Origin of the sequence: Peptoniphilus sp. HMSC062D09 (assembly GCF_001811425.1) — a bacterium.
Classification (GTDB): Bacteria; Bacillota; Clostridia; order Tissierellales; family Peptoniphilaceae; genus Peptoniphilus_A.
Window position 1 is genome coordinate 1 of the sequence record NZ_KV804697.1, and the last position, 84,070, is coordinate 84,070.

The following is an 84,070-nucleotide window of genomic DNA, read 5'->3' on the forward strand; positions in this document are numbered from 1 at the left end:
TTTTTTTTTTAACTATTTGCTTCCAATAAAGTAAAAGTCTGAGCCTTCATTAATTTTTGAGTGAACGCCATATTCGTAGCCGTGAAGTTCCATTATGGTCTTCACAATATATAAGCCAAGACCTGTTCCAATCTCTGGTCTCGTGTGGTTGTTTCTCACCCTGTAAAACCTGTCCCAAATGCCCTTGATGTCCTCTTCCTCGATGCCTATTCCTCTGTCGATGCAGTGAAATTCAGTTTTTTCTTCATCGCCTCTAATTACTAACTTTATTTCCTTATTTACTGGCGAATAATTTATGGCATTGTTTATTAAATTATAAATGACTTGATTTATTTTTGACCTGTCGCCTAAAATTCTCGTGTCACCCTGTGAATCAATTACAAAGCTGTAATCAGAATAATTTTTATTGATTTTAAACCTATCTAAGACTTCATGGACAGAATCCTCTAAGTCAAATTCTTCCTTTTTAATCTCTTCAAGATTAGATTCAATTTTTGAAAGATCCAGCAAATCATTTACTAGGGCAGTTAAATTGTCAGCTTCACTGATAATTGTCTCAAGGTGTTTGTTCCTCAAAGTTTCATTTGGACCAGATATATCCCTAATCATTTCGCCATAGGACTTTATAACAGTAAGTGGTGTCTTTAAGTCGTGACTTACATTTGCCACTAAGTCCTTTCTCATTTCAATTGTCTTTGTAAGTTCATTTTTTGCATAGTTAAGGGTGTTGGAAAGGTCGTCGATTTCTGTGTATTCGCCCTTCCTAAACTGAACCTTATAATCTCCTCTGGCAAGTTCCTTAGCAGTGTTTGACATCCTTACAAGGGGTCTTGATAGTCTTCTTGAAACAAAATATGCAGTGATTGATGCAAAAATAAGAGCCAAGAAAGAAATAATTATTAAAATTCTTCTTATTACATCAACTGTTGCGTCCACCGGCTTTAAAACTGAATTTATGTAGAGATAATAATCTTCTCCATCAGTGTTCCCAAGGTAGCCTGCATAAATAATTGATGGGTCCTTTAAGTTTTCATACCTAACTGTATAAATTTTATAAGTCCTGTTATCCCTTTTTAGTGAACCAAAAAACTTGTCAAAATTTTCCCAAATCATTCTAGGTCTCTCAACAAATTCGTCAAACAACCTTAGAGGAAAGACCCAAGCACCATTTTCGTCTAAGACTTTAATTTCAAGACCCTTTGTGTTGGCGTAATTGGAAAGTTTCGTCTCAAAATCCTCGGAATTATATTCACTTCTCAGTTCGTTGCCCACCTTTGTAACTTCACGAATTTTCATTGTTTCGTAAAAGCTTGACAAGAAAACTGTTTGAAAAAGCCAAATAGAAATTAAAATTAGTCCAGCAAAAATTACAAAGGACTTCCACAACTTAAATAGGATGCTGTTTTTGTCAATTTTTACTCTCCTTATTTCTTTAATTTCTTGTATCAAATTTATATCCCACTCCTCTTACAGTAATAATAAATTTTCTGTATTCCTTAATTGAATTTCTAAGCATTTTTATGTGAGTGTCTACTGTTCTGTCTTCGCCATAAAAATCATAGCCCCAAACTTGGTTTAAAAGCTTGTCCCTTGAAAGGGCAATATTTTTATTCTTAACCATGTAGACTAAAAGGTCGTACTCCTTTGGAGTAAGCTCTACAATTTCGTCATCAACAAAGACAACTCTTCCGTCTAAATCAATTTTTAGACCTTCGAACTCCATAGTATTGTTTTCTTCAACCTTATTATTTCTATTTACAATTACATTTAACCTTGCCATGAGTTCCTTTGGAGAGAAGGGCTTAGTGACATAATCGTCAATTCCAATTTCAAAGCCAAATAATTTATCGTACTCCTCGCTTCTTGCTGAAAGCATTAAAACTGGAATGTCTTTAATCTTTTTAATTTCTTTGTAGGAAGAAAATCCATCAAGCTTTGGCATCATAATATCCATAACTATTACATCAAAATCTTCTTCGCGAACTTTATCTATTGCTTCAAGGCCGTCTCTTGCCTCGACAACTTCGTGACCTTCGAATTCAGCATAAGTTCTAATAACTTCTCTTATGCTCTTTTCATCATCAACAACTAATATCTTAAACATTTAATCACCTGCTTTATTATAATAAAAAATTGTGAATATTTAATGACAGCTTTGTTAAGGCTAATAACCAAAACTTAAATTTATATTTACATGACATAATTATATCAATACTTTTAAAAATTTGTAAAAATCTTTTTATAAGTCTTGAAATTTTTAGGTAAATAAAAAAGGTGCCAAGCTGACACCTTAATCTAAATTATATAAATTATCTTTCCTTTAATTTTTTAACAAGCATTTCGTTGGCAATTTTTGGATTTGCCTTTCCTCTTGATTTTTTCATTACTTGTCCAACTAAAAAGCCAAGAGCCCTGTCCTTTCCTTCTTTGAAGTCAATGATTGACTGCTCATTTTCGTCAAGGACTTCATCAACAATTTTTTCAATTGCAGAAGTGTCTGTCATTTGAACAAGTCCAAGCTTATCAATAATTTCCTTTGCGCCTTCTCCTGTTTCAAACATTTGTCGAAGAACTTTCTTGCCAGCATTATTGCTGATTTTTTCACTCTTAATTGAATTTAAAAGTTCAATAAATTCTTCATTGGCAAAAGGAAGTTTAAATTCTTCATCATCAGAAATTTCTACTCTTCTTAAAATTTCTGTTTGAATCCAATTTGAAAGAAGTGTGTAGTCCTTAAAGTCACTTGCCACTGTCTCAAAGAACTTTGCAAGTTCTCTTGATGATGCAAGGACTCCTGCATCTTCTCTTGTTATGCCATAATCTTTTACAAATCTTTCAATCATTTGTCCTGGAAGCTCTGGCATTTTATCTACAATTTCTTTTATCTCTTCGTCAGTAATGTGAACTATTGGTAGATCTCCTTCAGGTGCAAATCTGTAGTCGCTGGCTGTGTACTTCACCCTCATTAGGACAGTTTCATTTTTTGCATCGTCCCATCTTCTTGTAGTTCTAATTTCTTTTTCATGGTTTTCAAGAAGCTTAATGTGTCTTTCAACTTCAAAGTCTATTGCCTTCTCAACACCCCTAAAGGAGTTAAGGTTTTTAACTTCAGTTATGGCTGTCTTCTCACCAGTCTCCATGTCCTTAATGTTGACATTTACATCGCATCTTAAGGAGCCTTCTTCCATTTTGCAGTCAGAAATATTTAAAAATCTTAAAGTTGATTTTAATTTTTCAAGAAATACACGAGCTTCTTTGCCACTTGATATGTCTGGCTTAGTTACAATTTCAATTAGGGGCACGCCACATCTGTTGTAGTCCATAAGAGTTTCGTTATCTTCAGTGTGAAGGCTCTTAGCAGTATCTTCTTCCATTTGAATTTGGAAAAGTCCTATTTTTTTATTTCCCTCATCAGTTTCAATTTCAAGATAACCATCAGTGCAAATTGCATTGTCATTTTGTGTTATTTGAAATCCCTTAGTTAAGTCTGGATAGAAATAATTTTTTCTGTCAAATTTTGATTTGTTATTTATTTTGCAGTTAAAGGCAGTACCTGCCATTACTGTATAATTTACAACATTTCTATTTAAAACTGGCATACCACCAGGTAGTGCCAAGCAAACTGGGCACACATTTGTATTTGGTTCATCTCCAAAGGAGTTCTTGCATGAACAAAAAGCCTTTGTCTCTGTGGAAAGTTCGACGTGAATTTCCAAACCTACAATTGTTTTATATTTCATTTATTTAAACTCCTTTCGAAAGCAAGTGATGCTTGAAGTAAATCTTTATCCTTAAATCTCTTGGCTGTAAATTCAATTCCAACAGAAAGACCATCTTCTCCCGCTGGCATTGGAAGTGAAATTGATGGAGAGCCAACCATGTTTGCAGGAATAGTAAATAAGTCTGCTTGATACATTTCAACTGGAGTCATGTCGTCATCAATTTTAAAAGGAAGAACTGGGAAGGTTGGACAAATCATAAAGTCGTAATCCTTAAACATCCTGTCCATGTCTCTCTTTATAAGTCCCCTTACCTTTAGGGCCTTGTAATAAAATTCGTCGGCATTTTCCATGGAAAGAATGTGAGTTCCAATCATTATTCTTCTCTTAACTTCTTCGCCAAAGCCTTCTTGTCTTGATGCACGATACATTTCTTCAATTGTGTCAAATTTTTTGTCAGTTCTGTGACCATAGCGAATGGAATCAAAACGAGCCAAATTTGATGCAATTTCACCATTTACTAAAATATTATAAGTTTCTATAGTGTGATTAAGAGAATCTATGTCGTAGGCTTCTACTATTGCGCCATTTTCTCTTAAAACTTCAATGGCTTTATCAAGTTCTCCCCTTACTCTCTTATTTAATTCCATGTCCAAATAAGTTTTTGGTATGGCAAATTTTTTGCCTTCAAGATTTTTTATAGCGTCATCAGAAAAGTCAAAGTCGTATTTAAGTCCAGGATTTCCCACAGAAGTTGCGTCTCTTTCATCGCGACCTTCAATTACATTAAACATCATTGTAAGGTCTCTCACATCCTTGGCAATGACACCAGGTTGGTCAAAGGTGTTAGCCATTGATGCCATACCAAATCTTGAAATAGAACCATAAGTTGGCTTCATGCCCACAGTTTTACAAAAACTTGAAGGTTGTCTAACAGAGCCACCTGTGTCTGAACCAATAGAAATTGCTGCCATGTCTGCACTGACAGAGGCAGCTGAGCCACCTGATGATCCACCAGAAACCCTTGTAGTGTCAAGTGGATTTTTTGTAACTCCAAAATAAGAAGTTCTAGTTGAAGCTCCCATGGCAAATTCGTCCATGTTTACCTTGCCAAGAATTACTCCATCATTATTTTTTATTTTTTTAACTAGAGTTGCGTCATAAGGAGCTGTGTAATTTTCTAGCATCCTTGATGCACAAGTCATCTTTACATCTTTTACAGAAATATTGTCCTTAATAGAAATTGGCACCCCAGCAAGAGGAGATACTTCTTCTCTGTTGTGAAATTTTTCATCAACTTCCTTTGCTTTTTTCATAGCCATGTCTTCTGTAACTGTGATGTAGGCATTAATTTCGCCGTCTTTTTCCTTTATATTATCTAAAAATTCTCTTGTAACTTCCTGGCAAGAAAAATCTTTATTTCTATATCCTTGGGCGATTTCCCAGGCTCTTAAATTGCTAAAAGTCATGAGTCCCTCCTAATCTACAAACTTAATAAGTTTAAAATAACCGTATTTTTTAGTAGCGGCATTTTCAAGTGCCTCTTCTTGGGAAAGAGACTCTCCAGTTTTATCTTCACGAATATTATTTTCTGTTCCATTAACTTGAAAAACTTTTTCAACACCTTCAGTGTCAATTTCCTTAATTTTGTTTACAAGTTCAATATTTTCATCAAAGCTTGGCGCAAATTTGTCAAGTTCTTCTTCTGAAAAATCAATTTGAGCAATATCTGCAATATGCCTTATATCTTCTTTATTCATTTAAACCTCCTACTAATTTATCAAGTTCTTCTAAACTTAAAATTTTTATATCTAAGGACTGAGCCTTATCATACTTTGAGCCAGGATTTTCGCCAGCTATTACATAGTCTGTCTTTTTGCTGACAGACCCAGTAACCTTGGCTCCAAGAGAAATTAATTTCTCTTCAAGTTCCTTTCTAGGAAGACCAAGTGTCCCAGTAATTACTATTGTCTTATCAAGAAGTGGCTTAGCTTGGTCGCCATCATCTTCATAAACTGGCTTTACTCCAAGTTCAAAAAGTTCATCTACAGCGCCAACAATTCTATCATCATTAAAAAATTCTACAATTTCCCTTGCTGTAATATTTCCAATGTCTCCTATGGTAATTAATTCTTCTTCCTTAGAATTTTTTAATTTATCAAAATCTTTAAAGTGATTTGCCAAATCTCTCGCCGTCTTTATTCCGACATTGGGTATGCCCAGAGCATAAATAAAATTTGAGAGATGAGGACTCTTTGATGATTCAATTGCCCTTAATAGATTATTTGTCCTCTTTTCCTTAAAGCCGTCAATTTTTATGATGTCCTCATACTTTAATTTATAAATGTCAGGAATTTCTTTTAAGTCAACTGTCTCCATTAATTTTTCAATTGTCTTTTCGCTAAAGCCATCTATATTCATGGCATCTCTCGATGCAAAATGCGTAAGCCTTGACACAAGTTGTGGCACGCAAGAAAGTGTATTAGGACAGAAGATGTGGACCCCATCTTGATATAAATGTGACCCACAATAAGGACAAGTCTTTGGCTTTTCAATTTCACGAGTTTCATTAGTTGATGGTAAAGTTCCAAGTATCTCTGGAATTACATCATTGGACCTTCTAATTAAAACTCTGGAACCAATTTTAACTTTTTTCCTCAAAATGTCGTCGTAATTATTTAAGGTTGCCCTCTGAACAGTTACGCCACCAATTTCCACTGGCTCAAGTATCGCCGATGGAGTTACCTTGGCAGTCCTTCCAACATTCCAGGCAACATCAAGAAGAGTTGTGGAAATTTCTTCTGCCTCAAATTTATAGGCAACTGCCCAGCGAGGAAATTTATTTGTGTAGCCCAAGGCTTTTCTCGTCTCAATGTCATTTACCTTAATGGTAACTCCGTCAATTAAAATATCAAGCTTATCTCTATTATCTCCTATTTCGCGGATCTTATCTATGATTTCTTGGTATTTTTTTAGCTTAAAATTATATTTGGAAACTTTAAAATTATTTTCTCTCAAGAAATTTTTTATGTCGTCGTCCGTTTTAAATAAGTCCTCTTCAGTGTAGCCTACATTGTAGAAAAATGCCGTTAGATTTCTTTTCTTTGTCACTCTTGGGTCTAAATTTCTAAGAGCACCTGCTGCTGCGTTTCTCGCATTTTTTAATTTTTCTTCATTGTTTTCGTTGTACTTTTCAAGTTCTGATAAAGGCATCAAACCTTCTCCCTGCACTTCAATTTTACCAGGATAAGAAATTCTAAGTGGCACAGAATAAATTGTCTTAACTTGCTCTAAAATCTCTTCGCCAATTATTCCATTTCCCCTTGTAGATGCCATTAGGAGATTACCATTTTCGTAAGTTAAATTAATTGTGAGACCATCAAACTTTAATTCCACAACAAATTCTGGCTCTGGAAGTTTGTTTACATGATCTAAATTATAATCTTTTACAAACTTTTCTATTCTATTGTACCAAGCGAGAAGTGCCTCGTCTCCTTGAGCCTTATCCATGGAATAAAGCCTAGCAAGATGAGTGTGCTTTACAAATTTATCTAAAATTGCACCGCCAACTCTTGTGGTAGGAGAATAGGGCAAAACTGTCCCACTTTCAATTTCAAGATTTACAAGCCTGTCGTATAATTTGTCGTACTCTGCATCAGAAAGCAGTGGCTCATCTAAGGTGTAGTAATGGTAATTTAATTTGTCGATTTCAGCAATTAAATTATCCATTTCTTTTATTTTATCATCCATATTTCACCAACTAATCAACTAATTCTATAGGGGCAACAGAAAGCATTAGCCTTTTTAGACCCTTTTTATCAAAGGAAATAACAACTTCGTAGTCGCCATTTTTTTCCTTCTTTTGTACTACCATTCCCTTGCCAAAAATTTTGTGTTTAACCTTGTCGCCAACATTTATATTTTTTCCATGGCTTGATTTTTTACTTGTCTCGACTTTTTTGTCCATGCCAAAAAATTTTTTAGATCTAGTGACTGAAGTATTGCCTTCGTTGTAATCGCGAATTTCAAGTAATTCTCTACTTTTATCTTCAATAATTTCTATTTTGTCGCCCATTTCTCCAATAAACCTGCTCCTCTTTGCAGGAGTGAGCTTGCCATACATGGAACGAGTTCTTGAAGATGAAATAAATAAATTGTTGCGGGCACGAGTTATGCCTACATAGCAAAGTCTTCTTTCTTCCTCAACTTCTTCATCACTTTCAAGAGCCCTGCTTGTTGGGAAAAGTCCTTCCTCAAGTCCAACTAAAAACACTGTGCCAAACTCAAGTCCCTTGGCAGCGTGCATTGTCATGAGGTTAACTCCGCTGTCTTCTGAAGTTTTATCCACATCTGATAAAAGAGAAAGTGTATTTAAATATTCAGCTAGCTCCACTCCCTCTCTGTCGTATTCCATGATGTTTGAGTGGAGTTCTTCTATGTTTTCAAGTCGAGTCTTTGCTTCAATTGTATTTTGATTCTTTAAGTCAAGAGCGTAGCCACTTTCATATAAAACCTCTTCAAAGAGTTTTCCAATAGAAAGATTACCTGCCCTTTCCTTTAAAATTTTCAAAATACTGCCAAAATCTTTAATATTTTTTCTCGCCCTAAGATTTAAGTCTTCAAATTTGTCAATATTTGTCACTACATCATAAAGTGAAAGTCCCTTAGCATCTGCATAGTCTAATAAATCAGCTAGAGATGTATCTCCAATTCCCCTCTTAGGTTTATTTATAATCCTAGAAAGGCTGACATTGTCATCAGTGTTATTTAAGACGCGAAGGTAGGCAAGGACATCCTTTACTTCCATTCTGTCGTAGAATTTTAGTCCGCCCACGATTTTATAGGGGATTCTCTCTCTCACAAGGGCTTCTTCGAAACCCCTTGACTGAGCATTGGTCCTATAAAGGATTGCCATGTCCTTAAATTCTTCGCCCTTATAATTTAGGGCAATAATTTTATTTATAACTCCATATTCCTCTTCATTTGAGTGAGGAAACTCTCTGTAAACTACATTTTTTCCTTCATCTCTTGCTGTCCAAAGATTTTTGTCAATTCTCGTAGTGTTATATCCAATGACTTCATTTGCCACATCAAGAATTTTTTGCGTTGAACGATAATTTTGCTCAAGCTTTACAATTTTTGCACCAGGAAAATCCTTGTGAAAGTTTAAAATATTGTTGATGTCGGCACCACGCCACTTGTAAATAGATTGGTCATTGTCGCCAACTACAGTGAGGTTAGGATTTTTACCTGCAATTAATTTTATTAGCTCGTACTGAATTTTATTGGTGTCTTGATATTCGTCAACAAAAATATACTCAAACTTGTCCCTATAAAAATCTCTAACATCTTCTTCAGATCTTAAAATATCTACAGTTTTTATTAAAAGATCATCAAAGTCTAGGGCATTATTTTTTCTAAGTTTTTTCTCGTAAAGCTCATAAATTTTGCCAAGATTTTCCTTGAAAAAATTGTCCTTGTTAGCTTCTATGTATTCAATTGGACTAAGGCCTTCGCCCTTGATGTTTGAAATATCATTTACAATTGACCTTGGCTTATACATATCCTTATCAATAGCAAGTTCAGCTATAGTTTCCTTGACAACTGTTATCTGATCATCTCTATCGTAAATAGTAAAATTTCCATTATAGCCAATTCTTTCAATATTTCTTCTTAAAATTCTCACACAAATTGAGTGAAAAGTTCCTATCCACATTGAGGAGATGTCTCTGTCAATTAGCTTTTGAACCCTGTCCTTCATTTCCTTGGCAGCCTTATTAGTAAAAGTAATTGCCAAAATCTTCCATGAAGGCACCTTTAATTCTTCGATTAAGTATGCAATTTTTGAAGTTACAACCTTGGTCTTGCCAGAACCAGCCCCTGCCAAAATAAGTAGGGGACCTTCTGTCGCCAAAAGTGCTTCTCTTTGTTTATCATTTAAAGTATTTATATCCATGACTTCTCCTTACTGATAATTATTATATGTTTTTTTCGCTATCATTTCAACTTTTTAAGATATCAGAGACCACATAGGAAGCCAAAACCAAACCGCAAACAGGTGGCACAAAAGAAATTGAACCGGGAGTTCTGTCTCCTGTCTTTATTGGGATTTCTTTGGAGCAAACTACCTTTAATTTTTTTATATTCATCTCTTTTAATTTTTTTCTCATAATTCTCGCCACTGGGTCATTCTTTGTCTTTTCAATGTCTAGGACTTCAAATTTTGTTGGATCAAGGCGATTGCCTGCACCCATGGCAGAAATTATTTTTATATTTTTTTCATAAGACGCCTTTATTATTAAAAGCTTAGAAGTAATTGTATCAATGGCATCTATAACATAATCGTAGGATTCAAAGTCAATTTCCCCTATATTTTCTTCTGTTACAAATAAATCGTATTTTTTTATTTTTACTTCAGGATTTATCTCCAAAAGTCTTTCTTGGCAGGCATCTACTTTTCTCATGCCAAGAGTTTTTGTCGTTGCAAAAACTTGTCTATTTACATTTGTAATTTCATATTTATCGCCATCCACAATGCCAACTTTTCCTATGCCAGCACGGACAAGAGCTTCAACTGAGGAGCCGCCAACGCCACCTAGCCCAAAGACTAAAACTGATTTTGAATTAATTTTTTTTATATCATCAGCTGAGAGCATCCTCTCACTTCTACTTAAAAATTCCAATTTTCCTCCAATTTGAAAGGGCCGTCAAAAAACAGCCCTTCTTATTACTTTAATTTAATATTTGTCAAAGAATTTTCGCCAAAAATTCCAGAACCTTCCACAAGGTCATTTAGCTTGTGAGCCTTAAAAGTGTTGATAGTTATAATATTGCCTGGTCCAAACTTATCTGAGTCGCTTTCAGTAACCTTTACTCTAATAAATTTTACATTTCCGCCATCAATTACTTCAATGACTTCACCCTTGAAGTTGACCATAGTGCCCACTTCAGCAGGAGTCAAGTCTTCTGTATTATCTTTAGCTTCTTCACCATTTAAAATTGAATTATTGTTTAGGGCATTATTAGCCTCATTATTTTTCTTTTCTTCAGGAACTTTATTTTCACTATTATTTACCAGCAAATCATCACCAGCATGGGCATTACCACTATTTTTAACCTTATCAAGGTTAGCAGATACATAGGCAAGACCTCTTGAAGTAATAACAGCAATTTCGCTTCTTCTTATGGCAAAATTTCCATTGAAGTTGCCATCAGAACCTGTGCTTGTAAAAATATTTGCACTTACAAGACTTGGCAGATATTCCATAGTTAGTGGATTAACATTATTAATGTCCTTGTATTTTAAGTTTGACCTGTCTGTAGTTTTTTCAAGTTTAAAGGCTCTGGCATAATAAACTGCAATTGTATTTCTATTTGGATAAACTTTGTTTTCCAAAAATCCCTTTTCACGCGCACTTGTTATAGTCTTTTCAGTAATTGTGCCTTGGTAAAGATTGTAGCAAACAGCATCCTTTGCCCAGTCAACTATTCCATTGGCATTAACAAATTCAAGATAAGCAGCCCTAGCTGAATTTATTTCATCTTGGCTAGGATTTAAAACAGTTTTTAAAATTTGCATAATTTCCAAAAAGCTTACAGGATTATTTGGTTTAAAACTTCCGTCTTCATATCCCTTTAAAATATTTTTCTTAGATAATTCCTCTACATAATCATAAGCCCAAGCACTTTTGCCATTTTTACTTAAATCTTTAAAAGACCTTGCAAAAATACTTGCTGGGGCAAATAAAAGTAGGGCACTTAATCCTATAGCTATAAATTTCTTTTTCATTTAATCACTCCGCCATAAATTATATCATAATTTTAGGCAAAAAAATAGAAACCACTATGGGTTTCTATTTTGTAAATTAATAAAACTGTCCTGTGTTAGGATATCTATTATAATAACTTTCATTATAATATCTATTACTATCTAAAAAATAAGTGTAATCTTTAAAATCGCTCTTTCTAGTAGTTCTGTTTGCATAATTTAAATATTCTCGAGGATTTCCAAGGTATCTATTATTTGAATCTGAGATTATTTCCCCATCATAATTTAAATAGCCATCAAAGGATAGAACATCATATAGGTTGAGCTTTTGACTAGTTTGGAAATAAAGTGTCTTTCCTGGTTTTAATTTTTCATTATCTGATTGGATAACTCTAATTCCAATCTTGTAGACATTATAATTATATCCAACATCTAGATTGCTTACAACTTGGAACATTCCACTGAATTGTAAATTTGAATCAACTATAGTAATAGTTTCAACATCTCCATAATTATCAAGAGATAAAATAACATCTTTGCCTCTTAAATAAGATTCAGTAACTTGAGTTTGCTTATATCCATTGTAAGATTTTATTTCATATCTATCTGCAAGATAATATGTTTTAGTGTATCCATCCTTTGTCCTAATATCTATATAGCGATTATATCTTCTGTCAGTAAAAGATGATTCAACGCCACTATATGCAATAACTTCCCCTGTTACATTGCCATTATTATCATAATTAGATGCAAGTCCCTTTACAACTTTATAATTTACATAAAGATTTACATCATCATTTAAAGTAATTTTGTTTAAATCTTTAGTTTCACTTGTTATATAGAATTCATAGTCTTTGTTGTCCTTTAGTCTAATTTTTAAACCAGCTTTATCCTTATTTGAAGTGTCAAGAGAAGTAATTCTTCCTTTAATTTGAGCTTCCTTAGGATAAACTGTCATTTCAGTTATTTTGTTGTCTGCATTAGTCTTAAATTCAACTAAATCGTCAACTTTAATATCATCAAGTTTTAAATCCTTTCCATAAGCTTTAATCTTAGCATTTGAGTCAAGCGTAAATGTCTTTGTATCAGAAGTTGAAATTTTTGAAGTTGTTCTGAAGTTCAATGTATCTGAATAATCTCTGTATCTAAGAGTGATTTCATTTGTTCCCTTAGAGTTTACATATCCAACCATGTCAAGCATTGCATTTGTAACAGTGATTGTCTTTGCTGTGCCTTCTCTGTCAACAGAGTTGCTCTTAATATATTCTATTTCTACTTCTTGGCCAGCTCTAATGTCTTCAAGCTTGATGTCTTTGTCCTTTAATTTGTATTTTGTGTTATTGTCAAGGTCAAAGGAATATTTTTGTTTATCTGCTTCAATGATAATTACATTTACATTGTTTAGCTTTGAAGAAAGAATTACAGTTCCCTTTTTCTTTTCAACTTTAGAGCTTACTGTGTTTCTAGATGCGTAATCAAAGGAAGCCTTAGTGATTATTGCAGTTTCTGCACGAGTAATAGGTCTATCTCCTTCAAATTTTCCATCAGATCCAGTTGATGTGAAGATGCCTGCTTCTATAAGAGAAGCTAAGTATCCTCTCAAGCTGTCGCTCATAGTGTTTTGATCTTTATGTCTCAAAAGTGTAGTGTTTCCATTTGCATTTAAGTTAAGAGCTCTAGCAAAGAAAATTGCAATGTCGCTTCTGCTTGGGTATTCTCTGCCATCAATTTTAAAGAATCCTCTTTCATAAGCTTTCTTTAAGGCACTTTCATTTAAGTAACCTCTGTGAAGTGCTAAGCAAACTGCTTCTTCAGCCCAAGAATTTACGCCATTGTCCTTGGCAGTTTTTGAATATTTTTCTTTAGCAGTTTTTACTTCATCAGCACTTGGATTTAGAACTTGTTTAATGAGTTGTAGTAGTTCTTCAAGTGAAACTGAATCTCCTGGCTTAAATTCTCCATTTGGATGTCCACTAATAACACCCTTGTCGCTTAATACATCAATTGCATTGTAAGCCCAAGCATATTTATTGTCTCTCTTGACATCCTTAAATTCTTTTGCAAAAGTTGCGCTTGGTACTAGCATAATTGTTGCAAGACCAAGAACAGCTGCTCTCTTTAAATTATTAGATTTCATTATAAAACCTCCATATTCTATAGCCTGTTTAGTCTATTATAACACATAATATACCCATTATATTTTAGAAATATTAAAATTTTATTAAATTAGTAGTGAAAAGTTATAATAAATGTAATAATTTGCTTAAAATGTCCTAATATTTGGTATAATTAAGCTAAGTTACATATTATTGTAAAAAATTAGTTTTATAAAGGAGTGATATTATGCGTTACCTACCAGTGAGTCTTGACACCTTTGAAAAAAAGATCTTAATTTTAGGTGGAGGCTACCTTGCCCTATCTGCACTTAAATCGGTAATAGATACTGAAGCGGAAATATATATGGTTGCAGACAGCTTTACTAAGGACATAGTAAAAAAATCTGAAGAATCTGATGGCAAAATTAAATTAAAGGAACATGAACTTGAAAAGGATTTTAAGTTTATGGGCTTTGACTATGTGCTCATTGCCACAGAGGACTTCGAGCTCAATGAAGCCCTTGAAAAAAGAGCCCACGGAAGAAATATGATTTACCAAAGATTTGATATCTTTTCAAAGTCACTAATGTCCATAAATAAATCTGTTGAAAGGGGACCACTTACTTTTTCACTAAATTCTTCAAGGCTCAATCCAACTATTACAGATATAATTTTTGAAGATTTAAAAGAATTCTCTCAAAAATATAATTTGGAAAAATTAAATATTTTAAGCGAAATTAGGTCTGAACTTGTTCGCAAAAATTCACAAAACATTGACGAAATCATCAGCAAGCTCTATGAATCTGAAACTATAAATCTTTCAACTTTCTTAGAAGAGATGCCTGAATATAAAATTGAGGATTTAAAATCTTCTGAAGATTTACTTAATCACATTGAAAAGGGCAGCGAAATAAACCTAGAAAGAGAAAGCAGCTTAGAAGATGATCAAATCATCAAGAAGAATTTAGATGATGCAAAAAACTTTTCAAGAGACAAGGATCTTGACAGAAGTGATTTAAATTTGGAAAGTTTTCACGATTTAGATAAATTTAAGAAATGAGGTAATAAAATGATTGGTTATGTAGGAAGTATGCCTGGAAAAGTTTTTAGTGAAAAGGAATTTACTCTAGTGAAAAAAGTTTTAGCCTCTGGCGAAACTATTGACAAGCACAATCACCCTGGCTTTACTGTACTTGTAACTATTGTTAAGGGTAAAATTAAAGTTATATTAAATGAAGAAGAGGACAGAGAGTTTGAACCAGGTAAGGTCCTAAAATTCGATGGTGAAAATTATATTGCCATTGAAGCTATTAAGCCAAGCGAATTTTTTGTAACTCTCATAAAAAAGGATGAGTAATTTGAGAATTAAAATTACAGAAGAAGCTCTTAATTTTTTATCTGAAAAAAATGTAAGAGAAATTACTGTTGACTTAATTACATCAAAGCAGTGTTGTGGAAGTGGTCTTCCCACTTCTGACACCTATATTGGTAGCCCAAGAAGAAAAGAAAGAGATCACAATGTTTTTGAAGAAGAGGGTCTTAAAATAAATATTGACAAGTCCCTAAAGTTTCAAGACGACTTGTGCACTATAGACTTGGTAAATCTAATCTTTACAAAATCTCTTGTCTCAAATTTTTTGGACTACAACAAACTAATTTAAATTTTATCTGCTGATTATTTCAGCAGATTTTTTTATTTAGACTATGATTTAAGGCATATAAAAAAGATCCCATGTCGCCATGAGATCTTTCTTTATTTATATCTTACATTTGTCTAAGTTTCTTTAAAATAATTTTTTGTTCAACACTTGCAACAAGTCTTCTTGTGTATTCAACTGTGTCAGGGTTTACTGACATTGAAGTGATTCCACATTCAACTAAGAATTCTGCAAGTTCTGGATATTGGCTTGGTCCTTGTCCACAAATTGAGCAAGTAATTCCCTTTTTGTTGGCTGCATCAATAATTGTCTTTAGGGCAATTTTTACTGCATCATTTCTTTCGTCAAAGTAGCCCATATTGTTAAGAACGCCAGAGTCTCTGTCTGCACCCATTACAAGTTGTGTCAAGTCATTTGAGCCAATGGAGAATCCGTCAACTAATTCTGCAAATTCTTCTGCTTGAAGAACTACTGCTGGCACTTCTGCCATAATCCAAATCTTAAAGTTTTTAGATTGAACAAGACCTTCTTCAGCCATAATTCCCTTTACAACTCTAAGTTCTTCAGGAGTTCTTACGAAAGGAAGCATAACAATTACATTTGTAAGTCCATATTCTTCTCTAACTTTTTTAATAGCGCGGCATTCAAGTCTAAAGCCTTCTTCGTATTCAGGAGAAATATATCTTGAAACGCCTCTCCAACCAATCATTGGGTTAGCTTCAATTGGCTCAACTTCGTCTCCACCCTTTAGACCTCTAAATTCATTTGTCCTAAAGTCAGAAGTTCTAACAACTAAATTCTTTGGATAAATTGCTTGAGCAACTTTAGAAATTCCTTCAGCAAGTTTATCTATCATTAAGTCGCCTTGGCCAGTTTTTACTAAATACATTGGGTGAGCACCTATCATATTTGTGAAAATAAATTCAGTTCTCATAAGTCCAATGCCGTCCATTGGCAAGTTTTTATATTTTTCAATTAATTCTGGTTCGCCAAGGTTCATGTAAATCTTAGTTGCAGTTGTTGGTGCAAAAAGATTTCTAAGTTCATCTAGGTTTGCAATACTTGATACATTTGGAGAGTCAGGAGATTTCTTTTCTTCTTTTTCCTTTAGAACTTCGCCTTCGTAAACAATTCCTCTTACTGCATCAACTGTTACAGTGTCACCTGTTTTTAGTGTTTTTGTTGCAGTTTTTGCTCCAACTATACATGGAATTTGTAATTCTCTTGAAACTATAGCTGCGTGACAAGTTCTTCCGCCTTCGTCAGTAACAACTCCAGCACATTTTCTCATTGCAGGAACCATGTCTGGGTTAGTCATGGCAGTTACAAGTACATCTCCTTCTTCAACAAGGTTGATTTCTGAAATGTCCTTTATAAGTTTAACTTTACCTCTGCCAATTCCTGGAGAAGCAGGAAGTCCCTTAACAAGAGTGATTAATTTTTCTTCCTCTTCTTCCTTGTCGCCAAGAGTTGTAATAGGTCTTGATTGTAGGAAGTAAAATTCCTTAGTGTCTCTGTCAAAGCCCCATTCAGTATCTTGTACTGAGCCGTAAAGTTTTTCTACCTTAAGTCCTCTTTCAACAAGAGTGTCTAATTCCTTAGGAGAAAGTGCTTCAGCCTTTACTGCATCAGCTCCTAAGATGTCTTTTACATTAACTACTCTAGTTCCAACACCATCTTCATTTTTAATAACCATGTATTCTTTTTCAGAAATATTTTTTTCGATAACTTTTTTTGTCTTTTTGTCAATAATATATTCATCAGGTGTTACAATTCCTGATACAACAGCTTCGCCAAGTCCGTAGCTTGCGTTGATCATCATTTCATCCTTGCTGTTGTTAATAGGGTTTGCTGTAAACATTACACCAGATTTTTCAGAGTTAACCATTTTTTGAATAACTACTGAAAGAGCAACATCAAAGTGATCGTAATTTTGTTTTTCTCTGTAATAAATTGCCCTTGAAGTCCAAAGTGATGCAAAGCAATCTCTTATATGATTTAAAAGTTCTTCTTCGCCAGAAATGTGTAAGTAAGTATCTTGTTGTCCTGCGAAGGATGCGTCAGGCAAATCTTCTGCAGTAGCTGAAGATCTAACAGCAACTTCTGGATCTTTAACTCCAATGTTTTCAGAAAATTCTCTGTAAGCAGATAAAATTTCTTCTTTTAGTTCTGGGTCAAATTCTTTTTCTTTTATTTTCTTTTGGATTTCCTTTGAAGCATTAGTAAGTTCATCAACATTTTCAACATCTACAGCTTCCATCAAAAATTTTACAACTTCGTCAAGTTCTGCGTATTTAATAAATTTTGTATAGCCACTTGCAGTGACACAAAATCCTGGAGGCACAGGTAGTCCAAAATTAGTTAGTTCACCTAAGTTTGCACCCTTTCCTCCGACAATTCCTACATCTTCTTTACCAATTTCATCAAACCATTTAATATAATTATACTTAGACATAAGCTCCTCCTTATTTGCTAAAAATATTATAACACATTAATTATATATGTCACACTATTTTTTTAAAGATTTTCTAAGTTCGTCAATGGACATTGTAGAAACATGTTCCCTATCTATTTTAAGTTCATCAACGAGGCTATAAATTTCTTCCATGCTTGGCGCTTCAATCTCCACATAAGGCCTTGGATAAGTGTCTTCATCCCAAGTGTCAATGTCAATAACAAGGGAATTTAAACTGTATTTTCTTCTATTCTTGTAGCCCTTGTGAAATTTGTCGTAGCCAAGACATTTTAAAATATTTATTAAATCTTCCACACTATTTATTTCAGTAGTGTGTTCTATATTGTCCCTCACCTTTATGTCAGAGATATTTTCTTTAAAGGTAAAATATTTTTTTTCTTTACCGCCAGATTTTGCAACTCTAATTCTAAGATAGCCATGCTTCTTATAAATTTTATGCGCCGTTGAATTAACTGTAATGTTAATTTGGTCTTCTTCCTTTACAAATTCAGCGCCTAAGGCTTTTATTTTTTCTTCAAAATCTTTTATGTCAATATCAAGAAGTTTAACTTCAATTTCTCTTTCCATTAGTCCTCCAAAATTTTTTTTAACTTAAAATCTAAGTAGTCGCTTGCAACAAATTCATATTCCACTCCCAAGAGTTCTCCCTCATAGGAATACTTGTGGCCCTTGCCATGAAGGTGACCGTAGATACATTTTTCCACCTTGTAATCTGAGAGAGTCTCAGAAAATTCATTGGGTCCTAAATCTTGGTTAAAGGGTGGATAGTGAATCATGGCAATTATTTTTTTGTTTACACAGGAATCCAGGGAGTTTTTAAGTCTCTGGACCTCTCTCAAATATATTTTTTCATCATCTTCCGAAAATTCAAAAGAATCACGAGAAGCCCAACCTCTCGTGCCACAAATGGAATAATCTTTGTATTCAAAGGAGTTGTTGTGCAAAAAGTGAATAGTCTTCAAGTCTAAATTGTTCATCTTGTTTAGGGAAGACCACCAGTAATCGTGATTGCCCTTGGAAATTATTTTGGTTCCAGGTAGGTCATCAATTCTCTTTAAGTCAAGGGCTGCTGTATCTAGTTTTAGTGCCCAAGAAATATCTCCTGGCAGGAGAACTAGATCTTCGTCACTGACCACTTCTTTCCAGTTTTCAATTATTTTTTCTTCGTGATTTTCCCACTTATCTCCAAAAATATCCATAGGTTTTTCTTCTGTATAATCGAAGTGAAGATCTCCTATTGCGAATATCATATACACCTCAAAGTTTAATTAAATTATATGTCAAATTGTATTTATCTAAAATTTCTCTTTCCCTATTTGAACTTGAAAAAATTAAAACTTGCTCTTCATCTTTTAAGACTTCAAGAGTGTTTTTCAGCCTTTCATCATCGTAGGAGTCGAAATGACTGTCAAGTACAAGGGGAATTTTTTTGTCAGTAATTATTTTTGAAATAGAAAGCCTAAAGGCAAGATAAATTTGGTCCATGGTGCCAAGGCTTAGCCTATCTAAAGCTACATAATCGCCAACATTTTTATCATATACCTTTATGTCAAATCTGTCATCAATTAAAATTTCGCTGTACTTAGATGAGGTCATCTTGTCCAAATAATTTGAAATATTATTTTTTAAAATAGGAAGAGTGTCTCTTCTCCTTAGCTTTATAAAGGTCTCAAATTTATCTATAGAAAGCTCTAAAAGCTCTCTTTTGTATTCTAATTTTTTAAGTTTATCTTCTAATTCAAAGGATTTTTCTTCTAGGCTCCTCAATTTTTCCAAGGATTCTTCCTGAGTTTTTAAAATTCCCTCTAAGTTTGAAATTTCTCTTGTGACTTCTTTAATTTTATCTGAAATTGATTCTAGGGACTCTTCCCTATAAATTTCGCCACTTAAATTTTCTCTTTCAAGGGCTTCAATTCTATATTCGTACTCACTTGTCTTGTCCTTATTGTAGTCTTTAAGTTCATAAAATAAATTTTTTAAGTCTTTAATGTTTTTTACGCCATACTTTTCAAAAATTTTTAGGAGTTCTGCTTCAAGCTCTGAAATTTTTTCCTTAGTATCTCTTATTTCAAGATGATTTTTTTCCTTCCAGCTTTCATTGTACTCATTTTTAGAAATATTTTTTAAGTTTTCTTCCTTTTTTTCATCTAAAATTTCTGAAAGAGCTTTTAAATCTCTTGCCTGGTATTTTTCAAGAAGTTCAGCAAAATCCTTGTCAAATTCTTTCTTCTTTATGGTTTTGTCCATGGATTTTTTCTTAAAATCTACGAGTTTGTTTTTTAGGCGATGCAAAAGGTCCTTGTTTTCTCTGTATTTTACAATTCTAAAGTATGAATAAGTGAAAAATATTATAGAAAAAATTATGAGAAAATATTTTTTAAAGTAAATTGAAAGAAAGACTGTGGCTCCACCTGCAAGACAAGATAAAAATATTTTTAAAAAGTATTTAAAGGCAACTTTTTCAATATTATGGATATCTGCAGAAATTATTTCTATTTCTTTAGAAAAATTATTTTCATTTAAAAGTGCAATTTCTTCTTTAATTTCCTTAAATCTCTTGTAGTCAAGTTCAGCATCATCGTCAATTTCAAAAATATGACCTTCTTGGGAAAGTAAATCATCAAGCTTGCTTGAATAAAGTCCCGTAGACCTATTTATTTCAATGGCTCTTTCAAGGTCAGAAAAATCAAAATTTTCATCCTGGCTTTTCTTTTCTTCTTGGCTTTCCTTTAACTTCTTTTTTAATTCTTGGAGTTCAAAAAGCTTTCTGCCCCTCATCTTATCTTCAAGATCCTTTAATTCTTCCTCAGCATCCTTATGGGCTTGGGCAGTTTTTTCATAATTTTCCCTTAGGCTTGCAAAATTTATTTTTTCAGCCGTAATTTTTTCTAGCTCTCCATAGGTCCTCCCAATTTCAGAGGTCTTTCGCCTCTTAGTTCCCAATTCATCTAAATCTTTATTCATCTTGTCCAAGACCTTTGTCAAATCAAGATTTTCATCTTGAGAGACAGAAAAGTTGTCGATTTTATTTTTTATTTCTCCTGCAGCATCTTCTTCCACTTGAGAAAATCTCTGTGATATAAAAAAACTAGACCTGTAAAGCCTTCTGCTCATATCAAAAAATATGAGACCAGGCTGTGGAATTCTTGAATTTAAATAATTTCTCTCATCCTTGGAAAGATCTTCGCCATTTTCTATATTTAATATAGAAATTTCATCGGCATCAAAGTCTCGACTCACCCTATAGCCTTCGCTCTGGTCACTTAAAAGCACATAGCCCTTATATAAATTGGTAGACCAGGGCCTTGATTTTTCAAAAATATCGTCGCGAACTTTTCTGGCAAGAGAATCTCTGCTAAAGCCGTAAAAAATTCCGTCAATAAAGTTAACGATAGTGGACTTGCCGCCCTCATTTTCTCCTGAAATTAAATTGAGACCCCTGTCAAGCTCTATTATTTTATTTTCAAATTTTCCAAAATTTAAAATTCCCAGTTCCTTAAATATCATAATATTGCTCCAAAATGTACTCCCTGGAAAGGTCTCTGGCATCTCTTTCTATTTCATCATCAGAAAAAGTGTCAAGGAGATCTAAAATATACTTGTCTTTAATTTCAAGGTCACCTTCAAGGGCTTGTGTCAGTTCATTATTTATCTCAAAATAAAAGGCTGAAAGATTTTCTCTCAAAAAGCTTTCGATTTCTCTCTTGTGAGGGCCCTTTCCCTTAAGAGTAATCCTATAGAGGTTGTCCTCTTCTATTTTATCTTGAAGGTTTTTTAAAATTTCAGAAAAAGTCATGTCTTCACTTATTTTTACATCAAGATTTACAAACTCTCTCCTGGAAAAATCTTTGTATTCAAGGATTTTTTTCTCATCATCTAAAAAGATTATCCCCCTCTTGCCTTCATCCTTAAAGGAAAGTGGAATCAGTGAGCCAGAGTAGTAGGCATTGTCAAGGACCTTGCCCCTCTTGTGGATGTGACCAAGGGCAAGATAATTAAATTCTCTCATAAAACTTTCATCAAGGGGCAAATACCTCTCGTCTTTTAGGTCAGAGTGAAAGAGACCAATATTGATAAAATTTTTATCTAGTTTCACCTGGCTAAAATCTTTCTTGAAATTATAATTGTCATAGGATATTCCATAAATTCTAGTGTTTAAGTCACTTAATTCATAAAAATCCAAGTCGCTTTTAAATATATATAAATTTTCTGGCAAATCTACCTTTAAAAATAAATTGTCAGATGAAAGATAGTCGTGATTTCCAAAAACTACAAAGACCTTTGCCTTAATGGTCTCAATAATATCTATAAATCTCTTTAAATCCCTTAGGTTAAAAAATTCTCTCTCAAATAAGTCTCCAGCAAGTAAAAAAATATCTGCCTGGACCTCATTGGAAAAGTCAGCTAGGTCTTTAAAGGCGCGCCAAGTATCCTCTAAAAGTTTATTTGAAACTTCAAGAGGTAGTCTTCCCCTGTAAAATTTTTTTAAATGTAAATCACCTGCGTGAATTATTTTCATCTTATCACCAAAGTAATTATATCACAGTGAAAACAAAAAAGAGCTCCACCTGGAAGCTCCTCAATTAAATAATTAATTTTTGTAAAGTTTTAAATTCATCTGTGCCAGCAATGCCTGCTAAATCAAATAAAACTGTCTCTGTATTTGTTATAACAGCACCCATTTCGCCAAGTTGTGCCATGCCATTTTTCGTATTTTTTTCTGACCTTGAGCCTAGAGCATCTTCTACTACAAAAACTTCAAAGCCAGCTTCTAAAAGTGCCCTCACTGTTTGGAAGACGCAAATATGTGTTTCCATGCCGCAGATAATAATTTGTTTTTTGCCAAGTCTATCAATTTCATTTTTTATTCCCTCATCGCCATAGGAATTAAAAGTTAGCTTGGCAAATTCTTCCTTATCCTTTAGTGGAGCTTTAACTTCTTCATTAGTGTAGCCAAGGCCCTTTGGATACTGAACTGTGTAAATTGCTTCTGCCCCAATAATACTTGCTACCTTTGCCAAAATTGTAGAATTTTTTACAATTTCTTCCTTGTTGTACATGGCCTTTAAAAGTTTGTCTTGAATGTCAATAAAGGCAAAAAGCACATTATCTCTATTTAAGTGAAAATTTTTCATTTATCCTCCTCTTAAATTTCTTCAACTTCAACGCTATTCATAATCTTTTTAATAGCGCTCATTTCAATTACATCTTTTTCAACAAAATTTTCCCATACTCCACAGGCTATTGCAAGCTTTATTGAAGTGATAAAATCGTAATCTCTGTCAAGAGCCATGGCAAGACCTGCAAGAGAAAGTTCTGTGTCAAATTTTTCTGTCAATTCTTTTCTTCCCAATTTTTCCTTATTGACATAGGCCCTATAATTTTTATCCTCTGTGGAAATTATTGTGGCTCTCTTGCTATTGACAAGGACAATTTTAGCTCCAGCTTGAATAAATTTTTTGTTGTAGTTAATAACTTCGCCAGTGTAATTAATATTTTTTTCCTTTTCAATGTCATCCTTCTCAAAGACCAAAATATAGGGATTAGTCTTTTCCATTGCTTGAAGATTTTTTGGATTTACGGCAACTTTTATATTGTTTTTAAAACAAATTGTAATAAGTCGATGGTAAATCTCATCATCAAGTCCAAGTAAATCAATTTTTGGAATTACTGCAATTTTTTTGTTATAAAGGGCTCTTTCAAAGGAATTTAAAATGTCGTTCCTGTCCTCCATAGTGATTCTAGGATCTTGAGTCTTATAATCTTTTACAAAATCAGCGCCTCTTATTATAACTTCTTCAACATTTTCATCCTTGAGGGCAGTATAATTTACATCAATGCCAAGTCGGCTTAGGCTGAGAGCAATTTCTCTACCCCTAGTGCTTCCCTTTAGCATAAAAACTTCTGAATCCACGCCAAGTTTTTTTGCAAAAAGAGACATGTAAAGACCCTTGCCGCCGGGATAAATTTTTGAGCTTTCAATTATATTTTCTGTCTCATTATTTAATTTAAATTCTCTAACAATTTTTGGGTTAAAATCACAAAATAGTATCATTAAATCACCTGCTTGCTTGGATTTTTTCCATTATTTCTTCTTTCATTGCCCTTATCTTTCTTTTCGCTTCCTCTTTATCTTCAGAAACTGCATAGGCATAAATTTTTAATTTTGGCTCAGTGCCTGATGGTCTTAAGGCAAACCAAGTTTCTTCGCCAAAATAAAATTTTAATAAATCTTGTGGATTTTCCTCGTCCTCTATATAGTCAACTTTTTTCTTTAGGTCGCCAATTTTTTCAAAGCCTTCAATCTTTCTAAAATCATCCATGATTTTTTTCATGATTTCTTTACCATCTTTGCCTTCAAAATAAACTGAGTCTAAAAATTCTTCATAATAACCATATTTTTTATAAATTTCTTCCAGATAATCTTTTATTTTTAAATTTCTCTTCTTAAGGTAGCCTGCCAGCTCTGCCACAATCATTGATGTGCCAATGGCATCCTTGTCTCTTATGTGGTCGCCAATTACATAGCCAATGGACTCTTCGTAGCCAAAGATAAAATTCTTCTCGCCAGTTTCATCCCAAATATTTGGAAGCTTGCAAATATTTTTGAAGCCCGTTAAGGTTTCAAAGACTTCTACACCATAGTCTGCAGCAATTTTTTTAATCAAATCTGCAGTTACAAGAGTCTTAACTATGGCTCCATTTTCTATATTTTTATCCTTAATTCTTTCCAAAATAAAGTTTCCAAGGATAAAGCCCATTTGATTGCCAGTGATTCTAAAAATTTCTTCGCCCATTTCCATTACAGCCACCCTATCTGAATCAGGGTCTGTTGCAATAATTATGTCGGCATTTTCTTTTTTTGCAAGTTCTATTGCCCTGTCAAAGGCCCTTGGGTCTTCTGGGTTTGGATTTGTCACATTGGTGAAGTCTCCGTCAGGATTTTCTTGGTCAGGAACAACATAAACATTTTTAAAAGCTCGAAGGTCTAAAATTTTTCTCACATACTTATTGCCGCAGCCACTTAGTGGAGTGTAGACAATTCTTATTTCCTTGTCCACATCATCAGTAAGAGTGTGTTTTAATGTATTTCTGTAAAAAGATTTAGTGACCCTATCTCCAAGGAATTTTATATTCTCATATTCGCCTAATTTTTTTAAGCTGGCAAAATCAAAATCTAAGATGTCAATTTTTTGTGATTCTGCTTCCACCTCATCAGCAATGTCTGATAAAATTTGTGAGCCCTTTTCCCAATAAAGTTTAAAGCCATTGTAATTTTTTGGATTGTGAGAGGCTGTAATCATTATGCCAGAAATAGTTTTTAAATACCTAATTGCATAGGCAAGAAGTGGCGTTGGAACAATGCCTGGGAAGAGGTAAACCTTAATGCCCTTTTCTGCCAAAATTTTTGCAGTTAAAATTGAAAATTCGTAGGAGTAATGCCTTATGTCACGACCTATTACCACTCCTCTTTTCTTTGCATCTTCGCCAATGCTGTCGATTAAATTAGCAAGAGCAAGAGCTGTTCTTCCTACAGTTAAATAATTCATGCGATTTGTGCCTGCACCTAGAATGCCACGAAGCCCTGCTGTGCCAAATTCTAAATCCTTATAAAACCTGTCTTCAATTTCTTCATCATTATCTTTAATATCTAAAAGTTCTCGCTTCAAATTTTCATCTAAATTTTCACTTGCAAGCCATTTTTCATAAATATCTCTGTACATACTTACTCCTTTTTAATATCAGAAAATTCTCCATCAATTGCAGAAATTAATTCCTTGGGATTGACTTTAATTTGCATGCCAACCTTTCCTCCGCTAACATAAAAGTAATCTAAGTCCTCTGCTGATAAGTCTATAAAAGTTTTAAAAGATTTTTTCATGCCAACAGGAGAACAACCTCCGTGAACATAACCAGTCAGTGGAAGAAGTTTTTTTTGTGGAATCATTTCAATTTTTTTGGAATCCGATGCCTTCGCTGCCTTTTTTAAATCAAGTTCACTGGAAACGGGAACGACAAAGACATAATGCTCGCCATCCTTTGCTTCTGTGACAAGAGTTTTAAAGACCCTATTTTTGTCTTCTCCCAATTTTTCTGCAACATCTACTCCGCCAATTCCGTCCTTAGTTGAGTATTCGATTATTTCAAAATTTATATTTTCCCCTTCAAGGATTCTCATTGCATTTGTTTTTTTCATAAAATCACCTTTTCATCTACTTTAATTTTACAACAAAAAAGAATTTTCTTCATCTATTTAATCTTCTTCTTTAGCAAATTAAAAAAGACTGGTCTCGCCAGTCTCTTAAAATCCATAAATTTTTAATTTTTCTTGAATGTCCCTTGTCTTGTCTCTGCCAGTAAATTTTATTTCGTCAATTGCTTTGACATTTCTCACGCCCATCAAGGAATTTGAAATAAAACACTCATCAAAGCCTATTAAATCTTTGGCGCAAATTTTTTCTTCATTAATTTCAAAATTTTCAAGGAGGAAATCTCTCATAGTTCCCCTTAAAAGTCCTGAAGAAATTTCTGGAGTAAAGATTTTATGATCTCTCACGAAAAAAATATTTGCAAAAGAAGTCTCACAAACCTCATCCTTTTCATTTAAAAAAAGGGCTGAGTCATAGCCACTTTCAAGAGCCAACCTGTGCTCCAAAATATTTTCATAGTAACAGAGGCTCTTGTGATAAATTATTTTTGAAGTGCTATTTCTTCTAAGCTTAGAAATTTTTAAGCTAACCCTTTTATTTTCACCTCTGTAATTGTCCTTGCGACTTGTCAAAATAAAATTCTCATCAGAAACTATAAGCTTTAGGGCAAAATTTTTCTCTTTTGAATTTTTTATATAGTCATAAATTTTTTCCTCATCAATTTCTCTTTCAATTCCAAAAAATTTTAAAGACTTTTTTAATCGCTCTAAATGTTTTTCTAAAAAGAGAGGGTCGCCATCCACTACTTTTATAGTTTCAAAGGCGCCCTTGCCAAAGGAAAATCCATCATCAAATTCTATTTTCATTAAATTCTCCTAGGAACTTTGCAATTTTTTCATAAGTCTCGTAGTCAATAGTTTGCTGTCCATCACTTTTTGCCAGGTCAGGATTTTCATGAACTTCAATCATGACTCCATCAAGACCAAGGGCAAGTGTTGCCCTAACCATGGGCTCAATAAAGTCTCGCCTGCCAGTGCCATGACTTGGGTCTATTATAACTGGATAGCCAGTCTTTTCTTTTATATAATAGGCTCCTGCAAAATCAAGAGTGTTCCTAAGCTCAGTCTCAAAGGTCCTTATGCCTCTCTCACAAAAAATTATATTTTCATTTCCCTCAGCTTCAATATATTTTGCAGCCATTTCCCATTCTCTAAGAGTTGCAGAAAAACTTCTCTTTAAAATTATTGGCTTCATAGTTTTTCCAACTTTTTTTAAAAGAGCATAGTTATACATATTGCGAGAGCCAATTTGAAAGGCATCTACATAGTCCACCATGGCATCAACATGGTCTTCGCTTAAGACTTCTGTAACTATGGGTAGATTTGTCTTATCAGATGCTTCCTTTAAATATTTTACAGCTTCAAAGCCAATCCCTTGAAAATCAAAGGGACTTGTCCTTGGTTTAAAGGCTCCACCTCTTAGAATATCTATGCCCCTTGCCTTTAAGGCTTTTGCTTCTTCAATAATATGTTCTCGAGATTCAATGGAGCAGGGCCCAGCAATAATTATTGGCTTGCCTCCTCCCACATTTACATCTCTAATTTTTACAATTTTCCCTTTACTCATTTCACTCATTATCCTTTGCTTCCCTCAATGTCTATCTCATCAAAATTATTGTAATAAGCTCCTAGTGCATTGAGAGACCCCTTTGCCTTTAAGACAATTTCCTCAAATTCTTCTTCTGCATCTGATAGAAGAATTATGGCTCCACCTACTCCAAGAGTCGCCCTGTCTTCTTCTATAAGGGCAGTTCTTATGACAATATTAAAATCCATTGTAGAATTATTTGATATAAAACCGATTGTGCCTGAATAAATCCCGCGAGGATAATTTTCTAACTCGTCAATGATTTCCAGTGTGCGTTTTTTTGGCGCACCTGTCATAGACCCACCTGGAAAAGTGTTTTTCAGCACATCAATTATATCAACATCCTCTTTAATTTTTCCCGAAACTGTAGTCACAAGTTGGTGGAGAGTTTTATAGGTCTCAACATCCATTAACTTCGGCACTTCAACTGAACCAATCTCACAAAATTTACCCAAATCGTTTCTAAGTAAATCTACAATCATTAAATTTTCAGATTTAGTCTTCTCTTCATTTCTAAGTTTATCAATAAGTTTTTGATCTTCTTCTAAGCTATCTCCTCTTCTAATAGTACCCTTAATTGGCTTTGTCGTCACAATTTTATTTTTATCCACCTTTATAAATCTCTCCATGGAAGATGAGGCAATTTTTATCTCATCTAGGGGCAAGAAGGCAGAATATTGTCCTGGGCTTTTTCCTCGAAGATTCATGTAATACTTTTTGCCATCAAGTTTATCATAGATGTCTAAGCGATTTGTAAGACATACTTCGTAGGTCTCTCCCTGGCAAATTAAGTCTTTTATCTTTTTTATATCCTCTAGATAAGTTTTCTTGTCCTTTACAAATTTTAATTTTGGAAAATCTTTTTTGCTTGTATCTTTATTTTTTTCTTCAAAATTTTCTTCCAAAATATTTTTTATATCTTTAATCCAATCTTTGTCCTCTCGGCAAGATAGGATGTAGAGCTTTTCATCTCTGTGGTCGTAAACAAGAGCCCTGTCGCAATATTTAAAGTAAGCGTCTGGATAGTCGTAGGAATTTTTATTTTTGACCTTTTCTGTGTCTTTTTTTAATTCATAACCCAAGTAGCCAATATAGCCCAATTGAAAATCAAAGGGAAGTGATCCCTTGTAAGTCCATCTCTTTCGATTTTCTCTTAAATAAGTGAAGATGTCAGTATTAAAGCTTTCCTTTTCTCTTCCATCAAGAAAGGTTTTTTCTACAAGACTTTTGTCCACGTCATACTTTATTGTGTGAGCCTTTGGACCTTGCAAGCCAAAAATTGAAAACCTTGAAAGACCTTCTTCCACCTTGCTGGAGTCCAGCCAAAGAGTTTTATGGTCATATTTATAAAGTTTTTCATAAATATTTTTTGTATCAAAACTTTTATCAATTATTTCATAATAAAGCTGGTCTTCCTTATAAAAATCTCTGCAAATATTTATAAAATTTTCAATTAATTTTTCGCCGCATTCACTTGTTATGGATTCAGGATGAAATTGAAGGCCATAGATTGGCTTAGTCTTATGAGAAATTGCCATGACTACTCCATCAGGAGTCCTTGCATCAATATTTATATTTTCAAGTTCCTTATCCTGGCAAGTTAGTGAGTGATATCTTGTTACCACAAAATTATTTTTAATTCCCTTAAATAAATTCTTGCCATTGTGAATGACCGGGCTAAGTCTGCCGTGCATGGGTTCACTTGCCCTTAAAATTTTGCCGCCATTATAATAATAAATTCCCTGATGACCTAGGCAAATTCCCAAAATTGGCTTGTCAAGTTTTTCAATGATGTCTTTACACACACCAAAGTCCTTTTCCTTATCAGGGCTGCCTGGACCTGGAGAAATAATTACATTGTCAAAGTCTAAATCTAAAATTTCCTCATAAGTCATCTGGTCATTTTTTATTACAAGAGCTTCTGTGCCACTGACCTTTCCAATTAACTGATAGAGGTTGTAAGAGTAGGAATCGTAATTGTCAATTATAAGTGATTTCATTTTTGCTCCCCTAAATAATTTTTCAGATATATTATTGCCTTTTTGTAGCCTTCTATTCCATAGCCTTCAAAGGATTTTATAACATAGGGCCTTATAAAATTAACTTGCCTAAAATCTTCACGCTCTGAAACCTTTGAAATGTGAACTTCAACTGTGGGAATGCTGACAGCCTTTAGGGCATCTAAAATTGCCACGCTAGTGTGAGTGTAGCCAGCTGGATTTATAACAATGCCGTCAACTTTTTTGTAGCCAGCTTGAATTTTATCAACAAGATCCCCTTCATGGTTTGATTGAAACTCCTGGATTTCAATATTTTCTTCATGAGCAACTTGGTCTATTAATTTTAACAAATTTTCGTAAGTATCCCTGCCATAAATATTGACTTCGCGAATTCCAAGCATATTCATATTGGGACCATTAATTACTAAAATTTTCATAATTTTTAATTTCCTCCAGAATTTTCTCCAAAGTCTTTTCCTTATCTTCAATAACTTTTATTTTTATATGTGAAATATCTTGGTAAATTTTATTTCTCTCTCCGTACATTTTTTCTAGGGCCTCTAAATCTTTTGAGAGAGGTCTTCCCTCTGTCTCAAGATTTTTTAGGTCCCTGTCTAAATAAATTACAAGTGAGTTCTGCAAAAGAAGGTCTCTATTAATATCCCTTAGGGGTGTGCCGCCACCAGTGGCAATTATTATTCCAGTTTTTTTGGAGAGCTCTTCTAGTACTTTAGTCTCAAGATCCCTAAAATATTTTTCGCCTTTTTTTTCGAAAATCTCTGGGATTTTTCCTTCCCTTTCCTCGATTAATTTATCTGTATCAAAATAAACTCTATTTAATTTTTCTGACAAGAGCCTTGCCATTGTAGTCTTACCGCAGGAAGGCATGCCAACAAGGGCAATATTTTCCATGTCACTTTTAATTTTGAAGTAAATTTTTTCAATTAAAGATTCATCTAATTGTTCATCTAAAAATAGTTCGGCTGCAAAGAAGGCTTGAGCAACTAACATTAAAAGTCCATTCATAGTTTTTATACCAAGCTTCTTCCCATCTAAAATTAATTTTGTATTTAGGGGGTTGTAAATTAAATCAATTACAGCCTCTAGCTTTTTAAAGATTTTTAAGTCCACCTTGCATTCCATATTATTTGGATACATGCCTACTGGACTTGCATTAATAATTATATTAAAGTCAATAAATTTTTCTATGTTGTCGTAATTATTTTCGCCCCTTCTGCTAATGACAACAAGCCTTTTGGCTCCCCTATCAGCTGCAAGTTTTTGAACCATCTTACTTGCACCACCAGAACCTAGAATTAAAATCTTTTTATCTTTCAGGTCAAGGCCAAAATATTTTAAGGAATAATCAAAACCAAGATAATCTGTGTTATAACCAAATAATTCTCCGTCTTTATTTACTATTGTATTAACTGCGCCAATTTCTCTGGCAAGAGGGTCAACCTGGTCTAAATATTTTATAGAAAGTTCCTTGTAGGGAAGGGTAACATTTATTCCCCTAAAATTTTTCTTTTCAAAAAAACCTTCCACTTCATTTTGTTTTAAATTTTTTAAATTGTAGTCATATCTTCCAAATAATTGGTGAATTTCCTTGGATTTGCTGTGAGACAAACTTTCGCCAATAAGTCCAAACTTAAAATTTTCATTTTTAACTCTCGAAATTATTTTTTTGCTTTCCTTAAAAATTTCACCATAAATTGGCTTTATGGCATCTTTAAATTCTGGAGCAATTTTATTTTCCAAGTTTTTTATAACTTGGTCTTCCCGACCCGAGTCTTCTGTTTTTAAATTATTATTCAATTTAAGAATTCCAATCTCCTTGGAAATTTCCATTCGCTTTTCTAAAAGATGGACAATTTGTGAATCAATTTCGTCCAAATTTTTTCTTGACTCATCTAAATTTTTCATCTTTCACCTTCCATTACTAAGTCTAAAATTGCAATAGCAGTAATCATTTCAATGGCAACTAGGGCTCTAGGCACAATTGAAGGGTCATGTCTTCCCACAATTTCTAGGTCTACATTTTTTTTATCTCTTAGTGATATGGTACTTTGTCTCTTCCCAATGGAGCTCGTAGGCTTCACTGCTGTCCTAAAAATTATGGGCATGCCACTTGAAAGACCACCAATTATACCACCATGATTGTTGGTTCTTGTCTTTACTTCTCCATTTTCATAATAGTATTCATCATTGTGACTGCTCCCCCACATTTTTGCTGCCTCAAATCCAGAGCCAAATTCAATTCCTCTTATGCCGGGAACAGAAAAAACTGCGTGAGAAATTACTGACTCAAGAGAATCAAAAAAGGGCTCGCCAATGCCCACTGGCATATTTAAAATAAAAGTCTCAACAATTCCGCCAAGGGAATCTCCCTCTTCCTTTGCCCTTAAAATTTCTTCCTGCATTTTTTCCCTTGCTGAATCTTCAAAAACTGGGAAGTCTTCATTTTTTAAATCGTAAAGTTTTTCTTCGCCAATATCATTTAAATTTATGTCAATGTCACTTGCTTCGCCTAGGCTTTTTATCCTAGAGTAAATTTTTATGCCCCTCTTTAAAAGTAAATCTTCAGCAATAGAACCTGCAATGACTATGGGAGCAGTCATCCTGCCAGAAAATTGTCCGCCGCCTCTTATGTCGTTAAAGCCCTTGAATTTAACATAGGCTGGATAGTCTGCGTGAGATGGGCGCGGCCTGTCCTTTAAGTTTTCGTAGTCCCTGCTTCTTTGGTCCTTGTTCTCAATAATTGCACATATTGGTGCCCCACAAGTTATGCCATCAACTTCTCCACTTAGGATTTTAAAATCGTCATCTTCCTTTCTAGCAGTGGAAAAATTATTCTTGCCAGGTCTTCTTCTCTCAAGGTTTTTTCTTATTAAATCTTTATTTATTTTATATCCAGCACTAATTCCATCAATGACAATTCCAAGATCCTCAGAATGTGACTGACCAAATAATGTTACTTTAAAATTTTTGCCAAAGCTATATGACATTTGTCTTACCTCCTAAAGATTCAAAATCGTCAAAAAAGTTTTTGTAGGATTTTTCCACGCACTGGCTATCATTGACAGTGATTGGACCATCTGCAAAAGTTGCGGCAATAGAGACAGCCATGGCAATTCTGTGGTCATTGTAAGAATTTATTTTTGCTGCCTTAAATTTTTCCACTCCCCTAAAGGAAAAGGAGTCTTCAGATAATTTTACTTCTACTCCCAAATTTTCCAGCATATCTACAGTGCTCTTTACTCTGTCGCTTTCCTTTAACCTTAACCTTTTTATATTTATAACTTCCGTATCTGTATTTGAAAGTGCCGCCATTATTGAAAGAATTGGAACGGCATCGGGCATATTTTTTGCATCTAGAAGAACATTTTTCTTCCCATATCTTATTTTTTTTAGCTGAAATTCATTTTTAGAAATATTAACATAACCCAAGTCCCTTAAAAATTCTAAGGCTCCTCTATCTCCCTGCAGTGAATTTTTATTAAGCCCAAGGACCCTTACTCCAGCTGCCAAGAAAAATAGTGCGTTGCTCCAGTCTTTTTCCACCACATAATTTGTTGGAGAAAACTTTCCCCTGCAAGTGAAAGAATTTTTACCTTCAATTACTTCAACTCCAAAATTTTTCATGACATCTATTGTCATGTCAATGTAGGGCTTTGATTCAGTTTCACTTGTGAGCCTTATATTAAAGTCTTCCTGGCAAAATCCTGATGCAAGCATAAGACCAGAAATAAACTGGGAGCTAATATTTCCTGGAAGAGTGAAATTAAAATCTCTTAGCTTTCCTCTTAAATAAATTGTATCTCCAACTTCTTTAAGATCTACTCCATGCTTGGGAAATTCATGGAAGTAGACAGAGTTAGTTCTTCCAACAAGACTTCCCCTCCTAATGACTTTTGCCTCAAGACCAAGGGCGGCAAGGACTGGTAGCAAAAACCTAAGGGTAGTTCCGCTTTCATTGACATCAATAGTAACTGGTCCAGAGAATTTTTCTGGTGGATTAAAATAAAATTTATTTCCTATTTTTTTTACCCTAACCCCAAGGGCCTTTACGGCGTTAAGAGATGCCTCTATGTCCTTTGAAAGGTCATGAATCTCTATTACAGATTCTCCCCTTGCCAAGGATCCACAAAAAATTGCACGATGGGCATAGGATTTTGATGTAATTGCAGAAATTTCTCCAGATAATTTTTTGTTTTCAATAATTCTATTCATTTTCCTTACCTAAATCAATTATTTTTTTAAGCTCATCAAAAGTAATTTTTTTACTTATAACTTCGCCAATTTTTACTGGAAGAATTACATTTATGAGATTTTTGTTAATCTTCTTGTCGTGCTTTAGAATCTTCAAAATTTCTTCTGTCTCAAAGTCATAAGAAGTTGGAAGATTATATTTTTTAAAGGCTCTTACTAATTCTTTAGAAAAATCTTCTTCCGCAAGCCCCATCTTATAAGCTGCCCTGGCCATATAAATTGTTCCAATGCCAATGCTTTCACCGTGGTTTAGTTTATAATTTGAAAGAGATTCTATGCCATGACCGATAGTGTGACCCAGGTTTAGCTTTTGTCTCTTGCCCCTGTCCCTCTCGTCATCTCTCACAAAGTCAAGCTTAATGTTTAAAGATTTGTAAATAATTTTTTCATAGTCAAGTTTTTTAGCAGACTTTAAATAATCAAAAAACTCCCTATCCCTTAAGACGGAATATTTAAAAATTTCTGCAAGTCCGTTGTTAATATTTCTCTGGTCAAGACTTTCCAAAAAACTGTAATCAATGTGGACATATTTTGGAAAATAAAAGGCGCCAATTTGATTTTTTAAATTCATAAAATTTATGCCATTTTTTCCTCCAACGGAAGAGTCAATCATGGAAAGAAGTGTAGTTGGCACAGAGATAAAGTCAATTCCCCTAAGATAAGTTGCTGCCACAAAACCAGATATGTCGCCAACAACACCGCCACCAAAAGCAATGATTATGTCTCCTCTGTTAAAATTATTTTCCAGCAAAAATTTATTTATACTTATATAAGATTCCATGGACTTGGATTTTTCTCCAGCAGGAAATTTATAAATAAAATAATTTAAGCCATCCATAATATTTTTTAATCTCTCGCTATAAATTCCCAAGACATTTTCGTCAGTTATAACTAAAAATTTTGCGTCTTCATTTTTAAATAAATAGTCCCTTAACTTTTCATCACTTTTATAATCAATATCTATTGTATAATTATTTTCTTTAACTTGAATTTTCATAAAACACTCCTATGCCTTGCTCTCTCTATAATAAAACAAAGATGCCTATAAATAAAGAATCTTCTTAGCTTTAAGTTAAAATATTTTTTACTTTATCTAGATATCATTGAAAAGTTTCGCCCCTTAGATTAAAATTAATATGAGGTGATTATATGAGCGATTATGCTAATTATTTATTTAGAGAGTTTTTAATTATTTTATTACCTTTTTTTCCTATAATACTCGCAAAACTAGGCTTTTCTGATTTTAAAAAAACCTTTAAAAAAGAATATTATATTATTACATATCTCTGTACTGTTATAGCTTTCATTGTTTTTGTTTTTTGCATTTGTTTATATAATCTTGGAATATATATATAATTTAAATAAATCAAATAAAGAGTGGGGACACATGGCATCCTCACTCTTATTTTTTCTTTATTAAAAGTATAATCGTTAAAAATAAAACTCCAATTAATACAATTGCCCCGCCTGGTTTAAGTCCAATATAAAAAGATGCTACGAGACCTGTTATTGTAAAAATAAAACCAAAGACTGATGCCAGTATAGTTGTCTTTAGATAGCCTAGCTTAAACTGCATGGCTGATGCCACGGGCACTACCATTAGTGATGATATAATTAAAATCCCAACAGTTCTTGCAGAGACAGAAATTGTAACTGCAATTAGGATCATAAAGATTAAATTCACCCTATCAACATTTACTCCTGATAATCTCGCCGATGACTCGTCAAAGGAAATATACATGAGGTCAGTAAAAAGATAGAAAAATAAAATAAATACCACAAGAGAAACTATTAAGATCAAATAAAAATCAAATTCTGGTATGGCAATTATAGAGCCGAAAAGGTATTCTTCGAAGTTGGCACTTGTCTTTACAAAGCCAGAAAAAAGTGATGCAAGACCAATGCCCGTACTCATTAAAATTGCAGAGGAAATTTCTTGATAACCAGGAAATTTCGTCCTCACATATTCCAAAAATAAAGAGCCGAGAACACACAAGACTAGGGCTCCAAGAACTGGCGAAGTTGAAGTAATTAGTCCCAGCATTACACCAGCAAGGGACACATGGGATAGGGCATCTCCTATTACAGAAATCTTTTTATTGACAACTACAACGCCCATGCAGGGGATGATTATTGACAAGAAGGCTCCCACTATTAGTGCCTTTATCATGTATGAATATTGAAAGATTTCCATTATTTCACTTCCCTAATTTTCTCGTCTTTTATCTCAAAAACTTTATTTACATTTTCTTCCACTTCTTCAAGATTGTGTGTGATCATTAAAATTGTAATGTTGTGCTCTCTGTTAATGTGGCTCAAAAGATGAAATAGTGACTCCTTGGACTCTCTATCCACACCAGTCATGGGCTCATCTAAAATTAAAAACTCAGGTGTGGCTACAAGGGTCTTGGCAATTAAAACTCTCTGCCTTTGGCCACCAGATAATTCTGTATAAAGTCTATCCTTATATTTTTCCATGCCAACAAGCTTTAGAGCACTTGTAATTTTTTCTCTGTCATAAGCTTTTAATTTTCTAAAGCCCTTGTTCTTTGGATAAAGTGCAAGAGACAATAATTCTTCCACTGTTATTGGAAATTCCAAAGAAGATGGGACAGATAGTTGTGGCACATAGCCAATGTCCTTTAATCCATTTTTTGTATAAAAAGAAACAGTGCCGGTAAGTGGTTTAAGTTGATTTAAAATCAGCTTAACTAAAGTCGACTTTCCGGCACCGTTAGAACCTATAAGGGCGATATAGTCGCCCCTATAGACATCAAAATTTATATCATCTAAAACTAAGTCATCGCTGTATTTAAAGCTTAGATTTTTGATTTCTAACAATTTTTCCTTCACTATTTTAAAGCACCTACTAAATTTTCTAAATTTTCTTCCATGATGCTAAAATAATCTGCCTTATTTTTTATTTGTTCTTCGCTTAATCCTTCAATTGGTGAAAGGACTTTCACAACGCATCCCGTTTCATCGGCAATAATTTTTGAAACCTTTGGATCAATTAACTCTTCTGTGAAAATAGTTGTGATTTTATTTTCTTTAACATAGTTAATTATCTCAGCCATTTTCTTTGCATCTGGCTCAGTTTCTGCATTTACACCCTTTATACCAATTTGAGTCAAATTGTAGTCCTTGCATAAGTATCCATAAGCTTCGTGGCTAACTACAATAGTCTTATTTGGAAGAGCGCTTAATTGTTCAGAATATTTTGCATCAAGTTCATCTAACATTTTAGCATATTTTTGGTAATTTGACTCATAATAATCTGCATTTTCTTTGTCAAGTTCCACTAAAGCATTCTTTATATTTTCCATTTCAATTTTTGCATTCTTTGGTGAAATCCAAACATGGGGATCCATTGGTCCATGGTGGTGACCTTCATGTTCATGATCCTCTTCATGAGCTTCGTGATTGTGATTGTTTTCAGCTGCTTCATGATTGTGGTCGTGATTTTCTTCAGCTGCATCATGATTGTGATTGTGATTTTCTTCAGCCCCTTGGTGGTCATGATCTTCATCTTCGTGGTCATGACTTGACTTAATAAGGTCTACACCCTCTGAGGCTTCCACTACTTTTAAATCTTTATTTGATAGAGAATCAATGACCTTATCAGTCCAAGATTCAAGGCCTGCACCATTGTATATAAACAAATCTGCACTTTCTAAATTTTTAATGGCCTTAGTATCTGGTTCCCATCCATGAGGTTCAGTACCTTGTGGCATTACCATCTCAACATCAAGCTTGTCGCCAGCAATCTTTTTGGCAAAGTCATACATTGGATAAACTGAAGCATAAACCTTTAGTCCTTCCTTATTTTCTGTATCTTTTCCAGCATCCTTTGTTTCTGCTCCTTTAGAACAGCCTGAGAATAAAACTATTCCCGCTAATAAAAATAATATTTTCTTAATATTTTTCATTTTTCTTTTTTCCTCCTAAACAATAATGATTTCCATTAATTATTATAGCAAAAATTTTTCATTTTTAAAGTAATTTTTTAAATTAAATAAATTTTGATATAATACTTATAAGATTGAAAGCAGGTGAATTTTTGAAAAATTTTGAAGATATATTAAAGAAAAATAACTTAAAGGTAACTAAGGGAAGGCTTGCCCTTTTGGATCTTCTATATAATTCTCATGTACCCATGAATACAGAGGAAATTTTTGAAGCTGTGGACAAAAAATCTCTGCCTAGCTTCACTTCCCTTTATAGGATGCTAAATGAACTTACTGATAAAAATATTTTGAAGAAAAACTTGTATCACAATGGGCTTTATTATTTTGAATTTGCAAATATGGGCCACAGACACTACATAGTTTGTGACAAGTGCGGCAAAATTTCTGCCATAGAAAATTGTCCAATTTCAGATTTTGAAAAAATCGCTGAAGAAGAAACTGGCTACACTGTGACAAATCACATTGTAGAACTTCGTGGCATCTGTCCTGACTGCCAAAAAGATATATAAACCACATTGTGGAATGCTATTCACATGGCAAAATATTTCTTTACTTTTTCCATGACGGAGTTATAATATATTTAGTAAAATAAAAATTTATTTTACATCCTTTACTTATATTTTGATAAAAGAAGAGGCTTCTGTTCACCCCGCAGAAGCCTCTTTGTCTTTGTTATCCATATTAAATTAAAGTTGTTACAAAACCACCTATTAAAATCAAAGGTATTCCATAAAAAATAAATTGTGGAACACAAGTATCCTTTATGTGATCATGTTGACCATCTACTGAAAGTCCAGATGTTGGTCCAAGAGTTGTATCAGATGCTGGTGAACCTGCATCGCCACAAACTGCTGCAATTGTAACAAGTAAAATCGTTGCTGGAATTGAGTATCCAAGGCTAACTGCTATTGGTACATAAATTGCAGAAATAATTGGAACTGTTCCAAAAGATGTTCCTATTCCTAGGGTAATCATAAGTCCTAAAAGAATCATTACATAGGATGCTACAAGTTTTGATCCTCCAAGTAGAGATGTTGCAAATTGAACTAAATCATTAACTGCTCCAGTTCTTATGAGTACATTTGCATATCCTGCTGCAATTAACATAACAAAGGCGATAAAGCCCATCATATTTATTCCGCCATCTAGCATTTTTTGAATATCTTTCCATTTTATAACTCTAGTAACTACTATAAATATTAGGCCTACCAAAGCTCCTAATGGAAGTGATTCAGTGAATATTTGCACTACAACAGTAATAACTCCTGATAAAAGAACAAGAATATGCTTTTTCTCCAACTTGCTTGGAATATCTTTTACATCTTGATCCTTAACATCTTTTTGAGCATATTCTCTATCTCTTGAAAAAAATATCAAACCTGCTACAAGTCCTATAAGCATTATCACTGCAACCATCCAATTTGTTGCAATAACATCCTTTCTCACAATAGAAAGACCTGACCTATTGAATGAATCAACTATTAATCCTTGGAATATTGCACCATATCCAACAGGTATTGCTATATAAGGTGCCTTTAAGCCAAAGCCAAAGGATACAGAAAGCATCTTTCTATTCATTTTCATCTTATTCATATGGGATATTAGTGGCGGTATTAAAATCGGTATAAAAGCTATGTGAATTGGTACTATAGTTTCTGCCGCTATAGCAATAACAATTATAATTGCACATAGTAAAATTTTATTGTCCTTAACTAGCGAACCAATCTTCTTAGCCATTATATCTGCTGCACCAGTTTCTTGCATACAATAAGCCAGTGAACCTAATAGTATATAACTAAGAGCTGTTTCTGCATTATTTCCCATTCCTCCTATGAGAAGTTTCATCGTTTCTGTAATTCCTGTTCCAGAAAAAAGTCCTGCACATACTGCTGAAATCATCAGCGAGAAAAATACAGGGACTTTTGCTAAACATAAGGCTGCCAAAATAATTACTGACAGCACAACTGCATTTGTAAAAATCATTTTTCTCTCCTCTTCTTTCTAATTTCCTTTTACCCCTTTTATACATTTTAATCTAATTTTTTCATAAAAAAAAAGACTTTTCTGTAATTAGAAAAATCTTTTCTATAATAAATATTAATTTAACTATGGTGTAAAAGAAAAATCTTCTTGACCTAAAATTAGTTGTTTATGGGTTTCTTATATGTTTTTGCCTTTACATCTCTTGGCTTTCATCTATAGACTCACCATCATCTTGGACCTCAGCTTGACTTTCTTTTTCATCGTATTCCTTTAAGATGTCCATAAATTCTTCGCCAGTAATTGTCTCTTGACGAAGAAGATATTCTGCAATGGCATGAAGGGCCCTGATGTTTTCCTTTAAAATTTTTCTAGCCTCATCGTGAGCCTGGTCAATAATTTTTTGCACTGCCTCGTCTATTTCATATTGAGTTTGTGGTGAACATTGAAGTGATGTATCTCCACCAAGGTAGGCATTAGTCATTGATTCCAGTGCAACAAAGCCAAATTCATCTGTCATGCCAAATCTTGTAACCATAGCCTTGGCAATTTTTGTCGCCTTTTCAATGTCATTTGATGCTCCACTTGTCCTGATGTTAAAAATTAATTCTTCAGCTGACCTTCCGCCAGTTAGGGTTACAATGCTATTTATGGCATCTTCCTTAGTCATAAGGAATTTTTCTTCCTCATCAACTTGCATAGTGTAGCCAAGAGCCCCTGATGTTCTAGGAATAATTGTAATTTTGTGAACTGGAGCTGAATCCTTTTGCTTTGCAGCAACAAGGGCGTGACCAACTTCGTGGTAGGCAATTATTCTCTTTTCCTTTGGAGAAATAACTGCATTTTTCTTTTCATAACCTGCAAGGACAACTTCTACAGATTCTTCCAAGTCTCTTTCACTCATTTTGTCTCTACCTTCACGAACTGCACGAAGGGCTGCCTCATTTATCATGTTGGCAAGGTCGGCACCAGATGCACCTGCAGTGGCACGAGCAATTTTGTCGTAATCTATATTTTCTTCCTTTTTTATGTCCTTGGCATGAACTCTTAGTATGGCTATCCTTCCACTTAAGTCAGGTAGCTCAACTGGTATTCTCCTGTCAAATCTGCCTGGTCTTAAAAGAGCTGGGTCAAGAGAATCTGGTCTATTTGTGGCAGCGAGAATTACAACTCCAGCCTTGGCGTCAAAGCCGTCCATCTCTGAAAGAAGTTGGTTAAGAGTTTGCTCTCTTTCATCGTTGCCAGAAATTCCAGACCCATCTCTTCTCTTGCCAATTGTGTCGATTTCGTCAATAAAAATTATGCAAGGAGCCTTTTCCACTGCTTGCTTAAATAAGTCTCTAACCTTAGCAGCACCAAGACCTACAAACATTTCAACAAAGGCTGAACCTGAAATTGAAAAGAAGGGTACTTCGGCTTCACTTGCCACAGCCTTGGCAAGAAGAGTCTTACCAGTGCCTGGAGGACCAACTAATAGGGCCCCCTTAGGTAGTTTTGCACCAATTTCTGTGTACTTCTTTGGATTGTGTAAAAAGTCCACAAGTTCTGACAAGGCCTCCTTTGCCTCATCTTGTCCAGCTACATTTTCGAATTTAATTCCATCAGTAGATTCAACATATATCTTTGCCCCACTTTTGCCAAGACTCATGGGACCAACATCGCCCATTCTCTTGAAAATAAATTTTGAGAGAAAGATCCAAAAGGCAATAAGAATTGCAAAGGTAGCAACTGTTGAAATTATAAAGGAAAGCACTGGATTCATTTCAGGCTTATAAACTTGAGCAGACTTTACATTTTTATTTACTAACCTATCAACTAAATTTGGATCATACATCCTATTAGTTTCATACTTAACTTTCTTCCCATCTTTTTCTATTTCAAAGGCAATGGTCCTATCTCGAACCTCTGCCTTTTTAACTTCGCCCCTGTTGACAAGATTTACAAAGGAAACATAGTCAATTTCTTTTATGTCCTTTTCCTTGTTAAGTCTTGGCACAAAAACTATGGCGACTAGGTAAAAAATCACTATCGCCAAAATTACATAGAGAATTGTGGGAATATATTTATTAAAATTATTTTTGTTGTTAGACAAAATTTTCCCCTTTCTAAAGTTTTTTAAAGAAAAAATTTGGGACCAAGTCCCAAAATTAATCTAGCCTTCTTCTATTTTCCATGGCAGTCTGAATGGTGATCTCGTCGTAAAACTCAAGATCTCCTCCAACTGGCAAGCCGTATCCTATTCTCGAAACTGTAATATCAAAGTCCTTTAAAATATTTTTTATATAAGTTGCAGTTGCATCGCCATCAACAGTGGGATTAGTTGCAACTATTACTTCTTTAATATTTTCCTTTTTTACTCTCTCAATTAGTTCCTTTACCCTTACATCTTCTGGCGATTTCCCCTTTAGTGGCGAAATTACACCGTGAAGTACATGGTATTTTCCACGAAAGCTGTTAGACCTCTCCATGGCGTCTACATCCTTGGGGCTTTCTACTACGCAAATAATAGAGTCGTCCCTTGTTTTACTTGAACAAATATGGCAGGGGTCGCTGTCAGCATAATTCATGCAAATGGAACACTGAACTGTATTTCTCTTAGCAGCAATGATGGCATCACTTAAACTTACAACTTCAGCATCATCAAGACCTATAATGTGATAGGCAAGCCTTTGAGCAGTTTTAGAACCAATCCCAGGAAGTCTGTTTAATTTTTTTATTAAATCTTCAATAGGACCAATTTCTTTGTTCATCTTATAGCCCCGGAATATTTAATCCACCAGTTAATTTGCCCATTTGAGAATTCATTTTGTTTTCAGCATTTCTCATAGCTTCATTTACTGCAGCAACGATTAAATCTTCAAGCATTTCAACATCGTCAGGATCAACTGCATCTTTGTCAAGCTTAATAGAAATAAGTTCCTTGTTTCCATTTACAGTTGCACAAACTGCTCCGCCACCAGAAGTTGCAGAAATTTCTTCATTTGCCAAATTTTCTTGCATTTCTTCCATTTGTTTTTGAAGCTTTTCAATTTGCTTCATCATATTATTTCTTCCGCCTCCCCCAGGGAAGCCGTTAAATCCACCTCTAGCCATATTTCCTCCTAAATTTCTTCTATATTATTTTTTCCAAAAATTTCTTCTAAATTGTCTGCTCCAGCTTTTTGAAGTTTAAACCTAACATCAATATCCTTGCCGTAAATGGACTTTAATAGGTCTGGCAAAATATTTTTTCTCTCAGGCTCTGAACAGTAATTATAGTAAAATTCATACCCTTCTTGAAAAACTATTTCTAAAATATTTTCGTGAAACTTTTCTAGTTTAGCAAAGGTCAAAAATCCTCCAAAGCCAGTATAGCTTTTAGATTTAAGTTCTGCTAGAATTTTTTGCCAATCGCTGTTTATTTTTTCAAGAGAAAGTAAAGTTTCTCCTTTTTGTTGAACTTCACCATTATCCTCTATTATAGCAGATTGATTTGATTTTTCAATTGACCCATCCTCTGGTCCATCCCTTAAAATATCATGGTCAGAATTTTTTGGGACTTCTTTTTTGTCAGTAGCCTTATCAAGATTTTTTTCTATATTTAATTTATTATTAACAGGTAAAACTTCTTCATGCTTAAAATTATTTGGAAGCCCCTTATTTTCAAGACCACTTAACTTATCTTCCAAGGCCTTAAGTCTTAGAGACATGTCGTCTTTTACAAGTCTCTTGCAAATTTTTATTGCATTCATTTCGAAGACCACACGCTTATTGTCTGCATATTTTATTTCCACTGCAAGATTTTTTAAAATGTCGATAATAATAAGTAAGTCTTCTAGGTCAGTTTCTCCAGCCATTTCTTGAAACTCACTTAAGTGAGATGTGTAGATTATTTTTTTCGGGTCCTTTAAAGTTTTTACCAATAAAAGATCTCTAAAGTGATTTAAAATTTGTGAAGAAAGTGTGTTAAAGTCCACTCCCTCTTTATAAATTTCATCAATGGCATAAAGTGCCCCAGCTACATCTTTTTCCACAAGAGCTCTTGAAAGTGAAAATAAAAGTTCTGATGAGGAAATTCCAAGAACTTCCATGGCATCTTCTAACTTTATGTGGTCCCTATTCTTTGTAATAAGTTGGTCCAAAACTGAAAGGGCATCTCTCATTGCACCATCAGAAGACTTGGCAATAAGGGTAAAGACTTCCTCGTCACAGGATTTTCCTTCAAGGTCTGTAATTTTTTTCAAATTTTCTGTAATTTCTTCTATAGAAATTCTCTTAAAGTTATATTTTTGAGACCTAGATAAAATTGTGGCAGGAATTTTTTGTATTTCAGTAGTTGCAAGTATAAATATTAAATGTCTTGGCGGCTCTTCCAAAATTTTTAAGAGGGCATTAAAGGCTCCCTTGGAGAGCATGTGAACCTCGTCAATTATGTAGACCTTGTACTTTAAAGATTGAGGCGGATAAATTACTTTTTCCTTTAGCTCTCTTATATCGTCAACACCGTTGTTACTTGCGGCATCCATTTCCACTACATCTAAAACCGATTCGCTTAAGATAGCCTTGCAATTTTCACACTCATTGCAGGGATTGCCATCAATGGGATGAAGACAATTTACTGCACGGGACAAAATTTTTGCAGCAGATGTCTTTCCCGTTCCCCTAGTTCCTTGAAATATATAGGCGTGACTTATTTCGCCATTTTTTACTTGATTCTTTAATGAAGTTGTAACTGCTTCTTGACCACAAATCTCGTCAAAGGTTTTTGGCCTGTATTTTCTATATAATGCTTTGTACATTTTCTCACCTAAAATAATTATACATGAAAAAAATTTTTATTAAATTAAAATTAAGGATTTAGAGACAATTTTTCTTTTTCCAAAATATTTAACATCCTCTTCACATAATTTTCACATGGCAAGTATATTATGTAGACAAATCAAAGAAACAATGTGTTTCAAATAGGAGGATTTATTAAAATGAAAAATTTAAAGAAATTAGCAAGCGTTGGAATGATCTCTGTATTAATGTTAGGTATGGTAGCATGCCAAGGCGCTAACAAAAAAGCTGAAGAAGCTGCTAACGCTAAAGAAAATGCAGTAGAAGAACAAGCTGAAGCTAACGAAGCTAAAGTTGAAGCTAACGCTAAAGAAGCTGAAGCTGAAGTAGCTGCTGAAGAAGAACAAGCTAAAGAAGAAGTTGCTGAAGAAGCTGCTACTGAAGAAACTACTGAAGAACAAGCAAAATAATTTAGCTTAACTTTTTAAAGGAAGCCTTTCGAGGCTTCTTTTTTTACATAATTTTACTTTTAAATATATTTTTATAGAGGAAAGACTTTTATAATTCTTTTATTTACTATATAAAAGATTGTCCACTATTAAAAATATGTTATAATATTTTAATAGAAATAATGAAAGAAGGTGCTACATTGTTTTGTCCAAAATGTGGGAATCCTGTCTCTAAAGACGACAACTTTTGTGCTTCCTGTGGTCACAACTTAAAGGATGTCAAGGTAAGAATTACATCCAAAAAAGATGACAAAAAAGAAGACACTACTAAGGTAAAAAAAGTTTCTGAACACACTAGAGTCTTTAATCCAAAGTCTCTTGATGCCATTGACACCACTGATGAACTCAAAAACATTATTGCTGAAGTAGACAGAAAAATTTCCAAAAATATTGAAGACTACCAAAAGGGCAATGTCCAATCAAAATCACCTGCAAAGGAAAAGATAATTAAAAAATCTCCTGCAAAGGATATTGATATAGAAAAAAAGTCTAAAGTTTCTGAAAAGAAATTTGATACTATTGACACAAAAAAAGCTGATAAAGAATTTTTAGCAGCCAATAGTGATGTTAAATCTGAATCTGGCATGAGCCAAAAGGAACTCATTAGAAGAGTCCAAGAAGAACTTAAAAAATCAAATTATAAGGAAAAGAAAAAAACTTCTCCTGCAAAAGAAGAAAAATCTTCACAAGCAAGCATCTCTAATGATGATTCTTTTGAAAGTTCCTATGATTTAGAAAATATAAAAATTGAAAATCCTAAGAAATTTTCTTTAAAGGAAAAGTGGAAAAATTTTATTAACGAAGAAGACGATGAATTTTCTATTTTCTCAAGCATAAAAGATGACAGCAAGAAAAAAGAAGACACGAGAAATTTGGAGATTAGCAAATCTCTTGAAGATTCAGAAAAAACTTTTGAGAATACTCTTTCCACTCCAAAGATTGATATTGAAAATGCCATAAAAAAATCTGAAGAGGAAAAAAAGAAAAAAGCAAAAGCTGAAGAAGAAAAAAAATCAAAAGAAATTATAACTTCTAGTGAAGAAAAAATTTCTGGCGAAGAAAAAACTTCCGTGGATTCAAAACTTTCAGAAAAAGTAGAGCCTATGGATAAAAAGTCAGAGACTCCTCTTAAAGAGAAAAAATCTAAAAATCTCAAGGACTTATTTTCCTTTAAAGACAAGGGCGAAAAACCTGTCAAAGAAATAAATTCTGTGGATTCAAAAGTTGACAAGGTCATTGAAGAAGACTTATCCAAAAAGGTAAGTCATGTAGAAACAAAAATTTCACAAAAATCCATGAAGAGTCTCGACAAGGTCCTAGACTTTTTAAGTAAAATCACCAACAAGATTTCAAATTACATTGGCGACTTTGGCTCAAAGGAAAGTAAAATTGTAATTGGAATAGGCGCTTTATTAAATGCCATTGCACTTTTAATTGGCAGCGGGTCTTTTAGATTTATTTTAGTTTTATTTTTAATTCTTAAAATGGTCTTTGACTATTTTGAATTTTATGTACCCCTTAATATTGCAACTGACAGAGACGACATTGACACATCTTATCCTGAAGTGAAAAAATTCGCCCTTATAAACTGGATAATTTGTAAGGCCTTTTTGTTCCTTGGCTTTTTAATTTCACCCTTCGGTGGCTTCTTAAAATACAACATGTTGCAAGCCTTGACAGCAATGCCTCTTGCCACATTTTTATTAGTTGTGCTTTCTGTCTTAATTGCAATCACTCTTTACAGCAGAGAGTTTATTGGAAGATCAAAAATTAATTTCATTGGCTGGTACGCCATTGCCTTTACACTTTTTGAACTTCTATTTAAGATGATTTGGTTCATAATTAACTTTATTTTCGTAACACTTTTTTAAGACAATAAAATAAGGAGAGTAGTAGAAAAACTGCTCTCCTTTTTTCATGCAAATTTTTAAAATTAATAATAACTTTTGTGATCTGTGTCTAAATATTTTTTTAAATCACTTGGCTTATAAAGACCCTTGTCTGTCACAAAGCCTGTGATGAGTTCTGGTGGCGTTATGTCAAAGGAAGGATAAATTGCCTTTACTCCCCTTGCTGTATGGTCACCGAGTACAAGTGAAGGGTCACGAAGTTCAATTACTATATCGTCTTTAGCTTTCTTTTCTCCATCTGGCATGCCCGTTACATAAAAGGGCACCTTAAACGGGCGAGCCACAAGAGCAATTTGATGAGTGCCAACTTTATTTGCCACATGACCATCAAGGGTAATTGTGTCCGATGCCGATGTAAATAAGTCTATGCCTATATTTTCCATGGTGTAGGCGACCATATTGTCTGTTATGACTGTGGTGTCAAAGCCCATTTGGCTTATGCAAGTTGCAGTGAGCCTTGCCCCTTGATAGTAGGGTCTAGTTTCGGTGCAGTAGAATTTAACATCCTTTCCTTGCTCTTTTAGAGTCCTTGTCATTGTGCCAATAATTGTCTCTGCAAAACATTGGGTCAAAACTTTTCCCCCATCAGGTATTAAATCGCAGAGATACTTTGCAACTTCATTCATGGCGCTGTATCTTCTGTTTAAAGAATTTATAGATTCTTGGAAAAGAGCCTCCACTACATCATCTCCACTTTCCATTGCCTTTTTGGCAGCTTCTATAGACCCTCTAGTAACTTTTCTTAACCTTGTAGATGTAGTTGGTCTTGCAGTAGAAATTGTCTCTGCTGCATCTTCTAAGAAGTTTAATAAATCTTCTCCCCTTAAATCTCTCGCCTCATAGGCTGCAAGTGCCATGCCCATACCTGCTGCTGTGTAGGGTCCTGCTGACTGTGTCACCATATCCTTTATGGCTCTTGCAACTTCCTTGTGAGTCCTACATATTTCAAAGCGTATTTCCTTGGGGTAGACTCTCCTGTCTAATATCCTAACTTCTCCATCTTCATACCAAGCCACATTTTCATATCTTAGCATAAAGGGCATATCATAATCTTGTCTCTTCATTTATTCCAACTCCCCAATTATTTTCACAATCAAATTTTTTAATTTTGGCGAAACTTCCCTTGCCACATCTTCAACTTCACTTCCGTCCATATTTTCTATGCGGTCAGAGGAATAATTTGTGGCAACTGAAAAGGCAAGGACCCTTATGCCGCAGTGACCTGCCGTCAAAGTTTCTGTAATAGTTGACATGCCAACTAAGTCGCCGCCAAGACTTCTTATGGCCCTAATTTCTGATGGTGATTCAAAAAATGGTCCCACAGTGAAGAAGTAAACTCCTTCCTTTAATTCAATCCCCTCTTCAAGGGCAGATTTTTTTGCAAGGCTACGAAGTTCCTTGTCATATAAATTGTCAATGGGATAAAATCTTTCGCCAAATTCTGACAAATTGTTGCCCCTTGTCGGACTCACACCAGCAAAATTTATGTGGTCTCTAATTAGGCAAATATCTCCTGGATAAAAATTATAATTTACAGCACCTGCTGCATTTGTGAGAATTAAATTTTTTACTCCAAGGAGCTTTAAAACATAAACTGGCATGGCAAGTTCGTCAAAGTCGTAGCCTTCATAGTAGTGAAATCTTTTGGTCATGCATATGACATGCTTTCCAGATAATTTCCCAAAAATAAATTTCCCCTGGCTATTACTTGTGGAAATCAAAAAATTTGGCACATCTCTGTAGTCAATTTCTAGCTTATCTTCCATTTCATCTAAAAGATTTTCAAGACCTGTGCCGAGAATTATGGCAAGCTCTGGCCTTGTTTTTATCTTTTCTAAAATATAGTCTGCACTTTTTTTATAATTTTCAAAAATTTTTTCTTTTAACATAGTCCCTCTCCATTTATCTTTAGTCTAACACAGGATAAGCAATTGTCAATTGCAGGTAAGATGTGATAAATTATATTTGAGGTGCGACATGAATTACAGAAAAATTTTAGTAGAATATGGAAAAAAACTTTTAGATAAAAAATTAGTGGCAGGCACTAGCGGCAATTTAAGCCTTAGGGGTCAAGGTGATGAAATTTACATTAGCCCAAGTGGCATGGACTACTTAGAAATCAAAGAAGATGACATTGTAAAAATAAATTTTAATGGCGAAATTTTAGATGGAGACAAAAAACCTTCCTCAGAGTGGATGATGCATAGAGAAATTTACAAAAATTATCCATCCTACAATGCCATAGTCCACACTCATTCAAGTTTTGCCACAGCCTTTGCAGTTTCACGAAAAAAGATTCCCCTAATTTTAATTGAGATGGAACCCTTTTTAGGTGGCGAAATTGAAGTAGCTCCCTTTGAACCTTCAGGATCCCTTGAACTTGCAAGGTCTATCCTTCCCTATTTGAAAAAATCAAACTCCTGCCTACTAGCAAATCACGGAGTTGTCTCTTGCGGCAAGGACATGGAGTCTGCCTTTTTATCAGCAGAATATGTGGAAGACGCGGCAAAAATTTACTATTACTCCTTAAATATTGGCGAGCCAAAAATAATTTCAGAATAAATTTAAAAATAACGCAAAAAAGACAGTCCCCCTGTCTTTTTTCTCTGTACCTATAAATTTTTACCACTAAAAATTTTCCTTGAGCACTAATAAAAAATTTAAATAGCCTTTATGTGGCAAGATTCCATTACGCTAATGGCTGCTGCTTTCTTTTCCTCTGTAAGTCCCTCTGTCAAATCTTTGTAGATATAAATATTTTTTTCTGGCAAAAATCCCTTTACCAATAAGGCATTGGAAACTACGCAAATATCTGTCACAAGTCCCAAGAAATAAATGCTATCTATGCCATCTTTTTCATCTAAACTTTTTAAATACTCTCCCAGTTCGATTGAGGCAAAAGTATTTTTTTCAAATTTTTTCGCCCTATCAAAACTTTTTGTTTCCTTTAATGCGTCTGCAATTTCATGACCCCATGTTCCCTTTATACAGTGTTCTATGGGAAGATTTTCTCCTTCCTTTGTCTTTAAATAGTCTTCATAATGGGTGTCTAAGGTGTAAATTATTTCTCCCTTAAATTCCTCTACCTTTTCCACAACCTTATCTAAAAGTTTTTCTGTGTCCCTTCCCTTTAGAGAGCCACTTATAAAATCATTTTGCATATCAATTACAACTAATGCCTCCATGTCCTCACTCCTTTACCCTATGATACAACAAGTTTTACATATTTTAAAGTTCACTGTATAATATTTTGGGGTGAATTATGAAATACAAGAGTGTTTTAAAAGCAGAATTTTTATATAGAAAAAATAGATTTATCGCTCTTTGCAAAAAGGGTTTCTTGACTCTTACTGTCTATGTGCCAAACACTGGCAGGTGCAAGGAAATTTTAAGAGAAGGTGCCACAGTTTTTCTTACCTACAATGACAGTCCCAACAGAAAGACTTCCTACACCCTCATTGCCGTCATGAAGGACGATAAAATAATAAATATCGATTCACAAGCTCCCAACGAGATAGCTTACCAGGCATTTTTGCAAAATAAAATTGACCTTGGCTTTAAGTACAATAAAATAAAAAGAGAATACTCTCATGGCGATTCCCGCTTTGATTTTTATTTAGAAGGCGAAGGCAGAAGGGCTCTCTTAGAAGTCAAGGGCGTGACTCTTGAAAATAAGGGCATCGTCGCCTTCCCCGATGCGCCAACTACGAGGGGACTTAAGCATATAAATGGTCTCATTGAAGCTAGTGGCGAATACTTAACTTACATCCTCTTTGTAATTCAAATGAAGGATGTAAAGTTTTTCACGCCAAATTACCTGACAGATAAAAATTTTTCGCAGGGACTTATAAGGGCAAGAGAGGCTGGAGTTAATATTCTCGCCTACGACTGCTTAGTAACGAGAAATTCACTGGAAATATCAGATAAAGTGCCTGTAGTTTTGGAGGAAACATGGAATTTAGACTTGCAAGAGAATTAGATAGAGAAAAAATCGAAAAAATTTATGAAGATGGCTCTCTTAAATTAAAATCGCTGGGCATAAACCAGTGGCAGGGAGCTGACAAGCCAAATTTAAATAATTTTAAAGATCTTATAGAAAACAAAAATATTTTTGTCTTAGAAGACCAGGGAAAAGTAGTGTCCACTGTAATAATTTACGCCCATGATGAGGACTATGAAAATAATTTAGCTGGAGAATGGAAAAGTCCAAGGCCCTATGTGGCTCTTCACAGGATTGGAAGCCTTGCAAGTGAGAGAAAAAAGGGCTATGGCAGAAAAATTATTGAATTTGCAGAAGCCTATGCGAGGGAAAATAATTTTAAATCAGTTCGCATTGACACCCACAGAGAAAATAAGTCCATGCAAAATCTTTTAAATGCACTTGGCTATACTTATGTGGGCATAGTTTATCTTGGCGGCAAAAGTGAAAGATTTGCCTATGAAAAAGTATTGTGAGGTTAATATGTTTAAAGATAGAGAAGACAAGAGGTTTATAAAAATTTTTAAGGAGGGCTCTCTTACTGAGTCCATACAAATTCTATTAGACACTGAAACAGGAGTAAATTATCTCTACATCGGTGCAGGTTACGGTATGGGCATCACTCCCCTCCTAAACTCTGAGGGAAAAGTTGTAATTTCAAGTCAAAGAGAAATACAAAATTATATTGAAAGAAATTAAAAAAAGCCACAGCTTACTAAAAATCTTAAAGTAAACTGTGGTTTTTATTTAAATTAAAAGTGGCAAGAAAACTGTGGCAAGTCCTAAGAAGATAAAAAACCCAAAGACATCTGTAAATGTTGTGAGAAAAATTGATGAGGCTATGGCTGGGTCAATTTTCATCTTATCCAAGATAAGTGGAATGAGAAATCCCATGGAGCAGGCAATTATCATGTTGGCAATCATGGCTAAGAATAAAATAAATCCTAAATAGATATTGTGATGCCAAAATACAAAAACTCCAGCTGCCAAAATTCCTATAATGGCTCCTTCAAAAAGTCCCAAAAATATTTCTTTAAATATAAGTTTATAATCCTCTTTGAGGGACAACTCACCACGAGCAAGTGATGTAAGTATAATTGAAAGAGTTTGTGAGCCTGCGTTGCCGCCCATTCCCGTTACAATTGGCATGGCTGCAGATAGGACGACTACCTGTGAAATTGTGGACTCAAAACCCTTTACAACAGAGGATGCCAAAAAGGCTGTCAGTAAATTTACAATTAACCAAGGAATCCTGCTCTTAAAGGAGTCAAACCAAGTTGAGTCGTAAACTTCGTCTGCATTAACACCGTGCATCTGCAAAATATCTTCGTTGTGCTCTTGGTCGATGATGGCAATAATGTCTTCTGATGTAATAACGCCAAGGATTGCCATGTTGCTGTTTACTACTGGCAAAATGTCTAGCTCGTACTTGCTAAAGAGGTTTGCCGCAACTTCTTGGTCGTCAGTGCCATATACATAAAAGTCCACTTCTTTTAAAATATCTTGAAGAAAAGTCTTGGCATTGGCAACTAAGAGATCCCTTATTGTCACAATTCCTTGCAGTCTGTGATAATCGTCTGTGACAAAAATTTCATCAATAATTTCTGTCTCAGGTGAAATTGTCCTGAGTTTTTTTATGGCTTCTTCTGCCGTCAAGTTTGCCCTAAGGGCAATAAAATTTGTGGTCATGATACCGCCTGCAGACTCTTCGTCAAAGGAAAGTATCATCTTCAAGGTGTTTTTCTCAGCACTTTTCATTGAGGACAAAATTGCCTTTCTCCTCACCGTTGAAAGAACACCCAAAAGGTCGGCAACTATTGAAGTTTCCATGTGAGCAAAAATTTCTATTAGATCATCATCAGTAAAAAATGCCATCATCCTTGCGCTGAGGTCATCTTCTGCCGATTCAAAGAGAAGTGCCATGTTATCGTGGCTTACTAGACTAACAAAAGTTTCCAGGTCCTCATCTTCTAAGTCCTCTGCTTCAAGGGCAATATCCACAGGGTGATACTCATCAAAGAGACTGTTTAAGAGCATGTAATCTTCTATTTTTATAATTTTTTTAATCTCTTCATTCAAATCCATTTTAATCACCTGCCAAAGTTTCTAAATCTGTTACAAAAGATGAAATTTCATTTTTCATTCCATTTGTGTATCGGGAGTACATTAAATATAATTCATTTTTTGCCCTAGTCATGGCAACATAAAAGAGTCTTCGCTCTTCACAAAAAAGTTCCTCATCTTCTCTTATGGCATCAAGACTTGCAGTAGATGGCAAAGTCCCCTCATATAAGTCTACAACAAAAACTCGGGAAAACTCAAGCCCCTTGGCAGAATGAATAGTAGAAAAAGTTAAATTTGCCCTATTACTTCTTGGCTTCAAGAGGTCGTACTCCAACTCCTTTAACCTTCCAATAAATAAATCCAGAGACTCAGTGCTTTTTGCAATTAACTTTAAATAGTAGAGGTATTCGTTTAAAGTCGCCTCTGTTTCCATGAATCTCTTGGCATTTTCTCTTAAATATTTGCCATAACCCATTTCCTTGTCAATATAATTAATGGCATCGTAGACATTAGATCTTGCAATTTTTTTAAAGCCAACTAATAACTTGTTAATATTTTTGTGGTAGTAAGATGGAAGCCCTGGATAGTCCTTTAAAATATTAAAAATATTTTTGCCCCTATTTCTCTTCATATAGTCGATGTGTTTTTTGGAAATGTAGCCATCTAATTTAAAGTAAAATTTTTCATAGAGGTCAATATCAGAAAGGTCATGAGAAAAATTTAAAATATCTAAAATATCACGAGTTATAAAGTGAGAAAAGAACTTAGTCTTTTTGTCCTTTATATTAAAATCATAATTTTTTCTCTCAAAATACTCCACAAGACCAATGCTGGATAGATTGTTTCTGTATAAAACTGCAATGTCCCCTGCCTCCTTTTGAAGTTCCCTTTCGATAAAGGCATACTGGTCCTTGGGCTCCTTGACCTTAATAATATTTACAGGCTTAGCAAAGGGATTGTCTGTGACAACAGTTTTTTCGAAGCGATTTTCATTTTGGGCAATAAAAATATTTGCAATGTTTACAATATTTTTTGTGGATCTGAAATTTTCTTCCATGTAAAAAGTCGCAATGTCCTCATAGTCCTTTTGCAGCTTAAAAAGTTCTTCAGTGCTGGCGCCCCTAAAGCCGTAAATGGACTGGTCGTCGTCGGCAACGACAAATAAATTATTGTCAGGCTTAGCCAAAAGTTTTAAAACTTGAAACTGACTTCTACTTGTGTCTTGCCCCTCGTCAAGCTGAATAAATTTAAACCTGTCTCTATATTTTTTTCTTATAGAAGCATCGGTCTTTAAAATCTCGTAAGCTAGATTTATCATGTCGTCAAAGTCAATTAAATTTTTGTCCTTTTTATACTTTTCATAGGTCTCATAAAAGTTGACGAAGTTGTCAGTGTCGCATCTTTTTGTCTTGGCAAAGGAAGTTGGGCTGAGCATCATATTTTTGCAGTAGCCAACTTCAGAAATTGCCGTTTCAATTCGCTCTTCAGTGGGATAAGTTTTGTTGACATCTCTATAAATATCTCTTAAAATTTCATATTTTTTCTTTAAATTTGAATCAATAAGGCTAAGGGACTTACCAGATTTTTTAGAGTAGTCCCGAACTATGGAATAACAAAAGGCGTGAATAGTGGAAAAGACTACATTTTTATCCTCAAACATTAAATTGTAACGCATTTTAATATCCACAGCTTGCGCCTTGGAAAAAGTAATGGTAAGAATGCTCTTTGGGTCCACTCCCCTATCTATTAATCTCTTAGTCCTATGTAAAATCATAGTTGTCTTGCCTGCGCCAGGAACAGCAAGAACTATTGCAGGTCCCTTGAAATGTTCCACAGCTTTTAATTGACTAGATGTTAATTTCACATTATCCCTCCCACTCTAGTGTAAACTATTTCATAAATATTTTAAATCTATTTTTTTAACCCTGCTATTGTGATATAATTTAAATATAAACTGGTTTAGGGGGTATAACTATGTTAATGACAAATTTCTTGCAAAAAAGAAAGTCTGTCAGAAATTTTAAAACGGACACAGTTCCAAGAGATGCCTTGGAAAATATAAAATTACTTATGGACGAAATGGGAACTAATGAAAGCGGCATAAGTTTTTCTCTTTATGAAAACGGAAAAATTGTTGCTGAAGGACTAAGAGGCAAAGCAGGTTATGCAGGAGTCATGATAGAAGCTCCACACTACATTGCACTAGACATTGACGGAGACAAACCGCTTAACATATTAAAGGGTGGCTACTGCCTAGAAAAATTAAACACAAAAATTGTTGATCTTGACATAGACACTTGTTGGATCACAGTTGATAGCGTTGATGCAGACACAAAAAGAGCCATCTTCGGAGAAAATGGCACAGGCATAGATTATCTAATTGCTCTTGGCTATGGACAAAAGAAAAAATTATTTGACCCAGAAGTTACAAGCTCAAGACTTAGCGTAGAAGAAATTGTCTTCGCAGATACAATTGGAAATCCTATTTCCATAGAAACACTTGAAAACTATGGCGTCTTCGATGTATTTTCATCAGTAAGATATGCACCAAGTCACAAAAATTTCCAACCTTGGAGATTTGTCCTTAAGGGAGCAGAAGTTGATGCCTATATGGTAAAATCTGATGAAGATAACAGATCACTTATCGACATGGGCGTAATCTTATTCTACATGGAAGAAATGCTAAAGACTATTGGCATAAATAAAAAATGGACAATCGACTTAAAGGACGCAGGCAAATATTATTATATCGGCTCCTTTACACTATAATTTTAAAATAAGGGCTCATTCCCTTTTTTATTTACTTTAAATGCAAAAATCTCCACAATTTCGTGGAGATTTTTTATTGTTTAAAAGTTTTTTAGAACTAATTATTAGCCCTAAATATTTTCTGTAAGTGAATCTATTTTTTCTTTGACATCATCTTGATCTAAGCCCAAGCCCTTGGCAAAGAAGTTGAGCCCATTTTTTGTTTCCTCTAAGGTTTCAAAGGAAGTTGATGAAAAGGCAATGCCCTCCCCCTTTTGTCCCAATGGTGGTTTATCGTAAGTTACACTGTTATCTGTAAGAAAATAATCTGCGTTTAAGTTATTTATAAGCTTAAAATCAGGATCCATTTCATCGCCTATTGCGCTGGCATCAGGATAAATGGACTCTGCCCCACTAGGTACTCCCACTACATTTTCATAACCTAAAAATTTTAAGGCCTTTGCAGCCTTTACTGACAAGGCAACAATTCTTGGATTTTCTTTTTCTACAAAGAGTTTATCCGCCATCTCTCCCTCTTTTTCTTTGTCGACATTTTCTTGGCTTACTTCTTTTGCATTAGAATTATTTTCTATTCTTGCCTCCTCCTGAGATTTGCAAGAAGTTACAATCATCATCAAAAGTAAAACAAAAGCAATCTTGATATAAAATTTTCTTTTCATAAAACACACTCCTTTTTTTTTCTTACTCTATTTAATTCATCCTATTACTATAATAGCACATTATTCAAAAAAAAAAAAAAAAATAAAAGGGCAAAATTTTGTGAAATTTTTACATGTTTAAGAGGATTTAAAAAATTGTATTTAAAAATTTTTAAAATTTATTATAAAAATTTGCAAGAAAAAAACTGCCGCTTGCACGACAGTTTCTTAGTTTAGATTTTAAAGATTAAGCATTAACTTTTTCTTTTTCTGCTTGAGCTTTCTTTAGCTTTGCTTCTTCAAGTTTTGCTTGTCTTTCTTTTTCCTTTTTTTCTTTTTCCTTTTGTTTCATCTTTTCCACTCTTTCAGGATATTCGCAATAAATTGCTCCTGTTGGACATTTTGAAACACAGATTCCACAGTTGATACACTTGTCATAGTCAATTGATGCCAAGTTGTTTTCTACATGGATTGCATCCTTTGGACAGTTCTTTTCACAGATTCCACATCCGATACAACCAATGCTACAGTTTGTCCTTACAACTTTACCTGGATCAAGTGACTTACATTCAACAACTGTCTTTGATTTGTAAGGTCTAAGTGCAATGATTTTTTTAGGGCAAATGTTGATACACTTCATGCAGGCAACACATTTTTCCTTGTCCACTACTGCAACTCCATTTACCATGTGAATTGCGTCAAATTCGCAGACACTTACGCAAGTGCCACCGCCGCAGCAACCAAAGTTACATGCCTTTGCACCTTGTTGATAGTCAGAAATTAATCTACAATCAACTAAATCATTGTAATCATATTTATTTTTTGCCTTGTTACAGTCTCCTTGGCAAAGTACACAGGCAATATTTCTTTCTACATTTCCTGCGTTAACGCCCATTACTGCACTGACTTTTTCTGCAGTTTCTGCACCACCAATTACGCAACCATTTACTGGTGCCTTTCCATTGGCAATGGCTTCTGCTAAACCATCACAACCTGGAAAGCCGCAAGCTCCACAGTTTGCTCCTGGCAATACATCTCTAACTTCAGCGACCTTTGGATCTACCTCTACATAAAAAACCTTTGAAGCTATTGAAAGAATTACTCCAAAAAAGGCTCCCGCAATTCCCAAAAACAAGACTGGGGTAAGTACTGTACTCATTTCCATAATTACCTCCTATACCAATCCGCCGAAACCTGAAAATGCAATTGCCATTAGGCCTGCACTAACAAGTGCAATTGGAACTCCTTGAAGTGCCTTTGGTACATCTGCTAGCATTAATTTTTCTCTTAGTGCAGCTATAAGTACAAGTGCAAGTGTGAAACCTATTGAAGCTCCAAATCCGCTAAATATTGTTTCTATTAAGTTATATCCATTTTGAACATTTAAAACTGTTACACCAAGTACAACACAGTTTGTAGTAATAAGTGGAAGATATACACCCATGGCTTGGTAAAGTGAAGGTGATGACTTCTTAATAAACATTTCTACAAATTGTACTAATGATGCAATTACAAGAATAAATGCAATTGTTTGTAAATACTCAAGTCCAAATTTATCTAATACAAAAATTTGAATTAGCCATGTGATTGCAGATGCAAGTACAACTACAAAGGTAACGGCTACTCCCATTCCAAGGGCAGTCTCTGTCTTGGAAGATACACCTAAGAAGGGACAAATTCCTAAGAATTGAGCAAAAACATAATTATTTACAAGTATTGTTGAAATTAAAATCGTAATAATACTTTCTAACATTAGTCTGCCCTCCTGTTTAACAATAGTTTAAATCCTGCTATTAAAAATCCTAGAAGTATGAAGGCACCTGCTGGAGCTCCCATAATTCCAATTCCTGGATAAGATTCTGGCAAAATATTAACATTAAATAGTGTGCCATATCCGAAAAATTCACGAACAAGACCCATTGCAAGTACGGCAATAGTATATCCAACGCCTGTTCCTATTCCGTCAACTATTGATGGAACAAGGGCATTTTTATAAGCAAAACCTTCAGCTTCACCAAGGATACAGCAGTTAACTACGATTAGTGGCAAGAAAATACCAAGTGCTGCATAAATTGGTTGTGAATAAGCTTGAAGTATCATTTGTACTAATGTTACGAAAGTGGCAATTACTACTATAAAACAAGGAATTCTTATTTTATCAGGTATTATATTTCTAAGTGCAGATACTACTCCATTACTCATGATTAGTACGAAAGTAACTGCAACTCCCATTGCCAATGAGTTTGTTAAGTTATTTGTGATAGCCAGTGTTGAACAAAGCCCTATAAGTTGGATGAATACGGGGTTGTTTTTAAAAGCACCGTCTAAGAATACTTTAGATAATTTCATTTTAATCCTCCTTATTCATTCTTTAAAACTTCGTCATAAACCTGAATGGCATCGTTGGAACCTGCTAGGGCACCCTTAGATGAGATTGTTGCTGATGTAAGCCACATAACTTCATCTTCAGCCTTTGGATCCTTAGAAAGTTTTAGAGGACCTGTTGCAGATTTTCCTTCGTAAGATGGATAGTATTCATCAGTTGTGATTCTTGAACCGAAGCCACTTGTTTCACCATTGGAAATATTTCTAAATCCAGCGATTTTATCTCCATCAAGTAAAAATCCTAGAGCATTGACCATAGCTCCACCATAACCATTTGATTTTACATTGACACCGTATCCAACAACTTGGTCGCCTTTTTTTGCAACAAAGATTTTTTCAATAGTTGGATATTTTTCTTTTATTGAAGATAATTTTTCTTGATCATATTCTTCAAAGCCATCTGCATTTTCGCCAAAGATAACTTCGTAAGATGCAAGTGTATTTTTTAGTTCAGTTTCTGCAATTACTGGAGCAGTAAAACTATTTACAACTGCTAAAAGTCCTGCAGATAGGGCGCAGAAAACTAAAAGTATAATTCCAAATTTTACTGGTTCTTTCATTTACTTCGCCTCCCCATAAGCACTTGTTACTGTAAGCTTGTCAATTAAAGGTGTTGCAAGGTTCATAAGACATATTGCATAGGAAACACCTTCTGGAAGAGATGCCTTTACTCTTATTACTGCAGTTAAAATACCGCAGCCAAGGGCAAATATTATTCTTCCCTTTCTGTTTATTGGGTTTGTAGTGTAGTCAGTTGCCATAAATATAGCACCTAGTAATAAACCTCCTGCTAATAATTCGTAAGGAATTATATTCATAGGAATACCTAAAATTCCAAGACATACTGCAGTAGTTGCAACATAAATTACTGGGATTTCCCAAGAAATTACCTTTCTAACTACTAAGTAAACAAAACCTATTAAAAGTGCAATTGCTGAAGTTTCTCCAATTACTCCGCCAATGTTTCCAATAAACATATCCTTCATTTGAGGAAGATTTGCAAAGTCTCCAGCTGCTATAAGTTGAAGTGGTGTAGCGTAAGTTATTGAATCTAAATCAGTTACACCTTGTTTTAATAATTCAGGTGAAATATAACCTGTAATTTGTTTTGGCCATGATGCCATAAGTACAAGTCTTGCAGCAAGAGCTGGGTTCATAAAGTTAAATCCAATACCACCAAAACATTCTTTTACTATTAAGATTGAAAAAACGGATCCGAAAGCTGCCATCCATAGTGGGAAAGATTGAGGCATATTTAGTGCAATCAAAATTCCAGTTACTACAGCAGACAAGTCCCTTATTTGTACAGTCTTTTTAAGTGCAGATTGAGTTACATACTCAGTTGCCACACAAGCTACTACACAAGTTAGAATCAAGAGAATTGACCTCATTCCGAAGAAATATACGGAAGCAATCATTGCAGGAACAAGCGCTATGATTACATCAAGCATAATCTTCCTAACAGTGTCATTTGCCCTAATGTGAGGAGCAAGTGAAACGAAGCGAGCTTCATTTACTGTCATCGGATCTTTAGTTATTTTATTATTTTCCAAATTGATCCCTCCTATTTCTTTTGATTAGCTCTGATTTCTCGTTTAGCTAATTTAACAGATGCACTTAGATGTCTCTTTGCTGGACAAACAAAGGAACATATTCCACATTCCATACATTGGTCAGCGTGTAAAGCGCTGCATAAATCAACATCGCCCTTTAAAATTGCATGATTAATATCAGTTGGATTAATATTTGCTGGACAGTGATCTACGCATCTTGAACATCTAATACATGGGGATTCAATTCTTTCTGTAACTTCTTCTTCAGTGAAAACTAAAATACCTGAAGTAGTCTTTGTAACAGGTGCGTCAAGGCTAAACACTGACTTACCAGTCATAGGACCACCGCAAATAATTTCTTTAAAGTTTTCCTTTACTCCTCCGCAGAAATCTAAAATATCTCCAACAGGAGTACCTATTTTAACGAGAATATTCTTTGGTTCCTTAATTCCAGAACCAGAAACAGTTATTACTCTTTCATAAGAAGGCTTTCCTTCTATCATTGCTTCATAAAATGCAAGAGTTGTACCAACATTTGTTAGGAAAACTCCAACATCATTTGTTACACCATTTTGTGGAACAATTCTTCCAACAACGGCTTCAGAAAGTCTCTTTGAATCACCTTGTGGATACTTAGTTTGACATCCAACGACTTTTAAGTGACTCCAATTAGGATTTTTCCCTATAACTTCTTCCATTTTAGCAATTGCGTCAGGTTTATTTTCTTCAATTGCCATGTAAGAAACATCCTTGTTATAAAAATATGAGAAGATATCTAGACCTTCTAATATTTCTTCAGTTCTTTCTAGCATAATTCTGTGGTCACAAGTGAGGAAAGGCTCACATTCTGCCCCATTTATTATACATTCATCAAGCACTGGGTCTTCACCTTTTAATTTTGCGTGAAGAGGGAAACCAGCACCGCCCATACCAACGACACCCTTTTCTTTAATAAAAGGAATTAAGTCGTCAATTGGATGATCCTTATAATCTTTAAAAGATTTAAGGTCATCAGTCATTTCGTCTTTGCCATCGTTTTCTATAACGACACAATCACAATACCTTCCATCAGCTGTGTACATTTTTTTAATCTCTTTAACTGTACCTGATACAGAAGAGTGTATAGCAGCTGATATATAAGCATCAGAATTACCCACCATTTGTCCAACCTTAACAGAATCGCCCTTTGACACAACTGGTGAGCAAGGTGCTCCAATGTGTTGTGACATAGGTATGTAGGCAATCTTAGGACTTGGCATCCTCTCAATTGCAATCTTTTCTGTCAAAGTTTTGTGTTCGTCCATGTGAACTCCACCTACGGAAAAAGTGAGATTTCTTGAACTCATAAAACTTCACCCCTTATTCGGCATATGCCTAATTTTTTACCTTTTGTTATAATTATAACACTAAATTTAATTAAAGTATATGATTCTACTTAAAAATTTAGACTTGGGAAATCTTTTACCATGTGAGAAAGTAGTCAATCTTAAATTTTAATTTTTAAAAATTTTTATTTTTTGCAGAAATAATTTTTATTTTTTCTCTGGAAACTTTTTTATTTTTGCCACAAAATTTTACATTTCTTAAGTCATCTCTTATATTTTTTTGCAAAAAAATCTCACGACTTTTAATCGTGAGAAAATTTTTATCTTTATTAATATTTTTTTATTAATTATTTCTTTCATATGGAAGTCCATCTGCTGATGGTGCTCTTGATCCTTTAACGAAGACAATTAATACAATAAGAGTAATTGCATAAGGAATCATTGAAAGTAAATTTGTGTCGATTTTTATGCCAATAGATCCAAGGAAAACTGATAGACCTTGGGCAAAGCCAAATAATAGGCAAGCTAACATGGCACCTTGTGGTCTCCATCCACCAAAGATTACTGCTGCAAGGGCAATAAAGCCTTGACCTGATATAAGTGTCTCTCTGTAATTGGAAACTACTGCAAGAGACATGGATGCTCCACCAAGTCCAGCCAAAAATCCAGAGGCAAGGACACAGATATATTTTATTTTGTAGGCGTCAACACCAAGAGTTTCTGCTGCCTTAGGGTATTCACCAACAGCCCTTATTCTTAGTCCAAGTCTTGTCTTGTAGAGAATAAAGTAAACTATAAAGACAAGGACAAAGGCAAGATAAACTGAAACATATTGTGAAAAAACTATGTCCAAAAATCTTGTGATTCCCTTACCTGAGCCGCCCTTAAATACATTTGCAAATAAAACTGGAAGTTTATCTTCGTAGTTTATGGACTTTGACATGGCAGCTCCATCAAAGAAAAGTCTGCAAAGGAAAAGTGAAAGCCCTGGTCCAATTAAATTTATGGCAATACCACTTACAACATGGTCTGCTGCAAAATTTACTGTAGCTATAGCATGAAGAAGGGCAACTAACATTCCACCAAGTCCGCCACACAAAAAGGCTAGCCAAGGATTGCCAAGATAATATCCAACAATAGAGCCAACTACTGCTCCTATGGACATCATGCCTTCAAGTCCAATGTTTACAACTCCTGCGTTTTCAGATAAAACTCCACCGAGAGCTGTATAAATAAGAGGAGCTGAATATAAAAGTGTAATTGATAAAATACTTGCTAAGCTTAATAGTGAACTATTCATTTGCTCCTCCTTCTACATTTTTCTTATTTCCCCCTGAAGTGTTTGAGTCTTTCTTCGTCCACTTAGTAAAGAAAAATCTAATCATATCTAAAAGTTTTGGCATTGCAATAAATAAAATCATTATGCCCACAATAATATTTACAACTTCGGAATAAGTGCCAATAGTTGTAAGTTTTCCTCCCCCATAAGTTAGACCTGCGTATAAAAGTGCAGCTGGTATTGTACCAAGAGGATTGTTGCCAGCAATAAGTGCCACAGCCATTCCATCGAAGCCATAGCCTTCTTGCCCTGCCATAATTCCAATGTTTCCTGAGACTCCAAGAACTGTAATTGCTCCTGCAAGCCCTGCCAAAATTCCTGCTATGCCCATAGATGTAACTATGGATTTATTAATGCTAATGCCGCCATATTCTGCTGCCTTTTGGTTAAAGCCAACGGCACGAAGTTCATAGCCAAGGGTAGTTTTTTTGAGGATATACCAAATTACGATTGCAGCTATAATTGCAATAATAATTCCAAAATTAACTGGCGGATTTAAAATATCTCTCAAAAATTTATTATTTGCCAAGACGGCCTTTCCCGCCTCACTTGCCTTCCAAGAGCCGAGAATTTTTATAGAGGCACTTTTTTTAATTGGATAGGAGTTGTCTGACTCAATGTTTCTAAGTAATGGAAAACTTAAAAGATAGTTGCTAAGGTAAAAGGCAATCCAGTTCATCATAATTGATGAAATAACTTCATTTACTTGGAATTTTGCCTTTAAGATACCAACTAAGGCTCCCCAAATATAGCCACAAAGAGCACCTGCAAGAAGGGCTACAAGACCGTGAAGAACTGGTGGCAAGTCTAAAAGTAGACCCACAACTAGGGCTCCAATTGAGCCAACAATGTATTGACCTTCTGCGCCGATGTTAAATAGTCCTGTGTTAAAGGCAAAGGCAACGGAAAGTCCTGTTAAGATTAGTGGCACTGCCTTTACAATTGTCCAGGAAATATATTTTGGCTTGCCAAAGGCGCCGAAAAATATAACCTTGTAAGCTTCTATTGGGTTAGTTCCACTGACTATTAAAATAATGGAGCCAATAATAATACCAAGTACAATGGCAAGCACTGTATATAAAAATCTATTTCTCTTCATTTTTACCTCCTGCCATGTATAGTCCTATTTCACTTTCATTAGTTTCTTTAGCATCAAAAGTTTTTAGAATTTTGCCATTGTAGATGACAGAAATTCTATCAGATAGAGCCATTATTTCATCTAGTTCAAAGGAAATGAGAAGGACTGCCTTGCCCTTGTCCCTTTGATTAATCAAAAAGTTTCTAATGTATTCAATGGCACCAACATCAAGACCCCTAGTAGGTTGTGCCGCAATTAAAAGGTCTGGGTCTCCTGAAATTTCTCTGGCAAGGATTACCTTTTGTTGATTTCCACCAGAAAGTTCTCCTGCCAGTCTATCTATATTCCTAGGTCTTATGTCGTAATCATCTTGGAGTTTTTTGGCATTGTCTTCGATCTTCTTAAAATCTAAAATTCCCTTTTTAGAATATTGATCCTTGTAATAGTTTTTTAAAATTAAATTTTCTGCAACGCTAAAATCTAAAACTAGGCCTCGAAGTTGTCTATCTTCTGGGATTGAATTGATTCCCCTTTCAATAATTTCTCTTGGACTCTTGTTTAAAATTTCCTCGCCCTTAAAAATAATTGAGCCGCTTTCAGCTAACTTTAGACCAGTTAAAGTCTCAATGAGTTCAGATTGACCGTTGCCATCAACGCCAGCTATTCCGTGGATTTCCCCAGCTTTTACATCTAAGTCCAGATCATCTAATTTTTTTACATTTCTAAAATCTCTTGCACACAATTTTTTGATTTCAAGAATTCTTTCGCCAGCTTCCACATCTTTTTTGTCAACATCAAGATGAACAGCTCTACCAACCATCATGTCTGCAAGTTGTGATTCAGTGACATCAGAAACATTTACAGTTTCAATTTTCTTGCCACGCCTTATAATGGTACACCTGTGTGCCATTTGCTTAATTTCCTTTAATTTGTGAGTGATAATTATAATTGACTTACCTTCCTTGGAAAGGTTTTTTATAATTTCAATAAGCTCCGTAATTTCTTGAGGCGTCAAAACAGCTGTTGGCTCATCAAAAATTAAAATATCAGCGCCCCTATAAAGGACTTTTAAAATTTCAACTTTTTGTTGAGTACCAACAGAAATATCCTGAATCTTGGCATCGGGATCGATTTTAAAACCATATCTCTCAGAGAGAGCGATGACATCTTCCCTTGCCTTTTTTATATCAACTTTGATGCCATTCATGGGTTCCATGCCCAAAATAATATTTTCAACAACAGTGAAGGGCTCGATTAGCATAAAATGTTGGTGAACCATGCCAAGGCCAGCCTTGATTGCATCATTGGGATCCTTAAATTCTTTTTTTTCATTGTTTATATAAATATCACCTGATGTAGGAGAGCTCATGCCGTAAAGCATATTCATAAGAGTAGTTTTGCCGGCACCATTTTCTCCAAGAAGGGAATGAATTTCACCTCTTCTAATATCAAGATCAATTCCATCGTTTGCAACGAAATCGCCAAATTTTTTTGTGATATTCTCCATGCGAACGACTAAATCTCTGTTATCAATTTCCAAGACAAACGCTCCTTTGTTTTATTAAGTAAATTATACCAAAGATTTATGATTTTTTGAATTAAATTGCAAGAAAAAAGCCACCTCATAAAAATGAGATGACTTTAAAAAACTTTGTCAAAAATTATTTGTATTCATTGTAAGTTTCTTCGTTATAAGGAACTTTGATTTCTCCAGAAACAATTTTCTTAGAGATTTCTTCAACGCTCTTTAAAACTTCTGGCTTAACATTTTTATCAGATGTTGGTGCAATACCTACTGCTCCGTCATCAGCTAAACCAAGTTCAATAGTTCTTCCACCTTCAAATTTGCCTTCTTGCATTTCTTTTACAACTTGGTAAACAGCAACATCGGCATTTTTCATTGCAGAAGTTAATACATTTTCAGGAGCTCTGTCGCTTTGGTCTCTATCAACACCAATTGCCCACTTGCCAGCTTCTTTAGCAGCTTCGATAACACCTTCGCCTGCTCCACCAGCTGCGTGGAATACTACATCAGCACCGTTTTGGTACATTGTAGCAGTGATTGATTTACCCTTTTGTGCATCAGAGAAGTTTCCAACATATTGGCTAAGAACTTCGATTTCAGTTCCTCTTTCCTTAGCTGCATAATCAACACCAGCCTTGTAACCATATTCAAATCCCCAGATGATGTTTCCTTCTTGACCACCAACAAAACCAACTTTGTTAGTTTCAGTAGTCATACCAGCAATGTAACCAACTAGGAAAGATGGTTCTTGTGCCCTAAACATAATTCCAAGTAGGTTTGTTGGAGCTTCGATTTTGTTTCCCTTTTCATCAACTGTAACATCAACGTCAACTATTGCATAGTTAATTTCAGGATACATTCCAGCAGCTTCAGCTACGTTACCACCCATTTTAAAACCAGCGCCAACGATTAAATTCTTTTCTTGATCAGCAAAAGTTTCTAAGTTTGGAGTGTAGTCCTTAGTGTCCTTAGATTCAATGTATTCAGCCTTGATTCCAAGTTCTTTTTGTGCCTTTTGAAGTCCTTCCCATACACCTTGGTTAAAGGATTGGTCGTTAACTCCACCTTCGTCAGTAACAAAACCAACATTTACATCAGTTTTAGCTTCTGTACTTTCTTCTTTAGTAGCGTTTTCAGCCTTATTATCAGCTTCTTTTTTGTTGCCGCCACCACAAGCAACAAGTGTCATTGCCATCAATAACACTGCAAGTAAAGTAAATTTCTTCTTCATAAATAAATCCTCCTATTTGTATTTAATTAAATTATATATTATTGCGCCACTAATTTCAATTTCATATAAAAATAAAAAATTTTTAGAAAAAAGTTTTCACAAATCTTCTCATAAAAAATAACTGCAAAAAAATGCAGTTATTTTAAATATCTGATCAATTGAACTAAGTATTTACCATTTAAATTAGTTTCTTCTTTATCAAGTTTTCTTACACCAAAAATAGTAAATCCATTATTCTCATAAAAATTAATTAAACTTTTAACATTTTCGCATTCAAGATAAACAAATTTACCTCCACTTATCTCTTGCGCTGCTCTAACTTTTCTACAGGCTAATTCTAATAATTCGCTTCCTGAAATAAGAGAATCATCACTTATATTATAATTTTTACCAAGTTGACCAATTAAATGGCAAGACATAATATAACTTTTTAACTTGGATTCAAAGTTTGAATATGTGTTAATCTTCTTTCTCAAACTATTAGAAATTCTGGCATCGCTTTTAATAACAACAGCCTTCATAGCAAGAGAATAATAAGCCAAAAATTCTAAGTTACCTTTATATTTTGTAAAAACTAGATAAGTAGAAGCTAAACCTCTTTTTCCAAACTCTTCAGCTTTAGTTTTTAAAAAGTAATTCACATCTTCATTATATTTTGAATCAAAACTATTTAATAGATCATGAGTTTCTTCTTCTCCTCTAGCATCTAAAAAATCTCTTAAATTTACCTCAAATAATTTTGATTTATTCATTATCATTAAAGTACTTCTCCAAATCTTCAGCCTTTAAAGTTTGTACTTCTCTATCTAATTTTACTTTAGGGTCAGGCTTTTTTATAGCCTTATCTAAAGCGTAGAAGAAATTACTTGTATCTCTTTTTGTTTTTAAGTTAATTGTTTTTAAAAAACTTTTTGTAGCCATAATACCCCTCCCTATATTCATATTATATCACAATATTTTTGGGTTAATAGCTTAAAATACTTTGTTTATACAAAAAAAGCCCAACTAGGTTGAGCTTTTAATAATCTTTTGTTATTCTTTTTTATCCTATGAAAACTCTTGGTATCATAAATAATACTAGTGAAGCTACAAAGTACATTAACAAAAAGGCTAGTGATTGTTTCATTTCCTTTGTGCCAAAAGTTACATCTTCATCTGCTGCTAAAAATCTTGCTGCAATAGATGCAAGACATCCTAATATTGGATAAATTATTAATACTCCAAGGTTACTTGTTCCCTTATCCATAAATCTGTAAAAGGCTGGGATCATGATAAATAAGGCTCCAAGATAAATTGGGAAGCTTCCCTTGCCTAGCCAGATTAGTGCAATTACACCAAGTGTCAAAACTAAAAAGGCAACTGTTGAAATTGTGTTGATTAGAGAAATTTTATTTATCAAGCCTTGGTCTATTAGTTCCAATTTATTTATATAGTAGCCTGAATTTGTGTAGGCTTCCTTTACGCTATCTGTTGATTTTGTCGTTTCTGTCCAATTTTCTACCTTTGCATTAGTTACAAATATAGATGCGTCTTCAACCTTTTGTCCACCAGAAAAATATAGTGTGTTTGGATCGTAATAAACTTCAAAGGCATATTCTCCAACTTTTTCTGACAAATCTAATTTTACTTCACTCACTGCTTTAAAATCTTTATTTTCAGTTTTGTTGTAAAAATCTTTAACTTTTAGTTTTAATTTTTCTTCAAAAAGTGATTTATTGATTTTGTCGAAGTCTCCCTTTAGCTTTACCTTTGACTTGCTAAAGTTTACACCTTCGCCAAAGAAAATTTGTCTAGTAGGTGTGCCCATTATCCTTGCAGTTGAATCTTCGCCTGCATAAGAAAATTTTATGTCATATTTTATGAGTTTTTCGCTACCTTCTTTTACCACAGATCTTGCAACTTGAAGATTTTCTACTCCATCGGAATTGTTAAATAAAATTCCGTCAAATTCTCTTTCTACATTTGAATTTGGCCACATAAGAGACTTACTAAAAAAAGCAGTTAGAGAAAATAACATAAGTACTAATAAGAAAATTGCAAATATTACAAGCTTTTTTATTCTCTTGTTCATTTTAAACCTCCGTTATGAAAACATTTCGCTTATACTATATAATATCACATAAGGACCCTAAAATAAACAAATTTATTAGCATATTAAAGATTGGAAGCATTTATTTCTGTCCAGATCCTGTCGTAAACTTTTATAAAGTCGCCAAGATCCCTAAAAGATTCAAGTGGTGGAAGTAAGTCTATGTCTGGATAGGCTACCTTGGAGTTTTTGATTTCATCAGGAAGAAGATCTTTTACTCCCTTAACTGGTGAAGTGTAGCCAACGCAGTATTCGGCATTTTTTGCTTGCACTTCAGGTTTAAGCATATAATTTATAAATTTTTCTGCTCCAGAAACATTTTGTGCATTCTTTGGTATAACCATGGAGTCGTACCAAATATTTGAACCTTCCTTTGGCACTACATAATCTAAGTCTTCATTTTGTTGCATCATGAGAAGGGCATCACCTGAATACATTACAGATAAGTTTGCGTCGCCTTGCACAACTACATCTCTTCCATCATCATCAAGATAGGCATATACAAGTGGCTTTTGCTGGATGAGAGATTTTTTTGCTTCTTCAAGTTCCTTTTCATCTGTTGAATTTAGTGAGTAGCCCAGTCTTTTTAGGGCAAGACCTAGAGTATCTCTTTGTGAATTATACATAATTATTTGGTCTTTATACTTTTCATTCCATAATATATCCCAGGAATCGACCTTGTCTTTGACTTCACTTTTGTTGTAGACAATTCCAACAGTTCCCCAGAAGTATGGCACAGAATATTTATTTTCTGGGTCAAAGCTTGGATTTTTTAACTTGTCTTCAACTCCAGCAAAGTTTGGAATGTTGTCGAAATTAATTTCTTGAATCAAGCCTTCTTTTATAAGTCTTTCAATCATATAATCACTTGGCACAATTACATCGTACTTATCTTGGGATTGTGTCATCTTAATGTAAAGGTCCTCGTTGGAAGCGTAAGTGTCGTAATTTACCTTTATTCCTGTTTCCTTTTGGAAGTCCTTTAAAATAGATGGGTCGATGTATTCACCCCAGTTGTAAACATAAATTTCTTCCTTTGCCTGGTCTTTTTTGCCACAAGCAGTTAATGTCAAAAGCATTAAGACTGATAGGGCTAAAATTATTTTTTTCATATTTCCACCTCAATTTTTTTATTTTTTTCGCTTCTCTTGTTAATTATTACAAGTAAAATCAAGAGAGATACTAGCATAAGCGTTGATACTGCATTTATTGACGGATTGATTCCCTTTCTCGCCATGGAATAAATTGTTATTGATAAGTTTGAAACTCCCTGTCCAGTGTTGAAGAAGGAAATTACAAAGTCGTCAATGGAAAGTGTAAAGGACATCAAGGCTCCCGTTAGTATTGCAGGTTTTATCTGTGGTATTACCACATGAAGAATGGCATAAGTTGGCGTGGCACCCAAATCTAGGGCTGCCTCAAGAGTGTTTTTTTGCAATTGATTTAATTTTGGCAAAATTGACAAAATTACATAGGGAATGCAAAAGACTATGTGTGAAATAATCATAGTTGTGTATCCCATTCTTATATTAAAGAGTCCAAATAAGCCCATTAGAGCAACAGCTGTCACTATGTCGGGGTTAATTACTGGAAGATAATTTATATTTAAGATTGCATCCTTCTTAAAGCCTCTCAGTTCATTTATGGCTATGGCTGAAATTGTCCCCACAACTGTGGAAATTATTGTCGCCACCACTGCCACAAAAATTGTAGTCCAAAGTGAGGATAAAATTGCCGGATCATTGAAGAGCTGCTTGTACCACTTTAGGGTAAAGCCTGCCCATGACCCTCTTAGCTTTGAATTGTTAAAACTAAAGACAACGAGAATTACTATTGGGGCGTACAAAAATACAAAGATCAAAAATAAATAAATTCTATCTATTATTTTTTTCAAAATATATCGCCTCCCAAGTCTCCAGTTTTAATTTTTTTGTTAAATAATTTTGGCACAACTAAAATCAAAAGCATTATAAGGATTAAGACCATGGAAATTGCTGACCCAAAGCCCCAATCTCCTGTGAAGGTAAATTGTTTTTCGATTAAGTTACCTATCAAGTAGAAGTTGTTGCCGCCCAGTAGATTAGGCACTACGAAAGTAGAAATTGCCGGTATAAATACCATAGTTATGCCTGTGTAAATGCCAGGAAGTGACAGTGGAAAAATAACTTTTGTGAAAACTTCAAAGTCATTTGCTCCAAGGTCCTTGGCTGCTTCAATTAGTTTTGTATCCATCTTTAAGAGGACTGTGTAAATAGGCAGAACCATAAAGGGCAAGAAGTTATAAACCATGCCTATCATAATTGCCTTGGAATTGTACATCAAATCCCAAGGTCCCAGTCCAAAAAGTCCAATGAATTTATTTATAAGTCCCTTGTTGCCCAAAAGAGTTAGCCAGGCGTAAGTTCTCAAAAGAAAATTCATCCACATGGGAATTATAAAAATTAAAATCATATTATTTCTAACTTTTTCACTCATCTTTGAAATAATATAGGCAACAGGATAGCCAACTATTAAACATAAAATAGTTGAAAGACCTGCTAAGATTAGTGAAGTAATTAAAATCTTTACATATAAAGGCTCAAAAAACCTTGAAAAGTTGTCAAGAGTAAAGACAAAATCAGACAAATCTGTATTGGCATTGAGGGCATGAGCAAGTATTAAAAATAGTGGCAGTACAATAAAAATTAGTCCCCAAAATAAATATATTAGTGAGAATTTTTTCATATCAACCTCATTACATGGATTAGGTCAGGCTTAATAATTATGCCTGTCTTTTCGCCCACTTCTCTCTTTTCCGTTGATTGGACAAGCATGGAGTAACCACCTACATCTACAGTCATCTCGTAGTGAACACCCTTAAAGACAAGACTTGTCACTGTGCCCTCAATTTGATAATTTTCGTCCACTAAAAGCACATCTTCAGGTCTCACAACTACTTCAACATCTTCCATGTCCTTAAAACCCTTGTCCACGCAAGGAAAATCGTAATCTAAAAATCTTACCTTGAAGTCACTAAGCATCTTTGCATTAATAATATTTGATTCGCCAATAAAATCTGCAACGAAGGCATTTTTTGGCTCGTTGTAAATATTTAAAGGGCTGTCCATTTGTTGAATTTCACCATTATTTAAGACGACAACCGTGTCGCTCATGGAAAGTGCCTCTTCTTGGTCGTGAGTTACATAAATAAAAGTTATGCCAACACTTTTTTGTATTCTTTTAAGCTCAATCTGCATTGCCTGTCTAAGTTTTAAGTCAAGAGCACCGAGAGGTTCGTCAAGAAGGAGAACTTCTGGCTCATTTACAAGGGCTCTTGCAATGGCAATTCTCTGTTGTTGTCCACCAGAAAGAGATTCAATTTCTCTATTTTCAAAGCCAACAAGGTTTACAAGTTTTAAAACTTCTTTTACCTTTTCCTTTATGATCTTTTTCTCCATTTTTTTTATATTAAGACCAAAGGCAATGTTGTTGTAGACATTCATGTGTGGAAATAGGGCATATTTTTGAAAAACTGTGTTGATTTTTCTCTCATAGGGCTCCTTATTAGTAATATCTTCTCCATTAAAAAGGATTTTTCCCTCGTCAGGCTCTTCAAAGCCACCAATAAGTCTCAAAATCGTTGTTTTGCCACAGCCAGATGGACCTAAAATCGTTAAAAATTCATCTTTTTTAACCTTAAAATCAAAATCCTTTAGAATAACATTGTCGCCAAAAGATTTTGTCACATTTTCTAATTCAATTACATAATTTTCCATAATTCACCGCCTAAAAATTTGGTGGAGACGAAATCCACAAAATCTCAGTTTCAAACTTGCCATCATTCTTTAAATAGTGAGAGCTGTTTGCCTTAAAGTAAAAACTTTCGCCCTTCCTAATCTTGTATTGTTCATTGCCATAAATAAGAGTCACACTGCCCTTTATTACATAGCCAAATTCTTCGCCCTCATAGGGTTGTATCTCCTTTGACTCTCCATTTGGCTTAATTTTTATTCGCATGGGCTCCATTTGATTTTTTTGTGCGTTGGGCACAACCCAATCAAGTACATAGCCAAGCTCTTCATTTTCACTTTCAAAAAAGTCTTCTTCTTTAAAAGTAATTTTTTCATTTTCATCTCTTTTAAAGAAATGTGAAGGGTCTGTGCCCAGTGCCTCCAAAATATCCAAAAGAGAATCAACAGATGGTGATGTCAAGTCTCTTTCGATTTGTGAAATAAAGCCCTTAGTGAGTTCTGACCTGTCAGCCAATTCTTCCTGGGTAAGACCTTTTTCAATTCTCATATCTCTTATTTTATTTCCAATATCCATTCCATCACCTATAATATTAAACAAATTACTTAAATTATTAAACTCATTAGAGTATAATTGTTAAAGATATTAATGTCAATAGATTTGGGCTATTTAATAAAGTAAATTTTTTGTTAAATATAATTTACTCAAAATATTTTTTTATTTTTCATTTATTAACTTCCTTTTGCTTGCCCTTTTCCAATTTGTGTTATAATTTTTCCAGAGGTGTTACATGGATACTAGAAAAAAAAGATACAATGCCATAGATTTTTTGCGTGGCTTTACTATTATAAATATGATAATTTTTCACGGACTCTTTGACCTTGAAAATTTTTATGGTTTTAACTTCAATCACGACTTTTACTACTACCAACAATATATTTGCATTTCCTTTATTTTGATTTCTGGTTACTCAACTCATTTTTCAAATAATTTTAAGAAAAAATTTTTGATTTTGACGGGACTTTCTATCTTAATCACCCTTGGCTCTTACATCTTTTCAAGAGAAGATGCCATTTATTTTGGCATTATTCACTTTTTTGCGGCAGCAAGCTTAATTCACATGCTCTTAAAAAATTACTTAAAAAAAATAAATCCAAGGCTTGGACTTATTCTAAACACTCTTTTATTTGTAACGCTTAAAAAAATTTATTACGGAAGTATTTTCTTTGGAAAAGTTCTTGTCCCAAAATCTTTTTACAACTTAAATCTATTTTTCCTAGGCTTGCCTAGTGAAAATTTTTATTCAGGCGATTATTTTCCAATAATTCCTTGGATATTTTTATTTTACATGGGCTACTTCCTCTTTGATTTTGTAAAATTTACAAAAAAAGAAGCCTCCCCGGGCTTTATAAATGTCATGGGTAGGCATTCTCTTTTAATATATTTTCTCCATCAAATTATTTTAATTGGAGTTTTTTCTCTCATCTTCTCTTTTAATTAAAATCTTCCGCTGGCGCCACCGCCACCAGAGGATCCTCCGCCGCCGAAGCCTCCAAAGCCTCCGCCACCGAATCCACCGCCTGATGATCCGCCAAAGCCTCCAGAGCCACCGTAGCCGCCGCCAAAGCTTCCTGGTCCCCAAAAGATTACAGGTTTTTGTTTTCTTCTGCCTCCGGAACCATTGCCACCAGAGCCGCCACCATCATTTTTATTTCTAAAAATAAGTGAAATTATAAAAAGAATTAAAATTATTCTCAATATAGGCAAAATTGATATAAATAGATTACCTTCACCTTCATCAGATGAATAATCAATTTCTTCCTGTGGCTCTCTCGCCACAATGTCCACTCCATATTCATCTTCATATAATTTTATCAGCTGAGCATATCCTTCGAGGATTGCCTTTTCAAAGGATCTGTCACCTTCATTTTCAGAGACAACTTTTCCCATTGCCCTTATAATTCTTGAGGCATAGGCATCGGGTATAAAACCTTCAGACCCATAACCAGTCTCGATTCTTAAATATCTATTATTTTCGTCTAAAAGTGCCACAAGCATGAGAACACCATTGTCCTTATCCTTGTCGCCAATTTTTATGTCGTTAAAGATCCTTGTCCCATACTCTTCCAGTGAATAGTCTTCCAAGTCTTTAACAATTACAACGGCAATTTCTCCGCCAGTTTTCTTTTTAAGATCATAAGTGGTCTTGTTGAGATAGTCAATGGACTCTTGGCTTAAAGTGTTAGTCTCGTCATAGACATTGTAGGACATTTCGCCCTTGTCAAAGGCATAAACATTAAAGACCAGGGTGATGGCAAATAAAATTGTAGCTAACAATTTTTTCATTTTAATCACCTAAAATTTAACTTCTGGTACTTGATTGTCCTTTTCTGAAACTTCAAAATAATCTCTTGGTCCAAAGCCTAAAATTTTTGCAATAATATTTGTTGGGAACCTTCTAACTTTTTGATTGTAAAGTTTAACTGTATCGTTATATCTCATTCTTTCAGTTGCAATTCTATTTTCTGTGCCTTCAAGTTGGGCTTGTAAGTCTAAGAAATTTTCATTTGCCTTTAATTCTGGATAATTTTCAACAACTACATTAAGTTTTTGAATAGCTTCTGTCAAGTTGTCATTGGCTTCTGCAAGTTCCTTAGGTGTGTTTGCTTCAGAAATACCTGCACGAGCCTTAGTAATTTCAGTGAAAGTTTCCTTTTCGTGGCTAGCATATCCCTTAACAGTTTCTACAATGTTAGGAATTAAATCTGCACGCCTTTTAACTTGGTTTTGGACTTGTGCCCAAGCACCATTCACATCTTCATCTAGTTTAACTAATTTGTTCCATTGTCCGCCAAAGAAAATTGCAAGCACCACTACTACGGCAATAATTGCAACAATCCCAACGGCACCTTTGTTTTTATTCTTCATAGTCTCCTCCTATTTTACTTATTTTCATCTTACCTATAGCTTCATCTACAAGACTTTCACAGTCTAGTGGCTCCTCTGACTTTTCTATTCCCTCTACACTTGGCGTCAAGAGTGGATGTTTTGGCAAAAATACTGTGCAGCAATCTTCGAAAGGAAGAATTGATGTCTCATAAGTATCAATGTCCTTGGCAATATCAATAATATTTACCTTGTCCATGCCAATTAGTGGTCTAAAGACGAGTTTATCTGTAATATCATTAGTTACCTTCAAGCCGTCAATGGTTTGCGAGGCAACTTGTCCAAGGTTTTCGCCAGTGATGATGCAGTCGTAGCCATTGTCTCTTGCAATTTTATCTGCTATCCTCATCATAAACCTGCGGGAGATAATAGTCATCTCATCTTCAGGACAATTTATGTTGATTTCCTTTTGAATGTCCAAAATATTCACAGAATAAAAAGTAAGTTCGCCAGAAAAACTTGATATGTCCTCTGCAAGTTTTTTGACCTTTTCTTCTCCCCTTTCAGATGTGAAAGGATAGGAATGGAAGTGCAAGCAGTCCACAAGGACTCCTCTCTTTGCCATTAAAAATCCTGCTACTGGGGAATCAATTCCACCAGAGAGAAGAAGGAGTCCCCTGCCATTTGTGCCAGATGGAAGTCCACCGTGAGCTTTAATCTTATCTACATAAATATAGGTATCCTTTTTCAAATCGCAGTAAACAAAAAAGTCTGGCTCATGCACATCAACTTTTATGTCAAAATTCTTTAAGATGATACCTCCGATTTTTGCAGAAATTTCCATGGAATTAAGTGGAAAGGACTTGTCGCCCCTGTTGGTCTTAACTTTAAAAGTTTTGTAAGCTGGATTTTTTTTCAAAGTTTCATCTACAATTTTTATAACAGCTTCTTCAATCTTTTCCTTGTCAGTTTCCACAACATAGCATGGCGCAATGTAGACAATGCCAAAGACATGCTTAAGCCTATTTATCATCTTTTCTTCGTTATCTGTCACCACTTCCACATAGACCTTGCCCATATTTTGATATATTTTTCCATGGTCTATGTTTCTCAGATTTCTCTTTATAGTGGAAATAAGTTTATTTACAAATTTATACCTATTTTTACCCTTTAGGACAAGCTCTCCAAGGGAGAGTGCCATAACTTTTTTCATTCTATCACCTATCTCATAATCTTTCTGATTTCACCTACATACTTCACAAGTTTTTCCACGAAAACATCTATGTCCTCTTTTGTAGTGTCCTTGGAAGTGCAAATTCTTATTGTACCTTCAGCGTACTTGTCGGCAAGCCCTATTGCCTTTAAGGTTGTGGACTTGTGAGTGCCATTAGATGTGCAGGCAGATGCTGTGGAAATATAAATCTCATCGCCCTCCAAGTAGTGGAGAAGGACCTCTGCCCTTATATCTAAAATTGAAAGAGAAACAATAAAATCTGTAGAATTTTCTGGAGTGTTTATCCTGTAGTCCTCTAAATTTTCTTCCAGTTTCTTTAAAAGATATGCCTTGATTTCCTTGGCGTGGTCAAGCCTTTTGTCTAAATCTCTTTTTGTAAGCTGGCACGCCTTGCCAAAGCCAAGTATGCCCGGCACATTTTCTGTACCAGATCTTAGTCCCTTCTCTTGACCTCCACCAATAACAAGACTCTCAATATTTAAGTCGCGTCTTTTGTAAAGGGCGCCCATGCCCTTTGGCCCATAAATTTTGTGGGAAGAAAAAGAAAAAGTATCGCAGCCCAAGTCCTTAACATTGACAGGAATTTTCCCCACAGCTTGAACTCCATCCACATGGCATAAAATATCCTTGTTTTTTGCCTTGGCAATCTCAAAAAGTTCCTTGACCTTATTGACAGTGCCAAGCTCGTTGTGAACATAAATTAGAGAAACTAAAATAGTGTCATCATTTACTTCCTCTTTAAACTTTTCCACATCAACAGCGCCAGTCTCGTCAACATCAAGATAACATACTTCATAGCCAAGGTCTTTATAATGCTTAAATTGGTCGTCAATAGATGCGTGTTCAATAGCAGAAGTGATGATCTTCTTGCCCTTTCTCTTGTTTTTTAAAATAGCGCCGTGAACTGCAATGTTGTTGCTTTCTGTTCCCCCAGAGGTAAAATAAATTTCATCTGCCTGAGCACCAATAAGGGCAGCCGCATTTTTCCTTGCCTCTTCAATTTCCTTTTCCACCCTTAGGCCGAAGCTGTGAAGAGATGAAGGGTTGGCAAAATCATCTGTGAGAGCCTTCATCATGACATCAACAACTTCCCTATCAGGTTTTGTCGTCGCACAATTATCTAAATAAATCATATATCTTCCTTCTATCATAAATTCTTTCTAATACATTATACTATAAGACGAAGTGTCCTTCTATCTCTATTTAGATTGAGTTCTGACGAAAATTTTTAAAATTATAAAACTTTTAATGATATACTTGAAGTGGTGATAGGATGAAAAAATTGGAAAGAAAAATCAAAAGAGCTAAAGAAAATTATTTAAAAATAGAAACATCAGGACTATCTCGAGAAATAGATTCAATTATTGTAGTGAGCCTTGTGGAAAAAAATAGAGAAGTCCTAAAAACTTTTTACCTAGAAAATTTAAAAGACGAAAAAAATTTATTGGAAGAAGTCATGCCTATCATTCAAGAAAAAGAATTTGTGACCTACTCTGGCAAGACCTTCGACCTTCCCTTTATAAGAGAAAAAGTAAAATTTTACTTTAACAAGGACCTTGACTTAAAAGTCACAGACTTGCAAGAAGTGACAAAAAATTACAACTTCATCTTTAATTTAGATTCTCACTCCAATAAAAATCTCCTAGAAAAATTTATTGAACCGAAAAATTTAAGGGACCAAAAAGAATACCAGGGCATAAAAATAAAGACCCTCTATAAAAATTACCTAGAGGGTCATAAGGCTGCAATAGAAAAAATTTTAGACTATAATTATTTGAGCCTGGAAAACTTAATATTACTTGACGCAAAAATAAAAGAAGAATTAGAAAAAAATCTTTCCATAAAAATTTTAGACTTCACATTTTTTATAAGAGACATAAAACTTTTAGAAAACAAGCTAGAAATATCAGGCGTCACAAATTACGGATCCGACTATTTCTCCAACAATGAATTATACACAATTGAGATAAGTGGACTCGAGGAAGAAGAAAAATTTGGCGAACAAGAAAAAAATTGCCAATCAGCAAATTTTTACCAATCCCTAAAAAATTACGGATCAGAAAAAATTTGCGAATCAGCAAAAAATTATGGATCTTTGAAAAATTATGAATCAGAAAATTTTTCTGAATCAGCAAAAGATTCTGAATTAACAAAAAATTATGAATCAGTAAAAAATAAAAAAGAAGCTAAAGAATTTTCCTTAAAAATAAATACAGAGGACGGGCTTTATGATGGCAAAACATCTTGCTACTATGTCAAGAAAAAAGACTTGGACTTTGACCTGACAAACCCCAGCAAAATAAAAAGCCCAGCCCAAATCCAAATCCTCTACTACAAAAACCATGTATTCAAAAATGAAAAGGAACTAATGAGAAAAATAATAGAAAAAGAATTAGGACAATAAAAAAATACCACCTGCATAGTTTTTACAGGTGGTAAGACAAAAAGTAGTTAAAATGTGAAAAACCACCTATATCGGCTTAGGTGGTTTCTATATTAGTAACACTAAGACGACCGCTAATAACGGTGTCCTCATTTAGATATATAATACCATTAATTTTTTGTATATTCAATAACCTACAACTAAAAAAATTCAAAAGACACAGATAAAATTCTGCTTTTGCTTTTGCTTTTTGCCTCCTTAATAAAATATGAATTAAGGCTCTATAATATTTGTTAGAGATTTACTCCCCAACAGATATTATAGAGCCTTTTTATTTTAGAAAATTTTATAAAAAGAATTACAAAAACTTAAAATTACTATTATAAAACAAATTTATTTAAAGCTTCGGCGACACCCAAAGATCTTTCATTTTCGCAAACATAAAAAGCAGCGTCCTTTAGATCGTCAACCGCATTGGCAACGGCAATAGAATAACTTGAAAAATTAAGCATTTCCCTATCATTTGTATTATCTCCAATAGCCATAACTTCAAAAGGCTCTATATTCAACTTATGGCATAAGTATTCTAAAGACTTACCCTTATCAACATCCTTTGGCATAATTTCAATTAAATAATTTTGTGATTGTGCAATATAAACTTCATCATCCAAAAAATCTCTCAATTCTTCTTGATAAACACCAACCAAATTAGGATCCGCCACAATCATTGCCTTTGGCGAAGGTTTAAAATCATATAAAGCAAAATCTATTGCCTCAATTGCATTTGCATTTTTAAGGTCTGGGTCTATACGAGTTTCCTCTGTAACTCTCTCAACAAGTATTTTGCCATCTTCATAAAATTGACAATATAAATTTTTCAATTTACAAAAATCTACAATTTTTTTCATAAGGCCAACGTCTAAATTTTTTGAAAAAACAACTTTATCTTTATTGTCAACAATTAGAGAACCATTATAACAAATAATATAAGTCTCTTCTCCTATTATATCTTTATAAATTTTGGCAGATTGATAAAGTCTACCTGTCCCCAAAACAATAAAAACACCCTTTGACAAACATTCCTTTAATATAGTCAAAGTTTTATCATTAATTTTATTATCCTTCTCTAATAAAGTGTTGTCCAAATCACTAACAACTAATTTAATCATACTAGCTCCTCTATTAAATATTTAATATACCCGTAATATGCACAAAAGCAATTAAGATCATAACTTCTATAATTATATCAAGAATCAAAAAATACTGATAAGTTTTAAGATATATCTTATACTTACAGTCTGGTACAACTTCTGTTATATGTGCAGGTTTAAAACAATATAAGCTGAATACCTTTTCATTATCAAAAAGTTCAAATTCTTTATTTATATATTTACTACACCCTTCCATTTCAACAGTTTTTTCATATGGAAAAAGATCTGGGAAAAGCATATCATTTAGATAAATATAAGAAACTTTAGCATACAATAAATGCCTATTATAAACATCCTTCCATCTTATAGAAACACAATATAAAATGAAACCTGTAAAAAAACCAAAAAGTAATATTAACTCATTTACAATAGTGGATTTTGTATTTGAATTAACAAATGCAAAAATACCAGCAATAAGAACAGTATAAATACTATTAAATGTCATCCTCTCCATCTCAATATGTCTTGCATGACTTAAATTTTCAGCAAAAATAGTTTTTAAAAAATCTATTTTTTGTGCCCTTATTTCCCTACAATCATTATCACTATTATTGAACTTGACAAAAATTGATTTAAAATATAAATAATCTGAAACCTCAATCTCGGATTTTTTATCCTTTTTAAGTAATTCATAAAGAATACAAAAAAACATTATTAATAAAAGACCTTTATGTATATCCAAACATTTTGGCATAAAACTTACCTCCCTCTAACCCTGCAGCCTATATAGATCATACTCTAAAGTGTTTCTTATGTTAGGCGTATTAAAATTAACTAGCCCATCAATAATTAATATAAAGTCTCAAAAAACACTATTATTTCAAAGAATACTTCGTTCCTCTTCCCTTTCCTCTTTTAATAACATAACCCTTATCCATCAAATCATTTAACAAATTTAAAACTTTATTCTTTCCAAAGCCAGTGTCATTTGCAATCACAGAACTAGCAAGAGATTTATTCTCCAAGGCCTTATAAACCCTTGTCTCATCTTGGCTTAAATTTTCCACACCAAAAATAAGAGGCAACTTAACTTCAATAGAATTATCAAAAATTTTAAAAGAAGGATTTTTCGCAGAATCTTTATACGCTTCTTTGATTCTCTTGATTCCAGTTCCAAAACTTTCAATAATGTTTAATCTAAAAAATATATTGCCAATAATGGGGTTTCTCATGACAGAAATTTGTCCATTGAGATACTCCTCCTCACTTATACCAGTTGGCAAACCACCTGGAGATACAATGGTGATAGCATCTTTCTCCATAGAAACTTGAATATAAGAATTTGCCATCCAATCCCTATGAACTAAGGCGTTGGCGATAGCTTCTCTAAAAGCTTTTTCAGGAAGTAAGTCAACTTTTTCACGATAAGAACCTTTAATATTTTCAAATTGATAATATTCTCTATACATATCAATGCTTATATCAAAAGCTTCAAGAATCGAAATGCCCTTTAATTGAAAGCGACTCAAAATAGTATTTTGACTTTCCCCAAACCTCACAATGTCAATCAAGTTATCTTCATTGTTATCTGCAAATAAAGAACCTGCATTAGTTAAAAAATTATTTTTATCAACTAATTCCAAAGTCTTTAAAATATCACTGTTTATTTTTTCAATACCTACAATTTCTTTAAACTTCTTTTCAAGATAAATAAAGCTATAGCTCTCTTTTTTAGAAGACAAAGAATCATAAGACTTATTTTGACCCTCCACGATTAATCTTTTGAGTTCCAAACTATCAATCTCAACAGTTGAAGAATCATTTCTCTTATAAGATTTTGACTTGTAAAAATATGGCTTCTCATCGCCTGGATGGACTTTAAGCTTAATAAGATTTTCTTTACAATCCATTTCAATCTCAAAACTAATTTGAGGTGATATAGAATCATTTATCTTATTTTCAATAGCAATGGCATCTGATTTTAAATTAGTTAAACCCACAGACTTGCCATTATCATCTACGCCGAATAAAACTTCGCCACCATCGTAATTGGCAAAGGCAACAACTGTCTTTAAAAAAGAATCTGAAATTTTTTCCTTAAACTCTAAATTGCGTGTCTCTCTCATAACTCCTCCTGAGTTAATTATAACAAAAACAAACGCAAAAACAAACGTAAAATTTTGCGTTTGTTTTTGCGTCCTTAATAAAACGCAAATTATATTTTGCGTTTGCTTTTGCCTTTCAAAAAAAGGCAAATTAATCGTAAATACTCTTAAAAGCTTCTTCTACAGTTTGATAATTGCCTTCCTCAATATCTCTAAAGCCCTCATCTAACAAGGCGTTTAGCTCATCAAAAGATATTTTTGAAACATCTATTAAATTCCCATAATGCTCTTCTTTAACAAGAGGCAATCTTTTGTCCATTTTTATATTTAACTCTTCTGACTTTGACATAATTTGTTCCTCTGTTATTTATTCTATAAAATTTGCAATCAATATTAATGCTCTGCCAATTCATTATATAGTAGTAATTTGTTCTTTTGAACCTTTTGAATTTTTTGAATCTTCGGAATCTTTCGATTCTTTTATTCTTTTTTCCATCTCAGTTTCCAACCAAAAATATGTCTCTGCTCTCTTTTCTTCAGGCTTTTTTAATGAATTTTTTAAATTAATAACTCCAATTCTAAGTAAGATTATCTCAGCTAAAATCAAACAAATTAATTTAGACACTTCAGAACTATCTTTTAAAAAGATATCTAAAACATAACCTCCAATGAACAAAATCATTGAAAATAAAAACCCATTCAAACCATCATATTTATGTTTAGCTTCTGATTTTTTTTCACTTAATTTAATTAAATTTAGGTTATTCTCATTACAATTCTCTTCTGATAATATACTTATCATATCCTTTCTAATTTCATTTTCTTTTGTAATATGTTTAATATATTTATTTAAACCTTTTTCACTAAATACATTATCTTGAAATATAATGCCTTTATAATTTAATTTATTCTTCATTTTAATCCTCCTATATGAATTTTATTGCAATCATCTTTCTTAATAAATCTAAATATAAAATTGAAAATTCTATATTTACCAAATAATAGCTAAGCCATAAAACCACCTCACATTAAATTTTACTTTTCCTAATATTCCTATTGGGAATATACCAAACAAATTCACATATTTTTTAGATTTCAAAAATTTTTTAAACTTCTTACACTTAATGTAACTTAAACTAAGAAATTAGTTTTGAAATTTAGAAAATTAATTTCTCCTACTAATATGTAGGAATAATTTTTAGATAATATTCCTATTGGGAATATACCAAATAAATTCACATATTTTTAAATTCCAAAAACTTTTTAAATTTCTTATATTTAATGTAACTTAAACTAAAAAATTATTTTAGAAATTTAGAAAATAAATATCCACTGCTAATATATAGGATTTTAATTCAATTAATATTCCTACAATATAAATACCTTAAAATAAAAAAATTTTTTTATTTTTTGAAAATTTATTTTAAAAGTTTTTTAAGCTGAGAATTTTTAACTATGATAAACATACCTGAAAAATTTATTATTTTTAGATCTTTATAAAAAAATATAAATAAATTTCATTTCACATTAATAGTTAATTAATCGCAAGAAAAATTATATTAAACTACAAATATCTTTACACCAAAAAAGGACTCAATTAAGAGTCCTTTTTTCTAGCAAATCAATCTTATTTGATTATAAGTTTCCATTCTTCCATATTATCCTTCGTCTGCTCCTTCTTTTTGTGTGTAACCTG

At 34.0% G+C, this 84,070-nt stretch carries 81 protein-coding genes; 13 read left to right on the forward strand and 68 right to left on the reverse strand.

Annotated elements, in window-relative coordinates:
* Nucleotides 1–12: 12 nt before the first annotated feature.
* From HMPREF2801_RS01780 to HMPREF2801_RS01825, 10 genes are all read right to left on the reverse strand, one after another.
* The gene (locus tag HMPREF2801_RS01780) at nt 13–1,449 is read right to left on the reverse strand and encodes a sensor histidine kinase (protein WP_070610296.1); all 1,437 of its coding nucleotides are present in this window, start codon (nt 1,447–1,449) and stop codon (nt 13–15) included.
* A complete protein-coding gene (locus tag HMPREF2801_RS01785) occupies nt 1,433–2,104 on the reverse strand; it encodes a response regulator transcription factor (protein WP_019124293.1) in 672 nt (223 codons plus the stop codon). Before HMPREF2801_RS01785 ends, HMPREF2801_RS01780 begins: the two co-directional genes overlap by 17 nt.
* A 205-nt stretch (nt 2,105–2,309) precedes the next feature.
* Nucleotides 2,310–3,740, reverse strand: a complete 1,431-nt coding sequence (gatB, locus tag HMPREF2801_RS01790; RefSeq protein ID WP_070610297.1) for an Asp-tRNA(Asn)/Glu-tRNA(Gln) amidotransferase subunit GatB — start codon at nt 3,738–3,740, stop codon at nt 2,310–2,312.
* Entirely contained in the window at nt 3,737–5,188 is a 1,452-nt protein-coding gene (gene gatA / locus HMPREF2801_RS01795; protein ID WP_070610298.1) for an Asp-tRNA(Asn)/Glu-tRNA(Gln) amidotransferase subunit GatA, read from the reverse strand. The genes gatB and gatA overlap by 4 nt, the downstream gene beginning before the upstream one ends.
* A 9-nt stretch (nt 5,189–5,197) precedes the next feature.
* Nucleotides 5,198–5,479, reverse strand: coding sequence for an Asp-tRNA(Asn)/Glu-tRNA(Gln) amidotransferase subunit GatC (gene gatC, locus HMPREF2801_RS01800; protein WP_019124290.1), 282 nt, complete (start codon nt 5,477–5,479; stop codon nt 5,198–5,200).
* A complete protein-coding gene (gene ligA, locus HMPREF2801_RS01805; RefSeq protein ID WP_070610299.1) occupies nt 5,472–7,469 on the reverse strand; it encodes an NAD-dependent DNA ligase LigA in 1,998 nt (665 codons plus the stop codon). The genes gatC and ligA overlap by 8 nt, the downstream gene beginning before the upstream one ends.
* A gap of 10 nt (nt 7,470–7,479) precedes the next feature.
* A complete protein-coding gene (locus tag HMPREF2801_RS01810; protein ID WP_070610300.1) occupies nt 7,480–9,675 on the reverse strand; it encodes an ATP-dependent helicase in 2,196 nt (731 codons plus the stop codon).
* 46 nt (nt 9,676–9,721) lie between these two features.
* Complete coding sequence (locus tag HMPREF2801_RS01815; protein WP_070610301.1) at nt 9,722–10,402, reverse strand: tRNA threonylcarbamoyladenosine dehydratase; 681 nt, start codon at nt 10,400–10,402, stop codon at nt 9,722–9,724.
* A 44-nt stretch (nt 10,403–10,446) separates the two neighbouring features.
* Nucleotides 10,447–11,508, reverse strand: a complete 1,062-nt coding sequence (locus tag HMPREF2801_RS01820) for an S-layer homology domain-containing protein (protein WP_070610302.1) — start codon at nt 11,506–11,508, stop codon at nt 10,447–10,449.
* Nucleotides 11,509–11,584: 76 nt separating this feature from the next.
* Entirely contained in the window at nt 11,585–13,624 is a 2,040-nt protein-coding gene (locus tag HMPREF2801_RS01825) for an S-layer homology domain-containing protein (RefSeq protein WP_070610303.1), read from the reverse strand.
* A 206-nt stretch (nt 13,625–13,830) separates the two neighbouring features.
* Here HMPREF2801_RS01825 and HMPREF2801_RS01830 point away from each other — a divergent pair, with 206 nt between their 5' ends.
* From HMPREF2801_RS01830 to HMPREF2801_RS01840, 3 genes are read left to right on the forward strand one after another with little or no spacing between them, the layout of a single operon-like run.
* Entirely contained in the window at nt 13,831–14,643 is an 813-nt protein-coding gene (locus tag HMPREF2801_RS01830) for a precorrin-2 dehydrogenase/sirohydrochlorin ferrochelatase family protein (RefSeq protein WP_070610304.1), read from the forward strand.
* Between the two features lie 9 nt (nt 14,644–14,652).
* Nucleotides 14,653–14,940, forward strand: coding sequence for a DUF1637 domain-containing protein (locus tag HMPREF2801_RS01835; RefSeq protein WP_070610305.1), 288 nt, complete (start codon nt 14,653–14,655; stop codon nt 14,938–14,940).
* The gene (locus HMPREF2801_RS01840; RefSeq protein WP_070610306.1) at nt 14,933–15,244 is read left to right on the forward strand and encodes a CC/Se motif family (seleno)protein; all 312 of its coding nucleotides are present in this window, start codon (nt 14,933–14,935) and stop codon (nt 15,242–15,244) included. Before HMPREF2801_RS01835 ends, HMPREF2801_RS01840 begins: the two co-directional genes overlap by 8 nt.
* 103 nt (nt 15,245–15,347) lie before the next feature.
* Here the strand turns inward: HMPREF2801_RS01840 and ppsA are convergent, their stop codons facing one another.
* The 20 genes from ppsA to HMPREF2801_RS01945 form a co-directional block, all read right to left on the reverse strand.
* Nucleotides 15,348–17,696, reverse strand: a complete 2,349-nt coding sequence (ppsA, locus tag HMPREF2801_RS01845) for a phosphoenolpyruvate synthase (protein ID WP_070610307.1) — start codon at nt 17,694–17,696, stop codon at nt 15,348–15,350.
* 54 nt (nt 17,697–17,750) lie between these two features.
* Nucleotides 17,751–18,284: a class IV adenylate cyclase gene (locus tag HMPREF2801_RS01850; RefSeq protein WP_070610308.1), complete on the reverse strand. Its 534-nt coding sequence runs from the start codon at nt 18,282–18,284 to the stop codon at nt 17,751–17,753.
* Nucleotides 18,284–18,967, reverse strand: coding sequence for a metallophosphoesterase (locus HMPREF2801_RS01855; protein ID WP_019124279.1), 684 nt, complete (start codon nt 18,965–18,967; stop codon nt 18,284–18,286). Before HMPREF2801_RS01855 ends, HMPREF2801_RS01850 begins: the two co-directional genes overlap by 1 nt.
* A 7-nt stretch (nt 18,968–18,974) precedes the next feature.
* The gene (locus HMPREF2801_RS01860; RefSeq protein ID WP_070610309.1) at nt 18,975–21,224 is read right to left on the reverse strand and encodes an ATP-binding protein; all 2,250 of its coding nucleotides are present in this window, start codon (nt 21,222–21,224) and stop codon (nt 18,975–18,977) included.
* A complete protein-coding gene (locus tag HMPREF2801_RS01865; protein ID WP_070610310.1) occupies nt 21,214–22,236 on the reverse strand; it encodes a metallophosphoesterase family protein in 1,023 nt (340 codons plus the stop codon). Before HMPREF2801_RS01865 ends, HMPREF2801_RS01860 begins: the two co-directional genes overlap by 11 nt.
* A gap of 64 nt (nt 22,237–22,300) precedes the next feature.
* Complete coding sequence (locus HMPREF2801_RS01870) at nt 22,301–22,852, reverse strand: isochorismatase family protein (RefSeq protein WP_070610311.1); 552 nt, start codon at nt 22,850–22,852, stop codon at nt 22,301–22,303.
* Nucleotides 22,853–22,863: 11 nt separating this feature from the next.
* Nucleotides 22,864–23,772 carry a PfkB family carbohydrate kinase gene (locus tag HMPREF2801_RS01875; RefSeq protein WP_070610312.1) on the reverse strand — a complete coding sequence of 303 codons (909 nt, stop codon included), beginning with the start codon at nt 23,770–23,772 and terminating at the stop codon, nt 22,864–22,866.
* A 4-nt stretch (nt 23,773–23,776) separates the two neighbouring features.
* Entirely contained in the window at nt 23,777–25,441 is a 1,665-nt protein-coding gene (locus tag HMPREF2801_RS01880) for a phospho-sugar mutase (RefSeq protein WP_070610313.1), read from the reverse strand.
* 2 nt (nt 25,442–25,443) lie between these two features.
* Nucleotides 25,444–25,914, reverse strand: coding sequence for a Cys-tRNA(Pro) deacylase (gene ybaK, locus HMPREF2801_RS01885; protein WP_019124273.1), 471 nt, complete (start codon nt 25,912–25,914; stop codon nt 25,444–25,446).
* Between the two features lie 105 nt (nt 25,915–26,019).
* Complete coding sequence (locus tag HMPREF2801_RS01890) at nt 26,020–26,733, reverse strand: aminotransferase class IV (RefSeq protein ID WP_070610314.1); 714 nt, start codon at nt 26,731–26,733, stop codon at nt 26,020–26,022.
* Entirely contained in the window at nt 26,717–27,502 is a 786-nt protein-coding gene (gene aroF, locus HMPREF2801_RS01895) for a 3-deoxy-7-phosphoheptulonate synthase (RefSeq protein WP_070610315.1), read from the reverse strand. Before aroF ends, HMPREF2801_RS01890 begins: the two co-directional genes overlap by 17 nt.
* Nucleotides 27,502–29,514, reverse strand: coding sequence for an aminodeoxychorismate synthase component I (pabB, locus tag HMPREF2801_RS01900; RefSeq protein ID WP_083303696.1), 2,013 nt, complete (start codon nt 29,512–29,514; stop codon nt 27,502–27,504). Before pabB ends, aroF begins: the two co-directional genes overlap by 1 nt.
* A complete protein-coding gene (gene aroQ, locus HMPREF2801_RS01905; protein WP_070610317.1) occupies nt 29,511–29,951 on the reverse strand; it encodes a type II 3-dehydroquinate dehydratase in 441 nt (146 codons plus the stop codon). The genes pabB and aroQ overlap by 4 nt, the downstream gene beginning before the upstream one ends.
* Nucleotides 29,932–31,440: a shikimate kinase gene (locus tag HMPREF2801_RS01910; protein ID WP_070610318.1), complete on the reverse strand. Its 1,509-nt coding sequence runs from the start codon at nt 31,438–31,440 to the stop codon at nt 29,932–29,934. Before HMPREF2801_RS01910 ends, aroQ begins: the two co-directional genes overlap by 20 nt.
* The gene (aroC, locus tag HMPREF2801_RS01915; RefSeq protein WP_070610319.1) at nt 31,437–32,522 is read right to left on the reverse strand and encodes a chorismate synthase; all 1,086 of its coding nucleotides are present in this window, start codon (nt 32,520–32,522) and stop codon (nt 31,437–31,439) included. Before aroC ends, HMPREF2801_RS01910 begins: the two co-directional genes overlap by 4 nt.
* A complete protein-coding gene (locus HMPREF2801_RS01920; protein ID WP_070610320.1) occupies nt 32,512–33,747 on the reverse strand; it encodes a 3-phosphoshikimate 1-carboxyvinyltransferase in 1,236 nt (411 codons plus the stop codon). The genes aroC and HMPREF2801_RS01920 overlap by 11 nt, the downstream gene beginning before the upstream one ends.
* Nucleotides 33,740–34,783, reverse strand: coding sequence for a 3-dehydroquinate synthase (gene aroB, locus HMPREF2801_RS01925; RefSeq protein WP_070610321.1), 1,044 nt, complete (start codon nt 34,781–34,783; stop codon nt 33,740–33,742). Before aroB ends, HMPREF2801_RS01920 begins: the two co-directional genes overlap by 8 nt.
* 405 nt (nt 34,784–35,188) lie before the next feature.
* Nucleotides 35,189–35,980 (reverse strand): metal ABC transporter permease, encoded by a 792-nt coding sequence (locus HMPREF2801_RS01935; RefSeq protein WP_070610323.1) that lies wholly within the window; start codon nt 35,978–35,980, stop codon nt 35,189–35,191.
* Nucleotides 35,980–36,639: a metal ABC transporter ATP-binding protein gene (locus HMPREF2801_RS01940; RefSeq protein ID WP_070610324.1), complete on the reverse strand. Its 660-nt coding sequence runs from the start codon at nt 36,637–36,639 to the stop codon at nt 35,980–35,982. The genes HMPREF2801_RS01935 and HMPREF2801_RS01940 overlap by 1 nt, the downstream gene beginning before the upstream one ends.
* A complete protein-coding gene (locus HMPREF2801_RS01945) occupies nt 36,639–37,715 on the reverse strand; it encodes a metal ABC transporter substrate-binding protein (RefSeq protein ID WP_070610325.1) in 1,077 nt (358 codons plus the stop codon). Before HMPREF2801_RS01945 ends, HMPREF2801_RS01940 begins: the two co-directional genes overlap by 1 nt.
* 131 nt (nt 37,716–37,846) lie before the next feature.
* Between HMPREF2801_RS01945 and HMPREF2801_RS01950 the strand changes: the two genes are divergently transcribed.
* Nucleotides 37,847–38,263 carry a Fur family transcriptional regulator gene (locus HMPREF2801_RS01950; RefSeq protein ID WP_070610326.1) on the forward strand — a complete coding sequence of 139 codons (417 nt, stop codon included), beginning with the start codon at nt 37,847–37,849 and terminating at the stop codon, nt 38,261–38,263.
* A gap of 172 nt (nt 38,264–38,435) precedes the next feature.
* Here the strand turns inward: HMPREF2801_RS01950 and HMPREF2801_RS01955 are convergent, their stop codons facing one another.
* From HMPREF2801_RS01955 to dnaX, 5 genes are all read right to left on the reverse strand, one after another.
* Nucleotides 38,436–39,737: a Na+/H+ antiporter NhaC family protein gene (locus tag HMPREF2801_RS01955; protein WP_070610327.1), complete on the reverse strand. Its 1,302-nt coding sequence runs from the start codon at nt 39,735–39,737 to the stop codon at nt 38,436–38,438.
* Nucleotides 39,738–39,930: 193 nt separating this feature from the next.
* Nucleotides 39,931–41,826, reverse strand: coding sequence for an ATP-dependent zinc metalloprotease FtsH (ftsH, locus tag HMPREF2801_RS01960; protein WP_070610328.1), 1,896 nt, complete (start codon nt 41,824–41,826; stop codon nt 39,931–39,933).
* 55 nt (nt 41,827–41,881) lie between these two features.
* The gene (gene recR, locus HMPREF2801_RS01965) at nt 41,882–42,484 is read right to left on the reverse strand and encodes a recombination mediator RecR (protein WP_070610329.1); all 603 of its coding nucleotides are present in this window, start codon (nt 42,482–42,484) and stop codon (nt 41,882–41,884) included.
* Nucleotide 42,485: 1 nt separating this feature from the next.
* Nucleotides 42,486–42,827 (reverse strand): YbaB/EbfC family nucleoid-associated protein, encoded by a 342-nt coding sequence (locus tag HMPREF2801_RS01970; RefSeq protein ID WP_070610330.1) that lies wholly within the window; start codon nt 42,825–42,827, stop codon nt 42,486–42,488.
* 8 nt (nt 42,828–42,835) lie between these two features.
* The gene (gene dnaX / locus HMPREF2801_RS01975) at nt 42,836–44,512 is read right to left on the reverse strand and encodes a DNA polymerase III subunit gamma/tau (RefSeq protein WP_070610331.1); all 1,677 of its coding nucleotides are present in this window, start codon (nt 44,510–44,512) and stop codon (nt 42,836–42,838) included.
* Nucleotides 44,513–44,692: 180 nt separating this feature from the next.
* Here dnaX and HMPREF2801_RS01980 point away from each other — a divergent pair, with 180 nt between their 5' ends.
* Nucleotides 44,693–44,962 (forward strand): hypothetical protein, encoded by a 270-nt coding sequence (locus HMPREF2801_RS01980; RefSeq protein ID WP_070610332.1) that lies wholly within the window; start codon nt 44,693–44,695, stop codon nt 44,960–44,962.
* A gap of 179 nt (nt 44,963–45,141) precedes the next feature.
* Complete coding sequence (locus tag HMPREF2801_RS01985) at nt 45,142–46,872, forward strand: zinc ribbon domain-containing protein (RefSeq protein ID WP_246829958.1); 1,731 nt, start codon at nt 45,142–45,144, stop codon at nt 46,870–46,872.
* 62 nt (nt 46,873–46,934) lie between these two features.
* On the opposite strand, the gene HMPREF2801_RS01990 is transcribed toward HMPREF2801_RS01985, so the two are convergent.
* Both HMPREF2801_RS01990 and HMPREF2801_RS01995 read right to left on the reverse strand, forming a co-directional pair.
* A complete protein-coding gene (locus HMPREF2801_RS01990) occupies nt 46,935–47,975 on the reverse strand; it encodes a s-methyl-5-thioribose-1-phosphate isomerase (protein ID WP_070610334.1) in 1,041 nt (346 codons plus the stop codon).
* Nucleotides 47,976–48,800: a purine-nucleoside phosphorylase gene (locus HMPREF2801_RS01995; RefSeq protein ID WP_070610335.1), complete on the reverse strand. Its 825-nt coding sequence runs from the start codon at nt 48,798–48,800 to the stop codon at nt 47,976–47,978.
* An 88-nt stretch (nt 48,801–48,888) separates the two neighbouring features.
* Between HMPREF2801_RS01995 and HMPREF2801_RS02000 the strand changes: the two genes are divergently transcribed.
* Complete coding sequence (locus HMPREF2801_RS02000; RefSeq protein ID WP_070610336.1) at nt 48,889–49,473, forward strand: class II aldolase/adducin family protein; 585 nt, start codon at nt 48,889–48,891, stop codon at nt 49,471–49,473.
* A 98-nt stretch (nt 49,474–49,571) separates the two neighbouring features.
* Here HMPREF2801_RS02000 and HMPREF2801_RS02005 read toward each other — a convergent pair whose 3' ends face one another.
* The gene (locus HMPREF2801_RS02005) at nt 49,572–50,096 is read right to left on the reverse strand and encodes a cysteine hydrolase family protein (protein ID WP_070610337.1); all 525 of its coding nucleotides are present in this window, start codon (nt 50,094–50,096) and stop codon (nt 49,572–49,574) included.
* A gap of 77 nt (nt 50,097–50,173) precedes the next feature.
* Here HMPREF2801_RS02005 and sfsA point away from each other — a divergent pair, with 77 nt between their 5' ends.
* The 3 genes from sfsA to HMPREF2801_RS02020 are packed head-to-tail and all read left to right on the forward strand — an operon-like array spanning nt 50,174 to nt 51,589.
* Complete coding sequence (gene sfsA, locus HMPREF2801_RS02010) at nt 50,174–50,890, forward strand: DNA/RNA nuclease SfsA (RefSeq protein ID WP_070610338.1); 717 nt, start codon at nt 50,174–50,176, stop codon at nt 50,888–50,890.
* Entirely contained in the window at nt 50,863–51,366 is a 504-nt protein-coding gene (locus HMPREF2801_RS02015) for a GNAT family N-acetyltransferase (RefSeq protein ID WP_070610339.1), read from the forward strand. The genes sfsA and HMPREF2801_RS02015 overlap by 28 nt, the downstream gene beginning before the upstream one ends.
* Nucleotides 51,367–51,373: 7 nt before the next feature.
* Entirely contained in the window at nt 51,374–51,589 is a 216-nt protein-coding gene (locus tag HMPREF2801_RS02020; protein ID WP_070610340.1) for a DUF6440 family protein, read from the forward strand.
* A gap of 48 nt (nt 51,590–51,637) precedes the next feature.
* Here HMPREF2801_RS02020 and mgtE read toward each other — a convergent pair whose 3' ends face one another.
* Entirely contained in the window at nt 51,638–52,975 is a 1,338-nt protein-coding gene (gene mgtE, locus HMPREF2801_RS02025) for a magnesium transporter (protein WP_070610341.1), read from the reverse strand.
* 1 nt (nt 52,976) lies between these two features.
* On the reverse strand, nt 52,977–54,818 hold the full coding sequence (locus HMPREF2801_RS02030) for an ATP-dependent helicase (RefSeq protein WP_070610342.1): 1,842 nt from the start codon (nt 54,816–54,818) through the stop codon (nt 52,977–52,979).
* Between the two features lie 110 nt (nt 54,819–54,928).
* On the opposite strand from HMPREF2801_RS02030, the gene HMPREF2801_RS02035 reads away from it, so the two are divergent.
* Nucleotides 54,929–55,723 carry a nitroreductase family protein gene (locus tag HMPREF2801_RS02035; protein ID WP_019124241.1) on the forward strand — a complete coding sequence of 265 codons (795 nt, stop codon included), beginning with the start codon at nt 54,929–54,931 and terminating at the stop codon, nt 55,721–55,723.
* A gap of 110 nt (nt 55,724–55,833) precedes the next feature.
* On the opposite strand, the gene HMPREF2801_RS02040 is transcribed toward HMPREF2801_RS02035, so the two are convergent.
* The 19 genes from HMPREF2801_RS02040 to HMPREF2801_RS02125 form a co-directional block, all read right to left on the reverse strand.
* Nucleotides 55,834–56,382: a hypothetical protein gene (locus HMPREF2801_RS02040; RefSeq protein WP_070610343.1), complete on the reverse strand. Its 549-nt coding sequence runs from the start codon at nt 56,380–56,382 to the stop codon at nt 55,834–55,836.
* A gap of 226 nt (nt 56,383–56,608) precedes the next feature.
* Nucleotides 56,609–57,526, reverse strand: coding sequence for an RnfABCDGE type electron transport complex subunit B (locus tag HMPREF2801_RS02045; RefSeq protein ID WP_070610344.1), 918 nt, complete (start codon nt 57,524–57,526; stop codon nt 56,609–56,611).
* 9 nt (nt 57,527–57,535) lie between these two features.
* A complete protein-coding gene (gene rsxA, locus HMPREF2801_RS02050; protein WP_019124231.1) occupies nt 57,536–58,114 on the reverse strand; it encodes an electron transport complex subunit RsxA in 579 nt (192 codons plus the stop codon).
* Nucleotides 58,114–58,710: an electron transport complex subunit RsxE gene (rsxE, locus tag HMPREF2801_RS02055; RefSeq protein ID WP_070610345.1), complete on the reverse strand. Its 597-nt coding sequence runs from the start codon at nt 58,708–58,710 to the stop codon at nt 58,114–58,116. The genes rsxA and rsxE overlap by 1 nt, the downstream gene beginning before the upstream one ends.
* Before the next feature lie 11 nt (nt 58,711–58,721).
* The gene (locus HMPREF2801_RS02060; protein ID WP_019124229.1) at nt 58,722–59,306 is read right to left on the reverse strand and encodes an RnfABCDGE type electron transport complex subunit G; all 585 of its coding nucleotides are present in this window, start codon (nt 59,304–59,306) and stop codon (nt 58,722–58,724) included.
* Nucleotides 59,307–60,299: an RnfABCDGE type electron transport complex subunit D gene (locus HMPREF2801_RS02065; protein WP_070610346.1), complete on the reverse strand. Its 993-nt coding sequence runs from the start codon at nt 60,297–60,299 to the stop codon at nt 59,307–59,309.
* Between the two features lie 11 nt (nt 60,300–60,310).
* The gene (rsxC, locus tag HMPREF2801_RS02070; protein ID WP_036731170.1) at nt 60,311–61,645 is read right to left on the reverse strand and encodes an electron transport complex subunit RsxC; all 1,335 of its coding nucleotides are present in this window, start codon (nt 61,643–61,645) and stop codon (nt 60,311–60,313) included.
* 322 nt (nt 61,646–61,967) lie between these two features.
* Nucleotides 61,968–62,924, reverse strand: coding sequence for an ABC transporter permease (locus HMPREF2801_RS02075; RefSeq protein ID WP_019124226.1), 957 nt, complete (start codon nt 62,922–62,924; stop codon nt 61,968–61,970).
* Complete coding sequence (locus HMPREF2801_RS02080) at nt 62,917–64,062, reverse strand: ABC transporter permease (protein ID WP_019124225.1); 1,146 nt, start codon at nt 64,060–64,062, stop codon at nt 62,917–62,919. Before HMPREF2801_RS02080 ends, HMPREF2801_RS02075 begins: the two co-directional genes overlap by 8 nt.
* Complete coding sequence (locus HMPREF2801_RS02085) at nt 64,049–65,581, reverse strand: ABC transporter ATP-binding protein (protein ID WP_070610347.1); 1,533 nt, start codon at nt 65,579–65,581, stop codon at nt 64,049–64,051. Before HMPREF2801_RS02085 ends, HMPREF2801_RS02080 begins: the two co-directional genes overlap by 14 nt.
* A 121-nt stretch (nt 65,582–65,702) precedes the next feature.
* Nucleotides 65,703–66,797: a BMP family ABC transporter substrate-binding protein gene (locus tag HMPREF2801_RS02090; protein WP_070610348.1), complete on the reverse strand. Its 1,095-nt coding sequence runs from the start codon at nt 66,795–66,797 to the stop codon at nt 65,703–65,705.
* A 137-nt stretch (nt 66,798–66,934) separates the two neighbouring features.
* Nucleotides 66,935–67,555, reverse strand: coding sequence for an N-acetyltransferase (locus HMPREF2801_RS02095; RefSeq protein ID WP_210394445.1), 621 nt, complete (start codon nt 67,553–67,555; stop codon nt 66,935–66,937).
* The gene (locus tag HMPREF2801_RS09265; RefSeq protein ID WP_019124221.1) at nt 67,542–67,718 is read right to left on the reverse strand and encodes a hypothetical protein; all 177 of its coding nucleotides are present in this window, start codon (nt 67,716–67,718) and stop codon (nt 67,542–67,544) included. Before HMPREF2801_RS09265 ends, HMPREF2801_RS02095 begins: the two co-directional genes overlap by 14 nt.
* Nucleotides 67,719–67,839: 121 nt before the next feature.
* Nucleotides 67,840–68,868, reverse strand: a complete 1,029-nt coding sequence (locus tag HMPREF2801_RS02100; RefSeq protein WP_070610349.1) for a hypothetical protein — start codon at nt 68,866–68,868, stop codon at nt 67,840–67,842.
* A gap of 83 nt (nt 68,869–68,951) precedes the next feature.
* The gene (locus HMPREF2801_RS02105) at nt 68,952–69,998 is read right to left on the reverse strand and encodes an ABC transporter substrate-binding protein (protein ID WP_070610350.1); all 1,047 of its coding nucleotides are present in this window, start codon (nt 69,996–69,998) and stop codon (nt 68,952–68,954) included.
* The gene (locus HMPREF2801_RS02110; RefSeq protein ID WP_070610351.1) at nt 69,995–70,780 is read right to left on the reverse strand and encodes an ABC transporter permease; all 786 of its coding nucleotides are present in this window, start codon (nt 70,778–70,780) and stop codon (nt 69,995–69,997) included. The genes HMPREF2801_RS02105 and HMPREF2801_RS02110 overlap by 4 nt, the downstream gene beginning before the upstream one ends.
* A complete protein-coding gene (locus HMPREF2801_RS02115) occupies nt 70,777–71,610 on the reverse strand; it encodes an ABC transporter permease (protein WP_019124217.1) in 834 nt (277 codons plus the stop codon). The genes HMPREF2801_RS02110 and HMPREF2801_RS02115 overlap by 4 nt, the downstream gene beginning before the upstream one ends.
* The gene (locus HMPREF2801_RS02120) at nt 71,607–72,641 is read right to left on the reverse strand and encodes an ABC transporter ATP-binding protein (protein WP_070610352.1); all 1,035 of its coding nucleotides are present in this window, start codon (nt 72,639–72,641) and stop codon (nt 71,607–71,609) included. The genes HMPREF2801_RS02115 and HMPREF2801_RS02120 overlap by 4 nt, the downstream gene beginning before the upstream one ends.
* 10 nt (nt 72,642–72,651) lie before the next feature.
* Nucleotides 72,652–73,191 (reverse strand): helix-turn-helix domain-containing protein, encoded by a 540-nt coding sequence (locus tag HMPREF2801_RS02125; protein ID WP_070610353.1) that lies wholly within the window; start codon nt 73,189–73,191, stop codon nt 72,652–72,654.
* Nucleotides 73,192–73,405: 214 nt separating this feature from the next.
* Between HMPREF2801_RS02125 and HMPREF2801_RS02130 the strand changes: the two genes are divergently transcribed.
* Entirely contained in the window at nt 73,406–74,116 is a 711-nt protein-coding gene (locus HMPREF2801_RS02130; RefSeq protein WP_070610354.1) for a heparan-alpha-glucosaminide N-acetyltransferase, read from the forward strand.
* On the opposite strand, the gene HMPREF2801_RS09560 is transcribed toward HMPREF2801_RS02130, so the two are convergent.
* From HMPREF2801_RS09560 to HMPREF2801_RS02150, 4 genes are read right to left on the reverse strand one after another with little or no spacing between them, the layout of a single operon-like run.
* Nucleotides 74,113–74,961 (reverse strand): TPM domain-containing protein, encoded by an 849-nt coding sequence (locus HMPREF2801_RS09560; protein ID WP_070610355.1) that lies wholly within the window; start codon nt 74,959–74,961, stop codon nt 74,113–74,115. The genes HMPREF2801_RS02130 and HMPREF2801_RS09560 overlap by 4 nt on opposite strands.
* Before the next feature lie 9 nt (nt 74,962–74,970).
* Entirely contained in the window at nt 74,971–75,543 is a 573-nt protein-coding gene (locus tag HMPREF2801_RS02140; protein WP_070610356.1) for a LemA family protein, read from the reverse strand.
* A complete protein-coding gene (thiI, locus tag HMPREF2801_RS02145; RefSeq protein ID WP_070610357.1) occupies nt 75,533–76,714 on the reverse strand; it encodes a tRNA uracil 4-sulfurtransferase ThiI in 1,182 nt (393 codons plus the stop codon). The genes HMPREF2801_RS02140 and thiI overlap by 11 nt, the downstream gene beginning before the upstream one ends.
* 8 nt (nt 76,715–76,722) lie before the next feature.
* Nucleotides 76,723–77,868 carry a cysteine desulfurase family protein gene (locus HMPREF2801_RS02150; protein ID WP_070610358.1) on the reverse strand — a complete coding sequence of 382 codons (1,146 nt, stop codon included), beginning with the start codon at nt 77,866–77,868 and terminating at the stop codon, nt 76,723–76,725.
* 140 nt (nt 77,869–78,008) lie between these two features.
* On the opposite strand from HMPREF2801_RS02150, the gene HMPREF2801_RS02155 reads away from it, so the two are divergent.
* Nucleotides 78,009–79,139: a ribonuclease H-like domain-containing protein gene (locus HMPREF2801_RS02155; protein ID WP_070610359.1), complete on the forward strand. Its 1,131-nt coding sequence runs from the start codon at nt 78,009–78,011 to the stop codon at nt 79,137–79,139.
* A gap of 359 nt (nt 79,140–79,498) precedes the next feature.
* On the opposite strand, the gene HMPREF2801_RS02160 is transcribed toward HMPREF2801_RS02155, so the two are convergent.
* From HMPREF2801_RS02160 to HMPREF2801_RS02180, 5 genes are all read right to left on the reverse strand, one after another.
* Complete coding sequence (locus tag HMPREF2801_RS02160) at nt 79,499–80,287, reverse strand: Cof-type HAD-IIB family hydrolase (protein ID WP_070610360.1); 789 nt, start codon at nt 80,285–80,287, stop codon at nt 79,499–79,501.
* A gap of 13 nt (nt 80,288–80,300) precedes the next feature.
* Nucleotides 80,301–81,023, reverse strand: coding sequence for a hypothetical protein (locus HMPREF2801_RS02165; protein WP_070610361.1), 723 nt, complete (start codon nt 81,021–81,023; stop codon nt 80,301–80,303).
* A 121-nt stretch (nt 81,024–81,144) separates the two neighbouring features.
* The gene (locus HMPREF2801_RS02170; protein WP_070610362.1) at nt 81,145–82,395 is read right to left on the reverse strand and encodes an RNA-binding domain-containing protein; all 1,251 of its coding nucleotides are present in this window, start codon (nt 82,393–82,395) and stop codon (nt 81,145–81,147) included.
* Nucleotides 82,396–82,525: 130 nt separating this feature from the next.
* Entirely contained in the window at nt 82,526–82,723 is a 198-nt protein-coding gene (locus HMPREF2801_RS08995; RefSeq protein WP_083303697.1) for a hypothetical protein, read from the reverse strand.
* Nucleotides 82,724–82,786: 63 nt separating this feature from the next.
* Nucleotides 82,787–83,290 carry a hypothetical protein gene (locus tag HMPREF2801_RS02180; RefSeq protein WP_070610363.1) on the reverse strand — a complete coding sequence of 168 codons (504 nt, stop codon included), beginning with the start codon at nt 83,288–83,290 and terminating at the stop codon, nt 82,787–82,789.
* Nucleotides 83,291–84,070 lie beyond the last annotated feature (780 nt).

What these genes read in the sequence shown, in the direction of transcription:
- recR (WP_070610329.1), bottom strand. Translation starts at nt 42,484, where the DNA reads ATGAACAAAGAAATTGGTCCTATTGAAGATTTAATAAAAAAATTAAAC.
- aroB (WP_070610321.1), bottom strand. Translation starts at nt 34,783, where the DNA reads ATGAAAATTCAAGTTAAAGAAAATAATTATACAATAGATATTGATTAT.
- HMPREF2801_RS02045 (WP_070610344.1), bottom strand. Translation starts at nt 57,526, where the DNA reads ATGGAAATGAGTACAGTACTTACCCCAGTCTTGTTTTTGGGAATTGCG.
- HMPREF2801_RS02155 (WP_070610359.1), top strand. Translation starts at nt 78,009, where the DNA reads ATGAAAAAATTGGAAAGAAAAATCAAAAGAGCTAAAGAAAATTATTTA.
- rsxC (WP_036731170.1), bottom strand. Translation starts at nt 61,645, where the DNA reads ATGAGTTCAAGAAATCTCACTTTTTCCGTAGGTGGAGTTCACATGGAC.
- HMPREF2801_RS01995 (WP_070610335.1), bottom strand. Translation starts at nt 48,800, where the DNA reads ATGTTAAAAGAAAAAATTTTTGAAAATTATAAAAAAAGTGCAGACTAT.
- ligA (WP_070610299.1), bottom strand. Translation starts at nt 7,469, where the DNA reads ATGGATGATAAAATAAAAGAAATGGATAATTTAATTGCTGAAATCGAC.
- aroC (WP_070610319.1), bottom strand. Translation starts at nt 32,522, where the DNA reads ATGTCATATAGCTTTGGCAAAAATTTTAAAGTAACATTATTTGGTCAG.
- HMPREF2801_RS02130 (WP_070610354.1), top strand. Translation starts at nt 73,406, where the DNA reads ATGGATACTAGAAAAAAAAGATACAATGCCATAGATTTTTTGCGTGGC.
- HMPREF2801_RS02095 (WP_210394445.1), bottom strand. Translation starts at nt 67,555, where the DNA reads ATGATAATGAATAAATCAAAATTATTTGAGGTAAATTTAAGAGATTTT.
- gatC (WP_019124290.1), bottom strand. Translation starts at nt 5,479, where the DNA reads ATGAATAAAGAAGATATAAGGCATATTGCAGATATTGCTCAAATTGAT.
- HMPREF2801_RS01990 (WP_070610334.1), bottom strand. Translation starts at nt 47,975, where the DNA reads ATGAAGAGACAAGATTATGATATGCCCTTTATGCTAAGATATGAAAAT.
- pabB (WP_083303696.1), bottom strand. Translation starts at nt 29,514, where the DNA reads ATGAAATCACTTATAATTGACAATTACGATTCCTACTCTTACAACCTC.
- HMPREF2801_RS02180 (WP_070610363.1), bottom strand. Translation starts at nt 83,290, where the DNA reads ATGAAGAATAAATTAAATTATAAAGGCATTATATTTCAAGATAATGTA.
- HMPREF2801_RS01880 (WP_070610313.1), bottom strand. Translation starts at nt 25,441, where the DNA reads ATGTACAGAGATATTTATGAAAAATGGCTTGCAAGTGAAAATTTAGAT.
- HMPREF2801_RS01945 (WP_070610325.1), bottom strand. Translation starts at nt 37,715, where the DNA reads ATGAAAAATATTAAGAAAATATTATTTTTATTAGCGGGAATAGTTTTA.
- HMPREF2801_RS01835 (WP_070610305.1), top strand. Translation starts at nt 14,653, where the DNA reads ATGATTGGTTATGTAGGAAGTATGCCTGGAAAAGTTTTTAGTGAAAAG.
- HMPREF2801_RS01920 (WP_070610320.1), bottom strand. Translation starts at nt 33,747, where the DNA reads ATGAATAGAATTATTGAAAACAAAAAATTATCTGGAGAAATTTCTGCA.
- HMPREF2801_RS02080 (WP_019124225.1), bottom strand. Translation starts at nt 64,062, where the DNA reads ATGAAGAGAAATAGATTTTTATATACAGTGCTTGCCATTGTACTTGGT.
- HMPREF2801_RS01970 (WP_070610330.1), bottom strand. Translation starts at nt 42,827, where the DNA reads ATGGCTAGAGGTGGATTTAACGGCTTCCCTGGGGGAGGCGGAAGAAAT.
- HMPREF2801_RS01980 (WP_070610332.1), top strand. Translation starts at nt 44,693, where the DNA reads ATGAAAAATTTAAAGAAATTAGCAAGCGTTGGAATGATCTCTGTATTA.
- ppsA (WP_070610307.1), bottom strand. Translation starts at nt 17,696, where the DNA reads ATGTCTAAGTATAATTATATTAAATGGTTTGATGAAATTGGTAAAGAA.
- HMPREF2801_RS02090 (WP_070610348.1), bottom strand. Translation starts at nt 66,797, where the DNA reads ATGAAGAAGAAATTTACTTTACTTGCAGTGTTATTGATGGCAATGACA.
- HMPREF2801_RS01855 (WP_019124279.1), bottom strand. Translation starts at nt 18,967, where the DNA reads ATGATATTCGCAATAGGAGATCTTCACTTCGATTATACAGAAGAAAAA.
- HMPREF2801_RS02125 (WP_070610353.1), bottom strand. Translation starts at nt 73,191, where the DNA reads ATGGATATTGGAAATAAAATAAGAGATATGAGAATTGAAAAAGGTCTT.
- HMPREF2801_RS01810 (WP_070610300.1), bottom strand. Translation starts at nt 9,675, where the DNA reads ATGGATATAAATACTTTAAATGATAAACAAAGAGAAGCACTTTTGGCG.
- HMPREF2801_RS02035 (WP_019124241.1), top strand. Translation starts at nt 54,929, where the DNA reads ATGTTAATGACAAATTTCTTGCAAAAAAGAAAGTCTGTCAGAAATTTT.
- HMPREF2801_RS02170 (WP_070610362.1), bottom strand. Translation starts at nt 82,395, where the DNA reads ATGAGAGAGACACGCAATTTAGAGTTTAAGGAAAAAATTTCAGATTCT.
- HMPREF2801_RS08995 (WP_083303697.1), bottom strand. Translation starts at nt 82,723, where the DNA reads ATGTCAAAGTCAGAAGAGTTAAATATAAAAATGGACAAAAGATTGCCT.
- rsxE (WP_070610345.1), bottom strand. Translation starts at nt 58,710, where the DNA reads ATGAAATTATCTAAAGTATTCTTAGACGGTGCTTTTAAAAACAACCCC.
- HMPREF2801_RS01955 (WP_070610327.1), bottom strand. Translation starts at nt 39,737, where the DNA reads ATGATTTTTACAAATGCAGTTGTGCTGTCAGTAATTATTTTGGCAGCC.
- mgtE (WP_070610341.1), bottom strand. Translation starts at nt 52,975, where the DNA reads ATGGATTTGAATGAAGAGATTAAAAAAATTATAAAAATAGAAGATTAC.
- gatA (WP_070610298.1), bottom strand. Translation starts at nt 5,188, where the DNA reads ATGACTTTTAGCAATTTAAGAGCCTGGGAAATCGCCCAAGGATATAGA.
- HMPREF2801_RS01825 (WP_070610303.1), bottom strand. Translation starts at nt 13,624, where the DNA reads ATGAAATCTAATAATTTAAAGAGAGCAGCTGTTCTTGGTCTTGCAACA.
- ybaK (WP_019124273.1), bottom strand. Translation starts at nt 25,914, where the DNA reads ATGAAAAAAACAAATGCAATGAGAATCCTTGAAGGGGAAAATATAAAT.
- HMPREF2801_RS02100 (WP_070610349.1), bottom strand. Translation starts at nt 68,868, where the DNA reads ATGAACAAGAGAATAAAAAAGCTTGTAATATTTGCAATTTTCTTATTA.
- HMPREF2801_RS01875 (WP_070610312.1), bottom strand. Translation starts at nt 23,772, where the DNA reads ATGATACTATTTTGTGATTTTAACCCAAAAATTGTTAGAGAATTTAAA.
- HMPREF2801_RS02020 (WP_070610340.1), top strand. Translation starts at nt 51,374, where the DNA reads ATGTTTAAAGATAGAGAAGACAAGAGGTTTATAAAAATTTTTAAGGAG.
- HMPREF2801_RS02115 (WP_019124217.1), bottom strand. Translation starts at nt 71,610, where the DNA reads ATGAAAAAATTCTCACTAATATATTTATTTTGGGGACTAATTTTTATT.
- aroF (WP_070610315.1), bottom strand. Translation starts at nt 27,502, where the DNA reads ATGAGTGAAATGAGTAAAGGGAAAATTGTAAAAATTAGAGATGTAAAT.
- HMPREF2801_RS01860 (WP_070610309.1), bottom strand. Translation starts at nt 21,224, where the DNA reads ATGATATTTAAGGAACTGGGAATTTTAAATTTTGGAAAATTTGAAAAT.
- HMPREF2801_RS01865 (WP_070610310.1), bottom strand. Translation starts at nt 22,236, where the DNA reads ATGAAAATAATTCACGCAGGTGATTTACATTTAAAAAAATTTTACAGG.
- HMPREF2801_RS02105 (WP_070610350.1), bottom strand. Translation starts at nt 69,998, where the DNA reads ATGAAAAAAATAATTTTAGCCCTATCAGTCTTAATGCTTTTGACATTA.
- thiI (WP_070610357.1), bottom strand. Translation starts at nt 76,714, where the DNA reads ATGAAAAAAGTTATGGCACTCTCCCTTGGAGAGCTTGTCCTAAAGGGT.
- HMPREF2801_RS01890 (WP_070610314.1), bottom strand. Translation starts at nt 26,733, where the DNA reads ATGAAAATAGAATTTGATGATGGATTTTCCTTTGGCAAGGGCGCCTTT.
- HMPREF2801_RS02005 (WP_070610337.1), bottom strand. Translation starts at nt 50,096, where the DNA reads ATGGAGGCATTAGTTGTAATTGATATGCAAAATGATTTTATAAGTGGC.
- HMPREF2801_RS01785 (WP_019124293.1), bottom strand. Translation starts at nt 2,104, where the DNA reads ATGTTTAAGATATTAGTTGTTGATGATGAAAAGAGCATAAGAGAAGTT.
- HMPREF2801_RS02165 (WP_070610361.1), bottom strand. Translation starts at nt 81,023, where the DNA reads ATGCCAAAATGTTTGGATATACATAAAGGTCTTTTATTAATAATGTTT.
- HMPREF2801_RS02000 (WP_070610336.1), top strand. Translation starts at nt 48,889, where the DNA reads ATGAATTACAGAAAAATTTTAGTAGAATATGGAAAAAAACTTTTAGAT.
- sfsA (WP_070610338.1), top strand. Translation starts at nt 50,174, where the DNA reads ATGAAATACAAGAGTGTTTTAAAAGCAGAATTTTTATATAGAAAAAAT.
- HMPREF2801_RS01820 (WP_070610302.1), bottom strand. Translation starts at nt 11,508, where the DNA reads ATGAAAAAGAAATTTATAGCTATAGGATTAAGTGCCCTACTTTTATTT.
- HMPREF2801_RS02075 (WP_019124226.1), bottom strand. Translation starts at nt 62,924, where the DNA reads ATGAATAGTTCACTATTAAGCTTAGCAAGTATTTTATCAATTACACTT.
- HMPREF2801_RS01910 (WP_070610318.1), bottom strand. Translation starts at nt 31,440, where the DNA reads ATGAAAAATTTAGATGAGTCAAGAAAAAATTTGGACGAAATTGATTCA.
- HMPREF2801_RS01870 (WP_070610311.1), bottom strand. Translation starts at nt 22,852, where the DNA reads ATGAAAAATTTTCACTTAAATAGAGATAATGTGCTTTTTGCCTTTATT.
- HMPREF2801_RS02015 (WP_070610339.1), top strand. Translation starts at nt 50,863, where the DNA reads ATGGAATTTAGACTTGCAAGAGAATTAGATAGAGAAAAAATCGAAAAA.
- rsxA (WP_019124231.1), bottom strand. Translation starts at nt 58,114, where the DNA reads ATGTTAGAAAGTATTATTACGATTTTAATTTCAACAATACTTGTAAAT.
- HMPREF2801_RS09560 (WP_070610355.1), bottom strand. Translation starts at nt 74,961, where the DNA reads ATGAAAAAATTGTTAGCTACAATTTTATTTGCCATCACCCTGGTCTTT.
- HMPREF2801_RS02120 (WP_070610352.1), bottom strand. Translation starts at nt 72,641, where the DNA reads ATGGAAAATTATGTAATTGAATTAGAAAATGTGACAAAATCTTTTGGC.
- HMPREF2801_RS02150 (WP_070610358.1), bottom strand. Translation starts at nt 77,868, where the DNA reads ATGATTTATTTAGATAATTGTGCGACGACAAAACCTGATAGGGAAGTT.
- HMPREF2801_RS01830 (WP_070610304.1), top strand. Translation starts at nt 13,831, where the DNA reads ATGCGTTACCTACCAGTGAGTCTTGACACCTTTGAAAAAAAGATCTTA.
- dnaX (WP_070610331.1), bottom strand. Translation starts at nt 44,512, where the DNA reads ATGTACAAAGCATTATATAGAAAATACAGGCCAAAAACCTTTGACGAG.
- HMPREF2801_RS02060 (WP_019124229.1), bottom strand. Translation starts at nt 59,306, where the DNA reads ATGAAAGAACCAGTAAAATTTGGAATTATACTTTTAGTTTTCTGCGCC.
- HMPREF2801_RS01840 (WP_070610306.1), top strand. Translation starts at nt 14,933, where the DNA reads ATGAGTAATTTGAGAATTAAAATTACAGAAGAAGCTCTTAATTTTTTA.
- HMPREF2801_RS09265 (WP_019124221.1), bottom strand. Translation starts at nt 67,718, where the DNA reads ATGGCTACAAAAAGTTTTTTAAAAACAATTAACTTAAAAACAAAAAGA.
- HMPREF2801_RS02040 (WP_070610343.1), bottom strand. Translation starts at nt 56,382, where the DNA reads ATGAAAAGAAAATTTTATATCAAGATTGCTTTTGTTTTACTTTTGATG.
- HMPREF2801_RS01850 (WP_070610308.1), bottom strand. Translation starts at nt 18,284, where the DNA reads ATGGAAAGAGAAATTGAAGTTAAACTTCTTGATATTGACATAAAAGAT.
- HMPREF2801_RS02140 (WP_070610356.1), bottom strand. Translation starts at nt 75,543, where the DNA reads ATGAAGAATAAAAACAAAGGTGCCGTTGGGATTGTTGCAATTATTGCC.
- HMPREF2801_RS01935 (WP_070610323.1), bottom strand. Translation starts at nt 35,980, where the DNA reads ATGGAAATCTTTCAATATTCATACATGATAAAGGCACTAATAGTGGGA.
- HMPREF2801_RS02160 (WP_070610360.1), bottom strand. Translation starts at nt 80,287, where the DNA reads ATGATTAAATTAGTTGTTAGTGATTTGGACAACACTTTATTAGAGAAG.
- aroQ (WP_070610317.1), bottom strand. Translation starts at nt 29,951, where the DNA reads ATGAAAATTTTAGTAATTAATGGTCCCAATATGAATATGCTTGGAATT.
- gatB (WP_070610297.1), bottom strand. Translation starts at nt 3,740, where the DNA reads ATGAAATATAAAACAATTGTAGGTTTGGAAATTCACGTCGAACTTTCC.